General features: G+C 66.5%; 100 protein-coding genes, 7 tRNA genes and 1 pseudogene (1 of these 108 only partly in view). 67 read left to right on the top strand and 41 right to left on the bottom strand.

Annotation, left to right across the window (positions count from 1 at the left end):
- Window positions 1-127: 127 nt before the first annotated feature.
- Window positions 128-250: pseudogene (locus QZM67_RS22405) on the bottom strand (transposase); the annotation flags it as partial.
- A gap of 48 nt (window positions 251-298) precedes the next feature.
- Entirely contained in the window at window positions 299-1,054 is a 756-nt protein-coding gene (locus QZM67_RS22400) for a cysteine hydrolase (RefSeq protein WP_301806718.1), read from the bottom strand.
- A 102-nt stretch (window positions 1,055-1,156) separates the two neighbouring features.
- On the opposite strand from QZM67_RS22400, the gene QZM67_RS22395 reads away from it, so the two are divergent.
- The 6 genes from QZM67_RS22395 (at window position 1,157) to cyoD (ending at window position 8,468) form a co-directional block, all read left to right on the top strand.
- Window positions 1,157-2,056 carry a LysR family transcriptional regulator gene (locus QZM67_RS22395; RefSeq protein ID WP_301806716.1) on the top strand — a complete coding sequence of 300 codons (900 nt, stop codon included), beginning with the start codon at window positions 1,157-1,159 and terminating at the stop codon, window positions 2,054-2,056.
- A 773-nt stretch (window positions 2,057-2,829) separates the two neighbouring features.
- A complete protein-coding gene (locus tag QZM67_RS22390; RefSeq protein WP_043189151.1) occupies window positions 2,830-4,359 on the top strand; it encodes a NuoM family protein in 1,530 nt (509 codons plus the stop codon).
- Between the two features lie 270 nt (window positions 4,360-4,629).
- Complete coding sequence (gene cyoA, locus QZM67_RS22385) at window positions 4,630-5,517, top strand: ubiquinol oxidase subunit II (RefSeq protein WP_301806713.1); 888 nt, start codon at window positions 4,630-4,632, stop codon at window positions 5,515-5,517.
- Between the two features lie 3 nt (window positions 5,518-5,520).
- Entirely contained in the window at window positions 5,521-7,527 is a 2,007-nt protein-coding gene (cyoB, locus tag QZM67_RS22380; RefSeq protein ID WP_301806710.1) for a cytochrome o ubiquinol oxidase subunit I, read from the top strand.
- Window positions 7,527-8,135: a cytochrome o ubiquinol oxidase subunit III gene (cyoC, locus tag QZM67_RS22375; protein WP_043189157.1), complete on the top strand. Its 609-nt coding sequence runs from the start codon at window positions 7,527-7,529 to the stop codon at window positions 8,133-8,135. Before cyoB ends, cyoC begins: the two co-directional genes overlap by 1 nt.
- Window positions 8,136-8,468, top strand: coding sequence for a cytochrome o ubiquinol oxidase subunit IV (gene cyoD / locus QZM67_RS22370; protein ID WP_043189160.1), 333 nt, complete (start codon window positions 8,136-8,138; stop codon window positions 8,466-8,468).
- 109 nt (window positions 8,469-8,577) lie between these two features.
- On the opposite strand, the gene QZM67_RS22365 is transcribed toward cyoD, so the two are convergent.
- Complete coding sequence (locus QZM67_RS22365) at window positions 8,578-8,877, bottom strand: DUF4148 domain-containing protein (protein WP_175026347.1); 300 nt, start codon at window positions 8,875-8,877, stop codon at window positions 8,578-8,580.
- Between the two features lie 216 nt (window positions 8,878-9,093).
- On the opposite strand from QZM67_RS22365, the gene QZM67_RS22360 reads away from it, so the two are divergent.
- From QZM67_RS22360 to QZM67_RS22350, 3 genes are read left to right on the top strand one after another with little or no spacing between them, the layout of a single operon-like run.
- Window positions 9,094-9,768: a response regulator transcription factor gene (locus QZM67_RS22360; RefSeq protein ID WP_043189293.1), complete on the top strand. Its 675-nt coding sequence runs from the start codon at window positions 9,094-9,096 to the stop codon at window positions 9,766-9,768.
- A gap of 11 nt (window positions 9,769-9,779) precedes the next feature.
- Window positions 9,780-11,171: a HAMP domain-containing sensor histidine kinase gene (locus QZM67_RS22355; protein ID WP_175026348.1), complete on the top strand. Its 1,392-nt coding sequence runs from the start codon at window positions 9,780-9,782 to the stop codon at window positions 11,169-11,171.
- A gap of 19 nt (window positions 11,172-11,190) precedes the next feature.
- Entirely contained in the window at window positions 11,191-11,856 is a 666-nt protein-coding gene (locus QZM67_RS22350) for a response regulator transcription factor (RefSeq protein ID WP_301806706.1), read from the top strand.
- A 73-nt stretch (window positions 11,857-11,929) separates the two neighbouring features.
- Here the strand turns inward: QZM67_RS22350 and QZM67_RS22345 are convergent, their stop codons facing one another.
- The 4 genes from QZM67_RS22345 to QZM67_RS22330 form a co-directional block, all read right to left on the bottom strand.
- Window positions 11,930-12,190 (bottom strand): DUF4148 domain-containing protein, encoded by a 261-nt coding sequence (locus QZM67_RS22345; RefSeq protein ID WP_175026350.1) that lies wholly within the window; start codon window positions 12,188-12,190, stop codon window positions 11,930-11,932.
- A 138-nt stretch (window positions 12,191-12,328) separates the two neighbouring features.
- Window positions 12,329-13,744 carry an efflux transporter outer membrane subunit gene (locus QZM67_RS22340; protein WP_301806702.1) on the bottom strand — a complete coding sequence of 472 codons (1,416 nt, stop codon included), beginning with the start codon at window positions 13,742-13,744 and terminating at the stop codon, window positions 12,329-12,331.
- Window positions 13,737-14,912 carry an efflux RND transporter periplasmic adaptor subunit gene (locus QZM67_RS22335; RefSeq protein WP_301806700.1) on the bottom strand — a complete coding sequence of 392 codons (1,176 nt, stop codon included), beginning with the start codon at window positions 14,910-14,912 and terminating at the stop codon, window positions 13,737-13,739. Before QZM67_RS22335 ends, QZM67_RS22340 begins: the two co-directional genes overlap by 8 nt.
- The gene (locus QZM67_RS22330) at window positions 14,902-18,120 is read right to left on the bottom strand and encodes an efflux RND transporter permease subunit (RefSeq protein WP_301806698.1); all 3,219 of its coding nucleotides are present in this window, start codon (window positions 18,118-18,120) and stop codon (window positions 14,902-14,904) included. The genes QZM67_RS22335 and QZM67_RS22330 overlap by 11 nt, the downstream gene beginning before the upstream one ends.
- Window positions 18,121-18,416: 296 nt before the next feature.
- Here QZM67_RS22330 and QZM67_RS22325 point away from each other — a divergent pair, with 296 nt between their 5' ends.
- From QZM67_RS22325 to QZM67_RS22300, 6 genes are all read left to right on the top strand, one after another.
- Entirely contained in the window at window positions 18,417-18,785 is a 369-nt protein-coding gene (locus QZM67_RS22325; RefSeq protein WP_011352503.1) for a hypothetical protein, read from the top strand.
- 143 nt (window positions 18,786-18,928) lie between these two features.
- Complete coding sequence (locus QZM67_RS22320; protein WP_301806695.1) at window positions 18,929-20,812, top strand: extracellular solute-binding protein; 1,884 nt, start codon at window positions 18,929-18,931, stop codon at window positions 20,810-20,812.
- 52 nt (window positions 20,813-20,864) lie between these two features.
- Complete coding sequence (locus QZM67_RS22315) at window positions 20,865-21,908, top strand: microcin C ABC transporter permease YejB (RefSeq protein WP_175026355.1); 1,044 nt, start codon at window positions 20,865-20,867, stop codon at window positions 21,906-21,908.
- Between the two features lie 48 nt (window positions 21,909-21,956).
- Window positions 21,957-23,054: an ABC transporter permease gene (locus QZM67_RS22310; RefSeq protein WP_175026356.1), complete on the top strand. Its 1,098-nt coding sequence runs from the start codon at window positions 21,957-21,959 to the stop codon at window positions 23,052-23,054.
- The gene (locus QZM67_RS22305) at window positions 23,051-24,673 is read left to right on the top strand and encodes an ABC transporter ATP-binding protein (protein WP_301806692.1); all 1,623 of its coding nucleotides are present in this window, start codon (window positions 23,051-23,053) and stop codon (window positions 24,671-24,673) included. Before QZM67_RS22310 ends, QZM67_RS22305 begins: the two co-directional genes overlap by 4 nt.
- A 128-nt stretch (window positions 24,674-24,801) precedes the next feature.
- Window positions 24,802-25,476 carry a C40 family peptidase gene (locus tag QZM67_RS22300; protein ID WP_006481953.1) on the top strand — a complete coding sequence of 225 codons (675 nt, stop codon included), beginning with the start codon at window positions 24,802-24,804 and terminating at the stop codon, window positions 25,474-25,476.
- Between the two features lie 147 nt (window positions 25,477-25,623).
- Here QZM67_RS22300 and QZM67_RS22295 read toward each other — a convergent pair whose 3' ends face one another.
- Window positions 25,624-26,538, bottom strand: coding sequence for a patatin-like phospholipase family protein (locus QZM67_RS22295; protein WP_043189191.1), 915 nt, complete (start codon window positions 26,536-26,538; stop codon window positions 25,624-25,626).
- Between the two features lie 280 nt (window positions 26,539-26,818).
- On the opposite strand from QZM67_RS22295, the gene gltX reads away from it, so the two are divergent.
- From gltX to QZM67_RS22250, 9 genes are all read left to right on the top strand, one after another.
- Window positions 26,819-28,228: a glutamate--tRNA ligase gene (gene gltX, locus QZM67_RS22290; RefSeq protein WP_089450854.1), complete on the top strand. Its 1,410-nt coding sequence runs from the start codon at window positions 26,819-26,821 to the stop codon at window positions 28,226-28,228.
- Window positions 28,229-28,356: 128 nt separating this feature from the next.
- Window positions 28,357-28,432: transfer RNA gene (locus QZM67_RS22285), tRNA-Ala, on the top strand.
- 141 nt (window positions 28,433-28,573) lie between these two features.
- Window positions 28,574-28,649 (top strand) — tRNA-Glu (locus QZM67_RS22280).
- Between the two features lie 79 nt (window positions 28,650-28,728).
- Window positions 28,729-28,805: transfer RNA gene (locus tag QZM67_RS22275), tRNA-Asp, on the top strand.
- Between the two features lie 63 nt (window positions 28,806-28,868).
- Window positions 28,869-28,944 (top strand) — tRNA-Glu (locus tag QZM67_RS22270).
- A 78-nt stretch (window positions 28,945-29,022) separates the two neighbouring features.
- A tRNA-Asp gene (locus tag QZM67_RS22265) sits at window positions 29,023-29,099 on the top strand.
- 66 nt (window positions 29,100-29,165) lie between these two features.
- Window positions 29,166-29,241: transfer RNA gene (locus QZM67_RS22260), tRNA-Glu, on the top strand.
- A gap of 73 nt (window positions 29,242-29,314) precedes the next feature.
- Window positions 29,315-29,391: transfer RNA gene (locus QZM67_RS22255), tRNA-Asp, on the top strand.
- Between the two features lie 353 nt (window positions 29,392-29,744).
- Window positions 29,745-30,209, top strand: coding sequence for a GNAT family N-acetyltransferase (locus tag QZM67_RS22250; RefSeq protein ID WP_027787064.1), 465 nt, complete (start codon window positions 29,745-29,747; stop codon window positions 30,207-30,209).
- A 24-nt stretch (window positions 30,210-30,233) separates the two neighbouring features.
- On the opposite strand, the gene QZM67_RS22245 is transcribed toward QZM67_RS22250, so the two are convergent.
- Window positions 30,234-31,109, bottom strand: coding sequence for a helix-turn-helix domain-containing protein (locus QZM67_RS22245; RefSeq protein ID WP_301806688.1), 876 nt, complete (start codon window positions 31,107-31,109; stop codon window positions 30,234-30,236).
- A 255-nt stretch (window positions 31,110-31,364) separates the two neighbouring features.
- Between QZM67_RS22245 and QZM67_RS22240 the strand changes: the two genes are divergently transcribed.
- Window positions 31,365-31,778: a gamma-glutamylcyclotransferase gene (locus QZM67_RS22240; RefSeq protein WP_089450853.1), complete on the top strand. Its 414-nt coding sequence runs from the start codon at window positions 31,365-31,367 to the stop codon at window positions 31,776-31,778.
- Window positions 31,779-31,913: 135 nt separating this feature from the next.
- Here QZM67_RS22240 and aceB read toward each other — a convergent pair whose 3' ends face one another.
- Entirely contained in the window at window positions 31,914-33,506 is a 1,593-nt protein-coding gene (gene aceB / locus QZM67_RS22235) for a malate synthase A (RefSeq protein WP_301806685.1), read from the bottom strand.
- A 67-nt stretch (window positions 33,507-33,573) separates the two neighbouring features.
- Window positions 33,574-34,335, bottom strand: a complete 762-nt coding sequence (locus QZM67_RS22230) for a haloacid dehalogenase type II (RefSeq protein WP_301806683.1) — start codon at window positions 34,333-34,335, stop codon at window positions 33,574-33,576.
- Window positions 34,336-34,488: 153 nt separating this feature from the next.
- Here QZM67_RS22230 and QZM67_RS22225 point away from each other — a divergent pair, with 153 nt between their 5' ends.
- Together QZM67_RS22225 and QZM67_RS22220 are read left to right on the top strand one after the other, a co-directional pair.
- Window positions 34,489-35,394 carry a LysR family transcriptional regulator gene (locus QZM67_RS22225; protein WP_043189205.1) on the top strand — a complete coding sequence of 302 codons (906 nt, stop codon included), beginning with the start codon at window positions 34,489-34,491 and terminating at the stop codon, window positions 35,392-35,394.
- 159 nt (window positions 35,395-35,553) lie between these two features.
- Window positions 35,554-35,988 (top strand): universal stress protein, encoded by a 435-nt coding sequence (locus tag QZM67_RS22220; protein ID WP_043189208.1) that lies wholly within the window; start codon window positions 35,554-35,556, stop codon window positions 35,986-35,988.
- A gap of 226 nt (window positions 35,989-36,214) precedes the next feature.
- Here the strand turns inward: QZM67_RS22220 and aceA are convergent, their stop codons facing one another.
- From aceA to QZM67_RS22205, 3 genes are all read right to left on the bottom strand, one after another.
- The gene (gene aceA, locus QZM67_RS22215) at window positions 36,215-37,522 is read right to left on the bottom strand and encodes an isocitrate lyase (protein WP_043189211.1); all 1,308 of its coding nucleotides are present in this window, start codon (window positions 37,520-37,522) and stop codon (window positions 36,215-36,217) included.
- A 411-nt stretch (window positions 37,523-37,933) separates the two neighbouring features.
- Window positions 37,934-39,481 (bottom strand): DEAD/DEAH box helicase, encoded by a 1,548-nt coding sequence (locus QZM67_RS22210; RefSeq protein WP_175024979.1) that lies wholly within the window; start codon window positions 39,479-39,481, stop codon window positions 37,934-37,936.
- Window positions 39,482-39,842: 361 nt separating this feature from the next.
- Entirely contained in the window at window positions 39,843-40,112 is a 270-nt protein-coding gene (locus QZM67_RS22205) for an acyl-CoA-binding protein (protein ID WP_011352486.1), read from the bottom strand.
- A gap of 148 nt (window positions 40,113-40,260) precedes the next feature.
- On the opposite strand from QZM67_RS22205, the gene tsaB reads away from it, so the two are divergent.
- Genes tsaB through QZM67_RS22185 form a run of 4 tightly spaced genes read left to right on the top strand, consistent with a single transcriptional unit; the run spans window position 40,261 to window position 43,517 of the window.
- Entirely contained in the window at window positions 40,261-41,028 is a 768-nt protein-coding gene (tsaB, locus tag QZM67_RS22200; protein WP_175024978.1) for a tRNA (adenosine(37)-N6)-threonylcarbamoyltransferase complex dimerization subunit type 1 TsaB, read from the top strand.
- Window positions 41,025-41,525 carry a ribosomal protein S18-alanine N-acetyltransferase gene (rimI, locus tag QZM67_RS22195; protein ID WP_175024977.1) on the top strand — a complete coding sequence of 167 codons (501 nt, stop codon included), beginning with the start codon at window positions 41,025-41,027 and terminating at the stop codon, window positions 41,523-41,525. Before tsaB ends, rimI begins: the two co-directional genes overlap by 4 nt.
- On the top strand, window positions 41,512-42,555 hold the full coding sequence (locus tag QZM67_RS22190; RefSeq protein WP_301806679.1) for a uracil-DNA glycosylase: 1,044 nt from the start codon (window positions 41,512-41,514) through the stop codon (window positions 42,553-42,555). Before rimI ends, QZM67_RS22190 begins: the two co-directional genes overlap by 14 nt.
- Window positions 42,552-43,517: a DUF1853 family protein gene (locus QZM67_RS22185; protein WP_175024975.1), complete on the top strand. Its 966-nt coding sequence runs from the start codon at window positions 42,552-42,554 to the stop codon at window positions 43,515-43,517. The genes QZM67_RS22190 and QZM67_RS22185 overlap by 4 nt, the downstream gene beginning before the upstream one ends.
- An 18-nt stretch (window positions 43,518-43,535) precedes the next feature.
- Here QZM67_RS22185 and thiD read toward each other — a convergent pair whose 3' ends face one another.
- The gene (thiD, locus tag QZM67_RS22180; RefSeq protein ID WP_175024974.1) at window positions 43,536-44,345 is read right to left on the bottom strand and encodes a bifunctional hydroxymethylpyrimidine kinase/phosphomethylpyrimidine kinase; all 810 of its coding nucleotides are present in this window, start codon (window positions 44,343-44,345) and stop codon (window positions 43,536-43,538) included.
- A 58-nt stretch (window positions 44,346-44,403) separates the two neighbouring features.
- Window positions 44,404-45,711, bottom strand: a complete 1,308-nt coding sequence (gene lplT / locus QZM67_RS22175; RefSeq protein ID WP_043189228.1) for a lysophospholipid transporter LplT — start codon at window positions 45,709-45,711, stop codon at window positions 44,404-44,406.
- 218 nt (window positions 45,712-45,929) lie between these two features.
- Between lplT and alr the strand changes: the two genes are divergently transcribed.
- From alr to QZM67_RS22160, 3 genes are all read left to right on the top strand, one after another.
- A complete protein-coding gene (alr, locus tag QZM67_RS22170) occupies window positions 45,930-47,000 on the top strand; it encodes an alanine racemase (protein WP_175024973.1) in 1,071 nt (356 codons plus the stop codon).
- 11 nt (window positions 47,001-47,011) lie between these two features.
- Entirely contained in the window at window positions 47,012-48,388 is a 1,377-nt protein-coding gene (gene radA, locus QZM67_RS22165) for a DNA repair protein RadA (RefSeq protein WP_175024972.1), read from the top strand.
- Window positions 48,389-48,534: 146 nt separating this feature from the next.
- Window positions 48,535-48,801: a DUF2866 domain-containing protein gene (locus QZM67_RS22160; protein ID WP_039342663.1), complete on the top strand. Its 267-nt coding sequence runs from the start codon at window positions 48,535-48,537 to the stop codon at window positions 48,799-48,801.
- A gap of 209 nt (window positions 48,802-49,010) precedes the next feature.
- Here QZM67_RS22160 and QZM67_RS22155 read toward each other — a convergent pair whose 3' ends face one another.
- On the bottom strand, window positions 49,011-50,942 hold the full coding sequence (locus QZM67_RS22155; protein WP_175024971.1) for an ATP-binding cassette domain-containing protein: 1,932 nt from the start codon (window positions 50,940-50,942) through the stop codon (window positions 49,011-49,013).
- A 136-nt stretch (window positions 50,943-51,078) separates the two neighbouring features.
- On the opposite strand from QZM67_RS22155, the gene QZM67_RS22150 reads away from it, so the two are divergent.
- Window positions 51,079-51,558: a glutathione peroxidase gene (locus tag QZM67_RS22150; protein WP_089450845.1), complete on the top strand. Its 480-nt coding sequence runs from the start codon at window positions 51,079-51,081 to the stop codon at window positions 51,556-51,558.
- 60 nt (window positions 51,559-51,618) lie between these two features.
- Here the strand turns inward: QZM67_RS22150 and cls are convergent, their stop codons facing one another.
- The 6 genes from cls to dapC form a co-directional block, all read right to left on the bottom strand.
- Complete coding sequence (gene cls / locus QZM67_RS22145) at window positions 51,619-53,058, bottom strand: cardiolipin synthase (protein WP_301806668.1); 1,440 nt, start codon at window positions 53,056-53,058, stop codon at window positions 51,619-51,621.
- Between the two features lie 108 nt (window positions 53,059-53,166).
- The gene (prmB, locus tag QZM67_RS22140) at window positions 53,167-54,075 is read right to left on the bottom strand and encodes a 50S ribosomal protein L3 N(5)-glutamine methyltransferase (protein WP_301806665.1); all 909 of its coding nucleotides are present in this window, start codon (window positions 54,073-54,075) and stop codon (window positions 53,167-53,169) included.
- Window positions 54,076-54,086: 11 nt separating this feature from the next.
- Window positions 54,087-55,226, bottom strand: coding sequence for a succinyl-diaminopimelate desuccinylase (gene dapE, locus QZM67_RS22135; protein ID WP_175024968.1), 1,140 nt, complete (start codon window positions 55,224-55,226; stop codon window positions 54,087-54,089).
- 90 nt (window positions 55,227-55,316) lie between these two features.
- Entirely contained in the window at window positions 55,317-55,682 is a 366-nt protein-coding gene (locus QZM67_RS22130; RefSeq protein WP_175024967.1) for an ArsC family reductase, read from the bottom strand.
- On the bottom strand, window positions 55,682-56,509 hold the full coding sequence (gene dapD, locus QZM67_RS22125; RefSeq protein WP_301806662.1) for a 2,3,4,5-tetrahydropyridine-2,6-dicarboxylate N-succinyltransferase: 828 nt from the start codon (window positions 56,507-56,509) through the stop codon (window positions 55,682-55,684). The genes QZM67_RS22130 and dapD overlap by 1 nt, the downstream gene beginning before the upstream one ends.
- Window positions 56,510-56,552: 43 nt before the next feature.
- The gene (gene dapC / locus QZM67_RS22120; RefSeq protein ID WP_071334682.1) at window positions 56,553-57,785 is read right to left on the bottom strand and encodes a succinyldiaminopimelate transaminase; all 1,233 of its coding nucleotides are present in this window, start codon (window positions 57,783-57,785) and stop codon (window positions 56,553-56,555) included.
- Between the two features lie 159 nt (window positions 57,786-57,944).
- Between dapC and QZM67_RS22115 the strand changes: the two genes are divergently transcribed.
- From QZM67_RS22115 to def, 5 genes are all read left to right on the top strand, one after another.
- Window positions 57,945-58,886, top strand: a complete 942-nt coding sequence (locus QZM67_RS22115) for a DMT family transporter (RefSeq protein ID WP_301806733.1) — start codon at window positions 57,945-57,947, stop codon at window positions 58,884-58,886.
- 139 nt (window positions 58,887-59,025) lie between these two features.
- Window positions 59,026-62,538, top strand: a complete 3,513-nt coding sequence (gene smc / locus QZM67_RS22110; protein WP_175024965.1) for a chromosome segregation protein SMC — start codon at window positions 59,026-59,028, stop codon at window positions 62,536-62,538.
- A gap of 85 nt (window positions 62,539-62,623) precedes the next feature.
- The gene (locus QZM67_RS22105; protein WP_301806658.1) at window positions 62,624-63,907 is read left to right on the top strand and encodes a cell division protein ZipA C-terminal FtsZ-binding domain-containing protein; all 1,284 of its coding nucleotides are present in this window, start codon (window positions 62,624-62,626) and stop codon (window positions 63,905-63,907) included.
- A gap of 165 nt (window positions 63,908-64,072) precedes the next feature.
- Window positions 64,073-66,148, top strand: coding sequence for an NAD-dependent DNA ligase LigA (gene ligA, locus QZM67_RS22100; RefSeq protein ID WP_301806656.1), 2,076 nt, complete (start codon window positions 64,073-64,075; stop codon window positions 66,146-66,148).
- On the top strand, window positions 66,145-66,678 hold the full coding sequence (def, locus tag QZM67_RS22095) for a peptide deformylase (RefSeq protein ID WP_011352465.1): 534 nt from the start codon (window positions 66,145-66,147) through the stop codon (window positions 66,676-66,678). Before ligA ends, def begins: the two co-directional genes overlap by 4 nt.
- Window positions 66,679-66,769: 91 nt before the next feature.
- On the opposite strand, the gene QZM67_RS22090 is transcribed toward def, so the two are convergent.
- Genes QZM67_RS22090 through map form a run of 3 tightly spaced genes read right to left on the bottom strand, consistent with a single transcriptional unit; the run spans window position 66,770 to window position 72,086 of the window.
- A complete protein-coding gene (locus QZM67_RS22090) occupies window positions 66,770-68,632 on the bottom strand; it encodes a pseudouridine synthase (protein ID WP_301806653.1) in 1,863 nt (620 codons plus the stop codon).
- A 16-nt stretch (window positions 68,633-68,648) separates the two neighbouring features.
- Complete coding sequence (locus QZM67_RS22085) at window positions 68,649-71,225, bottom strand: [protein-PII] uridylyltransferase (RefSeq protein WP_301806652.1); 2,577 nt, start codon at window positions 71,223-71,225, stop codon at window positions 68,649-68,651.
- A gap of 45 nt (window positions 71,226-71,270) precedes the next feature.
- Window positions 71,271-72,086, bottom strand: coding sequence for a type I methionyl aminopeptidase (map, locus tag QZM67_RS22080; protein WP_089450837.1), 816 nt, complete (start codon window positions 72,084-72,086; stop codon window positions 71,271-71,273).
- A gap of 377 nt (window positions 72,087-72,463) precedes the next feature.
- On the opposite strand from map, the gene rpsB reads away from it, so the two are divergent.
- The 16 genes from rpsB to QZM67_RS22000 all read left to right on the top strand — a co-directional run bounded on the left by rpsB (window position 72,464) and on the right by QZM67_RS22000 (window position 88,129).
- Complete coding sequence (gene rpsB, locus QZM67_RS22075) at window positions 72,464-73,204, top strand: 30S ribosomal protein S2 (protein WP_006752149.1); 741 nt, start codon at window positions 72,464-72,466, stop codon at window positions 73,202-73,204.
- Window positions 73,205-73,366: 162 nt separating this feature from the next.
- Complete coding sequence (gene tsf, locus QZM67_RS22070; protein ID WP_043190814.1) at window positions 73,367-74,248, top strand: translation elongation factor Ts; 882 nt, start codon at window positions 73,367-73,369, stop codon at window positions 74,246-74,248.
- 163 nt (window positions 74,249-74,411) lie between these two features.
- Window positions 74,412-75,125, top strand: coding sequence for a UMP kinase (gene pyrH / locus QZM67_RS22065; protein WP_011352459.1), 714 nt, complete (start codon window positions 74,412-74,414; stop codon window positions 75,123-75,125).
- A 91-nt stretch (window positions 75,126-75,216) separates the two neighbouring features.
- The gene (gene frr / locus QZM67_RS22060; RefSeq protein ID WP_175024960.1) at window positions 75,217-75,777 is read left to right on the top strand and encodes a ribosome recycling factor; all 561 of its coding nucleotides are present in this window, start codon (window positions 75,217-75,219) and stop codon (window positions 75,775-75,777) included.
- 49 nt (window positions 75,778-75,826) lie between these two features.
- Entirely contained in the window at window positions 75,827-76,609 is a 783-nt protein-coding gene (gene uppS / locus QZM67_RS22055; protein ID WP_122945701.1) for a polyprenyl diphosphate synthase, read from the top strand.
- A complete protein-coding gene (locus QZM67_RS22050; RefSeq protein ID WP_043190825.1) occupies window positions 76,603-77,424 on the top strand; it encodes a phosphatidate cytidylyltransferase in 822 nt (273 codons plus the stop codon). The genes uppS and QZM67_RS22050 overlap by 7 nt, the downstream gene beginning before the upstream one ends.
- A gap of 15 nt (window positions 77,425-77,439) precedes the next feature.
- Complete coding sequence (locus QZM67_RS22045) at window positions 77,440-78,636, top strand: 1-deoxy-D-xylulose-5-phosphate reductoisomerase (protein WP_301806648.1); 1,197 nt, start codon at window positions 77,440-77,442, stop codon at window positions 78,634-78,636.
- Between the two features lie 11 nt (window positions 78,637-78,647).
- Entirely contained in the window at window positions 78,648-80,018 is a 1,371-nt protein-coding gene (gene rseP, locus QZM67_RS22040) for an RIP metalloprotease RseP (protein WP_301806646.1), read from the top strand.
- A 61-nt stretch (window positions 80,019-80,079) separates the two neighbouring features.
- The gene (gene bamA, locus QZM67_RS22035; protein WP_175024957.1) at window positions 80,080-82,389 is read left to right on the top strand and encodes an outer membrane protein assembly factor BamA; all 2,310 of its coding nucleotides are present in this window, start codon (window positions 80,080-80,082) and stop codon (window positions 82,387-82,389) included.
- A gap of 64 nt (window positions 82,390-82,453) precedes the next feature.
- On the top strand, window positions 82,454-82,951 hold the full coding sequence (locus tag QZM67_RS22030) for an OmpH family outer membrane protein (protein WP_043190836.1): 498 nt from the start codon (window positions 82,454-82,456) through the stop codon (window positions 82,949-82,951).
- A gap of 16 nt (window positions 82,952-82,967) precedes the next feature.
- Entirely contained in the window at window positions 82,968-84,092 is a 1,125-nt protein-coding gene (lpxD, locus tag QZM67_RS22025; protein ID WP_301806643.1) for a UDP-3-O-(3-hydroxymyristoyl)glucosamine N-acyltransferase, read from the top strand.
- 129 nt (window positions 84,093-84,221) lie between these two features.
- Window positions 84,222-84,689, top strand: coding sequence for a 3-hydroxyacyl-ACP dehydratase FabZ (fabZ, locus tag QZM67_RS22020; protein WP_021159112.1), 468 nt, complete (start codon window positions 84,222-84,224; stop codon window positions 84,687-84,689).
- Between the two features lie 58 nt (window positions 84,690-84,747).
- Window positions 84,748-85,536, top strand: a complete 789-nt coding sequence (lpxA, locus tag QZM67_RS22015) for an acyl-ACP--UDP-N-acetylglucosamine O-acyltransferase (protein WP_043190842.1) — start codon at window positions 84,748-84,750, stop codon at window positions 85,534-85,536.
- 3 nt (window positions 85,537-85,539) lie between these two features.
- A complete protein-coding gene (gene lpxB, locus QZM67_RS22010) occupies window positions 85,540-86,709 on the top strand; it encodes a lipid-A-disaccharide synthase (protein WP_301806640.1) in 1,170 nt (389 codons plus the stop codon).
- On the top strand, window positions 86,706-87,350 hold the full coding sequence (gene rnhB / locus QZM67_RS22005; protein WP_043190848.1) for a ribonuclease HII: 645 nt from the start codon (window positions 86,706-86,708) through the stop codon (window positions 87,348-87,350). Before lpxB ends, rnhB begins: the two co-directional genes overlap by 4 nt.
- Window positions 87,347-88,129, top strand: coding sequence for an RNA methyltransferase (locus QZM67_RS22000; protein ID WP_301806637.1), 783 nt, complete (start codon window positions 87,347-87,349; stop codon window positions 88,127-88,129). Before rnhB ends, QZM67_RS22000 begins: the two co-directional genes overlap by 4 nt.
- Before the next feature lie 96 nt (window positions 88,130-88,225).
- On the opposite strand, the gene QZM67_RS21995 is transcribed toward QZM67_RS22000, so the two are convergent.
- A complete protein-coding gene (locus tag QZM67_RS21995) occupies window positions 88,226-89,041 on the bottom strand; it encodes a pyruvate, water dikinase regulatory protein (RefSeq protein ID WP_175024954.1) in 816 nt (271 codons plus the stop codon).
- A gap of 376 nt (window positions 89,042-89,417) precedes the next feature.
- Here QZM67_RS21995 and ppsA point away from each other — a divergent pair, with 376 nt between their 5' ends.
- The 3 genes from ppsA (at window position 89,418) to QZM67_RS21980 (ending at window position 93,474) form a co-directional block, all read left to right on the top strand.
- Entirely contained in the window at window positions 89,418-91,817 is a 2,400-nt protein-coding gene (gene ppsA / locus QZM67_RS21990) for a phosphoenolpyruvate synthase (RefSeq protein ID WP_043190857.1), read from the top strand.
- 253 nt (window positions 91,818-92,070) lie between these two features.
- Window positions 92,071-92,505: an NfeD family protein gene (locus QZM67_RS21985; RefSeq protein WP_034181127.1), complete on the top strand. Its 435-nt coding sequence runs from the start codon at window positions 92,071-92,073 to the stop codon at window positions 92,503-92,505.
- 33 nt (window positions 92,506-92,538) lie between these two features.
- A complete protein-coding gene (locus QZM67_RS21980; protein WP_039342757.1) occupies window positions 92,539-93,474 on the top strand; it encodes an SPFH domain-containing protein in 936 nt (311 codons plus the stop codon).
- A gap of 238 nt (window positions 93,475-93,712) precedes the next feature.
- Here the strand turns inward: QZM67_RS21980 and smpB are convergent, their stop codons facing one another.
- The gene (gene smpB / locus QZM67_RS21975; protein WP_039342760.1) at window positions 93,713-94,159 is read right to left on the bottom strand and encodes an SsrA-binding protein SmpB; all 447 of its coding nucleotides are present in this window, start codon (window positions 94,157-94,159) and stop codon (window positions 93,713-93,715) included.
- Between the two features lie 98 nt (window positions 94,160-94,257).
- Here smpB and QZM67_RS21970 point away from each other — a divergent pair, with 98 nt between their 5' ends.
- Window positions 94,258-94,695 carry a type II toxin-antitoxin system RatA family toxin gene (locus tag QZM67_RS21970; protein WP_034188832.1) on the top strand — a complete coding sequence of 146 codons (438 nt, stop codon included), beginning with the start codon at window positions 94,258-94,260 and terminating at the stop codon, window positions 94,693-94,695.
- 4 nt (window positions 94,696-94,699) lie between these two features.
- The gene (locus QZM67_RS21965) at window positions 94,700-95,023 is read left to right on the top strand and encodes an RnfH family protein (protein ID WP_043190875.1); all 324 of its coding nucleotides are present in this window, start codon (window positions 94,700-94,702) and stop codon (window positions 95,021-95,023) included.
- A gap of 59 nt (window positions 95,024-95,082) precedes the next feature.
- On the opposite strand, the gene QZM67_RS21960 is transcribed toward QZM67_RS21965, so the two are convergent.
- The 3 genes from QZM67_RS21960 to QZM67_RS21950 all read right to left on the bottom strand — a co-directional run bounded on the left by QZM67_RS21960 (window position 95,083) and on the right by QZM67_RS21950 (window position 98,141).
- A complete protein-coding gene (locus QZM67_RS21960; protein WP_089450831.1) occupies window positions 95,083-96,066 on the bottom strand; it encodes a DMT family transporter in 984 nt (327 codons plus the stop codon).
- A gap of 136 nt (window positions 96,067-96,202) precedes the next feature.
- Entirely contained in the window at window positions 96,203-96,889 is a 687-nt protein-coding gene (locus QZM67_RS21955; RefSeq protein ID WP_301806629.1) for a glutamine cyclotransferase, read from the bottom strand.
- Window positions 96,890-96,920: 31 nt separating this feature from the next.
- Window positions 96,921-98,141 (bottom strand): helix-turn-helix domain-containing protein, encoded by a 1,221-nt coding sequence (locus tag QZM67_RS21950; RefSeq protein WP_301806627.1) that lies wholly within the window; start codon window positions 98,139-98,141, stop codon window positions 96,921-96,923.
- A gap of 114 nt (window positions 98,142-98,255) precedes the next feature.
- Between QZM67_RS21950 and QZM67_RS21945 the strand changes: the two genes are divergently transcribed.
- From QZM67_RS21945 to guaA, 5 genes are all read left to right on the top strand, one after another.
- Window positions 98,256-99,020 carry a DUF899 domain-containing protein gene (locus tag QZM67_RS21945; protein WP_301806625.1) on the top strand — a complete coding sequence of 255 codons (765 nt, stop codon included), beginning with the start codon at window positions 98,256-98,258 and terminating at the stop codon, window positions 99,018-99,020.
- 28 nt (window positions 99,021-99,048) lie between these two features.
- A complete protein-coding gene (locus tag QZM67_RS21940; RefSeq protein WP_301806731.1) occupies window positions 99,049-99,855 on the top strand; it encodes a DUF2182 domain-containing protein in 807 nt (268 codons plus the stop codon).
- 276 nt (window positions 99,856-100,131) lie between these two features.
- Entirely contained in the window at window positions 100,132-101,592 is a 1,461-nt protein-coding gene (gene guaB, locus QZM67_RS21935; protein ID WP_175023885.1) for an IMP dehydrogenase, read from the top strand.
- Between the two features lie 6 nt (window positions 101,593-101,598).
- Window positions 101,599-102,204, top strand: coding sequence for a hypothetical protein (locus QZM67_RS21930; protein ID WP_205822499.1), 606 nt, complete (start codon window positions 101,599-101,601; stop codon window positions 102,202-102,204).
- 116 nt (window positions 102,205-102,320) lie between these two features.
- Window positions 102,321-103,940 (top strand): glutamine-hydrolyzing GMP synthase, encoded by a 1,620-nt coding sequence (guaA, locus tag QZM67_RS21925; RefSeq protein ID WP_011352431.1) that lies wholly within the window; start codon window positions 102,321-102,323, stop codon window positions 103,938-103,940.
- Window positions 103,941-104,192: 252 nt separating this feature from the next.
- On the opposite strand, the gene QZM67_RS21920 is transcribed toward guaA, so the two are convergent.
- On the bottom strand, window positions 104,193-104,810 hold the full coding sequence (locus QZM67_RS21920; protein ID WP_301806622.1) for a PolC-type DNA polymerase III: 618 nt from the start codon (window positions 104,808-104,810) through the stop codon (window positions 104,193-104,195).
- A gap of 234 nt (window positions 104,811-105,044) precedes the next feature.
- Window positions 105,045-105,710, bottom strand: coding sequence for a DJ-1/PfpI family protein (locus QZM67_RS21915; protein ID WP_301806619.1), 666 nt, complete (start codon window positions 105,708-105,710; stop codon window positions 105,045-105,047).
- A gap of 96 nt (window positions 105,711-105,806) precedes the next feature.
- On the opposite strand from QZM67_RS21915, the gene QZM67_RS21910 reads away from it, so the two are divergent.
- On the top strand, window positions 105,807-106,361 hold the full coding sequence (locus QZM67_RS21910) for a TetR/AcrR family transcriptional regulator (RefSeq protein ID WP_301806618.1): 555 nt from the start codon (window positions 105,807-105,809) through the stop codon (window positions 106,359-106,361).
- A gap of 142 nt (window positions 106,362-106,503) precedes the next feature.
- Here the strand turns inward: QZM67_RS21910 and QZM67_RS21905 are convergent, their stop codons facing one another.
- The 8 genes from QZM67_RS21905 to QZM67_RS21870 all read right to left on the bottom strand — a co-directional run.
- On the bottom strand, window positions 106,504-106,953 hold the full coding sequence (locus tag QZM67_RS21905) for an acetyltransferase (RefSeq protein ID WP_301806617.1): 450 nt from the start codon (window positions 106,951-106,953) through the stop codon (window positions 106,504-106,506).
- A gap of 94 nt (window positions 106,954-107,047) precedes the next feature.
- On the bottom strand, window positions 107,048-107,521 hold the full coding sequence (locus tag QZM67_RS21900) for an NUDIX hydrolase (RefSeq protein WP_301806616.1): 474 nt from the start codon (window positions 107,519-107,521) through the stop codon (window positions 107,048-107,050).
- 51 nt (window positions 107,522-107,572) lie between these two features.
- Window positions 107,573-108,457 (bottom strand): NAD(P)-dependent oxidoreductase, encoded by an 885-nt coding sequence (locus QZM67_RS21895; RefSeq protein WP_301806613.1) that lies wholly within the window; start codon window positions 108,455-108,457, stop codon window positions 107,573-107,575.
- A gap of 101 nt (window positions 108,458-108,558) precedes the next feature.
- Window positions 108,559-108,855: a DUF971 domain-containing protein gene (locus QZM67_RS21890; protein WP_175023877.1), complete on the bottom strand. Its 297-nt coding sequence runs from the start codon at window positions 108,853-108,855 to the stop codon at window positions 108,559-108,561.
- On the bottom strand, window positions 108,852-109,853 hold the full coding sequence (locus QZM67_RS21885) for a HEAT repeat domain-containing protein (RefSeq protein ID WP_301806612.1): 1,002 nt from the start codon (window positions 109,851-109,853) through the stop codon (window positions 108,852-108,854). The genes QZM67_RS21890 and QZM67_RS21885 overlap by 4 nt, the downstream gene beginning before the upstream one ends.
- A 43-nt stretch (window positions 109,854-109,896) precedes the next feature.
- The gene (locus tag QZM67_RS21880) at window positions 109,897-110,142 is read right to left on the bottom strand and encodes a ferredoxin family protein (RefSeq protein WP_043190913.1); all 246 of its coding nucleotides are present in this window, start codon (window positions 110,140-110,142) and stop codon (window positions 109,897-109,899) included.
- Between the two features lie 11 nt (window positions 110,143-110,153).
- Entirely contained in the window at window positions 110,154-111,893 is a 1,740-nt protein-coding gene (locus QZM67_RS21875) for a fumarate reductase/succinate dehydrogenase flavoprotein subunit (RefSeq protein WP_301806611.1), read from the bottom strand.
- On the bottom strand, window positions 111,890-112,145 hold the final stretch of the coding sequence (locus tag QZM67_RS21870) for a GntR family transcriptional regulator (RefSeq protein WP_175023874.1). It continues 515 nt past the right edge of the window; only the last 256 of its 771 coding nucleotides appear in the window; its start codon lies beyond the right edge, outside the window; it ends in the stop codon at window positions 111,890-111,892. The genes QZM67_RS21875 and QZM67_RS21870 overlap by 4 nt, the downstream gene beginning before the upstream one ends.

The following is a 112,145-nucleotide window of genomic DNA, read 5'->3' as shown; positions in this document are numbered from 1 at the left end:
CCAACGTCCCGGAGCCCAAACTCGACCAGAACTAACAAGAAAATCTACAATCAACACCGCGCAACGCCCAACCCCGCCGAATCGGTCACGTTCCCGAAATCGGCGGTCACGTTCGCCGAAATACGCACCAACGATAGAACGTCTGTTCCGAAATGTTGTGGCGCTTGCATAGATCCTTCACCGGCTCATCCCGGCTCTCGGCCTCGCGCAAGATGCGGATGATCTGCTCGTCGGTAAATCGCTTCTTCATCGAGTCCTCCTTGTCCCTGGGATAAAAGAGAACTCACTTGCCGGATGGCTAGAAGGAACGTCTCAGGTCAATGCTGTCGACGAAGACGCGAGCCGGCATGGCCCAGCCGAAATGATGGACGACCTCATTCAACACGTGTTGTTGCTGTTGGTCGGTGAACGCCGCGGTGGCATCACTCAGCACGATCGGTTCATAGCCGAGATCGTGCGCGGCGCGCAGTGTCGACTCAATGCATACATGGGTGGCGTAGCCGGCAAGGTACAGCCGTGTGATGCCTTGGCCACGCAGATAGTTGTCCAGGTCGGAAGCGGAAAAAGCGCTGGCGCCCGCCCGTCCGCTGACAACGAATTCATTTTCGAGCGGGGCATACGGCCCATGGAACTGCCAACCGCTATCTTGCTTCTGCCAGGTGCCGGCCTTTTGAATTGCGCCACGCAGACCGAATCGAGCACGCCCCAACTCTCGGTAGTCCGATGACATCTGCAGCGTCGCGTGAATCACGGGCATGCCGGCTTGACGTGCTGCCGCCAGCGCAAGCTTGGCGGCTTCCTGCGACTGGGAGAACTGATGCTCATCCTCGATCAGCCGCCTCAACTTGCCTTCCGGAGCAAGCCATTCATTGACAAATTCGATCATGAGCAGCGCGGATCGACCGTCGTTCGGCAAGTTTGGTATCGGTTGGCGTGCAGCTGCGTCAACGCTGACTTCAGGCTGCGACGAGGGAGGGGCTGCCTCACTGGCGTCGGTTGCCATGGCGGACAACAAGAACAGTCGCGAGAACCAGCTTTGCGTGAATTTCGACATCTCAACCCCCTCTTCAATCAGTGAGGGTTCGACTATAGGGATGAATCCCTATCACGATAAGGCTGTAAAATTCAGACTTATTGTGAATTGAAGGAATGGTGGGTGGATCCATTTACCGATATCAACACCTTTGTCCGCGCTGCCGAGGCCGGCAATTTCACGCGTGCGGCACGGTTGCTTCAGCTCAGCCCCTCAGCCGTGAGCAAGGCGGTCGCACGCCTGGAAGCTGAACTGGGGGTTCGGCTGTTTCACCGTTCGCCGCGGCAGATCACCTTGACCGGGGATGGCGAGTTGTTCTTTGCAGTCTGCCGCCATGGAATGACGGACATCGAGGACGCTCGCAGCAGGCTTGCGGGTGCGTCGCAACCATGGCGGGGCAAGTTGAGGCTTTGCGTCCCCGTGAGTTTCGGCCAGTATGTGCTGGCGCCTGCGCTCGGTGAATGGCTGAGCGCACATCCCGGACTGGATATCGAACTGGCCCTGACGGATCGTCACGTCGACATGACGGCCGAGCGTTTCGACCTGGCCGTCATGTTGGGAGAAGTGCCTGACTCCCGACTGGTGGCGCGCCCGTTGCCCGCTCATCGCTTCGTGACGGTCGCTTCGCCGGCATACCTGCAGTCGCGGGGTGTGCCCGATACGCCAGACGACCTGGTCGACCATACCTGTCTGCGTTATGTGATGGTCAACAGCGGACAATTCCGAGACTGGACGTTTGTCCGTGGCGGGGATCAGTACCGCCATTTCCCCGTGGGGCCGTTGGCCAGCGACCATGCGTCAGCGCTCCTGGCGTTGTCAGAAGCCGGGGGCGGTATCTTGCAAGCTCCGTATTATGTCGTCGCGTCGTCGTTGGCCGCGGGGCGACTTGTTCCTGTCCTCGGCGACTTCAAGAGTGTCGGCGCCCCTTTGTCGGTGGTCTACGAGAAAGCTCGCCAAGCCTCTGCGCGCACCAGGCTTGCGGCCGACTTCTTGTTGGCGCTTGGCGAGCGGCTGTCAGGTTGATGCGGGATTCAAAGTCGTCGCGTCGCTTGTCGCGATGGCGCAGGGCGCATTGCTGCTCGCGCTCGAACCGTTCTCCGTCGTACTCCACCCGCATGCACTGCAGGATGTCGCGCATGGCGACGCAAGGCGATCGTCACGACGCCGGCGTCCAAATCGGCTCCGCCCGCCGCAAATTACATGCTCGACGAGTGCAATATCGTCGATGCGATGACGCTCGCGTCGTCCATTTTCCCGCGCTACACGATCGCCATCGCATGGTGACGACGCACATATGGGGCCGCTCGAGTCATCCATGATTGCGGTTGGAAAGTGAAGGATGCAGGCGTAGCGACCATTCGCTCGACCTGCATCGCGTAAGGCTAAATGAAATAAAAATGAAAGTATTGATGTAAGGATTCGGCGCCATATGCTCGCCGTCCTGCCGGGCATCAACAAGCGCATTCCGACCCTCCGAAATGGCTCGCCGACGTCAAAAATGCGGCGCTGCGTCGTTTTTTGCGATCGTCCTCGTCGGACAATACAAAAAATTACTCATAAAAATCAGTGGTATAGGCTGATGCCGAAAATCTGCGCATTGCTGCGATGCAGAAAATAATCAATCGCCTTATGCTGGTTAACCCGATCGCATTTGAGCGGCGTCAAGTTTTCCGATGATGTCGCTTTACATTTTGCCAACACTGGCGATTCACGAAATCTATCTGTCGATTTGATTTCGTTCCTTTCGTCTCGCCTGTCCCCGATGCAGTGCGCGACTTCATCAAGGCCTAGTTGACATGCATGATTTCCCCTTTCTGAGCCTGGCCATCTGGGCTCCGATCCTGTTCGGCGCGTGCCTGCTGCGCGCCGGTTCCGATCAACATCCGCGTCGAACGCGGCTGATCGCGCTCGTCGGCGCGCTGGTGGGGCTGGCGGCGGTCGTTCCGCTGGTCGCCGGTTTCGATGCACACTCGGCTGCGATGCAATTCGTCGAAAGCCGCAACTGGCTGGCGGCGTTCAATTCCGGATGGCGGGTCGGCATTGACGGCGCGTCGCTGTGGCTCGTCGTGCTGACTGCGTTCACGACGCTCGTGGTGGTGGTGGCGTCGTGGGAGTCGGTCACGGTGCGTGTCGCGCAGTACTACGCGTCGTTCCTGATCCTGTCGGGGCTGATGGTCGGTGTGTTCGTCGCACAGGACGGGCTGCTGTTCTTCATCTTCTTCGAGGCGACGCTGATCCCGCTTTACCTGCTGATCGGTACGTGGGGGCGGGAGCGTCGCGTGTACGCGGCCGTGAAGTTCTTCTTCATCTCGTTCGCCGGCTCGCTGATGCTGCTGATGGCGATGCTGTACCTGTACGCGCAGTCGCATACGTTCGACATGGCCGTGTGGCGCACGCTGCAGCTCGGCTTCGCACCGCAGTTGCTGGTGTTCCTCGGCTTCTTCGCCGCATTCGCGGTCAAGGTGCCGATGTGGCCGGTCCACACGTGGCTGAGCGACGTCTACACCGACGGCCCGACCGGCGCCGCGCTGATGCTCGCGATGCTCAAGCTCGGCGGCTACGGGTTCCTGCGCTTCGCGTTGCCGGTCACGCCCGATGCGAGCCACTTCTTCGCACCGGCCGTGATCGCGCTGTCGCTGTTCGCGATCGTCTATGCCAGCCTGATCGCGCTCGCGCAGACCGATCTCGGCAAGCTGCTCGCGTATTCGACGGTCGCGCACATGGGGATCGTGACGCTCGGGCTGTTCCTGTTCAACCGGATCGGTGTCGAAGGCGCGATCGTGCAGCTCGTGTCGTACGGCTTCGTCGCGGGCGCGATGCTGTTGTGCGTGAACGTGCTCGTCGATCGCACGAAGCAGCGCGAGATCGCCGCGTACGGCGGTGTGGCGGGCGTGATGCCGCGCTTCGCGACCTTCACGGTGCTGTTCGCGATGGCCAACGTCGGCCTGCCGGGTACGTCGGGGTTCGTCGGCGAATTCATGGTCATCATGGGCGCGATCCGCTTCAATTTCTGGATCGGCGCCATCGCGGCGCTGACGCTGATCCTCAGCGCGTCGTACACGCTGTGGATGCTCAAGCGCGTCGTGTTCGGCAAGGTCGCAAGCCAGCGGATCGCGAAGCTCGCCGACCTGAACCGGCGCGAGATCGTGATGTTCGCGTCGCTCGCACTGGTCGTGCTGGCGGTCGGCATCGATCCGAAGCCGTTCACCGATGCGATCGATCCTACCGTCGGCAGGCTGATCGAAGACGCGAGCCACTCGAAGCTGCCGACCGGGGATGGCCCTGCGCAGCCGCAGCCGTCGTACATGGCATCGACGCGCAGCTGAGCGCGGCACGTCGCGCGAGCGGGGCGCATCGCACGGCGATGCGGTCGTTGCTCGCACATCGATCGCGGTCCGGCGCAGGCGGCGCCGGGCCCGCTTTCGGCTGCGTGAAATTGCCCCGCGACAATCTGTCTCACGGCAGATTCTGCAATGATGATTTTCCGCATTAGCTGGTTTTTCATCGCACTCGCGCGACGTATGATTCGGCCACTTTCGTGGATCGAATGCGCATCGGGCATACGCAAACGGATTCAATGACCCTCGGGCTGTGTGATGAAAAGAAAAGCTTCAAAAGGCGGAGTGGCGCTGATGTCGATCGGCGCGGCTTTGAGCCTGTCAGGCTGTAATTTAGATGTACTAAATCCGAAAGGAAGCGTGGGCGCTGCCGAAAAGGCGCTGATCGCAACGTCCACCTGGGCGATGCTGATCGTCGTCATTCCGGTGATCCTGCTCACGCTGTGGTTCGCGTGGCGTTACCGCGCGTCGAACCGCAGCGCCACCTACGCGCCGAACTGGTCGCACTCGACCGCGATCGAGGTCGTGATCTGGACGGTGCCGACGCTGATCATCGTGTTCCTCGCCGTGCTCACGTGGAAGACCACGCACGAGCTCGACCCGTACAAGCCGCTCGAGTCGTCGGTGAAGCCGATCGACGTCGAGGTCGTCGCGCTCGACTGGAAGTGGCTGTTCATCTATCCGGAACTCGGCATCGCGTCGGTGAACCAGCTCGCGATTCCGGTCGGCACGCCGGTGAACTTCCGCATCACGTCGGATTCGGTGATGAACTCGTTCTTCATTCCGCAGCTCGGCGGTCAGGTCTACGCGATGGCCGGCATGCAGACGCGCCTGCACCTGATCGCCGACGAAGCCGGCGACTACGCGGGCACGTCCGCCAACTTCAGCGGCCGCGGCTTCTCCGACATGAAGTTCCGCACGCTCGCCGAGCCGCGCGAACAGTTCGACGCATGGGTGCAGAAGGTGAAGGCGTCGCCGGACCGGCTCGACGCGACCGTGTACGGCACCGTCGCGCAGCCGAGCGAGAAGGCGCCCGTGCGCTACTTCTCGTCGGTCGATCCGCGGCTCTTCCACAACATCATCGCGAAATACAACGATGGCCACGTCCTCGACCTGAAGGACGCCGCCTGCGGCACGAAGGGGTAACGCATGTTCGGCAAACTCACACTCTCGGCGATCCCGTTCGATCAGCCCATCATCATGGGGGCCGGTGCCTTCATGGGGCTGGCCGTGCTGGGCATTCTCGCCGCGCTGACGATCACCGGCCGGTGGAAATGGCTGTGGACGGAATGGCTGACCACGGTCGACCACAAGAGACTCGGCGTGATGTACATCATCGTCGCGCTGATCATGCTGCTGCGCGGCTTCGCCGACGCGATCATGATGCGCATGCAGCTCGCGCTCGCGTACAACGGGCCCGGCTACCTGCCGCCGCACCACTATGACCAGGTCTTCACGGCTCACGGCGTGATCATGATCTTCTTCATGGCGATGGTGTTCATGGTCGGCCTGATGAACCTGATCGTGCCGCTGCAGATCGGCGCGCGCGACGTCGCATTCCCGTTCATCAACTCGCTCTCGTTCTGGATGACGGCCGTCAGCGCGATCCTGATCAACGTTTCGCTCGTGATCGGTGAATTCGCGCAGACCGGCTGGCTCGCCTATCCGCCGCTGTCGGAGCTGCAGTTCAGTCCGGGGGTAGGGGTCGACTACTACCTGTGGGCGCTGCAGATCTCGGGCGTCGGCACGCTGCTGACCGGCGTGAACTTCTTCGTGACGATCATCAAGATGCGCGCGCCGGGCATGACGCTGATGAAGATGCCGGTGTTCACGTGGACCGCGCTCTGCACGAACGTGCTGATCATGGCGTCGTTCCCGATCCTGACCGCGACGCTCGCGTTGCTCGGCCTCGACCGTTACCTCGGCATGCACTTCTTCACGAACGAAGCCGGCGGCAACGCGATGCTGTACCTGAACCTGATCTGGGCATGGGGTCACCCTGAGGTGTACATCCTGATCCTGCCGGCGTTCGGGATCTTCTCGGAAGTCATCGCGACGTTCGCGAAGAAGCCGCTGTTCGGCTACAAGACGATGGTGTATGCGACCTGCGCGATCATGGTGCTGTCGTTCCTCGTGTGGCTGCACCACTTCTTCACGATGGGCTCGGGTGCGAACGTGAACGCGTTCTTCGGCATCATGACGATGATCATCGCGATCCCGACCGGCGTGAAGGTGTTCAACTGGCTGTTCACGATGTACCGCGGCCGGATCGAATTCACGACGCCCGTGCTGTGGACGATCGGCTTCATGGTCACGTTCACGCTCGGCGGCATGACCGGCGTGATGATGGCGATTCCCGGCGCGGACTTCGTGCTGCACAACAGCCTGTTCCTGATCGCGCACTTCCACAACGTGATCATCGGCGGCGTGCTGTTCGGCTATCTCGCGGGCTTCAACTACTGGTTCCCGAAGGCGTTCGGCTTCAAGCTGAACGAGAAGCTCGGCAAGGCCGCGTTCTGGTTCTGGCAGATCGGTTTCTACGTTGCATTCGTGCCGCTCTACGTGCTCGGCTTCATGGGCATGACGCGCCGGATCAACCACTACGACAACCCGGCCTGGCATCCGTGGCTGCTGGTCGCCGCATTCGGCGCCGTGCTGATCGCGATCGGCATCGCGTGCCAGCTGCTGCAACTGGTGGTCAGCATCCGCAACCGCAACCTGCCCGAGTACCGCGACACGACGGGCGATCCGTGGGGCGGCCGCACGCTGGAGTGGGCGACCTCGTCGCCGCCGGCCGACTACAACTTCGCGGTGATCCCGCAGGTGCGCACGCTCGACGCGTATGCAGACATGAAGGCACGCGGCGAAGGCCGGCCGAACCCGGCGTCGATCCGCGACATCCACATGCCGTCGAATACCTGCGCGGGCCTCGTGATCGCGATCTTCAGCCTGGTGCTCGGCTTCGCGCTGGTGTGGCACATCTGGTGGATGGCGATCGGCGGGCTCGTCGGGATCATCGCGACGCTCGTGATCTACAGCTCGCGCGATAACGACGGCTATTACATCCCCGCGTCGACGGTGCGGAAGATCGAAGACAAGCAGCCGACGAAGCGCGTGGCTGCGCGCGTCGACGACGTGGAACTGGAGGCCAACTGATGTTGCAGAAAACCTTGAGCGCAACCCTGCTCGAGCACGACGACCATCCGCCGTCGCACTCGGTGTTCGGGTTCTGGCTGTACCTGATGACCGACTGCGTGATCTTCGCGGCGCTGTTCGCGACGTTCGCGGTGCTCGGCCACCAGTATGCGGGCGGCCAGACCGCGAAAGACCTGTTCGACATTCCGGGCGTCGCGGTGGAAACCGCCGCGCTGCTGCTGTCGAGCATCACGTACGGTTTCGCGATGCTCGCGGCGTACAAGCAGCGGCGCGGCGCGCTGCTCGCGTGGCTCGCGGTGACGTTCGTGCTCGGCGCGGCGTTTCTCGCGATGGAACTGCGCGAGTTCTCGCACCTGATCGCGGAAGGCGCAGGCCCGCAGCGCAGCGCGTTCCTGTCGGCGTTCTTCACGCTGGTGGGCACGCACGGGCTGCACGTGACGGCCGGCCTGCTGTGGATGATCGTGCTCGCCGGGCAGATCGTGTTCCGCGGCGGCGACCTGACCGATCGCGACCTGCGACGCCTGACGTGCCTGAGCCTCTTCTGGCACTTCCTCGACATCGTGTGGATCTGCGTGTTTTCCTTTGTCTATCTCGCGAGCGTGATCTAAATGGCCCATTCGCATTCGTCTCAACTCGAAGAAGGGCACGGCAGCGTCGGCGGCTACTTCGCCGGTTTCATCCTGTCGGTGCTGCTCACGGCCGCGTCGTTCGGCCTCGTGATGGGCGGCGTGCTGTCGCCGCACGCGTCGCTGATCGCGCTTGCCGTGCTCGCGTTCGTGCAGATCGTCGTGCACCTCGTGTACTTCCTGCACATGAACGGCTCGTCGGGCCAGCGCTGGAACGTGATGGCGTTCAGCTACACGGTGCTGACCGCGGCGATCCTGATCATCGGCACGCTGTGGGTGATGCACAACGTCAGCATGAACATGATGTCGCGCTGAGCGGCATCGCGGCGCAGCGGTCGAACTCCATGCGCTTTCATGAACAAAAGGCGGCACGCGAGTGCCGCCTTTTTGTTTTTTTCCGGCTGGGATGCGCCGGGCGGCGGGGTCAGTGCGGGGTGCCCGCATCGGCAGTCAGCGCATGCGTGCAGTCCGCACGGTACTCGGCGGCGAGCCGATGCTTCGCACCGTCGAGATCGTCGGGGTAGTAGGGGCTCGCGTGCGCGGGATCGTAGCCGACCTGTTCGAGTTCGGTCAGTTCGCGCACGAGGTCGGTACGCGTGACGTCGTGGCCGGTGTGGACGAACGGGTAAGCGTTGCATTCCTGCGGCGTCAGGTGAGGCGCCGCGAACGTGGCGGTGCTGGCGCATGCGAGCAGCATGCAGGCGACGGTAGTCGACAGTTTCATCCGGTAGCTCCTGGTTTCGCGGCCCGATGCCGCATGACGTCAGCGTAGGCGGCACGCACGACGGGGCGGGCGACGCCCGGATGAAACATCTTTTACCCGTGCGCCGAGGGGCTGGATGAAGCAATTTTCATGTAACGCCGGACGGCGACCGGGTCGTCTACGATAGTCGCGGGCGCATGGCGTGCGCCCGTCATGACGTTCATTGCGAGGGCAACCATGCGAGTACTGACGGTCGAGGATGATGCGGTGACCGCGAACGAAATCGTCGGCGAACTGACCGCGCGCGGGTTCGAGGTCGAGTGGATCGACAACGGCCGCGAAGGCATGTTGCGCGCGATGAGCGCATCGTACGACGCGATCACGCTCGACCGGATGCTGCCGGGCGCGGACGGCCTCGCGATCCTGACCGCGATGCGCACGGTCGGCATCGATACGCCGGTGCTGATGCTGAGCGCGCTCGGCGATGTCGACGAGCGCATCCGCGGGTTGCGCGCGGGCGGCGACGATTACCTGACGAAGCCGTTCGATTCCGGCGAGCTGAGCGCCCGCATCGAGGTGCTGCTGCGTCGCCGGCAGGCGTCGGGCGTGCCGCAGCAGACGCTGTTGAAGGTCGGTGCGCTCGAGCTCGACCTCATTTCGCGCTGCGCGCGTCGCGGGGCCGACGAGATTCCGCTGTTGCCGACCGAATTCCGCGTGCTCGAATTCATGATGCGCAATGCGGGCCAGACGATCACGCGCACGATGCTGTTCGAAACCGTGTGGGGCTATCACTTCGATCCCGGCACCAACCTGATCGACGTCCACATGGGCCGGTTGCGCAAGAAGATCGATCCGCCCGGCGCGAATCCGATGATCCAGACGGTGCGCGGCTCGGGCTACATGCTCGCGTGACGGAGGCCAGGATGGATGCGGCTCGCGCGGCGAACTTCACGCGCCGCTGGCACACGACGACGTTTCGCTGGCTGTGCGCGTATGCGGCGATCTTCTCGGTTTCGCTGCTGCTGCTCGCGGGCGTGATCAGCGTGGCCGCGACGCACACGATGACGCGCGACACCGACGAAGTGCTCGCGTGGCAACTGATCTATTTCGATTCGATTCCCGATGCCGAGCTGCCGCTCGCGATCCATCGGCGGCTCGAGCACGAGCACATGCATACCAGCTTCTACGGGCTGTTCGACGCGAACGGGCGCCGCGTGGCCGGGGACATTGCAACGCTGCCGGCGCTGCGCACGGATCGCGACGGGCGTACGCTGAACCGCACGCTTGCCCCGCTCGACGGCCAGCCCGCGCCGATTACGCGCGCGATGGCCGTACGCCGCGACAACGGGATGACGCTGGTGGTCGCGCGCGACCTGTCGCATTTCATCCAGATCCGCGATGTCGCGATCCGCGGGCTCGTGATCGGCGGCGTGATGATCCTGATCGCGGGCATCGCGGGCGGCAGCATGCTCGGCATGCGGCAGATGCGCCGCGTCGCCGCGATCCGGCGCGTCACGCGGCAGATCGCCGAGGGCGATCTCGGCAAGCGGCTGCCGGTCGGACGCCATGACGAACTCGACCTGCTCGCGCATCTCGTGAACCACATGCTCGACGAAGTCGAGCGGCTGATGGGCGAGGTGCGTCATACCTGCGATGGTATCGCGCACGATCTGCGCACGCCGCTCGCCCGCGTGCACACGATGCTGGCCCGGCTCGCCGAGCAGCCGTTTTGCGCGGACGACCCTGCGTCGTCGGCACTGCTCGCGTCGGCGCGCGACGAGACCGATCGGTTGCTCGAGCGCTTTCGCGCGATGCTGCGCATCTCCGAGATCGGCACGCTGAGCCGGCGTGGCGGCTTCGCCGCGGTCGACGTCACGGTGTTGCTGCGTGACGTCTGCGAGCTCTACGAACCGCTGGCCGAAGCCGTCGACGTTTCGTTCGAACTCGACGCGACACCGGTCGACCGAATTCATGGCGATCGCGCATTGCTGTTCGAGGCGTTCAGCAATCTCGCGGACAACGCGATCAAGTTCACGCCGCCAGGCGGGCGCGTGCGCGTCGCGCTCCATGCGACACCGAGCGGGCCGCTCGTGCGATTCGAAGACACCGGGCCCGGCATCCCGCCCGCTGAACGAGACGCGGTGCTCGAGCGCTTCTATCGTGGCGAGCGCACGCGCCATGTGAGCGGCTCGGGACTGGGACTGAGCATCGTCTCGGCGGTGATGCGCGTACACGGCTTCGAGTTGCGAATCGGCGATGCGCCACTGGCTGGTGCGGCGATCACGGTCGAGTGCTGGCCGCGCTCGCTCGCATGAAGGCGTCAGGGAACCGTCGATGCGCATCCTGCTGATTTCCCCGCCGAACCCGGAAGCCACGCGGCTCGACAAGGCATTTCGCGAGAGCACGCATGGCGTCGAGCGCGTCGACGGATGGCGCGACGGCTGCTTCGTGGCGACGCAGGAGCGGTTCGATGCCATCGTGATCGTTGCGTCCGACACGGTTACCGGCCCGGCGATCCTCGATGCACTGCCGCGACTCGCCGCATCGGCCGAAGGCGCGACGATTGCGACGATCGTGGCCGGCGCGACAGCCGCGCAGCGCGCGCAGATGCTGCAGGCCGGCTGCGACGTGTGTCTTGCGCATCCGTGTTCGTTCGTGGAACTACATGAGCGGTTGCGCGCGCTGTGGCGCCGCACGGGCGTCATCGCGATGCGCGAGTCGGTCCGGCTCGACGCGGCCACGCGCGCACTCGAAGAGCATGGCCGGCGGCTGGCGCTCAGCACACGGGAATTCCGTCTCGTCGAATGCCTGCTGCGTGAAGCGGGGCGGCCGGTCGGGCGCGATGCCGTGCTGCGTTATGCGTGGGGCGATGCCGATGTCGAACCCGAGACGGTCAACGCGCTGGTCGTGCGGTTGAGGCGCAAGCTGGCCGCGCATGCCTTTTCCGCGCGTATCGAGACGGTTGCACGATTCGGGTTCAGGTTCGATGCGGGTGGATGACGACGCTGTATCACGTCGCGCTTGAGGATGGCACGCATGCCGCGCGTCGCGCGGCATGTTCGATTGCGTGCGGTCAGTGCGAATAGAGTTCGCGATTGAGCTGCGCGAGCTGGCCGTCGCGCTCGGCGCGGACGAGCTGGCGATAGACTTGCGCGCGTGTCAGCGGCGTAGCCGGCCGTGTGTTCCATGCCGGTTGTTGCGACGACAACGGTGCGGTCGCGGTCGCGGCGACCGTCTGCGGTGCAGCCGCGGTGTCGGGCTGCGTTGCGCTGGCCCGGCCGGGCAGCGCGATGCAGAGTGCGGAAAGGGCGGTGGCGAACATCAGTGTCTTCATGGCGTGATCCTTGTCGAAGGTCGAAGGTCGAAGGTCGAAGGTCGAAGGTCGAAGGCCGGTGGCGCGGATGCGGTGCCGGCCTGAAACACGTTATCGGGTGCGCCCCTGCGGGCGCCCGGCGTGCCGATGAAGAAACGTTCATGAACGCGCGTCGTGCCAGCCGCCGCCGAGCGCGCGCACGAGCCCGACGGATGCCTGCAGGCGTCGGGCGTCGACGTCGAGCGACGCGATCTGCGTATCGAGTTCGGTCGTCTGCGCGGTGACCACGTCGAGATAGCTGACTGCGCCGTCGCGATAGCGCGACATCGCCAGCGCAAGCGAATGCCGTGCCGCGACGAGCGCCGCGTCGTCCTGGTCCGATTCGTCGCCGAGGCGGTGCAACTGCGCAAGATCGTCCTCGACCTGGCGGAACGCCTGCAGCACGACGGCGCGATAGCGTGCGCCCTGTTCGTCGAACTGCGCTCGCACGTTGCGTACGCCGGCGGCACGCCGTCCGCCGTCGAACAGCGTCATGGCGAGACGCGGTCCGATCGACCAGATCTCGTTTGGCGCAGCGAGCCACGGCGAAAATGTATTGCTCTGGAAGCCGGCGTCGAGGCCGAGCGACAGGTCGGGAAAGTAGGCGGCGCGTGCGACGCCGATCCGCGCGTTCGCGGCCGCGACGCGGCGTTCGGCGGCGGCGACGTCCGGCCGGCGTTCGAGCAGCGTCGATGCGAGACCGGTCGGAATCGACGGCACGCCCGGCAGCGCCGCAGCGGGCGGCAGCGAGAACGTCGACGCGGATGCGCCGACGAGTGCCGCGATCGCATGCTCGTCGAGCGCGCGACGGGCCGCGATGTCGGACGCGCGCGCTTGCGCAAGTGCGAGTTGGGTTTGCGCACGCGACACGTCGAGCCCCGACGCGAGGCCGCCGCGATGGCGACTGACCGTCAGTTGCCATGCACGGCGGTACGTGTCGATCGTTTGCGCGAGCGTGTCCGCTTCACGGTCGAGTCCCGCGAGGTCGAAGTAGGTGCTGGCGACGCCGGCCTGCAGGCTGAGCCGGACCGACGTGAGGTCGTCGTCGGCCGCCTGCGCGTCGTCGCGGCCGGCCGCGACCGTGTTGCGGACCTTGCCCCACAGATCGACGTCGTAGCCGAATCCCGCTTCGACCGTGTTCGACTCATAAGTGTCGGGCTGGCCGCTGCCGCGCAGCGGGCGGCGCGCTGACTGACGGTCGCGGTCGGTCTCGGCATCGATACCCACGGTCGGCAGCAATGCCGCATGCGCCTCGTCGAACAGCGCGGCGGCTTCGTCGTGCCGCGCGACGGCGGCGGCCAGGTCGGGATTCGCGCGTGCCACGAGCGGTTCGAGCCGGTCGAGTGTCGCATCGCCGTACACGCGCCACCAGCCGTCACGTGGCAGGCGATCGGCCGGTGCGGCATCGACCCATGCACCCGTTTCGCGAAACGCGGTCGGCACGGGAACGGCCGGCGCGCGATAGGTCGGCGCCAGCGAGCAGCCGGCGAGCAGCGCGACACTGCCCAGGCACACAGCGAGCAGACGGTCAGCCATGCGCACGCTCCGTCGTCGCGGCGCTGGCGATACGCACGGGATCGCCGTCCGCGAGCGAATCGGGCGGATTGTCGATCACGCGGTCGCCAGCCGCGAGCCCCGACGCGATCTCGACGCGCGTGCCGAGATCGGTCGCGATCGATACGTTGCGCAGCCGCGCATGCCCGCTTGCATCGAGCACGGCAACTTGCAGCCCGTCGTGGCGGAAGATCAGCGTGCTGGCCGGAATCGTCAGCGCATGCGCGGCGCCGGGCATCGCGATCCGCACCTGCGCGTATTCGCCCGGGAACAGCGTGCCCGCCGGGTTGGCGATCGAGAATTGCGCGAGCAGCGTGCCGGAGGCCGGGTCGATCGATTGCGCGGAATCGGCGAGCGTGGCGTCGAACGTCATGCCCGGGCGCTCGGGGACCGTCAGCGCGACACGCATGCCTGCGCGGATCGCGGCCGCGTCGTCTTGCGGGACGTGGACGTACAGTCGCAGCCGCCGCGCATCCGAGACGGTGAAGAGCTCGGCGCCGTTGCCGCTGCCTGCATCGATCAGCGCGCCGACATCGGTCTTGCGGGCCGTCACGATGCCGTCGAACGGCGCGGTGAGCCGCTTGAACGACTCGAGCGCTTCGAGCCGTCGCACGTTGGCGGTGCTCGCCGCGACGGCCGCGCGTTTGGCGTCGAGGTCGCTGCGTTTCTCGTCCGCTTCCTGCTGCGAGACGGAATCCTGCGCGAGCATCTCGGCCCAGCGGGCGGCCGTGACGGCGGCAAGCCGTTCGTTCGCCGTGGCGCTTTGAAGGTCGGCGCGTGCCTGCTGCAACTGCTGGTCGAGATCGGGCGTGTCGATCGACGCAAGCAACTGGCCGGCCTTCACATGCGCGCCGATGTCGGCATACCACGCGTGCAGGTAGCCAGGCACGCGCGCGTAGATCGGTGCGTCGACGTACGCGTCGAGCCGGCCGGGCAGCACCAGCGCGTCGGCCCCGGCCGGCTGCGGTGCCACCGTCGCGACGGTCGGGATCGCCTGTTGCACGGTCCAGGCGGCCACCGCGTGCGCATCGTGCATGCGTGCGACGAGCCCGGCCGCCGCGACGGCGAGCGCGGCGACGGCGCCCGCGATCGCGAGCGGTTTCAGATAGCGCGGCGTGCGAGGGGGGCGGACGTCGAATTCAGTGGACATGCTGTTCTCCCGGAGTGAGGGGCAGGGATTCGGAACGAGGCGCGCGATCGCGCCGGTGGACGAGGCTGAACACGACGGGCACGAACACCAGCGTCGCGACGGTCGCGCACAGCAGGCCGCCGATGACCGCGCGGCCGAGCGGCGCGTTCTGCTCCCCGCCGTCGCCGAGACCGAGCGCCATCGGCGCCATGCCGATGATCATCGCGAGCGCGGTCATCATCACGGGCCGAAAGCGCGTGAAACCAGCGTCGAGCGCGGCGACGGCCGCGTCTGCGGTATGCGCGAGCCGTTCGCGCGCGAAGGTCACGACGAGGATGCTGTTCGCGGTCGCGACCCCCATGCACAGGATCGCGCCCGTCAGTGCCGGCACCGACAGCGGCGTGCGCGTGACGAACAGCATCCAGACGATGCCGGCGAGCGCGGCGGGCAGGCCGCTCACGATCACGAATGCGTCGCGCCACGAATGGAAGTTGACGACGATCAGCAGGTAGATCAGCAGGATCGCGCCGGCGAGGCCCGCGAGCAGCCCGCCGAATGCGCTGTTCATCGTCTGTACCTGGCCGCGCACGGTGACGCGCGATCCCTTGGGCAAGCCGGCCGCGTTGTCGCGCAGCACGCGTTCGATGTCGGCGCTGACCGCACCGAGATCGCGATCCTGGGTCGTCGCGAAGATGTCGTACAGCGGTGCGATGTCATAGTGCGACACGACCGCGTCGGTCTGTCCGCGTACGATCGTCGCGAGACCGCCGAGCAGTTGCGGCGCGCCCGTGCGGCCCGTGACGGGCAGCGCGCGCAGGTCCGATAGCGACGTCATCCGGTACTGAGGTGTCTGCGCGACGATCGGATACGACACGCCGTTGTGTGGGTCGAGCCAGTAGGTCGGCGACACCTGGCTCGTGCCGGACAGGCTCGCCACCACGGCATTGGTGACATCCTGCTCGGTGATGTCGAGTTGCGCTGCACGCGTGCGGTCGACCGATACCGTGAACTGCGGATAGGTCGACGCCTGCTGGACGCGCGCGTCGGCCACCCCGGGCACGCGGCGGATGCGCCGCAACAGCTCGGTGGCATAGGCGCGGTTGGCGGCACGGTCGGGGCCCGTCACCTGCACGTCGATCGGGGCGGGCGCGCCGAAGTTGAGAATCTGGCTCACGATGTCGGCGGGCAGGAACGAGAACGTCGCGCCGGGAAACGTGCGCGGCAGCACCGTACGCAACTGCTTGACGTAGTCGGCCGTCGGCGCGTGGTCGCCCGTGAGCGACACGAGGATGTCGCCGTCCTGCGGGCCGATCGTGCCGCTGTTGCTGTACGTGAGGTTGATCCCGCTGTTCGGCAGCCCCATGTTGTCGACGATGCTCGCGACCGCGCGCGGCGGCACGACGCCGCGCACCGTCTGCTCGACGTGGTCGAACAAGGCGGCCGTTTCCTCGATGCGCGTGCCGATCGGTGCGCGCACGTGGATCGCGATTTCGCCCGCGTCGACCGACGGGAAGAAATTGCGGCCGAGCCACGGCACCAGCACGAACGACACCGCGACCGCGGCCAGGAACAACGTGACGAAGCGTGCGCGATGGGCGAGTGCGAGGCCGAGCACCGTGCGGTAGCCGGCACGCAACGCGGCGAAGCGGCGTTCGAACCCCTGCTGGAACGCGACGAGCGGATTGCGCGAGTGCGGCGGCGGGAACGGCGCGCCGTGTGGCGCGAGCACGGCTTCCGGATGCGCGGCATGCGGCTTCAACAGGTAACGGGCCATCATCGGCACGAACGTGCGCGACAGCACGAACGACGCGATCATCGCGAAGATCACGGCTTCGGCCATCGGCACGAACAGGAAGCGGGCCACGCCATCGAGCAGCAGCATCGGCACGAACACGATGCAGATGCACAGCAGCGACACGAAGGCCGGCGCGACGATCTGCGACGCGCCGTCGAGGATCGCATCGCGCACGTTCTTGCCCTGTTCGAGGTGCCAGTTGACGTTCTCGATCGTGACGGTGGCATCGTCGACGAGAATGCCGACCGCGAGCGCGAGTCCGCCGAGCGTCATCACGTTGAGCGTCTCGCCCGCGGCCGCGAGCGCCGCGATCGCGGCCAGCACCGCGAGCGGAATGGAGGCGGCGATGATCAGCGTCGAGCGCCAGCTGCCGAGGAACAGCAGGATCATCGCGGACGTGAGCGCGGCGGCGATCAGGCCTTCGCGCGCCACGCCGCTCACGGCGCCCTTGACGAACACGGACTGGTCGCCCATCACGACGAGCCTGAGCGACGGCGGCAGGGTCGCCTCGATGCGCGGCAACTGCGCCTTGACGCCCGAGATGATGTCGAGCGTCGACGCCGAGCCGCTTTTCAGCACGCTCATCAGCACCGCGCGACGGCCGTCGACGCGCACGATGTTGCCCTGCGGCGGATAACCGTCGCGGACGTGTGCAACGTCGCGCATGAAGATCACCGCGCCGTTCACGGACCGGATCGGCAGCGCGTTGAGCTGGTCGATGGTCAGCGGGCTGTCGTTGAGCCGGATGTTGTATTCGAAGCCGCCGATTTTCTGCGTGCCGGCCGGGATGATCTGGTTCTGCTGCGCCAGCGCGGTCGCGACATCCTGCGCGGACAGCCCCTTGGCCTGCAGCGCCTGCGGGTCGAGATCGATCTGCACCTGGCGCACCTTGCCGCCGTACGGCGACGGAATCGCGACACCGGCGACGGACAGCAGCTGAGGCCGGATCACGTTGGTCGCGTAGTCGCCGAGCTGCTGTTCGTTCAGGGTGTCGCTCGTCAGCGCCAACTGCAGCACGGGCACGGTCGATGCGTTGTAGTTGAGGATCTGCGGTGGCGTGGTGCCCGGCGGCATCTGCTTGAGCACGGTCTGCGAGATCGACGTGACCTGCGCGGTCGCGGTGCGGATGTCGACGGTCGGCTGGAAGAAGATCTTGACGATCCCGAAGCTGCGGAACGACTGCGACTCGATGTGCGCAACGTCGTTGACCGTCGTGCCGAGCGTGCGCTCGTAGTAGGTGACGATGCGCCCGGCCATGTCGGCCGGCTGCAGGCCCGAGTAATTCCACACGACGCTGATGACCGGAATCCGGATGTCGGGGAAGATGTCCGTCGGCGTGCGCAGCGCCGCGAGCGGCCCCGCGATCAGGATCAGCAGTGCGAGGACGATGAACGTGTAGGGGCGCGCGAGCGCCAGTCGGACGAGTTTCAGCATCGGCGAGTTCTCCGCCGGCGCGGGGCGCCGGCCTGTCAGCGAATTGCCGAAGCGCGGCGGGAGCCCGATTCGGCTCGCGCAGTGTGCGTGGCGCCGCTTAACGCGGGGCGCGGGCCAGGATGAAAGATGTTTTAGGAAACGGGCGCGAGGGGCAGGACGGGCGTCGATTGTTACAAGACGTTAGCGCGGGCTTCTCGTTGCGATGCGGCGCATCAGTTCTTACAAAGTGGAAATATGCGGAGACGGCGCTTGCCGTTATAGTCGAATCACACATGAAACAACCAGAAGAGGAATCCATGAAGACTTTGCGTGTTGCCTCGCTCTTGACCGGTATGACGGCCTTGCTCGTGTCGGGCGCAGCAATGGCAGGAGTCAATGTCGGGATCAATCTCGGCGTTCCGGCGCCGGTCTACGTCGCGCCCGCACCCGTGTATGCGCCGCCGCCTCCGCCGCCGGTCGTCTATCAGCCTGCGCCGGTCTACGCGCCGGCCCCTGTCTACGCGCCGGGGCCGACCATCGTGATCGGCTGGCATGGCGACCGCTACTGGGACGGCCGTCGCTACTGGGGCCGTGACGAGTGGTACCGCCATCACGGCCGTGGCTGGGGTGGTGATCGCGGCGATCGTGGCCACTGGGATAACGGCCGCCACAACGGCTGGCACTGATCGGCAGGGCGCGCCCGCCTGATGCGCGCGCCCGCGATCCGCTCGTGAAGAAACCGCCCGCGTGGCGGTTTTCTTTTGGCTCGCCGGCTTGAATGGGTAGAATCGTCCCTCGTTACTACCCTCATTCGACCGACAGGGCCTCTATGACGAAGGGTTCGCCCCGGGCCGCCGCCGCGCGTGTCCGCTCCGGTGCGATGCGTGCCGTACGGGCTGCCGGCCGCACGGCCGCGGTGTTCGCGCTGCAAGCGGTGCTGGCCGCGACCGCTGCGCACGCGGCCTACGCCATTGCACAGTACGGCGAGCCGAAATATCCGCCGGGCTTCAAGCATTTCGACTACGTCAACCCCGATGCGCCGAAGGGCGGCACGCTCGTGCTGGCGAACCCGAACCGGCTGACGTCGTTCGACAAGTTCAACCCGTACACGATGCGCGGCAATGCCGCGCCGGGCATCGACATGCTGTTCGAGAGCCTCGTGACCGGCAGCTCGGACGAGCCGGCGTCCGCGTACGGACTGCTCGCCGACGACATCGACATCGCGCCGGACCGTCGTTCGGTCACGTTCCACCTGAATCCGCGCGCGCGCTTCTCGAACGGAGATCGTGTCACCGCCGACGACGTCAAGTTCTCGTTCGATACGCTGAAGAGCAAGCTGGCCGCGCCGCAGTTCGGCGCGTATTTCGCGGAGATCACGAAGGCCGTGGTCGTCGATCCGGCCACCGTGCGCTTCGAGTTCCGCAGCGCGAACCGCGAACTGCCGCTGATCGCCGGCGGTGTACCGGTGTTCTCGCGCAAGTGGGGATTGCGCGCGGACGGCTCGCGCATCCCGTTCGACCAGCTCGCGTTCGAGCAACCGATCGGCAGCGGCCCGTACCTGATCGAGCGTTACGACAACGGCCGGAACATCACCTATCGGCGCGACCCGGCATACTGGGGCGCCGACCTGCCGGTACGGGTGGGCACCAACAACTTCGAGCGGATCGCCTACAAGCTCTACGGCGAAGGTGTCGCGCGGCTCGAGGCGTTCAAGGCAGGTGAATACGATGTGCTTGTCGAGAACATTGCGCGCAATTGGGTGCGGCAGGATATCGGCAAGCGTTTCGACAGTGGCGAGTTGATCAAGCGCGAGTTTCGGCAGCACAACGGCGCGGGCATGCAGGGCTTCTTCATGAACCTGCGCCGGCCGCTGTTTCGCGATGTGCGTGTGCGCCAGGCGCTCGATCTCGCGCTCGACTTTGAATGGCTGAACCGTCAACTGTTCTATGGCGCTTATACGCGCCTCGACAGTTACTTTGCCGATACCGACTTGCAGGCAACCGGTCTGCCGGGGGCGGGCGAACTCAAGCTTCTTGAACCGTTGCGCGCGCAACTCGATCCGGCCGTGTTCGGTCCGATGGTCGTGCAGCCGACTACGAACCCGCCCAATTCGCTGCGCGCGAACTTGCTGAAGGCGCGTGCGTTGCTCGAGCAGGCGGGCTGGACCTATCGTGACGGCGCGTTGCGCAACGCGCAAGGAGAGCCGTTCACATTCGAGATCCTTGACGACGCGGGCTCCCCGTTCAAGGCGATCGTGGCGGCTTACCAGCGCAATCTTGCGAAGCTCGGCATCGACGTACGCTTTCGCACGGCCGATTACGCGCTGCTGCAAAAGCGCCTGGACGCGTTTGACTACGACGTGACACCGATCCGTTACGTCGGGGTGCAGGTGCCGGGTGCCGAGCAGTTTGCGCGTTATGCCAGCAAGTTCGCGGATGAGCCTGGGTCGGACAATGTCATTGGCCTGAAGTCACCGGCCGTCGACGTACTGCTGCACGCGCTCGCCGTCGCGCAGACGCGCGACGAGCTGCTCGACGCGACCCACGCGCTCGACCGCGTGCTGATGCACGGCTACTACGCGGTTCCGCAGTGGTACAGCGCGACACACCGGATCGCGTACAAGCGCACGCTCGCCTATCCGCAGACGCTGCCGCTGTACTATTCGGCCGAGGGCTGGGTCGTGTCGACCTGGTGGGCGAAGCCCGATCACTGAGCCACGCCGCCCCAACGTCCAACCCCGCCTACCGATCGCGAGTCGACGCCCTATGTGGAGCTACATCCTCAAACGCCTGCTGCTGATGATCCCGACGCTCATCGGCGTGCTGACCCTCACGTTCGCGGTGATCCAGTTCGTGCCGGGCGGCCCCGTCGAACAGGCCGTGCAGGAATTGCGCAAGGGCGCGACGGAGCAGGGTGCGGCGCCATTCGGGATGCGTGCGCATACCGGCGTCGACGCGCAGCAGCTCGCGCAGCTCAAGGCGCTGTACGGTTTCGACAAACCGCCGCTCGAACGCTACTGGCTGATGCTGAAGCGCTTCGCACGCTTCGATCTCGGCGACAGCTACTTCCGCCACCAGAGCGTGTGGTCGCTGATCGTGCAGAAGCTGCCCGTGTCGATCAGCATCGGTTTGTGGACGTTCTTCCTCACGTACCTCATATCGGTGCCGCTCGGCATCGCGAAGGCGGTGCGCAACGGTTCGCCGTTCGACGTCGCGACGAGCCTCGTCGTGCTCGTCGGCTATGCGATTCCGGGCTTCGTGCTCGGCGTGCTGCTGCTCGTGCTGTTCGGCGGCGGCTCGTTCTGGCAGCTGTTCCCGCTGCGCGGGCTCACGTCGGACAACTTCGCCCAGCTGTCGCTCGTCGGCAAGGTGCTCGATTACCTGTGGCACATCGCGCTGCCGATCACGGCCTCGGTCGTCGGCAGCTTCGCGGTCGTCACGATGCTCACGAAGAATGCGTTCCTCGACCAGATCCGCCGGCAATACGTGCTGACCGCGCGCGCGAAGGGGCTCTCCGAGCGCAGCGTGCTGTGGAAGCACGTGTTCCGCAACGCGATGCTGCCGCTGATCGTCGGCTTCCCGGCCGCGTTCATCGGCGCGTTCTTCACCGGCAGCCTGCTGATCGAGACGCTGTTCTCGCTCGATGGCCTCGGGCTGCTGTCGTACGAATCGGTCGTGCGGCGCGACTATCCGGTCGTGCTCGGCACGCTGTACCTGTTCACGCTGATCGGGCTCGCGACCAAGCTGATCTCCGATCTCTGCTATGTGTGGGTCGATCCGCGCATTCAATTCGACACCCTGGAGCGCTGACATGAAACCGTCCGTCTGCATGCCCGGCGTCACCGGGCGAGGTGCGCGATGAACCGGACCGTCGTGTCTTCCCGCATCGACGCGGCGCGCGCCCGCGTGTCGCCGTCGCCCGCGCGCCGCGTATGGCAACGCTTCCGGCAGCAGCGCCTCGGCTACTGGAGCTTCGTGATCTTTTTCGTGGCCTTCGCCGCGAGCGTGGCCGCGCCGCTGTGGTCGAACGACAAGCCGCTCGTCGTGCGTTACGACGGCCAGTACTATTTCCCGCTGTTCCATGCGTATCCGGAGACGACCTTCGGCGGCGATTTCCCGACACCGGCCGACTATCTCGATCCGTATGTGCGCAAGCGGCTCGAGGCTCCCGGCAATTTCGTCGTCTACCCGCCGAACCGTTACTACTACGACACGCTGAACTACTTCTCGAACGTGCCGAACCCTGCGCCGCCGTCGCGCGCGAACTGGCTCGGCACCGACGCGCAGGGGCGCGACCTGCTTGCGCGGCTCGTGTACGGGTTCCGCGTGTCGGTCGAGTTCGGGCTGATCCTGACCGTGATCGGCACGCTGCTCGGAATCGCCGCAGGCGCCGTGCAGGGCTTCTTCGGCGGACGCATCGACATCGTCGGGCAGCGGCTGATCGAGATCTGGAGCTCGCTGCCCGAGCTGTACCTGCTGATCATCTTCGCGTCGATCTTCGAGCCGAGCTTCCTGCTGCTGATCGTGCTGCTGTCGCTGTTCGGCTGGATCGGGCTCGCCGATTACGTGCGCGCGGAATTCCTGCGTAACCGCACGCAGGATTACGTGCGCGCGGCGCGCGCGATGGGACTCACGAACGCGCAGATCATCTGGCGCCACGTGCTGCCGAACAGTCTCACGCCGGTGATCACGTTCCTGCCGTTCCGGATGAGCGGCTCGATCCTCGCGCTCACGAGCCTCGATTTCCTCGGGCTCGGCGTGCCGCCGCCGACCCCGAGCCTCGGCGAGCTGCTCGCGCAGGGCAAGGGCAATCTCGACGCCTGGTGGATCTCGCTGTCGACCTTCGGCGTGCTGGTCGCGACGCTGCTGCTGCTGACCTTCATGGGCGACGCGCTGCGCAACGCACTCGACACGCGGATCGCCGACTCGGTGCGCGCGGCGGGAGGCCAGCGATGAGCGAGTCGACCGTACCGACGCAGCAAGCGCCGCTGCTGTCGCTCGAGCATCTGCACGTGCGCTTCGGCGACACGGTCGCGGTGGACGACGTGACGCTCGCGATCGGCCGCGGCGAGCGCGTCGCGCTGGTCGGCGAGTCGGGTTCGGGCAAGAGCGTCACCGCGCTGTCGATTCTGCGGCTGCTGCGCGACGCCGACGTGAGCGGCACGATCCGCTTCGCGGGGCAGGATCTGGTGGCGAAGAGCGAGCGCGAGATGCGCGGGCTGCGCGGCTCGGACATCGCGATGATCTTCCAGGAGCCGATGACGGCGCTCAACCCGCTGTATACGATCGGCGTGCAGATCGGCGAGACGATCGTGCTGCATGACGGCGTCTCGGCCGTCGAGGCACGCAAGCGGGCGATCGCGTTGCTCGCGCGCACGGGCATCGCGGAGCCGGAGAAGCGGGTCGACAGTTATCCGCACCAGTTGTCGGGCGGCCAGCGGCAGCGCGCGATGATCGCGATGGCGCTCGCGTGCCGGCCGCGGCTGCTGCTCGCCGACGAACCGACCACCGCGCTCGACGTGACGATCCGCGCGCAGATCGTCGATCTGCTGCTGGAACTGCAGCGCGAGGAAGCGGAAAAGCGCGGGATGGCGATCCTGCTGATCACGCACGACCTGAATCTCGTGCGGCACTTTGCGGATCGCGTCGCGGTGATGGAGCATGGCCGGCTCGTCGAGAGCGGGCCCGTCGAGCGGATCTTCGCGGACCCCGAGCATCCGTACACGCAGCGACTGCTGAACAGCCGGCCGCAACGCACGGTCGCGCCGGTGATGCCGATCGCGCCCATCGTGCTCGACGCGCACCACGTGAGCGTGCAGTTCGCGCGCAAGCGGCCGGGCATCGCGGGCTGGTTCGGCTCGGTGCCGGTGACGGCCGTCGCGGACGTGTCGGTATCGGTGCGGCAGGGCGAGACGCTCGGCATCGTCGGCGAATCGGGGTCAGGCAAGTCGACGCTCGCGATGGCGCTGCTCGGCCTGCAGAAGACGGCTGGCGGCACGATCGAATTCCAGGGGCGCGCGCTGTCGACCTATCGCGGTCGCGAGCAGACCGCGCTGCGCTCGAACATGCAGGTCGTCTTTCAGGATCCGTTCAGTTCGCTTTCGCCGCGTCATACGATCGAGCGGATCGTCGGCGAAGGGCTCGAGCTGCATCGCCCGGACATGACGCCCGATGCGCGTCGCACGAAGTCGCTCGCGGTGCTGCGCGAAGTCGGCCTCGACCGCACGGTGCTGCACCGGTATCCGCACGAATTCTCGGGCGGGCAGCGCCAGCGGATCGCGATCGCGCGCGCGCTGGTGCTGGAGCCGCGCATCCTGATCCTCGACGAGCCGACGTCCGCGCTCGACGTGTCGATCCAGCAGCAGGTGCTGAAACTGCTCGCGAATTTGCAACAGAAATACAACCTCGGCTATGTATTCATCAGCCACGATCTCGAGGTGATCGGGGCGATGGCGCACCGTGTCGCGGTGATGCAGGGCGGGGCGATCGTGGAGTCGGGCGAGGTGGCCGACATCTTCACCAAACCGACACATCCTTACACACAAAAGCTGTTGAAAGCGGTCTGGAAAGCGTGATAGGCCGCCAATGGTCTGACCATCTCGATTGTATTTATTAATTTGTTTTGACAAACGATTACGCGCTGGCTAGTATCGACCGAAATTTTCCGCCAATCAGCTGATTTTTAAGCACATTCCATCGACCAATGCAGCATCGATCCCTGACCCAGGCATGCGCGCGCACCATCGCCGGGCTGTTCATCGGCGCCCTGTTCGCAGCAGCTCCCGGCGCGTTCGCCGACGAAGTCAGCAGTTTTAACCAGAATGTCACCAATTCGACTCAGATCGGGTCGGGTTCCTCCCTCCAGCAGACCAGCGCGCAGCCGTCGAGCGGCGGTGCGAAGTCGTTCCTCGCCGGCATGGCCGGCAAGGCGGGCGACGTGGTGGTCGGCGCGCTGAACATGATCGGCGTGCGCTACCGCTGGGGCGGCAACTCGCCGGATTCGGGCCTTGACTGCAGCGGCTTCGTGCGCTACGTGTTCCAGGACACGCTCGGCATGTCGCTGCCGCGCCGCGCGGAAGAGATGAGCCGCGTCGGCGAGAAGGTGAGCATGAGCAACCTGAAGCCGGGCGACCTCGTGTTCTTCAACACGATGCGCCGTACGTTCTCGCACGTCGGCATCTACATCGGCGACAACAAGTTCGTGCACTCGCCGTCGACGGGCAGCACCGTCCGCGTCGACGATCTCGACAGCGGCTATTGGGAAAAGCGTTTCACCGGCGCGCGCCGGATCGAATCGGAATTCCCGATGAAGCCGGAAGATCTGCGTCAGCGCGTGCGCGCGACGATCGGCGACGATTCGGCGAACGGCAACAACTGACGTTCGACGGCCAGTCCGGCCGGATCGAAAAAACCCTGTCACCGAAAGGCGGCAGGGTTTTTTGTTTTGGGGCGGTGCAAACGGTGAGCCGGCAACTGCCTCGCCGCACACAGGCTGGCGGCGCGCACCGGCCAGCGCACGGTGTGCTTACGCGGCAGCCACGCCACGCGCTGCCGCGAGCTTGCGCTGCAGTTCCGGCATGATGCGCGCGACGGCTTCCTCGCCCGCGAGGATGGCGGCGTTGCGCTGGTTGAAGTCGCTGCCGCCCATCGCGTTGAGACTCGGGCGGATCACGACGTCCGCGTACTTGTCGAGCTCGTAGGTCTTGATCGTCTGACCCATGATCGTGAAGGTCTGCAGCAGCATCTCGATCGGGTTGTTGGTGGCCGCGCCGTCCGGCCGGGCCGAGATGTCGACCGCGATCACGAAGCTCGCGCCCATCTTGCGCGCGTACGAGGCGGGCACCGGGCTCACGAGGCCGCCGTCGACATACTCGCGGTTGCCGATCTTCACCGGTTCGAACACCGACGGCACGCTGCACGACGCACGCACTGCGAGCCCCGTGTTGCCCTGCTGGAACAGGATCGGCTGACCGTTCTGCAGATCGGTCGCGACGATGCCGAGCGGCTTCGCCATCTTTTCGATCGGCCGGTTGTTGAGCGTCTTGTTCAGGAAGTTTTGCAGCGCCACGCCCTGCAGCAGCCCGCGCGAGCGGAACGGCAGCGCCCAGTCGCTGATCGCCGCCTGGTCCATGTCGAGCGCGATCTTGTTGATCTGCAGCGCGCTCATGCCCGATGCATAGAGTGCGCCGACCACCGAGCCCGCGCTCGTGCCCGCGACGATTTCGACCGGGATGCCACGCGCTTCGAGCGCCTTCAGCACGCCGATGTGCGAGAAGCCGCGCGCGGCGCCGCCGCCGAGCGCGATGCCGATCTTCACGGGCTTTTCCTGCGTCTGTGCGGTGGTGGGGCGGGATTTGTCGCCGAACGACGTGCAGGCGGCGAGGCTGGCGGACGCGGCGGCGATCGTGAAATGGCGGCGCGACAGGCGAGGGGACGACATCGAATGGTTCTCCGGCGGCTTGGCGGCGGGTTACACGGCCCGCGGCGGCGATAGGTTCCGAGCGGCCGCGCAGCGGGTTCCGTGCGGCCGGTGCCGCGCCGGCTGGCGGCCGCGGCGCGCACATCATAAAGCAAGCGGCGCGCTTGGCGCGATGTCCGGCGCGAGTATAATTCCGGCTTCTTTCCCGTTCCGGGCGTCGCCGGCCCCGTTGCTGTCCGGGCTGCCGCCGTCGATCCCGCGTCGAATCATTCATGCGCCCCAGGCGTTCGAGTTACCGTTTATGACCCGTCCTGTCCGTACCCGCTTCGCGCCGAGTCCCACCGGCTTCATCCACCTCGGCAACATCCGCTCCGCGCTCTATCCGTGGGCGTTCGCCCGCAAGATGAAGGGCACGTTCGTGCTGCGCATCGAGGATACCGATGTCGAGCGCTCGTCGCAGGAAGCGGTCGACGCGATCCTCGAAGGGATGCAATGGCTCGGCCTGGATTTCGATGAAGGCCCGATCTACCAGATGCAGCGGATGGACCGCTATCGCGAGGTGCTCGCGCAGATGCTCGAGAAGGGTCTCGCATATCCGTGCTACATGTCGGCCGAGGAGCTCGACGCGCTGCGCGAACGCCAGCGCGAGGCCGGCCTGAAGCCGCGCTACGACGGCACGTGGCGTCCGGAGCCCGGCAAGGTGCTGCCGGAGCCGCCGGCTGGCGTGAAGCCGGTGCTGCGCTTCCGCAATCCGCTGACGGGCACGGTCGTGTGGGACGACGCCGTGAAGGGGCGTGTCGAGATCTCGAACGAGGAACTCGACGACCTCGTGATCGCGCGTCCGGACGGCACGCCGATCTACAACTTCTGCGTGGTGGTGGACGACATGGACATGGACATCACGCACGTGATCCGTGGCGACGACCACGTGAACAACACGCCGCGCCAGATCAACATCCTGAATGCGCTCGGCGGCGAGCCGCCCGTCTACGCGCACCTGCCGACCGTGCTGAACGAGCAGGGCGAGAAGATGAGCAAGCGGCATGGCGCGATGAGCGTGATGGCGTACCGCGACGCGGGCTTCCTGCCTGAAGCCGTCGTCAACTATCTCGCGCGCCTCGGCTGGTCGCACGGCGATGCCGAGATCTTCACGCGCGAGCAGTTCGTTGAATGGTTCGATCTCGAGCATCTCGGCAAGTCGCCCGCGCAGTACGACCACAGCAAGCTGAGCTGGCTGAACGCGCATTACATCAAGGAAGCGGACAACGCACGCTTGGCCGAACTGGCGAAGCCGTTCCTCGCCGCACTCGGCATCGACGATGCGGCGATCGCGACGGGCCCTGCGCTCGAAGCCGTGGTCGGGCTGATGAAGGATCGCGCGACGACGGTCAAGGAGATCGCGGAAGGCGCCACGATGTTCTACCGTGTGCCGGCTCCGGAAGCCGATGCGCTTGCGCAGCACGTGACGGATGTCGTGCGTCCGGCGCTGGCCGATCTCGTCGCGGCGCTGAAGGCGGCCGACTGGACGAAGGAAGCGGTGTCCGCCGCGCTGAAGGCGACGCTCGGCACGCACAAGCTGAAGATGCCGCAACTCGCGATGCCGGTGCGTCTGCTGGTGGCGGGTACGACGCACACGCCGTCGATCGATGCGGTGCTCGTGCTGTTCGGTCGCGACGTCGTGGTGTCGCGCATCGAGGCCGCGCTGGCCTGAGGTTCGGGGGCAAGCGAAGCTGCCCGTGCGTGACATCGCGGCAGCTTCGCAAAAAATTTCGCTCGAATCGCAAAAAGGGTATTTACAAGTTCAAAGTAGCTCCATATAATCTCATTTCTGTTCTGCAAGGGGGTATAGCTCAGCTGGGAGAGCGCTTGCATGGCATGCAAGAGGTCAGCGGTTCGATCCCGCTTACCTCCACCATCAGAACAAGCTGGATTGATTTGCGAAGCAGCAGTGGTAGTAATAAATGCTTCACAAAATGATTCAAAGCAGTTAGAATTTCGGCCTTCGCTGTTGATTGAAAAGTGAATAGCGAAAGTCAGACAGATCTGAAAAGATTTTGTCCCCTTCGTCTAGAGGCCTAGGACATCACCCTTTCACGGTGAGTACAGGGGTTCGAATCCCCTAGGGGACGCCAGATTCAGCGGCGTTTCATAGAAGTGTCGCAACGCTTGCAGGAACGTAACCGACGTCCTGCGGGTGAGGGTAAGAAAGCTGGAGCGGTAGTTCAGTCGGTTAGAATACCGGCCTGTCACGCCGGGGGTCGCGGGTTCGAGTCCCGTCCGCTCCGCCAGAACGAAGCCCGTTCAAGACGTTTTTGAACGGGCTTTTGTATTAAAGATGTAAGCAGTACGTTGTCCCCTTCGTCTAGAGGCCTAGGACATCACCCTTTCACGGTGAGTACAGGGGTTCGAATCCCCTAGGGGACGCCAGATTCAGCGGCGTTTCGTAGAAGTGTCGCAACACATGCAGGAACGTGACGGTGTCCTGCAGGTGGGAGTAAGAAAGCTGGAGCGGTAGTTCAGTTGGTTAGAATACCGGCCTGTCACGCCGGGGGTCGCGGGTTCGAGCCCCGTCCGCTCCGCCAGAACGAAGCCCGTTCAAAGAACGTTTTTTGAACGGGCTTTTGCATTAAAGATGTAAGCAGTACGTTGTCCCCTTCGTCTAGAGGCCTAGGACATCACCCTTTCACGGTGAGTACAGGGGTTCGAATCCCCTAGGGGACGCCAGATTTCGGCGTCGTTCGAACAAACGATGCGCCGGCAGGAAGTAACCGACGCCTGCCAGGCAAGCAGCAAGACTGGAGCGGTAGTTCAGTCGGTTAGAATACCGGCCTGTCACGCCGGGGGTCGCGGGTTCGAGTCCCGTCCGCTCCGCCAGAAAATGAAGAAGCCCGCCTTGTGCGGGCTTTTTCATTTGCGTTTCCGGTTGCGCCCGCTGGCGGGCGCGAGACTGCGGAGTGGAGGAAGCCGCCTGCGCGGCTTCCGGCGGGACTCGAAGGGCTGCGCTTGCAAGCGCAGCCGCGGCCTGCGGGATGTAGGCGAGTCCCGTCCGCTCCGCCAGAAAATGAAGAAGCCCGCCTTGTGCGGGCTTTTTCATTTGCGTTTCCGGTTGTGCCCGCTGGCTGCGCGTAACTTTCGGTCATCCGGCGTCGAGCCGCTACGAGAAATCCGCGATTGCATCCGCACGCGACTGCGCTATCGTGGCGGGATGCGTTCTTGACCCCTGCGCGATGCTCGATCCGACCGACCTGCGACTCCTGTATCAGCTCCGGCCCGCGGAGGCTGGCGATTTTCCGTTTGCCGAAGCGCTGACGCACGGCAACATGGGCGGCTATTACAAGCGCCATGGGCTCGTGTGGCGCAGCGACCTGTTCTACGCGAGCTGGCGCGAATCCGAGAACTTCATCCTCGAGGCTGACGGCGAGCGCATTGGCGTGCTGCGCGTGACCGAGGAGGGCGACTCGCTGCACATCCGCGACGTACAGATCGCGGCCGGCCATCGCGGGCAGGGCGCCGGCACCTACATGCTCGACATGTCGCATCGCTGGGCGCGTGCGCGCGGGCTGCACGAGCTGCAACTGCGCGTGTTCGTCGACAATCCTGCCGCGCGTCTCTATTTGCGCATGGGCTATCAGGTTGCCGGGTCGCGGCTCGCGCAATTGGGCTCGATCCGCCACATGGTGCGGCCGGTCTGACGGTCGGCGACCGGAGCGGGGCGTTCAGCGGGCAGCGCTGATCGCGTCGTCGTCCGGGGTTTCGTCGTCCACGAGGCGGCCTTCCGGGCCGCGGTGCTCGTAGCCGCGCAGCATGAATGCACGCGGGCTTTCGCCGAATGCACGCCGGAACATCGCCGAAAAGGCGCTCTGGCTCTGGTAGCCGAGTTCGCGCGCGATATGCGACAGCGGGCGTCCCTGGTTCAGCAGCGGAATGGCCCGCGCCAGCAGCGCCTGCTGACGCCACTGCGAAAAACTCACCCCCAGTTCCTGCTTGAACAGCCGCGAAATCGTACGCGTGCTCGCGCCGACCTCGCTGGCCCAGTGTTCGAGCGACTCCGCGTGCGCCGGGTGCGCGAGTACCGATTCGCACAGCATGCGCAGCCGTTTTTCGTCGGGCATCGGCACGGCGAGCGGCAGCGGTTCGGCGTGACTCAGCTCGTCGAGCACGAGCCCGCACAGCATGCGCTCGCGCGCGGTGCTCAGGTCGCGCGCGTCGAGCGCGACGATCAGCTCGCGCAGAAGGCCTGTCACTTCGACGACGCGGCATGCATCGAGCCCGTCGGGCACGATCGACTCGTCGATATACAGCGTGCGCAAATACGCCTCTTCGACGATCACGACCTCGTGCGTCACGTGCGGCGGTACCCAGATCGCGCGGGACGGCGGCACCATCCACGTCGTGCCGGTGGTCGCAACGCGCAGCACGCCGCGCGATGCGTACGCGAGCTGCGCCCACGCATGCGTATGCAGCGGGATGCGATACCCGGTATTGACCTGCCTTGCGCGCACGCGCATCGGATGGACGGCGGTCGGCGCGAATTCGGGCGGAATGTCGATGACGTACGGGTTCGATACGTCGGCTTGGGCGGGCGGATTCATGGACGATTCGGGCAGCGCGGCGGCGATGCCGTTATTGTAGAAGGCGCCGCGAAAGCGCACGCGGCGGTTTGTCGGGCGATCATGCCGCGTTCAAATGAACTTTGTATGGGGCCCGGCGATTTCGGGGCGGCCCGGAGCCGGGCGAGCTCGAGGGCTCGAACCATCTGGCCGGTATCGCGGTCTATCGATGCGTGGGCGATTCCGCGCGAATCGCGCCCGAACACGGCAACATACGAATCGAAGAGGAGAACCACGATGCGTTACGTATTCGTCTACGGCACCTTGAGAAACGGGGAGGCCAACGACATCGGCCACGCGGCCGCCAGGCACGGGATTGCCGCGCCGACGCTGCTCGGCGCGGCCGCGCTGCCGGGCGAACTGTACGATTTCGGTACCTATCCGGGGATGATCGCCGGGGCGGCCGGCCAGTCGCTCGTCTGGGGCGACGTCTACGAGGTCGACGACCAGCTCGTTCCCGTGCTCGACGAGATCGAGCGCGTCTATCCGGGCGTCGACTCGCTGTTCAAGCCGGAAGACGTGACCGTCGAACTCGGCGGCCGGCAGTACGCCTGCCTGTATTATCCGGTCGCCGCGCACGCGACAGCCGGGCGTCCGCGCATTGCGTCGGGCGACTGGGTTCAGCACCGGCGCGAGCGGGAAGCCGTCTGACCGGTTGTGCGGCAGCCGCAGTAGCTGATCTTGCCGCAAAAGAAAAAGCGCCCCGAGGGGCGCTTTTTTTGATGCCGTGATCGCATGCGACCGGCGCCGACGCAGGGCCGGCACCGATCGCGGCAGGCAGCTTCGTCAGATTTCCTCGTACAGCGGCAGCGTCAGGAATTCGGTGAAGCCTTCCGACGTCGACATCTGCTCGAAGATCGCCGCAGCGCGCTCGTACGGCTGCGTGTTGCCACCGACCGACCGCTTCACGTTGTCGAGTTCGGCCTTCGTATATTCGCGAACGAGTTCGGCCGTGACCTTGCGGCCGTCGTCGAGCACGCCCATCGGCGAGCGGATCCATTGCCACACCTGCGAGCGGGAGATCTCGGCCGTGGCCGCATCTTCCATCAGGTTGTGGATCGGCACGCAGCCGTTGCCGTCGAGCCATGCGCCGAGGTAGTGGATCCCGACGTTGATGTTGTTGCGCAGGCCGGCTTCGGTGATCGGCGCTTCCGGCTGGAAGTCGAGCAGGTTCTTGCCTTCGACCTGCACGTCGTCGCGCTGCTTCGCGATCTGGTTCGGCTGGTCGCCGAGCACCTTGACGAATTCTTCCATCGCGATCGGCACGAGGCCCGGGTGCGCGACCCAGCCGCCGTCGTAGCCGTCGGTCGCATCGCGCTGCTTGTCCGAGCGCACGCCGCCCATCGCCTTGTCGTTCGCTTCCGGATCGTTCTTGATCGGGATCAGCGCGCTCATCCCGCCGATCGCCGGCGCGTTGCGCTTGTGGCAGGTCTTCAGCAGCAGCAGCGCGTACGCGCGCATGAACGGCACCGTCATCGTGATCTTCGAACGCTCGGCGAGGCAGAAGTCGCGGTCGTTCTTGAATTTCTTGATCGCCGAGAAGATGTAGTCCCAGCGGCCGGCGTTCAGGCCCGAGCTGTGTTCGCGCAGTTCGTACAGGATCTCGTCCATCTCGAACGCGGCGAGGATCGTCTCGATCAGCACCGTCGCACGGATCGTGCCGCGCGGCACGCCGACGGCTTCCTGCGCGGCGACGAAGATGTCGTTCCACAGGCGCGCCTCGAGATGGCTTTCCATCTTCGGCAGGTAGAAGTACGGGCCCGAGCCGCGCGCGAGCAGTTCCTTCGCGTTATGGAACAGGAACAGCGCGAAATCGAAGATGCCGCCGGACACGCGCTGGCCATCGACCGTCACGTGCTTTTCGTCGAGGTGCCAGCCGCGCGGACGCACGATCAGCGTCGCGACCTTGTCGTTCAGCTGGTACGACTTGCCGTTCTGCTCGAGCGAGATCGTACGGCGCACCGCGTCCTTCAGGTTGATCTGGCCGTCGATCTGGTTCGTCCAGCTCGGCGCGTTCGAATCCTCGAAGTCCGTCATGTACGAATCGGCGCCCGAGTTCAGCGCGTTGATGATCATCTTGCGCTCGACGGGGCCCGTGATTTCGACGCGGCGGCATTGCAGATCGGCCGGCAGCGGCGCGACTTTCCAGTCGCCTTCGCGGATCGTCTTCGTCTCGGCCAGGAAGTCGGGGCGCTCGCCTGCGTCGAGGCGTTTCGTGCGCTCGACGCGCGCCTGCAGCAGCGCCTGGCGGCGCGGTTCGAACGTGCGGTGCAGCGCCGCGACGAGCGCGAGTGCTTCGGGCGTCAGGATTGCTTCGTAACCCGGCTGGATGTCGCCGGTGATCGTCATGCCTTGCGGCAGCGTGATCGGGGTGCTCATGAGTCTCATCTCCTTGGTCGGTCAGTTGCGGTTTCGGTGAAGGGGGAAGGCGGCAGCGCTGCGAACGTCATGCACCCGGGCCGGGGCGCGTGCGGTTTGCGGATCTGCCGGACGGAGCCGGGGTGGCGAGGAATGCGAGCAGGTCGGCCATGCCGGTGCCCGAGCCGTCGGGCGGCGCGCCGAGTTCCTCGGCGGGCGCGCCCGTGCGGTTGAGCCAGAACGTCGTGTAGCCGAACCAGACGGCGCCGGCGACGTCCCACGCGTTCGACGACACGAACACGATGCCGCGCCGGTTCGGTCCGAACGCGGCGGTGCCGAGCGCGTAGGCGGCCGGGCTCGGCTTGTACGCACGCACGGTGTCGGCCGACAGCACGCGATCGAACAGCCCGGTCATGCCGGCGCTCTTGATCGCGATGTCGAGCATCTGCGGCGTGCCGTTCGACAGGATCCCGAGCGGCGGGCGCGGGTCGAGCGCGCGCAGCTTGCGCAGCGCGGGCACCGTATCGGGATAGGTGGACAGGCATGCGTATTCGTCCATCAGCCGCTTCTCGGCCGCGCTGTTCAGCGCGAGCCCGAGCCGGCGCGCGGCGAACCGCAGCGCATCGAGCGTGATGTCCCGGAACGGGCGATAGTGCGCGCCGGCCGGATCGGCGAGCGTGCGCAATTGCGAGTATTCGATCTGCTTGCGTCGCCACAGCTGCGACAACCGTTCCCCGTGACCGGGAAACATCTGTTCCGCCGCGGCCAGGACCGCACGTACGTCGAACAACGTGCCGAATGCGTCGAAGAGGATTGCGTCGGGAGAGGAGAGTGTCGTTGTGGCCGACATAGCCTTGCGCTCCAGTTTCAGAGGTCAGGTAAATTCTATTCGTGATCGTATGCGCTAAAAAAGACGCTAAACATCACTTGATCTTTTACTTTCATATACCTAATCTAGAGCGGTTTAAGCTATTTGAAGGGCGGCAGCGCCGCCCCGCGAGTCATGGACCGGTTCAAGCAGATCGAAACGTTCGCCGCGGTCGCGGCAAAGGGCAGCCTGTCGGCGGCCGCGCACGCGGAAGGCGTCGCACCGGCCATCATCGGCCGCCGTCTCGACGCGCTCGAGGAGCGGCTCGGCGTCAAGCTGCTGGTGCGCACGACGCGTAAGCTCACGCTGACGTTCGAGGGCTCGGCGTTCCTCGAGGATTGCCAGCGCGTCATCAACGACATGCAGAACGCGGAGGCGAGCGTGTCCGCCGGCGGCGTGAAGGCGAGCGGTCACCTGCGCATTTCCGCGCCGGCTGGCTTCGGTCGGCGGCACGTCGCGCCGCTCGTGCCGGAATTCAGCGTCGGGCATCCGGATGTGTCGGTCACGCTCGACCTGTCCGACCGGATGGTCGACCTCGTCAACGAGGGGTTCGATTGCGCGGTGCGGCTCGGCGAGCTGCCCGACTCGTCGCTCGTGTCGCTGAAGCTCGGCGAGAATCGCCGCGTGTGCGTCGCTTCTCCCGCGTATCTCGCGCGGCGCGGCACGCCGGCCACGCTCGCGGAGCTGGCGCGGCACAACTGCCTCGCGCTCGCGGCAAACGCGAACCAGCAACGCGGCTGGGCGTTCCAGGAGGACGACAAGGTCGTGTCGATCCGCGTGAACGGCACGATGGAATGCTCGGACGGCGCGGTGCTGCACGAGTGGTGCCTCGCCGGTCACGGCCTGGCGTGGCGCTCGTGGTGGGAGGTCGGCGAGGACATCGCGGCCGGCCGCCTCGTCAGCGTGCTCGACGCATTCGCGGCTCCGCCGATCGGCATCCACGCGGTGTTTCCGCAACGCCGGCATCTGCCGCTGCGCGTGCGGCTGTTTCTCGATTACCTGAAGCACACCTACGAGCAGCCCGGATATTGGGGCGAGTAGGCCGCGCAGGCCCGCGCGTTTCCGATATGAGGGCGAACCCGCTGCCGGTGCCGATTGCGCGGTTTCGCGCACTACACTCGTAGCAGGCATGTCCGACGCGTCGCGGCCGGCCCGGTCGGGATCGCGGCGTGCGGCGTGCGATTGACGAAGGAGGGCGCGATGTTCCGGCACATCCTCGTTCCAACCGACGGTTCCGAACTGTCGCAGAAGGCGATCGACGGCGCGATCGACCTGGCTCGCGCGGTCGGTGCGCGCGTTACGGCGTACGCGTGCCTGCCGCAGTATCCGTACTCGCCGTTTTCCGAAGTGATCATCGAGCCGCCCGCCGATTTCCGGGCGCGCAGCGAGCGCGAGGCGCGCGCGCATCTCGACGAGGTCGAATCGGCCGCGAAGACCGCCGGCGTCGACTGCGACACCTGGACGAGTGTCCATCCGTCGCCGTATCTCGGCATCATCGAGGCGGCCGAACGCGGCGGCTGCGACGTGATCTTCATGGCGTCCCACGGACGCCGCGGGCTCGGCAGCTTGCTGATCGGCAGCGAGACGCAGCGCGTGCTGACCCATACGAAAATTCCGGTGATCGTCTATCGGTAGGGCGATGGGGCCGTGGCCGCAGGACGGCAACGCGATCCACACCGCAGAAAAAGGGCGCGCCGGACGAAGCCGGCGCGCGTCGTTGCTGGCGGCACGCAGGCCGCGCGGCCGGTCGCGCATGACATCGCGCGCCTGCCGTCTCCCCCCTGATTGTTGTCCGGTGGCCGATGCCGCGCCGTCGCGTGACGGGCCGGCATCGGCGTGACGCTTGCGCGTCGTGCGCTGCTTACGCGACCTTCTTGCCGTCGAAGAACTGCTCGTCTTCGGTCGAGCCGTGCAGCGCAGTGGTCGACGCTTCGCGTTCGACCGTCTGCGTCACCGCGTCGAAGTAGCCGGTGCCGACTTCGCGCTGGTGCTTGACGGCCGTGAAGCCCTTGTCCGCCGCCGCGAACTCGGCCTGCTGCAGCTCGACGAACGCGCTCATCTGGGTGCGCGCATAGCCGTGCGCGAGGTTGAACATCGAGTAGTTCAGCGCGTGGAAGCCGGCCAGCGTGATGAACTGGAACTTGTAGCCCATCGCGCCGAGTTCCTTCTGGAACTTCGCGATCGTCGCGTCGTCGAGGTTCTTCTTCCAGTTGAACGACGGCGAGCAGTTGTACGACAGCATCTTGCCCGGGAACTGCTTGTGGATCGCTTCCGCGAACTTCTTCGCGTACTCGAGATCCGGCTTGCCCGTTTCGCACCAGACGAGGTCGGCGTACGGCGCGTACGCGAGACCGCGCGAGATCGCCTGCTCGATGCCCGGCTTCGTGCGGAAGAAACCTTCCACCGTGCGTTCGCCCGTCAGGAACGGCTTGTCGTTGCCGTCGACGTCGGACGTGATCAGGTCGGCCGCTTCTGCGTCGGTGCGGGCAACCAGCACGGTCGGCGTGCCCATCACGTCGGCCGCGAGACGCGCTGCCGACAGCTTCGCGACGGCTTCACGCGTCGGTACCAGCACCTTGCCGCCCATGTGGCCGCACTTCTTCACCGAAGCGAGCTGGTCCTCGAAGTGGACACCCGACGCGCCGGCTTCGATCATCGCCTTCATCAGTTCGAACGCGTTCAGCACGCCGCCGAAACCGGCTTCCGCGTCAGCGACGATCGGTGCGAAGAAATCGACGTAGCCTTCGTCGCCCGGGTTCTTGCCTTCCGACCACTGGATCTGGTCGGCGCGCGTCAGCGTGTTGTTGATGCGCTTCACGACGAGCGGCACTGAGTTTGCCGGGTACAGCGACTGGTCCGGGTACATTTCGCCCGCGACGTTCGCGTCGCCGGCCACTTGCCAGCCGGACAGGTAGATGGCCTTCAGGCCGGCCTTCACCTGCTGCATCGCCTGGTTGCCGGTCAGTGCGCCGAGTGCGTTGACGAACGGCTCGTGGTTGATGAGGCTCCACAGCTTTTCCGCGCCGCGCTTGGCGAGCGTGTGCTCGATCGGGATCGAACCACGCAAGCGGACCACGTCGTCAGCCGAGTAGCTGCGCTTGATGCCCTTCCAGCGCGGATCGGTTTCCCATTGCTGTTGCAGTTCCTGTGCCTGTTGCTGACGCGACATGATGAGCTCCTTGATGCGGTGCGATGCCTGATGGGTTGAATCTGACAGTGGTGAGGCTGTTCTCGAAGCCGGGAGCGGGGTGTTCCGGTTCGCGAGGTCTTGTATAAGAGTCTAGGCAAATCGACAGGAGCGGGACAGGGGGCTTGTCGGGGAATGGGGTAAATTTTTAGTTGTTTTAAATCAGTATCTTGAAACTGAAATTTCGAGATAAGAAATGCTTTTTTCCATCCCGCAATCGCCCGGGTTGTGCCGCGCAGCATGATTTTTTACGACACAAAAAATTTTTCCGTATCGTGAAATGTGGGGCGAGACGAAAAAAAACCGGCGCAGATGCGCCGGTTGGCTGGATGGGTAGGGCGGTTATCCGCGGGTCTGCCCTCCGTGGGGCGGCCAGTGGCCGCCCGTGCGTGCTTACGACGCGTTGCCGCGACGCGGGCCGCCGCTGCGCTGACCATCGCGACGCGGGCCGCCGTCACGGCTGCCACCCGGCTTGCCGCTCCAGCCGCCGCCATTGCCGCCGCCGTAGCTGCGGCCGTTGCCGTTACCGTTGCCGCCATAACCACCGCCCGGCTTGCCGCCGAAACGGCGACCGCCGTTACCGCCGCCCGGACGGCCGCGGCCGCCGTTGCCGCCGTTACGCGGGGGCGCCTTGCGCGGCTCGAAACCTTCGATCACGTTGACCGGCAGCGGCGAGCGCACGAAGCGCTCGATGCGCTTGAGCGCGCCTTGCTCGGCGTGGTGCACGAGGCTCACTGCCGTGCCCGAACGGCCTGCACGGCCGGTACGGCCGATACGGTGCACGTAGTCTTCCGCGAACTTCGGCAGGTCGTAGTTGAACACGTGCGTGATGCCCGGGATGTCGATGCCGCGTGCCGCGACGTCGGTGGCCACCAGCACGCGCACGCGGCGCTCGCGCAGCGCACGGATCGTGCGGTTACGCGCGCCCTGCGGCAGGTCGCCGTGCAGCGCGGCCGATTCGAAGCCTGCGTCGGCGAGACGGCCGGCGAGCTGGTCGGCGTCGATCTTGGTCGCCGTGAAGATGATCGCCTGGTCGAGCGCGTCGTCGCGCAGCAGGTGATCGAGCAGGCGATCCTTGTGGTCGCGGTCGTCGACGTAGTGCACGGTCTGCGCGATGTTCGCGCGCGACTCGAGGCGCTGCTGGATCTCGATGCGTTCCGGATCCTTCAGCAGGCGGCTCGTCAGCGAACCGATCTTGCCGTCGAGCGTCGCCGAGAACAGCATCGTCTGGCGCGACTCGGGCGTCGCGTCGACGATCGTTTCGATGTCTTCGATGAAGCCCATGTCGAGCATGCGGTCGGCTTCGTCGAGCACGAGCATCTTCAGCTCGGACAGGTCGATGCGGCCACGCTCGAGGTGGTCGAGCAGACGGCCCGGCGTGGCGACCAGGATTTCGGGGTTCTTCGCGAGCAGCATCAGCTGCTGGCCGTAGGCGACGCCGCCGAGGATGCTGACCGTGCGCAGGCGCTTCAGGTGCTTGCCGTAGGTCGTTGCGGCCGTGGTGACCTGCATCGCGAGTTCGCGGGTCGGCGTCAGCACGAGCAGGCCCGGGCGCGCGACGGGTTGCGGGCGGCGCGCGCGGCGGTCGCCCTGGTTCGGTTCGCGCGGCGCGCGCGGTTGCTGCGCCTGCGCCTTCTGGAGCTGCGCGAAACGTTCGATCGCGGGCAGCATGAATGCGGCGGTCTTGCCTGAACCGGTCGGGCTCGAGACCAGCAGGTCACGGCCGGCGATGCCGGCCGGAATCGCGCGCTGCTGGACCGGCGTCGGCTTCACATAGCCGGCGGCCTGCAGCGCGGAGACGATCTCCGGCGACAACCCGAGCGACGCGAAGGTCGGCTCGTCCGACGCCGGTTCGACCGCGGCCGGTGCGGCGGCGTCGTCGAGACCGAGCGCCTGGTCGGCGATCGCGTTGAGCGGGCTGGAGTTGATGCTCGAAGTCATAACAATCCTTGAAACACAGTGGGTGAAACGTCGGCGCCAATCGCGCATACCCAAGTCGTCGGATTCAGCGAGCAAATCGGGAAACGGGTGCAATCCGCCGAACCTTCAGCGGATGAGGCATTAGAAGCTGTTTTGGGTGCGGCGCGCTTCAGGAGCGGGGCCGCCAGCCTGATAAGTGACGACCGCGAAGGTCGAAGCAGGAGGGGACAGGTTCTAAACCGGATTGGAGCTTAACGCTACGAGGCGTCAGGCCGGAACGGCTTGCGAGCCGAGCGCGGAAGATGACGCAGGCAGCATTATAAAGAGATTTGCTGCGCTGCGCCACTGATTTGATTGCCTATTGCGGCCGGGGGCGATTCGGTCAGGAAGCCGTGCCGTTCTTCAGCGATTCGACGAGTTCGATGTACTGCTGCTTCGCCGCATCCTGCGACGTGCCCTTCAGTGCATCCCAGGCGTCGTACTTGTATTTGCCGACGATGTCGGTGAAGCCCGGCTTGTCGCCATGCGCGTCGCCATCGGTCGCCTGCTTGAAGAGCGCATACAGGCGCAGCAGGGTCAGGTTGCCCGGACGTTCGGTCAGTTGCTTGACGTCGATCTGGGCCTGGTCGAATTGGGCGGTGAGTTCGCTCATCGTGTGTCTCCGTAAGGGTTTCAGGTCGGGCGATCTTAACAAGCGGACCGCCGCGCGGGGTCGAGCGATCCTTCCAAACCGCCATCGGGCACAGCGCACACGCACGGATCGGGCCCGATCGCCCGTGGGAGCGGGGCGCCGCATTACAATGTCGCCCATGACGCAAACAGTGCTCCTCGCCATCGATACGTCGACCGAATACTGCTCGGTCGCGCTGCTGCGCTCGGCCCACGCCGATGACGCCGTTTCCACCCCGCAAACCTGGGTCCGCCACGAGCTGACGGGCGCCGTGTCGAGCACGCGCGTGCTGCCGGCCATCCAGGCGCTTTTCGCCGAATCGGGGCTGACGCTCGCCGATTGCGACGCGATCGCGTTCGGCGCGGGCCCCGGCTCGTTCACGGGCCTGCGCACCGCGACGGGCATCACCCAGGGTCTCGCGTTCGGGTGCGGGCTGCCGGTCGTGCCGATCGGCACGCTGCTCGCGTGCGCCGAGCACGCGCGGCTGCGTGCGCCCGGCACGACCCGCGTGCTGGCCGCGCTGGATGCGCGGATGGATGAAGCCTACTGGGCGGACTTCGCGTGGGACGACAGCGTCGGCGACTGGCGCACGCTGCATCCGGCCTCGCTCGATGCACCGGGTGCCGTCGGCGTGCCCGATGCGCCGTTCACGCTCGCGGGTAATGCAGCCGCCGCGTTCGGCGCGCAGTTGCCGGCCGCGGCGCACGCGGCCGTGATCGACGGCGACGCGATGCCGCACGCGCTGGCGGTCGCCCATGCCGCCCTGCGCGCGTTTCGCGCCGGCCGTGCGGTGCCGGCCGATCAGGCCGCGCCGGAGTATGTGCGCGACAAGGTTGCGCAGACGACCGCCGAGCGCGTCGCGGCACGGGCCGCGCAGACGGGCGGAGCGAAGGGATGACGGGCGTACTGCTGAGCGACAGGTATCTGGCGCCGATGACGGATGCCGATCTCGACGAGGTCGTCGCGATCGAGCACGTCGCGTATGAATTCCCGTGGAGCCGCGGCAACTTCGAGGATTCGTTGCGCAACGGCTATCTGGGCGTGTGCCTGCGGCACGTGACGGGTGCGCTGATCGGCTATTGTGTGCTGATGCCCGTGATCGACGAGATGCACCTGCTGAACCTGTGCGTCGCGCCGGCTGTGCAGCGCGCGGGGGCGGGCCTTGCGCTGCTGCGCGAGGCCGTGCGCATTTCGCGCGCGGAGGGGCTCGACGGCGTGCTGCTCGAAGTGCGGCCGTCCAATCTGCGCGCGGTCCATCTGTACGAGCGTTTCGGCTTCATGACGATCGGCCGGCGCAAGAATTATTACCCGGCGAAGCATCACAGCCGGGAGGACGCGATCGTGATGCGTCTGACGCTGAACAAGGACGAAGGGGACGCGCATGGCATGGGCTGAAGCGGCGCTCGAGGAAATAGGCCTCGCGCAGATCTGGGTGCGGCGCGGGCAAAGCGCGGATGCGGGCACGGACGAGGGCGCGGCAGCCGAAGCGCCCGCCGCGGCGCAAACCGGCATGGCGGAAGCCGCACCGGCCGCCGCAATCGAGCGACCTGCACGCACCGCGCGTGCGCCGGTGCAGGACGAGGCGCCGCCGGCCGTCGCGCGTAGCCGCGATGCTGCGCCGGCTCGCGAGCCTGTCGCTCCGGCGCGGCGCGTCGATGACGGCGACCGCGCGCCGGCACCGGTCGAGCCGATTGTGCCGATCGCGTCGACCGACACGATGCCGCCGATGGACGACATACCGCCTGCCGACGCCGACGATTTTGCGTGGTTCGATGCGGCGCCGCCGGGCGACTCCGTGCCGGTGCTCGAATCGCGTCCCGTCGGTACGCCGGTTGCCGCACTCGACTGGGATGCGCTGGCCGCGCGCGTGGCCGACTGCACGCAGTGCCGGCTGTGCGAGAAGCGGACCAACACGGTGTTCGGCGTCGGCGACCGCGAAGCGGACTGGATGCTGATCGGCGAAGCGCCGGGCGAGAACGAGGACAAGCAGGGCGAGCCGTTCGTCGGCCAGGCCGGCAAGCTGCTCGACAACATGCTGCAGTCGCTGTCGCTCCAGCGTGGCGACAACGTGTACATCGCGAACGTGATCAAGTGCCGGCCGCCGGGCAACCGCAATCCGGAGCCGGACGAGGTCGCGAGCTGCGAGCCTTATCTGCAGCGTCAGGTCGCGCTCGTGAAGCCGAAGCTGATCGTCGCGCTCGGCCGCTTCGCCGCGCAGACCCTGCTGAAGACGGACGCGAGCATCGCGTCGCTGCGCGGCCGCGTGCATGCGTACGAAGGCGTCCCGGTGATCGTGACCTATCACCCGGCGTACCTGTTGCGCAGCCTGCAGGACAAGTCGAAGGCATGGGCCGACCTGTGCCTCGCGCGCGACACGTTCCGGCGCGCCGAGGGTGCCGACGCGAACGGGCCGGCCGGACAATGACGACCGGCGCGGCGGTCGCATTCGTCGATACGCTGCACGACGTCGCGGTTCGGGATCTGGGCTGGCTGCTGGCCAGCCCGAGCCTGCTCACCGCGGTACCGGACGCGCCGCTTGCGCGCCCTTGGCCGGATGCGGCCGGACAGTCGGCCGTCGAAGCATGGCTCGCCGCGCTCGATGCGCAGCCCGAGCCGCTGCATCGCGCGCTCGACGGGTTCCGGCCCACCCGGCTCGGCCGCTACGCCGAATGCCTGCTCGAATATTTCCTGACGCACGGGCCGTCGCTGCGGCTCGTCGCGGCCAATCTGCCGCTGCGCAGCAACGGCAAGACGCTCGGCGAAGTCGATTTTCTCGTCGACGCGCCGGACGGGCGGCGCCTGCACTGGGAACTCGCGGTGAAGTGCTATCTGTGCGCGCCGGTGCAAGCCGGTGCGTCGCTCGCCGATTTCGTCGGCCCCAACCTCGTCGACCGGTTCGACCGCAAACGCAGCCGGTTGCTCGATCACCAACTGCGGCTCGGCGATCGCGACGGGTTTGCGCGGCTCGGTTACGGCGCGCCGTCCGACGCGCAGATGTTCATCAAGGGCTGGTTGTTCTATCCGTACGATGCGCCGTTACCGCCGGTGTCCGCGGAAATCGCGCCGGATCACCCGCGCGGTTTCTGGCTGACGCACGCGCAGTGGCCGGCCTGGGCGGCCGCGCAGCGTGCCGGCGCCGCATGGAGCGTGTTGCCGAGGCTGGCGTGGCTGGCGCCGCGACGTGCCGCCGCCGATGCCGGATTCGACCCCGAGCCGCTGGCGGCCGCTTTGGAGCTGCCCCCTGTGTTGACGGCCCGCGAGGCCCCCGCGCTGATCGGCATTCATGAAAAGGGGAGTGACGGCACGTGGCGCGAACGGGCGCGTGGCTTCGTCGTGCCGGACGACTGGCCGGTGCGCGCACAGGCGTTCGCGGCGCAGGATCACTGACGCCGCGTCAGCCGGCGCTCACCACCAGCGATGGAAGTGATGGACAGGGCCGACGCCGTGGCCGACGTCGAGGTGGCCGCTCGCGGCGATTGCGCCGGTCAGGTAGGTCTTGGCTTCGCGCACCGCGCTTTCGAGGTCGGGCTGCTGCGGTAGCAGCGCGGCGATCGCCGACGACAACGTACAGCCCGTGCCGTGCGTGTTGCTGACCGGCACGCGCGCGCCGTCGAGCCGCACGGTGCGCGTCGCTTCAACGAGCCAGTCGGGGCTCGCGGACGCGTCGGGCAGGTGGCCGCCTTTCATCAGCACGGCGCGCGCGCCCGTCCGTAACAATGCCTGACCTTGCCGGACCATGTCGGGTTCCGTGGTTGCGGGCACATCGTTCAGCAGCGCGGCCGCTTCGGGCAGGTTCGGCGTCACGACCGTCGCGAGCGGCAGCAGCGCCTCGCGCAACGCGTCGACGGCATCGGGCGCGAGCAGCGCGTGCGCGCTCTTCGAGATCATCACCGTGTCGAGCACGACGAAGCGCGGCGCGTAGCGGCGCAGCGCGTCGGCGACCGCGTGCACGATCGCCGCATTCGCGAGCATTCCGATCTTGACCGCATCGATGCGGATATCGCCGAACACCGCGTCGAGTTGCGCGGTCACGAACGCCGCATCCGGCGCATGCACGCCTGTTACGCCGCGCGTGTTCTGGGCGGTCAGCGCGGTGATCACGGTCGCGCCGTACGCGCCGAGCGCGGAAAAGGTTTTCAGGTCGGCCTGGATGCCGGCGCCGCCGCCCGAATCGGAGCCGGCGATCGTCAGGATGTTGGGTATCGGATGCGTCATCGGGGCAGCGCGCCGGTTCGAAGACCGGCGCTGGCGGACGGAAACGGAAAGTGTAGCGTCAGTGCCGCGATTCGCCGATCAGCGCGACCGAGTCGAACTGACGCTGGTTCGCCTGGTGGCGGCGCATCACGAGCCACATCGTCAGGCAGACGAACGTGCCGAACAGCACGATCACGACGCCGACCGGCACGTCGAGCCACACGAGCACCGCATACAGGCACAGCATCACGAGCACCGACAGGTTCTCGTTGAAGTTCTGCACCGCGATCGAGTGGCCGGCCGACAGCAGCACGTGGCCGCGATGCTGCAGCAGCGCGTTCATCGGAACGACGAAGTAGCCGGACAGCGCGCCGACGCAGATTAGGAAGATGTACGCGATGATCAGGTAAACCGGCAGGCGCAGGTGGCCCAGGTGCGCGGCCCAGTGCGGCGGGAACAGGTCGCGCGAATAGAACGCCATCAGCATCACCGCGATGCCCATGATGATGCCGACCGGCAGGACGGTCAGCGACTTCTTGAGCGGCACCCGGCTGGCCGCGGCGATCGCGCCGGCCGCGACGCCGAAGGCGACGACTGCCTGCAGCAGCGCACCCTCGGACAGCGACATGCCGAGCGACACCTCGGCCCATTTCAGCACGATGAACTGCAGTGTCGCGCCCGCGCCCCAGAACAGCGTCGTGACCGCCAGCGAGATCTGGCCGAGCTTGTCGCGCCAGAGCACCATGAAACAGTCGGCGAAGTCGGCCACCAGCTTGATCGGCCCGTGTTGCTGTTTCGGGTAGCGCGCGCCGGTATCGGGAATGCGCAGATTGAACAGCGCGGCGATCACGTAGATCAACAGGATGACCGCGATCGCGGCTTCGGCTGGCGTACCGATCCACGCCGGCGTATGCGCGATGACGTGCGACGCGATATGCGGACTGATCAGCGCGCCGCCGAGCACGGTGCCGAGGATGATCGAGCTGACGGTCGTGCCTTCGATCCAGCCGTTCGCGGCAACCAGCCGGTCGGCCGGCAGCAGCTCGGTAAGAATGCCGTATTTGGCCGGCGAGTAGGCTGCCGCGCCGAAGCCGACGATCCCGTACGCGATCAGCGGGTGGGCGCCGAACAGCATGATCAGGCAGCCGATCACCTTGATCGAGTTGGTGATGAACATCACGTGGCCCTTCGGGCGCGAATCCGCGAAGGCGCCGACATACGCCGCCAGCACCACATAGGACAACACGAAGAACAGCTTCAACAGCGGTGTCATCCAGTTGGGTGCGTGAAGGTCTTTCAGCAGGGCAATGGCGGCGATGAGGAGCGCACTGTCGGCCAGCGACGAGAAAAACTGCGCGGCCATGATGGTGTAAAAACCTTTTTTCATCTGATGCGATGCTTTCGTCGCTGCGGCAGGGCCGCGTAGGCCGCCTGGTATGCGATCGGCTTATTCCGTTCGAAATGGGTTGTGCGCACGGCTTTATAACATGAAAATACGCCAATTCGGACTAGCAAGATTCCCCGATCGTTCCGCAAATTGTCGGCTTCAGTGCTCAAAAGGCGCGGTAAGCTGATGATTCGCAAGCGTCTTTACGTAAATTTCCCATGCCGCGCCCGATCTCCGCCACCATCCACACCGCCGCTCTCGCGAACAATCTCTCCGTCGTCCGCCGCTTTGCCGGCCCGTCCAAGGTCTGGGCGGTCGTCAAGGCCAACGCGTACGGCCACGGTCTCGCCCGCGTTTTTCCCGGCCTGCGCGGCACCGACGGTTTCGGCCTGCTCGACCTCGACGAGGCCGTCAAGCTGCGCGAGCTCGGCTGGGCCGGCCCGATCCTGCTGCTTGAAGGGTTCTTCCGCTCGACCGACATCGACGTGATCGACCGCTACAGCCTGACGACGACCGTCCACAGCGACGAGCAGATGCGGATGCTGGAAACGGCGCGGCTGTCGAAGCCCGTCAACGTGCAGCTCAAGATGAACAGCGGGATGAACCGGCTCGGCTATCTGCCGGAGAAATATCGCGCCGCGTGGGAGCGCGCCCGCGCGTGCCCCGGCATCGGCCAGATCACGTTGATGACCCATTTTTCGGATGCGGACAACGAGCGCGGCGTCGCCGAGCAGCTCGCGACGTTCGAGCGCGGTGCGGAAAACATTGCCGGCGCGCGCAGTCTCGCGAACTCGGCGGCCGTGCTGTGGCATCCGGATACGCACTTCGACTGGGTGCGGCCGGGGATCGTGCTGTACGGCGCGTCGCCGTCCGGGCTGTCGTCCGATATCGCCGACACGGGGCTGAAGCCTGCGATGACGCTCGCGTCCGAGCTGATCGCGGTGCAGACGATCGCGAAGGGGCAGGCCATCGGTTATGGCTCGACGTTCTCCGCGCAGGCGCCGATGCGGGTCGGCGTGGTCGCGTGCGGTTACGCGGACGGCTATCCGCGGGTCGCGCCGGAAGGCACGCCGGTGATCGTCGACGGCATCCGCACGCGGATCGTCGGCCGCGTCTCGATGGACATGATCACGGTCGACCTGACCCCGTGCCCGCAGGCTGGCGTCGGCGCGCGCGTCGAACTGTGGGGCAACGCGCTGTCGATCGACGACGTCGCCCGCCATTGCGGGACGATCGGCTACGAGCTGATGTGCGCGGTCGCGGGCCGCGTGCCCGTGCGCGCGGAATAAGGGCGTCGCGCGTGGCCAAACAGAAAACCGTATACGTCTGCAGCGAGTGCGGCGGACAGACCCCGAAATGGCAGGGCCAATGCCCGTCGTGTCAGGCTTGGAACACGCTGGTTGAATCGGTCGCCGAATCGCCGGCTGCCCATCGTTTCCAGTCGCTCGCGAAGCGGGCGCCCGTCCAGCGTCTCGTCGACATCGAAGCGGCCGATGTGCCGCGCTTCTCGACCGGCATCGGTGAATTCGACCGAGTGCTCGGCGGCGGGCTGGTTCCCGGCGGCGTCGTGCTGATCGGCGGCGATCCGGGCATCGGCAAGTCGACGCTGCTGCTGCAGTCGCTCGCGGACATCGCGAGCGAGCGGCGCGCGCTCTATATCAGCGGTGAGGAATCGGCCGCGCAGATCGCGTTGCGCGCGCAACGGCTTGCGCTGCTCGACGGCGGTGCGGTGGCGGACGAACTGAAGCTGCTCGCCGAGATCCAGCTCGAAAAGATCCAGGCCGCGATCGACGCGGAACGGCCGGACGTGGCCGTGATCGACTCGATCCAGACCGTCTATTCGGAAGCGCTCACGTCGGCGCCGGGCTCGGTCGCGCAGGTGCGCGAGTGCGCGGCGCAGCTCACGCGCATCGCGAAACAGTCGGGCACCGCGATCATCATGGTCGGGCACGTGACGAAGGAGGGCAATCTGGCCGGCCCGCGCGTGCTCGAGCACATCGTCGACACGGTGCTGTACTTCGAAGGCGACACGCATTCGTCGTTCCGGCTCGTGCGTGCGTTCAAGAACCGCTTCGGCGCGGTCAACGAACTCGGCGTGTTCGCGATGACCGAGCGCGGGCTGCGCGGTGTCGCGAATCCGTCCGCGCTGTTCCTGTCGCAGCACGAACAGGTCGTGCCTGGCTCGTGCGTGCTCGTTACGCAGGAAGGCACGCGCCCGCTGCTCGTCGAAGTCCAGGCGCTCGTCGACACGGCGCACGTGCCGAACCCGCGCCGGCTCGCGGTCGGCCTCGAGCAGAACCGGCTCGCGATGCTGCTCGCGGTGCTGCACCGGCACGCAGGCATCGCGTGCTTCGACCAGGACGTATTCCTCAATGCGGTCGGCGGCGTGAAGATCACCGAGCCGGCTGCCGACCTCGCGGTGCTGCTCGCGATCCATTCGTCGATGCGCAACAAGGCGCTGCCGAAGGGGCTGATCGTGTTCGGCGAAGTGGGGCTGGCGGGCGAGATCCGGCCGTCGCCGCGCGGGCAGGAGCGTTTGCGGGAGGCGGCGAAGCTCGGCTTCACGTCCGCGCTGATTCCGAAGGCGAATGCGCCGAAGCAGCCGATCGAAGGGCTGAACGTGATGGCCGTCGATCGGCTCGAACAGGCGATCGACCGCGTGCGCGATCTCGAGTGACCGGCCCGGCAGGCGCTCGGGCCGTGCCTGCCGGCGATCTGTCGCGTAATTCGTTGTAAAGAATATGTAGGGTTCTGTAACCCGCCGGACATCGCTTTTCCCTATCCTTTGCCGGATTGTCGAACCGCGCAATGCGAAGGGATCCTATGTTGAAATCGTATGGGGAAGCGCCGAGCGGACGCCTTTACAACCTGCGTGGCTGCCGTGTGTCGGAGCCGATTCGCCAACCCTGGGGCGGCGGATGCCGGATCGTCGAATGGATCGACGACGAAGGGCGCCTGGCGCGCAAGGTCGTGTCCGAGGACGTGACGGAAGCGGAGGTCGCCGCGGCGATCCGGCGGCCGACCGAAGGGCGCCGGCACCTGATGGGCGACGACGAGCAGATGCCGCGCGACACGTTGCCGCGCCGCTGAGCCGGCAAGCGCGGCGAGTAGCCGGCGAACGGTGCGACGACGGTAGTAAATGAACAGGCCGGGCCCGTGAGCCCGGCCTTGTCGCATCTGGACCCACAGAGGGCCAGATGGACTTTGAGGTACCGCGATACCCAGAAATCGCAGCGCAGAGGCGGCCGGCACGCCGGGCTGGCGTATCGGCATTGTGGCCGGCTGCGCCGCGACAGCGTTCAGCCGATCTGCTCGAGCTCTTCCTGCGCGGCGAGCCAGCCGGCCTCGACCGTTTCGAGACGCGTGTTGACGTCCCCGAGCTTGCGGATCGCGTCGGTCAGTTCCGTCTTGCGCTCGGCTTCGTAGCTCGCCGGATCGGCGACGAATGCGTCGAGGCGCGCCTTCTCCGCGTGCAGCGTCTCCATTTCCTTTTCGAGCTTCGTGATACGCGTCTGCAGCGGCTTTTTCAGCACCGACAGGCGCTGGCGTTCTTCGGCAGCCTGACGCTTCTGATCCTTGCGGTTGGCTGCGGCGCCGGCACCCGAAGAAGCCGCGCTGTCGGCTTTCGCGGCGGCGCGCTGCTCGGCCGCGTGCTGCAGCAGCCAGTCGCGGTAGTCGTCGAGGTCGCCGTCGAACGGCTGCAGCCGGTGCTTCGCCACCAGCATGAACTGGTCGGTCGTCGCGCGCAGCAGGTGGCGGTCGTGCGAGACGAGGATCAGCGTGCCTTCGAACTGCGCGAGCGCCATCGTCAGCGCATGACGCGTTTCGAGGTCGAGGTGGTTGGTCGGTTCGTCGAGCAGCAGCAGGTTCGGCTTCTGCCAGATGATCAGCGCGAGCGCGAGGCGTGCCTTTTCACCACCCGAAAACGGCCCGACCGGCGTGGTCGCCATGTCGCCCGAGAAGTTGAAGCCGCCGAGGAAGTCGCGCAGTTCCTGCTCGCGCGTGTCGGGCGCGAGCCGCGCCAGATGCGCGAGCGGCGAATCGTCCTCGCGCAGCGTTTCGAGCTGGTGCTGCGCGAAATAGCCGATCGTCAGCCCCTTGCCGTCGCGGACGTGCCCCGACAGCGGCGCGAGCGTGCCGGCCAGCGTCTTGATCAGCGTCGACTTGCCCTGGCCGTTCGCGCCGAGCAGGCCGATACGCTGGCCGTTCTGGATCGACAGCGCGACGCGCTCGACGATCGGGATTTCCGCTCCGCCGTCGGCGTGGTAGCCGCAGCGGACGTCTTCCATCACCATCATCGGGTTCGGCGCGGCATCGGGCGTGCGGAATTCGAACGTGAACGGCGACGCGATGTGCGCGGGCGCGATCAGCTCCATCTTCTCGAGCGCCTTCATCCGGCTCTGCGCCTGCTTGGCCTTGGTCGCCTTGGCCTTGAAGCGGTCGACGAAGCTCTGCAGGTGCTCGATCGTCTTCTGCTGCTTTTCGTAGGCGCTTTGCTGCAGCGCCAGTTGCTGCGCGCGCAGCACTTCGAACTGCGAGTAGTTGCCGCCGTAACGCTTCACCTGGCGGTTTTCCAGGTGCAGCGTGACGTTGCAGATCGAATCGAGGAATTCGCGGTCGTGCGAAATCACGACGAGCGTGCCGGGGTAGCGGTGCAGCCAATCCTCGAGCCAGACGATCGCGTCGAGGTCGAGGTGGTTCGTCGGTTCGTCGAGCAGCAGCAGGTCGGAGCGGCACATCAGCGCCTGCGCGAGATTCAGGCGCATGCGCCAGCCACCGGAGAAGCTGGCGACGGACTCGCGCGTCTGCGCGAGCGTGAAGCCGAGGCCGAGCAGCAGCGCCTCGGCGCGGGCGGGCGCGGTGTAGCCGTCGGCGTCGGCGAACGCCGCGTGCGCGTCGGCTTCGGCGGCGCCGTCATGCGCGGCGGAAGCGGCGGCGATGCGCGCCTCGATCTCGCGCAACGCGGCGTCGCCGTCGAGCGTGTAGTCGAGCGCTGAACGATCGACGGCGGGCGTTTCCTGCGACACATGGGCGATTCGCCACGACGGCGGCATCGAGAAATCGCCGCCGTCCGAGTGCAGCTCGCCGCGCAGGACCGAGAACAGGGTCGACTTGCCGGCGCCGTTCGCGCCGATCAGGCCGGCTTTCTCGCCGGGATTGAGCACGAAGGAGGTCGACTCGAACAGCGGCTTGGTGCCGCGCGCAAGGCTGAACTGATTGAAACGGATCACGGCGGAAATGACTGGCCAAAACCGCTATTCTAGACTGCGCGCCGCTCGCGCCGGGCATTGGCCGTTCGGCGGATGCCGCAATGGGGCAATTTCGCCTAGACTCCACGTCGATCCGGTTTCATAAAAGGAGTGCCCGATGTCCACCCTGTATTCGTTCAGCGCAGAGACGCTTGCCGGCGCGCCGGCCTCGCTCGATGCGTATCGCGGCAAGGTGCTGCTGATCGTCAACACCGCGAGCGAGTGTGGTTTCACGCCGCAGTACGCGGGCCTGCAGAAGCTGTACGACCAGTACGCGGCGCGCGGCTTCTATGTGCTCGGCTTCCCGTGCAACCAGTTCGGCAAGCAGGAGCCCGGCGACGCCACGCAGATCGGCGCGTTCTGCGAGCGCAATTACGGCGTCACGTTCCCGATGTTCGCGAAGATTGACGTGAAGGGCGACCATGCGCATCCGCTGTACCGCTACCTGACCGACGAGGCGCCCGGCATTCTCGGCCTCAAGGCGATCAAGTGGAATTTCACGAAATTCCTGATCGATCGCGAAGGGCGCATCGTCAAGCGCTATGCGCCGTCGACCAAGCCCGACGAAATCGCCGCGGATATCGACAAGCTGCTGTGACGGCGGCTGGCGGCGTTCGCGGCGCCGGTGCGGATCGCACGGGCGCCGTTGTCCCGGCCGTTACAGGATCGGTGCGAACAGCCGCGCGACATGCATCGCGATGCGCCGCCACGCGGGCGATTGGCGGTATTCGGTCGCATCAACCTCGTACGCCTGCGCGAAATCGGCATCGAGCATCGCCTCGACTTCGTCGGCGAACGTGCGGTCGACGGTCAGCACCATGATCTCGAAATTGAGGCGGAACGAGCGGTTGTCGAGATTCGCGCTGCCGATCGCCGCCGCGATGCGGTCGATCAGCACGACCTTCTGGTGCAGGAAGCCGGGCCGGTAGCGGAACACCTTGACGCCCGCATCGACCAGGTCGCGCGCGTACAGCTTCGACGCTTCGAATACCACATAGTGATCGCGCCGGCTCGGGATCAGGATGCGCACGTCGACGCCGCGCATCACGGCGAGCTTCAGCGCCGAGATCACGGCTTCGTCGGGGACGAGGTACGGCGTGGTGATCCAGACCCGCTCGCGCGCGGCGTTGATCGCCTCGACGAAGAACAGCGAGCCCGTCTCCTGCTTGTCGGCCGGCCCCATCGGCACCGCGAGGCAATGCATGTTGTCACCGGGCTGCGCGGGCGGCGGCAGGGCGAGCGGCGGCAGCTTCTGCGTCGCCCAGTGCCAGTCTTCGGCGAACACGTACTGGATGCTCGCGACCACCGGGCCGCGGATCTCGATGTGCGTGTCGCGCCACGGCGACAGGCGCGGCTTCGCGCCGAGATATTCGACGCCGACGTTGTGGCCGCCGACGAACGCGCGATTGCCGTCGACGACGACGATCTTGCGGTGGTTGCGGAAGTTGAGCTGGAAGCGGTTCACGAACTTCCGGTTGGTCGCGAACGGATGAACCTCGACGCCGCCCCGGCGCAACGCGTCGACGTAGCTGTGCGGCAGGTCGAAGCTGCCGATGCTGTCGTACAGCAGGCAGCAGCGCACGCCGGCTGCCGCGCGCGCGAGCAGCGAGTCGCGCAGCATCCGGCCGAGCGCATCGTCGCGCACGATGAAGAACTGCACCACCACGTAGTCGCGCGCGGCGTCGATGGCCGCCAGGATCGCCGAGAACGTCGCGTCGCCGTTTACGAGCGTGCGCACCGAATTGCCGCCGAGGAACGGCATGCCGCCGAGCCGCGTGAGCGCGAGCACCGCCGCCTGGCCGATTGCGTCGGCGGCCGGCCCATCGGTCGCGTCGCTGCTGAGCCAGGGCGAGCGCGGTGTGTGCATGCGCAACATTTCCAGCTCGTGGCGCCGCGCGTCGACGTAGCCGGAGAACTTGCTGCGGCCGAGGAACAGGTACGGAATGAGCGTCAGGTACGGCATGGCCGCGAGCGAGACGGCCCACGCGATCGCGCCTTGCGACGTGCGCGTGTTCATGATCGCGTGGCACGCCGCGACGATCCCGAGCACGTGGATGGTCAGGATCAGGGTGCCGAGATGTAGCCAGTCGAGGGTCATGGGCGCGTGACGGACTCCTGAGGTCGCGCGGCCGGGCGGCCGCCTACGCGCATCTTACCCAACCGTGCGGCGCAACGGTGCACCGCACGGTGGGCGAGCCGAAACGGCTCAGGCCTTGCGGGGCAGGTCCGACGCCTGGATCAGGAAGACGGCGTCGTCGCCCGCGCTGGTGGGCAGCCAGGTGAGCTCGAGGCCGCCGAACGCGGCTTCGACGTTTTCGCGCTCGTTGCCGATCTCGACGACGAGCACGCCGTCGTCGTGCAGCCAGCGATGGGCTTCGGCGACGATGCGTCGCACGATGTCCATCCCGTCGTCGCCGCCCGCGAGCGCCATCTCCGGCTCGTGCCGGTATTCGGGCGGCAGCGCGGCCATCGACGACGCATTCACGTACGGCGGGTTCGTCAGGATCACGTCGTAGCGCGAGCCCGGGTCGGTGCGGAACGCGGGCAGCGGCGCGTAGAGGTCGCCGTGGTGCAACCCGATGCGGTCTTCGAGGCCGTAGTCGCGCACGTTGATCTCCGCGACTTCGAGCGCCTTGTCGGACAGGTCGACTGCGTCGATCTCGGCGTTCGGGAACGCGCTCGCCGCGAGGATCGCGAGGCAACCGGAGCCCGTGCACAGCTCGAGCACCGCGCCGACCTGCTCGGGATCGGCGACGTACGGCTGCAGCCCGTCGTCGAGCAGTTCGCCGATGAACGAGCGCGGCACGATCACGCGCTCGTCGACGTAGAAGCGGTGGCCGTGCATCCACGCTTCATGCGTGAGGTACGCGGCCGGCACGCGGTCGGCCGCACGCCGTTCGATCACCGCGAGCACGGCCGCGATTTCGTCGGGCAGCAGCCGAGCATCGAGGAACGGCTCGAGCGTGTCGAGCGGCAGGTCGAGCGTGCGCAGCACGAGGTAGGCCGCTTCGTCGTACGCATTGTCGGAGCCGTGGCCGAACGCGAGCTTTGCCTTCGAGAAGCGCGTGACCGCGTAGCGCAGCAGATCGCGAACAGTTACAAAAGGTGTCGTCATGCGAGGCTCCATCAGGCGATCAGTTGTTCGAGCACGCGGCGGTACACGTTCTTCAGCGGGTCGACGAAGCGCACTTCGATGTGCTCGTCGATCTTGTGGATGCTGCCGTTCGGCGGACCGAACTCGATCACCTGCGGGCAGATGCGCGCGATGAAACGGCCGTCCGACGTGCCGCCCGTCGTCGACAGCTCGGTGGTGATGCCGGTCTCGGTGCGGATCGCGTTTTCCAGCGCGCCCGACAGCTCGCCGCGCGGCGTGAGGAACGGCAGGCCGCTCACCGACCACTTCAGCGTGTATTCGAGGCCATGCTTGTCGAGGATTGCGTGCACGCGTGCCTGCAGACCCTCGACCGTGCTGGCGGTCGAGAAACGGAAGTTGAATTGCAGGTCGGCGTGGCCGGGAATCACGTTGGTCGCGCCGGTGCCGGCATGCAGGTTCGATACCTGCCAGGTGGTCGGCGGGAAGTATTCATTGCCTTCGTCCCACTGCTCGGCGGCGAGCTCGGCGAGCGCCGGCGCGAGCAGGTGGATCGGGTTCTTCGCGAGGTGCGGATACGCGATGTGGCCCTGCACGCCCTTGATGACCAGTTCGCCCGACATCGAGCCGCGGCGGCCGTTCTTGACGACGTCGCCGAGTTCGGCGGTCGACGTCGGCTCGCCGACGATGCAGTAGTCCATGCGTTCGCCGCGCGCTTCGAGCAGCTCGACGACCTTCACGGTGCCGTCGGTGGCGGGGCCTTCCTCGTCGCTCGTGATCAGGAACGCGATTGCGCCGCGGTGGCCGGGGTGGGCCGCGACGAATTCCTCGGATGCGACGACGAACGCCGCGAGCGACGTCTTCATGTCGGCCGCGCCGCGGCCGTACAGCTTGCCGTCTCGATGGGCGGGGATGAACGGCGGCGAGCTCCACTGCTCGAGCGGGCCGGTCGGCACGACATCGGTGTGGCCCGCGAACGCGAGCAGCTTGCCGTCGCGGCCGTCGGTGCCGCGCTTGACGGCCCACAGGTTGGTTACGCCGTGCGACGCGATGGTCTCGCATTCGAAGCCGAGCGCGGCAAGGCGCTCGGTCATGATCTGCTGGCAATGCTGGTCGTCGGGCGTCACGGACGCGCGGGCGATCAGCTGTTCGGTAAGGGCTAGGGTGGCGGACATGGTTCGGACCACTTTCGATAAAAAATGCCGGCGCGGTGGCCGGCAGCGACAAGACGTCGGGCTGCGCCGACGGGCGCAGCGCGGGCAGCCCTATGCGGCAAACAGCGCCGCGTATTGATCGGCCGCGAAGCCGAGCGACTTCACGCGGCCGTTGACCACGAGCACGGGGCGCTTGATGACCGACGGCTTGTGGATCATCAGCGCGACCGCGCCGGACTTCGTATCGGCGGCCGCCTTCATCGCGTCGTCCAGGCCGCGCCACGTCGTGCCGCGCTTGTTGACGAGCGCGTCGAGCGACACGTCCTTCAGCCAGTCTTCGACGAGCGGTGCGCTGACACCGAGCTTCTTGAAGTCGTGAAACTCGAATTCGACGCCGTGGTCGTCGAGCCACACGCGGGCTTTCTTCACGGTGTCGCAGTTCGGAATGCCGTAGACGACCACAGTACGCTTCGCCATCAGTCGCCTCGCAGCAGCTCGTTCAGGCCGACCTTCGCGCGGGTCTTCGCGTCGACCTTCTTGACGATCACTGCGCAGTACAGGCTGTGCGAGCCGTCCTTCGACGGCAGGTTGCCGGCGACCACGACCGAGCCGGCCGGGATGCGGCCGTAGCTGACTTCGCCGGTTTCGCGATCGTAAATCTTGGTGCTCTGGCCGAGGTACACGCCCATCGAGATCACCGAGTTTTCCTCGACGATCACGCCTTCGACCACTTCCGAGCGCGCGCCGATGAAGCAGTTGTCTTCGATGATGACCGGGTTCGCCTGCAGCGGCTCGAGCACGCCACCGATGCCGACGCCGCCCGACAGGTGCACGTTCTTGCCGATTTGCGCGCACGAACCGACCGTCGCCCACGTGTCGACCATCGTGCCTTCGTCGACGAACGCGCCGATGTTGGTGTACGACGGCATCAGCACGACGTTCTTCGCGATGAACGAGCCGCGGCGCGCGATGGCCGGCGGGACGACGCGGAAGCCGCCCGCGGCGAAATCTTCAGCGGTGTAGTTCGCGAACTTCGACGGCACCTTGTCGTAGAACTGCGAGTAGCCGCCGGCAGGCATCGGCGCGTTGTCCTCCAGGCGGAACGACAGCAGCACGGCCTTCTTCAGCCACTGGTGCACGGTCCAGTTGCCGTCGATCTTCTCGGCAACGCGCAGCGCGCCTTTGTCGAGCTGCTCGATCGCGTGCGCGACGGCTTCGCGGACGTCGGCCGGTGCGGCCTTCGGCGACAGCTCGGCGCGGTTGTCCCAGGCGGTATCGATGATTTGCTGAAGTTGTTGCGACATGTTCGTTTTCGCAGGAGATGGATGAAATGTTCGGGATGGACGATTACCGCGCGAGAGACCGGCAGAAATCGACGATGCGTTGCGCGCCCTCGACGCATTCGGGGGTGCCCGCGACGAGCGCGATCCGGATGAAATCGCGGCCCGGATTCGTACCGTGCGCATCGCGCGCCAGGTACGAGCCGGGCAGAACCGTCACATTATAGTCGGCGTACAGACGACGGGCGAACTCGGTGTCCGACAGCCCGGTGCGCGACACGTTGGCCCACAGGTAGAACGCGGCGTCGGGCAGTTTCACGTCGATCACGTCGGCGAGCATCGGCGTGACCGTATTGAACTTCTGCAGGTACAGCGCGCGGTTCTCGCGCACGTGCGCCTCGTCGTTCCACGCGGCGATGCTCGCGTGCTGCCAGACCGGCGACAGCGCCGCGCCGTGATACGTGCGGTACAGCAGGAATTTCTTCAGCAGTGCCGCGTCGCCCGCGACGAAGCCCGAGCGCATGCCCGGCACGTTCGAGCGCTTCGACAGGCTCGACAGCATCACGAGCCGCTCGAAGCCGCGGCCCAGCCGGTGCGCGGCCTCGAGGCCGCCGAGCGGCGGCGCCGCTTCGTCGAAATAGATTTCCGAATAGCACTCGTCGGATGCGATCACGAAACCGTGGCGGTCGGACAGCGCGAACAGCTCGCGCCAGTCGTCGAGCGTCAGCACGGCGCCGGTCGGGTTGCCCGGCGAGCACACGTACAGCAGTTGCGTGCGCGCCCAGACTTCGTCGGGCACGGACGCGTAGTCGCACGCGAAGTTGCGGGCCGGGTCGCTGTTCGCGAAATAGGGTTCGGCACCGGCCAGCAGCGCCGCGCCTTCGTAAATTTGATAGAAAGGATTCGGACAGAGTACGATCGCCTTCTCGCCCTGTTCGGACGGGCGCGCGTCGATCACCGTCTGCGCGAGCGAGAACAGTGCCTCGCGCGACCCCGACACGGGCAGCACCTGCGTGGCCGGATCGATGGCCGGCAGCCCGTAACGGCGCTCGAGCCAGTGCGCGATCGACGTGCGCAGCGCGTCCGAGCCGGCGGTGGCCGGGTACGACGCGAGACCGTCGAGCGCGGCCACCACGGCGTCGCGGATCAGCGCCGGGGTCGCATGTTTGGGCTCGCCGATGCCGAAGCTGATCGGTTTGAGGGCGCCGGAGGGCGTCACGTCCTTGAACAGGGCGCGCAGCTTTTCGAAGGGATAGGGCTGGAGCGAGTCGAGTCGAGGGTTCACGGGCGAAGCGGCCATCGCGGCCGGTTGGAGCGAAAGAAGCGGCGGGCGCGCCGCGCGGCTGCGAACGGGCGCCGATGGCGCGCGGGTCGCAACGGACGATTATAGCGTGACGGAATGCAGTCACGGCCTGCCGGAACGGCGGCCGGGCCGGCTGAATAAAGGGTATTGAACCAAATGAATAACGCGGTACGCGGCAGTCTGCCGACGCTGGCCATCCTGATCGGCGCGTCGGTATGGGGCCTGATCTGGTATCCGCTGCGGATCCTGGCGTCGCTCGGCGTGACGGGCACGCTGGCGAGCGCGCTGACGAGCCTTGTTGCTTTCCTGTTCGTGATCGTCGCGCGACACCACACGATCGCGACGCTGCGCTGGCATTGGGTGCTGCCCGGCATCGCGGTCACGGCCGGCGTGACGAACCTCGGGTTCGTGTGGGGCACGATCCACGGCGAGGTGCTGCGCGTGATGCTGCTGTTCTATCTGACCCCCGCGTGGACCGCGATCTACGCGCACTTCCTGCTGCGCGAGCGGCTGACCTGGGCTGGAGCGGGGCTTGCGGCGCTTTCGATCGGCGGCGCGATGCTGATGCTGTGGTCGCCGAAGCTCGGCCTGCCGCTGCCGGCCAGCCCGGCCGAATGGGCCGGGCTCGCGGCCGGGTTGAGCTTCGCGATGAGCAACGTGCTCGTGATCAAGGCGAGCCGCGAGCTGCCGGAGATGCGTGCGGAAATGCGCACTGCGACGCTGTTCGGCGGCGCGGCCGTGTTCGGCGCGATCGCGTCGCTGTTCGAGGGGATACCGGCTGCGCCGGCGGGCGGCCACCTCGGTACGGCCGCGCTGATCATCGTCGCGATCGGCGTGACGATGGCGTCCAACAACCTGCTCGTGCAATACGGGCTGGCGCGCGTGCCGGCCAACCGTGCGTCGATCATCATGCTGTTCGAGATTGTGATCACCGCGCTGTCGGCGTGGGTGTTCGCGAACGAGCTGCCGACCGCACGGGAGTGGGCGGGCGGCGTGTGCATCGTGCTGGCGACGCTGCTGTCGAGCCGGGTCCATCGTGCCGCGCCGGCACCGGACAAACCCGGCGACGGTCGGGACGGTGCACGCGCGATGGTATGATGGAAGCCGTTTGCGGGGCCCAACGCTGTATGCGCGCGGCCCCGCTTTTGAATTCCGGGGCGCATCGCGCGCATGGGCCGTCCGGCCTCGCGCAGTGCGGCTCCGTCCGTTTCACACCTTCTTCACATCCGATACCGCCGTGCGTCTGAGCTCGATCAAACTCGCTGGCTTCAAATCCTTTGTCGATCCCACGCATTTCCAGGTTCCGGGCCAGCTTGTCGGCGTGGTGGGCCCGAACGGGTGCGGCAAGTCCAACATCATCGACGCCGTGCGCTGGGTGCTCGGCGAGTCGCGCGCGTCCGAGCTGCGCGGCGAGTCGATGCAGGACGTGATCTTCAACGGCTCGACCGCCCGCAAGCCCGGCAGCCGGGCCAGCGTCGAACTGATCTTCGACAACTCCGACGGCCGCGCGGCCGGCCAGTGGGGCCAGTACGGCGAGATCGCCGTGAAGCGCGTGCTCACGCGCGACGGCACGTCGAGTTACTACATCAACAACCTGCCGGCGCGCCGCCGCGACATCCAGGACATCTTCCTCGGCACCGGCCTCGGGCCGCGTGCGTACGCGATCATCGGGCAGGGCATGATCGCGCGGATCATCGAGGCGAAGCCGGAAGAGCTGCGCGTGTTCCTCGAGGAAGCCGCGGGCGTGTCGAAGTACAAGGAACGCCGCCGCGAGACCGAGAACCGCCTGCACGACACGCGCGAGAACCTGACGCGCGTCGAGGACATCGTCCGCGAACTCGGTGCGAACCTCGAGAAGCTCGAGGCGCAGGCCGTTGTTGCGACCAAGTACAAGGAACTCGTCGCCGACGGCGAGGAGAAGCAGCGCCTGTTGTGGCTGCTGCGCAAGAACGAGGCTGCCGGCGAGCAGCAGAAGCAGCAGCGCGCGATCGAACAGGCGCAGATCGACCTCGAGGCGCAGACCGCGAAGTTGCGCGAGGTCGAGGCGCAGCTCGAGACGCTGCGCGTGGCGCATTACTCGGCGAGCGATGCGATGCAGGGCGCGCAGGGTTCGCTCTACGAAGCGAACGCCGAGGTGAGCCGCCTCGAAGCCGAGATCAAGTTCATCGTCGAATCGCGCAACCGCGTGCAGGCGCAGATCGCCGCGCTGAATGCGCAGCGCGAGCAATGGCGCGCGCAGGCCGAAAAGGCGCAGGACGAGCTCGAGGACGCCGAAGAGGCGCGCGCGATGGCCGACGAGAAGGCCGCGCTCGCCGAAGACAACGCAGCCGCGAAGCACGACGCGCTGCCGGCGCTCGAAGCCAAATGGCGCGATGCGCAGGCGCAGCTCAACGACGAGCGCGCGCGGATCGCGCAGACCGAACAGTCGCTGAAGCTCGAAGCCGCGCACCAGCGTAACGCCGACCAGCAGCTCCAGCAGCTTCAGCAGCGCCATGAGCGCCTGAAGAGCGAAGCGGGCGGGCTCGACGCGCCGGACGAGGCCCAGCTCGAAGAGCAGCGCATGCAGCTCGCCGAGCAGGAAGAGATCCTGGCCGAAGCGCAGGCGCGCCTCGCCGACGCGCAGGAAACGGTGCCGCGCCTCGATGGCGAGCGCCGTGCCGCACAGGAGCGCGTGCAGGCCGAAGCCGCGCAGATCCACCAGCTCGAGGCGCGTCTCGCCGCGCTGAAGCAGTTGCAGGAAAACGTGCAGACCGAAGGCAAGGTGCAGCCGTGGCTCGACAAGCACGAGCTCGGCGCGCTGCCGCGTCTGTGGAAGAAGTTGCATGTCGAAGCCGGCTGGGAAGCGGCGCTCGAGGCCGTGCTGCGCGAGCGCCTTGCCGCGCTCGAAGTGTCGAACCTCGACTGGGTGAAGGCTTTTGCCACCGACGCACCGCCCGCGAAGCTCGCGTTCTACGCGCCGCCCGTGGCCGGCGAACCGCCCGCGGCCGTGGCCGGGCTGCGTCCGGTGCTGTCGCTCGTGCGCATCGACGATGCGGGCATCCGCGCGGTGCTGAACGACTGGCTCGGCAACGTGTATGTCGCCGACGACGTCGCGCAGGCGCTCGCGACGCGCACGCAGCTGCCGGCAGGCGGCGCGTTCGTCGTCAAGGCCGGTCATATCGTCACGCGTGTCGGCGTGCAGCTTTATGCGGCCGATTCGGAGCAGGCCGGGATGCTGGCCCGCCAGCAGGAAATCGAAAACCTGACGCGCCAGGTGCGTGCGCAGGCGCTGCTCGCCGACGAGGCGCGCACCGCCGCCGTGCGCGCGGAAGCCGCGCACACGCAGGCCACCCAGGCGCTCGGCGACGTGCGCGCTCAGGCCGAGCGTGCGACGCAGCGCGTGCACGCGCTGCAGATGGACGTGCTGAAGCTTGCACAGGCGCACGAACGTTACACGCAGCGCAGCACGCAGATCCGCGAGGAACTCGAGGAAATCGGCGCGCAGATCGAAGAGCAGCGCGCGATGCGCGCGGAGTCGGAGGCGAATTTCGAGCGTTTCGACGGCGAACTCGCGGAACTGCAGGCGCGCTTCGAGGACAACCAGCTCGCGTTCGAAGCGCTCGACGAGTCGCTGACGCAGGCGCGCCAGGAAGCGCGCGACCTGGAGCGCGGCGCGAACGACGCGCGCTTCGCCGCACGCAATGCAGTGACGCGGATCGACGAGCTCAAGCGCAGCATTCAGGTCGCACACGAACAGAGCGAGCGTGTTGCTGCGTCGCTGGAAGACGCGCGCGCCGAGCTTGAAACGATCAACGAGCAGACCGCGCACACGGGCCTGCAGGACGCGCTCGAGATTCGTGCGGTGAAGGAAGAGGCGCTGCAGGCCGCGCGGATCGAACTCGACGACCTGACCGCGAAGCTGCGCGCGTCGGACGAGCAGCGGCTCGTCGCCGAGCGTTCGCTGCAACCGCTGCGCGACCGCATCACCGAATTGCAGTTGAAGGAGCAGGCCGCGCGCCTGTCGGTCGAGCAGTTCGCCGAGCAGCTCGTGACGGCCGAGGTCGACGAGGTGGCGCTGTCCGCGAAGCTCACGCCGGATCTGAAGCCGTCGTACCTGCAGGGCGAGGTCACGCGCCTGAACAATGCGATCAACTCGCTCGGCCCGGTGAACATGGCCGCGCTCGACGAGCTGAAGGCCGCGAGCGAGCGCAAGGTGTTCCTCGACGCGCAGTCGGCCGACCTGATCGACGCGATCACGACGCTCGAGGACGCGATCCACAAGATCGACCAGGAAACCCGCACGCTGCTGCAGGGCACCTTCGACGAGGTCAACCGTCACTTTAGCGACCTGTTCCCGCGCCTGTTCGGCGGCGGCCAGGCGAAGCTGATCATGACGGGCGACGAAATCCTCGATGCCGGCGTGCAGGTGATGGCGCAGCCGCCGGGCAAGAAGAACGCGACGATTCACCTGCTGTCGGGCGGCGAGAAGGCGCTGACCGCGACCGCGCTGGTGTTCGCGATGTTCCAGCTGAACCCGGCGCCGTTCTGTCTGCTGGACGAGGTCGACGCACCGCTCGACGATGCGAACACCGAGCGTTTCGCGAATCTCGTGCGCGCGATGTCCGACAAGACGCAGTTCCTGTTCATCTCGCACAACAAGATCGCGATGGAAATGGCGCAGCAGCTGATCGGCGTGACGATGCAGGAGCAGGGTGTGTCGCGGATCGTCGCGGTGGACATGGAAACCGCCGCGGGTTTTGCCCAGAATTGACGTTTGACGAAACCGGACCGCGTTCGCGCGGCGCATGGGCGCCCGTTCGCGGTTCCGACGAACAAGAATTGCTGATGGAGCGTGCATGGACGAGTTGACACTCGGTTTGATCGGCGCGGGCGCCGTCGTGGTGGGCGGCGTCGTGGTCTACAACGCATGGCAGGGCGCGAAGGTGCGGCGCAAGATGCCGCGCCCGATGCCGGAGGAAGCGGCCGAGGCGATGAACCGCCCCGAACGCGAAGAAGAGCTGCCGTTCATCGAGCCGGTGCGTCAGCCAGTGCGGCGCGAACCCGCGGCGCCGGTCACGACGGCCGCCACGGCCGGCACGCCGGCCGAAGTCGCGCGCGTCGAGCCGACGTTCGGTGGCGCGGCGCCTGCCGACATGCCGGCCGATCTGCAGGCCGAGGCGACCGGCGTCGACATGCCGGCCGAGTCGGTCGAGCCGGTGGCCGGCGACGAAGCCGTGCCCGCCGCCGCGCATGAAGTGCACGCTGAACCGGCCGAGCAGGCCGAACCCGTGCTGCCGGCTGCAACGACGATCTCGTCGGCACCGCCGGCGATCGTCGACCGCCGGATCGACTGCATCGTGCCGATCCGCCTTGGCGGGCCGCTGCCGGGCGACAAGATCCTGCCGGCCGCGCAGCGGCTGCGCCGCGCGGGCAGCAAGCCCGTGCATATCGAAGGCAAGCCGGAAGGCGGCCAGTGGGAGCTGCTGCAGAACGGTGTGCGCTACGAGGAACTGCGCGCGGCCGCACAGCTCGCGAACCGCAGCGGCGCGCTGAACGAGCTCGAGTTCTCCGAATTCGTGACGGGCGTCCAGCAGTTCGCCGACGCGATCGACGGCGCGCCGGAATTCCCGGACATGATGGAAACGGTCGCGATGGCGCGCGAGCTCGACGCCTTTGCCGCGCAGTGCGACGCGCAGCTGTCGGTCAACGTGATGTCGGACGGCGCGCCGTGGTCGGCGAACTACGTGCAGGCCGTGGCGTCGCAGGACGGGCTGCTGCTGTCGCGCGACGGCACGCGTTTCGTGAAGCTCGACGCGAAGCAGAATCCCGTGTTCATGCTGCAGTTCGGCGACACGAACTTCCTGCGTGACGACCTCACGTACAAGGGCGGCAACATGATCACGCTGGTGCTCGACGTGCCGGTGGCCGAAGAGGACATCCTGCCGTTCCGGCTGATGTGCGACTACGCGAAATCGCTGTCCGAACGGATCGGTGCACGCGTGGTCGACGATTCGCGGCGGCCGCTGCCGGAGTCGACGCTGGTCGCGATCGATCAGCAACTGATGAAGCTGTACGCGAAGCTCGAGGAAGCTGGCATCCCGGCCGGTTCGCCGGTCACGCGCCGCCTCTTCAGCCAGTAACGCGCGCCCGGCGGGCGGCGGCTTTCGGCGCCGTCGCCCGTCGCTGCAATGCACCGTGCTGTGTGCACTGCAACGGGCCCGCGCGGCACGCATCGCGTGCCCCCGCTGCGGCGTCAAACTGAGATAATCGGAATTCCGATTTTTCAGAACGACTCTGCCGCCAGCATGGCCCGAACCCTAGCCGAACCGCCAGCCAGCCAGCCCGACGCGCGCGCCGCGTGGCTGCGCGACCAACTCGAGCGGGCGAACTACGCCTATTACGTGCTCGACCAGCCGGATCTGCCCGATGCGGAATACGACCGGCTGTTCCGCGAACTGCAGCAGCTCGAAACCGACCATCCCGAACTCGTGACGCCCGATTCGCCGACGCAGCGCGTCGGCGGCGAGGCGGCCGGCGGCTTCACGCCGGTCGTCCATGACGCGCCGATGCTGTCGCTGAACAACGGCTTCGCCGACGAGGACATCGCCGCATTCGACAAGCGTGTCGCCGACGCGCTCGACAAGACGACCGATCTCGCCGGCTCGGTGACGGAGCCCGTCGAGTATGCGTGCGAACTGAAGTTCGACGGCCTCGCGATCTCGCTGCGCTACGAGCAGGGCGTATTCGTGCAGGCGTCGACGCGCGGCGACGGGACGACGGGCGAGGACGTGACCGAGAACGTGCGCACGATCCGCTCGATTCCGCTGAAACTGAAGGGCGATCACGTGCCGGCCGTGCTCGACGTGCGCGGCGAGGTGCTGATGTTCAAGCGCGATTTCGCACGCCTGAACGAACGCCAGCGTGCGGCCGAGCAGCGCGAATTCGCGAATCCGCGCAACGCGGCGGCCGGCAGCCTGCGCCAGCTCGACTCGAAGATCACCGCGCAGCGTCCGCTGTCGTTCTTCGCGTACGGGATCGGCGTGCTCGACGGGATGCCGATGCCCGATACGCACAGTGCGCTGCTCGACTGGTACGAGTCGCTCGGCCTGCCCGTGAACCGCGAGCGCGCGGTCGTGCAGGGCGCCGAAGGCTTGCTCGGGTTCTTCCGCAGGATCGGCGAGAAGCGCGAGTCGCTGCCGTACGACATCGACGGCGTCGTCTACAAGGTCAACCGGCGCGACGAACAGGAGCGCCTCGGCTTCGTGTCGCGCGCGCCGCGCTTCGCGCTCGCGCACAAGTTCCCCGCGCAGGAAGCGCTGACCAAACTCGTCGCGATCGACGTGCAGGTCGGCCGCACGGGTGCGATCACGCCGGTCGCGCGCCTCGAGCCCGTGTTCGTCGGCGGCGCGACCGTGACCAACGCGACGCTGCACAACGAGGACGAGGTGCGCCGCAAGGACATCCGGATCGGCGATACCGTGATCGTGCGCCGCGCGGGCGACGTGATTCCCGAGGTGGTCGGTGCGCTGCTCGACCGGCGTCCGGCCGACGCGGCTGAATTCGTGATGCCGACCGAATGCCCGGTGTGCGGCTCGAAGATCGAGCGCCTGCCGGACGAGGCGATTGCGCGCTGCACGGGCGGCCTGTTCTGCCCGGCGCAGCGCAAGCAGGCGCTGTGGCACTTCGCGCAGCGCCGCGCGCTCGACATCGACGGGCTCGGCGAGAAGATCATCGACCAGCTCGTCGAGCTGAATCTCGTGCGCACGCCGGCCGACCTGTTCAATCTCGGTTTTGCGACGCTCGCCGAGCTCGACCGGTTCGCCGAGAAGTCGGCACAGAATCTGCTCGATTCGCTCGAGAAGGCGAAGCACACGACGCTCGCGCGCTTCATCTACGGGCTCGGCATCCGTCACGTGGGCGAATCGACGGCGAAGGATCTCGCGAAGCATTTCGGCTCGCTGACGCCGATCATGGATGCATCGATCGAAGAACTGCTCGAAGTCAACGACGTCGGGCCGATCGTCGCCGAGTCGCTCCACCAGTTCTTCGCGGAAGAGCACAACCGCACCGTGATCGAGCAGTTGCGCGCGCCGGGCAAGGTGACGTGGCCGGAAGGGCCGCCCGCGCCGAAGGCGCCGCAGGGCGTGCTGGCCGGCAAGACGGTCGTGCTGACGGGCACGCTGCCGACGCTCACGCGCGATGCCGCGAAGGAAATGCTCGAAGCGGCGGGTGCGAAAGTGGCCGGTTCGGTATCGAAGAAGACGGATTATGTGGTCGCGGGCGCCGAAGCCGGCAGCAAGCTCGCGAAGGCCGAGGAACTCGGCATCCCCGTGCTGGACGAAGACGGCCTGCACCAACTCCTGGAGGGCAATACGCCATGATTCGCGAGATCCTGAAGATGGGCGATCCGCGCCTGCTCGAAGTCGCCAAGCCGGTCGAGCGGTTCGATACACCCGAACTGCACGAGATCGTCGCGGACATGTTCGAGACGATGCACCATGCGAACGGCGCCGGACTGGCCGCACCGCAGATCGGCATCGGGCTGCAGCTCATCATCTTCGGCTTCGGCAACAACAACCGCTACCCGGATGCGCCGCCGGTGCCCGAGACCGTGCTGATCAACCCGAAGGTCGAGTACATGCCGCCGGACATGGAAGAGGGCTGGGAAGGCTGCCTGTCGGTGCCGGGCATGCGGGGCGTCGTCAGCCGCTACGCGAAGGTGCGCTACAGCGGCTTCGACCAGTACGGCGAGAAGATCGATCGCGTTGCCGACGGTTTTCATGCACGCGTCGTCCAGCACGAATACGATCACCTGATCGGCAAGCTGTATCCGATGCGGATCACCGACTTCACGCGCTTCGGTTTCACGGAAGTGCTGTTCCCGGGGCTCGACCCGGCTTCCGACGACTGATTGCCCGGCGCGCCTGGTTTCTCGCCGACAAGAAAAAAGCCCGCTTGCGCGGGCTTTTTCATTGCGTGGCACGCGTGTGGCGCGCCTGCGGTCAGAACGTCTCGTCGGCCGACAGATAGCGCCATTGACCCTGCGGCAGGGCGCCGAGCATCACGCGGCCCATCCGCACGCGCTTCAGGCCGATCACGTCGAGGCCCACCAGTTCGCACATGCGACGGATCTGGCGCTTCTTGCCTTCGCGCAGCACGAAGCGCAACTGTTCGCCGTTCTGCCAGCTGACCATCGCGGGCTTCAGCGCGACGCCGTCGAGCTCGAGGCCGTGGCGCAGCTTCGCGAGCGATTCCGCGGGGAAGTGCTGGTCGATGTCGATGAGCCGTTCGCCGAAGCGCACGCGCACCAGGTACTCCTTGTCGATATCCGACTGCTCGCCGATCAGCTGCTTTGCGATCACGCCGTTCTGCGTCAGCACGAGCAGGCCGGTCGAATCGATGTCCAGGCGGCCGGCCGGTGCGAGTGCGTGCAGGTGCTGCGGCGAGAAGCGCACCGGCGAATGGTCGCCGCTCCAGCGGTTCGCGCGCGTGATCAGCACGGCAGCCGGCTCGTAGCCGTCTTCCGCCTGGCCCGACACATAGCCGACCGGCTTGTGCAGCAGGATCGTCACTTGCGCGGCCTGCGCGGCGCTCGCCCGTTCGTCGATCTCGATCTTCTGGTCGGCACGTACCTTGGTGCCGAGCGTGTCGATGCGTTCACCGTCGACGAGTACCCAGCCCTTTTCGATCCATTCGTCGGCTTCGCGGCGCGAGCACATGCCGAGTTCGGACATCCGTTTCGACAGGCGCATCAGCCCCGATTCGTCGCCGTAGTCGACGTCGGCCGCGGCGCGCTTGACCGGTTGCGCGGTCTTGACCGCGCCGAACGAGCGGCGCTCGCCGTCGCGTGCGGGGCGGGCCGGGCGGTCGCCGAAGCTGCGCTTCGCGCCTTCGCCGGCGGGCTTGTCGCGATACGACGGGCGCTTGCCGTCGTCGGCGCCTGCGCGGCGCGGGCGGTCATCGTCGTTGCGACGCGGCGGGCGATCCGACGACGTGCGGCGGTCGCCGAAGCTGCGCTTCGCGCCTTCGCCGGAAGCGTTGTCGCGATACGGCGCGCGTGCGCCGCCTTCGCCACCCGTGCGACGCGGACGTGAGTCGTCATCGCGGCGCGGCGGGCGATCGGACGACGTGCGACGGTCGCCGAAGCTGCGCTTCGCGCCTTCGCCGGATGCGTTGTCGCGATACGGCGCGCGTGCGCCGCCTTCGCCACCTGCGCGACGCGGACGCGCATCGTCGTCACGGCGCGGCGGGCGATCCGACGACGTGCGGCGGTCGCCGAAGCTGCGCTTCGCGCCTTCGCCGGATGCGTTGTCGCGATACGGCGCGCGCGGGCCACCTTCGCCACCCGTGCGGCGCGGACGCGAGTCGTCATCGCGGCGCGGCGGGCGATCGGACGACGTGCGACGGTCGCCGAAGCTGCGCTTCGCGCCTTCACCGGACGCGTTGTCGCGATACGGCGCGCGCGGGCCACCTTCGCCACCCGTGCGACGCGGACGAGAGTCGTCATCGCGGCGCGGCGGGCGATCGGACGACGTGCGACGGTCGCCGAAGCTGCGCTTCGCGCCTTCGCCGGCCGCGTTGTCGCGATAAGGGGCACGCGTGCCGCGTTCGGCACCGCCGTCACGCGGCGCACGCTTGGCCGGTGCGCGATCCGCGCCCGGGCGCTCGGCGCCCGCGGCAGCGCGCGGCTTGAACGTGCGTTCGCCGGCGGCGGCCGGGGCGGCCTTCTTCGGGCGGGCCGGCTTGTCCCCTGCGGGCGGCGCAGCGGGACGCACCGCCTTGCGGGCGACGAGGCTGCCGGAGCGGACAGGGGCGCGGGTCGGCGACGCCGGCTTCGGATTCTTGACGGTTAATTTGGTGCGCATAAACGCTGGAATTCATTCAGACTGCGATCGCACGCAGCAATTCGGTTTCGAGCTGGATCTGCAGGCGGTTGTCGGACAAGCCGGCACCCGCGAGCAGGAAGATGTCCTCGACGCGTTCGCCGAGCGTATTGATCCGCGCCGCGTGGACGCCGATCCGATGCTCGGCGAGTACGCGCGCGATCGAATAGAGAAGGCCCGGCCGGTCGTTGGCCGACACGGACAGGATGTAGTACTGGCCGCGCTCGTCGGCCCGCAGGTCGACGCGCGGCGTGATCGGAAACGTCCGGGACAGCCTCGACAGGCGGCCCTTGGACGGCTCCGGCAACGATGCGGTTTCGGTGAGCCGCGACGCGAGCTGTTGCTCGACGAGATTCGCGATGTCGCGGTACCGCACGTCACGTTCGGTCTGCGTGACGATGAAGTTGTCGAGCGCATAGCCGTGCCGCGTCGTGCTGACGCGTGCGTCGAGCACCGACAGCCCGTTGCGGTCGAAATACGCGCAGATGCCCGCGAACAGGTCGGGGCGATCCTTCACGTACACGAGCACCTGCAGCGCATCGCCGATCGGCGACGGCCGCGCGCGGACGATCGCGGTTTCGGCGTTCACGTGCCGGTACAGCACGCGTGTTTGCCAGGCGATGTCGGCTGCGTCGTGACGCAGGAAGAAGCCGACGTCGAGCTGATCCCACAGCGCGCGGTGCGCGTCGTCGGGCACGGTTTCCAGGCGCAGCAGTGCGAGCGCCTGCTCCTGCCGCGACTTCAGCTCCGAATGCGCGTCGGGGTTGGCGCCGCCGAGCACCGCGAGCGTGATGCGGTACAGATCCTCGAGCAGCTTGCCCTTCCACGTGTTCCACACCTTCGGGCTCGTGCCGCGGATATCGGCGACGGTCAGCAGGTAGAGCGCGGTGAGGCGCCGTTCGTTGCCGACGAGTTCGGCGAAGCGCTTGATGACTTCGGGGTCGCTCGTGTCCTGCTTCTGCGCGACCTGGCTCATCGTCAGGTGATGCTGGACGAGCCACACGATCAGCGCCGCGTCGTCGCCGGGGATTCCGTGTTCGCGGCAGAAGCGCCGCGCATCGGTCATCCCGAGCGTCGAGTGGTCGCCGCCGCGGCCCTTCGCGATGTCGTGGAACAGCGCCGCGACATACAGCACCCACGGGCGCTCGAAGTTGCCGATCAGCTGGCTGCAGAACGGATATTCGTGTGCATGCTCGGCGACCGCGAAACGGCGGATGTTGCGCAGCACCATCAGGATGTGCTGGTCGACCGTGTACACGTGGTACAGGTCGTGCTGCATCTGGCCGACGATGCGGCGGAAATTCAGCAGGTAGCGGCCGAGCACGCTCGTCTGGTTCATCAGCCGGAACGCGTGCGTGATCCCTTCGGGTTGCTGAAGGATCCGCATGAACGTGTCGCGATTCTGCGGATCGCGGCGCCACGCGTTGTTCATGATCTCGCGCGAGTTGTACAGCGCGCGCAGCGTGCGCGCGGACAGGCCCTTCACGCCGCGGGTCGTCTCGTACAGCAGGAACGCTTCGAGGATTGCGTCAGGGTGGCGCTCGAACACGCCGTCGTCGACGATCTCGAGCATGCCCTGCTTCTCGACGAAGCGGTCGGGCGACAGCACGCGCGTGATGCCGCTCGTCGCGGGGAACAGCTGCGCCTCGATGTTCTGGATCAGAATCGTCGCGAGCTGCGTGACGGCTTTCGCGGCCCAGTAATAGCGGCGCATCAGCTGTTCGCTCGCGCGCTTGGCCTGCGTCGGCTGGTAGCCGAAGCTCTCGGCGGCCTGCGTCTGCAGGTCGAACACGAGCATGTCCTGGCGGCGGCCGGCGATCACGTGCAGCCGCGCGCGCAGCGTCTTCAGGAATCCTTCGTTGCGGCGCAGCTCGCGCGCTTCGCGATCGGTGATGAGGCCGCGCGTGTCGAGTTCGCGCCAGCTGCTGCCGAAACCGGCTGCGCGCGCGATCCACAGGATCGTCTGCGGGTCGCGCAACCCGCCGGGGCTTTCCTTCACGTTCGGTTCGAGGCTGTACGGCGTGTCCTGGAACTTCGCGTGGCGCTGGCGCATCTCGAGCACCTTCGCGGTGAAGAACGCGCGGGCGTCGAGCGCCTCGTGGTAGCGCACCGTGAAGCGCTCGAACAGCGCGGTGCTGCCGACGATGCGGCGCGCTTCCAGCAGTGAGGTCTGTACCGTGACGTCCTGCGACGCCTCCTCGATGCACTGCGCGACCGTGCGCACGCTGCTGCCGATCTCGAGGCCGAGATCCCACGCCATCCCGATGAAGCGCTCGATGCGCGCATCGAGCGCCGGGTCGTGCGCATCGGGCAGCAGCACGAGGATGTCGACGTCGGAATAGGGCGCGAGCTCGCCGCGCCCGTAGCCGCCGACGGCGACGAGCGCGAGCGTCGCGGGCAGCCCGCAGTCGTCCCACACGCGCTTCAGCGCGTCGTCGGTGAGTTTCGACAGCGCGTGCATCAGCGACGCGACGTTCGTCGCGCGGCGGAAGCGCTCGAGCATCTCCGTCTTGGCGGCCTTGAATTCGGCGCGCCGCGACAGCGCGTCGGGCGAGGGGGCGGCGTGAGCGCTCATGGGCGGCTGTTCAGGTGCGGGCAGGGCGGGCTGGCGCGGTGGCGCTCAGACCGCGGCGGCCGGTTGCGCGAACACGGGGCGCGCCGGCGTGCCGGCCGATACGGTCAGCACTTCGTAGCCGGTTTCGGTGACGAGCACCGTGTGCTCCCACTGCGCGGACAGGCTGCGGTCGCGCGTCTTGACCGTCCACTGGTCGGGCATCGTGCGGATGTCGCGCTTGCCGGCGTTGATCATCGGCTCGATCGTGAAGATCATCCCGGCCTTCAGTTCGATGCCCGTGCCCGGACGGCCGTAGTGGACGACCTGCGGATCCTCGTGGAACACCGTGCCGATGCCGTGGCCGCAGTATTCGCGCACGACGCTGTAGCCCTGCGCTTCCGCGTGCTTCTGGATCGCGTAGCCGATGTCGCCGAGGTGCGCGCCGGGCTTGACCTGGTCGATGCCGAGCCACATGCATTCGTAGGTGGTCTGCACGAGGCGCTTCGCCATGATCGAGCCTTCGCCGACGATGAACATCCGGCTCGTGTCGCCGAAGTAGCCGTTCTTGATCACGGTGATGTCGATGTTCAGCGCGTCGCCGTTCTTGATCACCTTCTCGCCGGGGATGCCGTGGCAGATCACGTCGTTGACCGAGATGCAGGTGGCCTTCGGGTACGGCGGATAGCCGGGCGGCTGGTAGTTCAGCGGCGCGGGGACCGTGCCCTGCTCGTTGAGCATGAACTCATGGCAGAGGCGGTCGAGTTCGGCGGTCGTGATGCCCGCGACGACGTGCGGGGTGATGAAGTCGAGCACTTCGCTCGCGAGACGGCAGGCGACGCGCATCTCGGCGATATCGTGTTCGTTTTTGAGCGTAATAGCCATCGAGGTATGCCTGGAATGCGGTGAATTGACGGATTATCGCACCTTCTGGCAGGCGTCGCAGCCCCTGCCGGCGGTGCGGATGCGGGTTTTCGCGGATTGTCCGCCCCGTCGCCGCGCGGCAAGCAAAAGTGGTGAGCGACTTGAGAGCGGACAAATCGGCGTGCTATACTCTTTGGCTAAGTCGATATCCAAATGCCGAACTTGCCCCGTTTTGGGGTGGCATGGCGGTGAAAGGCTTACGGCACGGGCGTTTTGCACGTGTCGAATCACAAGCCGGCGCAACCAGGGTGCCGGCCGCGTGGAATCGGACCCTCCGGGGCAGGTTCGCGCGGCGGTACGGCGGCCGGCTTAAGACCCAACCCTCGTGGAGAATTTACATGGCAGTTACGATGCGCCAAATGCTGGAAGCGGGTGTCCACTTCGGTCACCAGACGCGCTTCTGGAACCCGAAGATGGCTCCGTTCATTTTCGGTCACCGCAACAAGATTCACATCATCAACCTCGAAAAGACGCTGCCGATGTTCACGGACGCACAGAAGTACGTGCGCCAGCTGGCAGCGAACCGCGGCACGATCCTGTTCGTCGGCACGAAGCGTCAATCGCGTGACACGATCGCTCAGGAAGCGCAGCGCGCAGGCATGCCGTTCGTCAACGCACGCTGGCTCGGCGGCATGATGACCAACTTCAAGACGCTGAAGGTATCGATTAAGCGCCTGAAGGACATGGAAGCGGCAGTCGAGGCAGGCGAGCTCGAGAAGATGAGCAAGAAGGAAGCGCTGCTGTTCGAACGCGAAATCGCCAAGCTGCAGAAGTCGATCGGCGGCGTTAAGGACATGGGCGGCATTCCGGACGCAATCTTCGTCGTCGACGTCGGCTACCACAAGATTGCCGTTACCGAAGCGAACAAGCTGGGCGTGCCGGTCATCGCCGTGGTCGATACGAACCACTCGCCGGAAGGTGTGGATTACGTGATCCCGGGTAACGACGACTCGAGCAAGGCAGTCGCACTGTACGCTGAAGGCGTGGCCGACGCGATCCTCGAAGGCCGTGCAAACGCGGTCAACGAAGTGGTCCAGGCTGCACGCGGCGACGACGAGTACGTCGAGGAAAACGCGTAACTGGCCCCGAGCCGGCGCAAAAAGGGGGCTCTCAACAGGCCCCCTTTTTTTAAGCTTGTGCGCCGGACCTGATCGCGCCGATTTGGTGCGGGTCCGGAAACGAATCTCGGCCGTTCGCGTCCAAGCGGGCGGCGTTGTGAATACAGACTCAAGGAGCGAATGATGGCGGCAATTACCGCAAGCATGGTGGCAGAACTGCGCGCAAAGACCGACGCACCGATGATGGAGTGCAAGAAGGCGCTGACGGAAGCTGACGGCGATCTGGCCAAGGCTGAAGAGCTGCTGCGCGTCAAGCTCGGCAACAAGGCGAGCAAGGCGGCATCGCGCGTGACGGCAGAAGGCGTCGTCGCATCGTTCGTCGGCGGCAACGCAGGCGCGCTGGTCGAACTGAACTGCGAAACCGACTTCGTCGCGAAGAACGACGACTTCCTCGCATTCTCGAAGACGGTTGCAGAACTCGTTGCGACGCAAAACCCGGCTGACGTGGCTGCGCTGTCGGCACTGCCGCTCGAAGGTTCGACGGTCGACGCAGTGCGCCTGGCACTGATCGGCAAGATCGGTGAGAACGTCTCGATCCGCCGTTTCGTCCGTTTCGAAACCGCAAACAAGATCGCAACGTACCTGCACGGCGCGCGTATCGGCGTGATCGTCGAGTACACGGGTGCGGAAGAGCAGGTCGGCAAGGACGTCGCGATGCACATCGCGGCGATGAAGCCGGTCGCACTGTCGTCGGCTGACGTGCCGGCAGAACTGATCGAGACGGAACGCCGCGTGGCCGAGCAGAAGGCTGCGGAATCGGGCAAGCCGGCCGAGATCGTCGCGAAGATGGTCGACGGTAGCGTCCAGAAGTACCTGAAGGAAGTGTCGCTGCTGAACCAGACGTTCGTGAAGAACGACAAGCAGACGATCGAGCAGATGCTGAAGGCAGCGGATTCCGCTGTGCAGAAGTTCTCGCTGTTCGTCGTCGGCGAAGGCATCGAGAAGCGCCAGGACGACTTCGCCGCCGAAGTGGCCGCGCAAGTCGCAGCAGCAAAGCAGCAGTAAGCCGTAAGCAGTCAGGCAGTATCCGCGGCGGGCGTCCGCTCCGCCGCGGTCGGCGCCGCCGCCGGCCGGCCGGGAAACCCGGTCCGACCGTCGGCGCTTGCCCGAATCAGTATTTCGCCCCTACAGTTCGTGGTTGTCATCCTCTCGTCGCTCGGAAGCCCCTATGTCCAATGCCTATAAACGCGTCCTTCTCAAACTCTCCGGCGAAGCGCTGATGGGCGACGATGCCTTCGGCATCAATCGCGCGACGATCGAACGGATGGTGGCCGATATCGCCGAAGTCGTGCGTCTCGGTACGCAGCTCGCGGTCGTGATCGGTGGCGGTAATATTTTCCGCGGTGTCGCGGGTGGCGCGGCCGGCATGGATCGCGCGACGGCAGACTACATGGGGATGCTCGCGACGATGATGAACGCGCTGGCGCTGCAGGACGCAATGCGCCACGCCGGCATCGAGGCGCGCGTGCAGTCCGCGCTGCGCATGGACCAGGTCGTCGAGCCGTACATCCGGCCCCGCGCGATTCGCCAGCTCGAGGAAGGCCGCGTCGTGATCTTCGCGGCCGGTACCGGCAACCCGTTCTTCACGACGGACACGGCCGCCGCGCTGCGCGGTTCGGAGGTGGGCGCCGAGGTCGTGCTGAAGGCGACCAAGGTCGATGGCGTATATTCTGCCGATCCGAAGAAGGATCCGTCGGCCACGCGTTACACGACGATCACTTTCGACGAGGCGATCAGCCGCAACCTGCAGGTGATGGACGCGACGGCTTTTGCGCTGTGCCGCGACCAGAAGCTGCCGATTCGCGTGTTTTCGATCAACAAGCCGGGCGCGCTCAAGCGCATCGTGCTGGGCGAGGACGAAGGTACGCTCGTCCACGTGTAAACTCCCGCGGATGCGGGTCATCGGCCGCGGCGCGCCGGATGCGCCGGGCGGGGCCCGTGTTCTTTGAAGGTTAGAAGGTTCGGAGGTTGAAATGAGTGTCGCTGATACCAAGAAGGGCGTCGAGCAGAAGATGCTGCGCTCGATCGATGCATTCAAGAGTGATCTGGCAAAGATCCGTACGGGCCGTGCGCACACTGGCATGCTCGATCACGTGCAGGTTGACTACTACGGGTCGATGGTGCCGATCTCGCAGGTTGCCAACATGACGCTCGTCGACGCACGCACGATCGGTGTGCAGCCGTGGGAAAAGCCGATGGTCGCGAAGGTCGAGAAGGCCATTCGCGAAGCCGACCTGGGCCTGAACCCGGCCACCTCCGGCGACCTGATCCGCGTGCCGATGCCCGCGCTGACGGAAGAGCGCCGCCGCGAGCTGACCAAGGTCGTGAAGAGCGAGGGCGAAACGGCCAAGGTCGCGATCCGCAACCTGCGCCGCGACGCGAACGAAGCGCTCAAGAAGCTCGTGAAGGACAAGGAAATCTCGGAAGACGACGAGCGTCGTGCGAGCGACGACGTGCAGAAGCTGACCGACAAGCACGTCGCCGAAATCGACAAGCTCGTGCAGACCAAGGAAGCCGAGATCATGACGGTCTGACGACCGTCCTCGCGCGCCGCCTTCTTCCCGCATTACTGTCTCAACGGCCATGACCTATACCAGCTCTACCGTTCGCGTGCCTGACGTCGGCGTCGTGCCGCGTCACATCGCGATCATCATGGACGGCAACGGCCGTTGGGCGACCGAACGCCGCTTGCCGCGCGTCGCGGGGCACACCCGTGGCGTCGATGCCGTGCGGTCGGTGGTCGAAGGTTGCGCGCGCGCCGGCGTCGAATACCTGACGCTGTTCGCGTTCAGTTCGGAGAACTGGCGCCGGCCGAACGACGAAGTGTCGTTCCTGATGCGACTCTTCATCACCGCGCTCGAGCGCGAGGTCGGCAAGCTCCATGCGAACGGGATCCGCCTGCGTGTCGTCGGCGATCTCGACCGCTTCGAGCCGCGCATCCGCGAACTGATTCGCCGCGCCGAAACCAAGACGGCGCGCAATACCCGTCTGACGCTCACCATCGCGGCCAACTACGGCGGCCGGTGGGACATCCTGCAAGCGACGAAGAAGCTCGTCGAGCAGGCCGTGCGCGAAGGTCGCGAGGTCGAAGTGACCGAGGACGCGTTCGCGCCGCACCTGGCGATGGCCTATGCGCCGGAGCCCGATCTCTTCATCCGTACCGGCGGCGAGCAGCGCGTCAGCAACTTCCTGCTGTGGCAACTCGCGTACGCCGAATTCTATTTCACCGACAAATACTGGCCGGATTTCGACGGCGCGGCACTGGCCGACGCCATGGCGTCGTATACGGAGCGCGAGCGCCGTTTTGGCCGCACGAGCGCACAGCTCGAACCGCAATCGCAGAACGCCGACTCCCTTTCATGCTGAAAACCCGTGTGATCACGGCGATCGTGATGCTGGCGGTGCTGCTGCCGGTGACGCTGTTCGCGCCGCTCACCGCGTTCGGCGCGCTGATCGGCGTCGTGCTCGTGTTTGCCGCGTGGGAGTGGGCGCGCCTGCTCAAGCTCGGCGGTGCCGGCCCGGTCGTCTATGCCGTCGTCGCGGCGCTGGCGCTCGCGGCCACGGCGCCGCTCGGCGTCGATGCGGCTTCGTCCCGTCCCCTTTTCATGGCAGCCGGCGTGTTCTGGCTGCTGGTCGGCCCGTTCACGTTGCGGCGCAAGCCGGAGCTCGCGGGCGGCGTATGGCGGCCGTTCCTGCTGGCGGCCGGCCTCGTGGTCTTCGCGGCCTGCTGGCATGCGCTCGTCGCGGCGCGCGCGCAGGGCGTGCCGTTCGTGCTGTCGCTGCTTCTGGTCGTCTGGCTCGCCGATATCGGCGCATACTTCGCGGGCAAGGCCTTCGGAAAGCGTAAACTGGCCATCACGATCAGTCCCGGCAAGAGCTGGGAAGGCGCGATCGGTGGCTGGCTCGCCGTGATGGTCGTCGCCGGCGTCGCGATGGCCGCGCATGCGTTCGAGCCGACCCTGTTTTCTGCGTTCGCCGTGCGCTACGGGATGCCCGGCGCGTGGGCCGCACTGACGTTGCTGGTCGCGTATAGCGTGATCGGCGACCTGTTCGAGTCGCTGCTGAAGCGGCAGGCGGGCGTGAAGGATTCGAGCGGACTGCTGCCGGGGCATGGCGGCGTGCTCGACCGTGTCGACGCGCTGCTGCCGGTGCTGCCGCTCGCGATGCTGCTGCTTGGTTAAACCATTATTTCTGTTATGCAAAAACGTCTGACATTGCTCGGTTCCACGGGCTCGATCGGAGACAGCACGCTCGACGTGGTCGCGCGCCATCCCGAGCGCTTCTCGGTCTATGCGCTGACCGCACACCGCAACGGCGACAAGCTGGTCGAGCAGTGCCTGCGCTTCGCGCCTGAAGTCGCGGTGGTCGGCGATGCGCAGACGGCCGCGCACGTCGAAGCGAAGCTGCGCGCGGCGGGCAGCAAGACCACGGTGCTGTACGGGCCGCAGGCGCTCGTCGACGTGTCGAAGAGCGACGGCTGCGATACGGTCGTCGCGGCGATCGTCGGTGCGGCCGGCATGGCGCCGAGCCTCGCGGCCGCGCGCGCCGGCAAGCGCATCCTGCTCGCGAACAAGGAAGCCCTGGTGATGTCGGGCGCGATCTTCATGGACGCGGTGCGCGACCATGGCGCGATCCTGCTGCCGGTCGACAGCGAACACAACGCGATCTTCCAGTGCATGCCGCGCGACGCGGCCGAGCACGGCGGGATCTCGAAGATCATCCTGACCGCGTCGGGCGGCCCGTTCCGCACGCGCGAGCCGGCCACGCTCGTCGACGTGACGCCGGACGAAGCGTGCAAGCACCCGAACTGGGTGATGGGCCGCAAGATCTCGGTCGATTCCGCGACGATGATGAACAAGGGCCTCGAGGTGATCGAGGCGCACTGGATCTTCGGGCTGCCGGGCGACCGGATCGACGTGCTGATCCATCCGCAGAGCGTGATCCATTCGCTCGTGTCGTACCGCGACGGCTCGGTGCTCGCGCAGCTCGGCAACCCCGACATGCGCACGCCGATCGCGCATGCGCTCGCGTTCCCCGAGCGTGTCGACGCGGGCGTCGATCAGCTCGACCTCGCGCAGATCGCCCAGCTGTCGTTCGAGAAGCCCGATTACGCGCGCTTCCCGTGCCTCGCGCTCGCCTTGAAGGCGCTTGAGGAAGGCGGTATCGCGAGCGCCGCATTGAACGCAGCGAACGAAGTGGCGGTCGAAGCGTTTCTCGAGCGCCGCATCGGCTTCATGGCGATTGCGGCGACGGTCGACGCCGTGCTCAGCACGCTGCCGAACCGCACGCCCGACGGGCTCGACGACGTTCTGGCGGCGGATGCCGAGGCACGCCGCCTCGCCGCCGAAATTATTGCGAAAGCGCCTGCGCCACGCGTGGAGCGCACTGTCTGAATGGGGTGCTCATGAACGTGCTGGTCGAACTGATCGCGTTTGCGGTGGCGATCGGGGTGCTGGTCGTCGTGCATGAGTACGGACATTATCGCGTCGCGCGCTGGTGCGGCGTGAAGGTGTTGCGTTTCTCGATCGGCTTCGGCCAGCCCGTCGCGCGCTGGGTCAGCCGCAGGACGGGCACCGAGTGGACGCTGTCCGCGCTGCCGCTCGGCGGCTACGTGAAGATGCTCGACGAGCGCGATCCCGGCCCCGGCATCCCGCCCGAAGAACTCGGGCAGGCGTTCAACCGGCAATCCGTCTACAAGCGCATCGCGATCGTCGCGGCCGGGCCCATTGCCAACTTCCTGTTGGCAATCGTGCTGTTTTCCGTCGTATTTGCGAGCGGCGTGACCGAGCCGGCCGCGATCGTCGCACCGCCGGCCGCCGGCACGCTGGCGGCGCGCGCGGGCTTCGACGGCAGCGAGACGATCGTGTCGATCCGCAACGCGCAGGGCGGCGAGTCCGAGCCGGTGCGGTCGTGGTCGGACCTGCGCTGGAAGCTGCTGGCGGCCGCGTTCGACCACCGCGAGATCGTGCTCGGCGCACGCGACGGCAACACGACGTTCGATTTCCGCGTCGACCTCCGCCATGTTCCCGAAAGTCAGCTCGACGACGATTTCATGGCCCATCTGGGCTTCGAGACCGGCGGCGGCACGCTGTCGGTCGCGTCGGTGCAGCCCGGCAGCGCGGCGGAGCAAGCGGGCCTGAAGTCCGGCGACAAGCTGGTCGCGCTCGACGGCAAGCCGATCGGCGGCGCGTCGCGCTTCATCGATTTCGTGAAACACCATGCGGGCAAGCCGCTCGACCTGCAGATCGAGCGCGGCGGCGCCGCGCAGACGGTGTCGATCGTGCCGCAGACGCAGCGCGACGACGAGTCGGGGCAGCAGGTCGGCCGTATCGGCGCGGCGCTGTCGATGCATACGCCGTCCGTCGACGTGCGCTACGGGCCGATCGAGAGCCTGCAGCTCGGCGCGCACCGTACGTGGGACATCTCCGTGTATTCGCTGCGGATGTTCGGGCGCATGATTACGGGCAATGCGTCGCTGAAGAACCTGTCCGGCCCGGTGACGATTGCCGACTACGCGGGCAAGAGTGCGCGGCTCGGTCCATCAGCGTTCCTGTCGTTCCTCGCCCTTGTCAGCATTAGCCTTGGCGTCCTGAACTTGTTGCCGATTCCCGTTTTGGACGGGGGGCATCTGTTATATTATGCGGTTGAAGCTGCGACCGGGAAAGCCGTCTCGGAGCGCTGGCAACTGATTCTGCAAAGAGCCGGGTTGATCTGCATCGTCGCATTGTCGGCGATCGCGCTGTTCAACGATCTGGCTCGGTTAATCCATTTCTGAAGCGTCAGGCGGCGGCCGCTAGGCAGCCGCCTGATTTGATGCAGCTAAATATTGGGGATGCATGTTGTTCAAACCTCATCGCTTTGTACCTAAGACAGTTGCAGCGGCCGCGCTCGCCGCGCACGGCCTCGCGGCCCATGCAGCGGCACCGTTCGTGGTGCAAGACATCAAGATCGAGGGGCTGCAGCGCGTCGAAGCGGGTTCGGTGTTCGCCTACCTGCCGATCAAGCAGGGCGATACCTTCACGGACGACAAGGCATCCGAAGCAATCCGCGCGCTGTACGCGACGGGCTTTTTCAACGACGTACGCATCGCCACGCAGGGCAATGTCGTGATCGTGCAGGTGCAGGAGCGTCCGGCCATCGCGTCGATCGACTTCACCGGCACGAAGGAATTCGACAAGGACAACCTGACGAAGGCACTGCGCGCAGTCGGTCTCGCCGACGGCCGCTATTACGACAAGGCGCTCGTCGACAAGGCGGAGCAGGAGCTCAAGCGCCAGTACCTCACGCGCGGCTTCTACGCAGCCGAGGTCAAGACGACGGTCACGCCGGTCGACGCGAACCGCGTGTCGATCCTGTTCGCGGTGGCCGAAGGCCCGAGCGCGAAGATCCGCCAGATCAACTTCATCGGCAACAAGGCGTACAGCACGAGCACGCTGCGCGACGAGATGCAGCTGTCGACGCCGAACTGGTTCTCCTGGTACACGAAGAACGACCTGTACTCGAAGGAAAAGCTCACGGGCGACCTCGAAGCAGTGCGCTCGTACTACCTGAACCACGGCTATCTCGAGTTCAACATCGAGTCGACCCAGGTGTCGATCTCGCCCGACAAGAAGGACATGTACCTGACGGTCACGCTGCACGAAGGCGAGCCGTACACGGTGTCGGGCATCAAGCTGTCGGGCAACCTGCTCGATCGCGAGGCCGAACTCAACAAGCTGATCAAGATCAAGCCGGGCGATCGCTTCTCGGCCGAAAAGCTGCAGCAGACCACCAAGTCGATCGTCGACAAGCTCGGTGAATACGGCTACGCATTCGCGACCGTCAACGCGCAGCCGGAGATCGACCAGGCGAACCACAAGGTGAACCTGAACCTCGTCGTCGATCCGAGCCGCCGCGTGTACGTGCGCCGCATCAACGTCGTCGGCAACACGCGCACGCGCGACGAAGTGGTGCGCCGCGAAATGCGCCAGCTCGAAAGCTCGTGGTTCGATTCGAACCGCCTCGCGCTGTCGAAGGATCGCGTGAACCGTCTCGGCTACTTCACCAACGTCGACGTGACGACCGTGCCGGTCGAAGGCACGAACGACCAGGTCGACGTGAACGTGAAGGTCGACGAAAAGCCGACCGGCGCGATCACGCTGGGCGCCGGCTTCTCGTCGACGGACAAGGTCGTGCTGTCGGCCGGCGTGTCGCAGGACAACGTGTTCGGTTCGGGTACCAGCCTGTCGGTGAACGTCAACACCGCGAAGAGCTACCGCACGCTGACCGTCACGCAGGTCGATCCGTATTTCACGGTCGACGGTATCAAGCGGATCACCGACGTCTTCTACCGTACGTACCAGCCGCTCTACTATTCGACGAGCTCAAGCTTCCGGATCATCAGCGCGGGCGGCAACCTGAAGTTCGGCATTCCGTTCTCGGAAGTCGATACCGTCTACTTCGGCGCCGGCTTCGAACAGAACCGTCTCGACGTCGATTCGAACACGCCGCAGAGCTACCAGGATTACGTGCAGCAGTTCGGCCGCGTGTCGAACACGGTGCCGCTGACGGTCGCGTGGTCGCGCGATGCGCGTGACAGTGCGCTGATTCCGAGCCGCGGCTACTTCACGCAGGCGAACATGGAGTACGGCGTGCCGGTCGGCAAGATCCAGTACTACAAGGCGGACCTGCAGGCGCAGTACTACTATTCGTTCTCGCGCGGCTTCATCCTGGGCATGAACATCCAGGGCGGCTACGGCAACGGCATCGGCAATCCGTACCCGATCTTCAAGAACTATTACGCTGGCGGTATCGGCTCCGTGCGTGGCTATGAGCCGAGCTCGCTGGGACCGCGCGACTCGAAGACGGGCGACCCGATCGGCGGCTCGAAGATGCTCGTGGGCAACATCGAGCTGACGTTCCCGTTGCCGGGCACCGGCTACGACCGCACGCTGCGCGTGTTCACGTTCGTCGACGGCGGCAACGTCTGGGGCAACGCGCCGGGCGGCACCGCCACGGGCGCGAACGGCCTGCGTTACGCGTACGGCGTCGGCCTCGCGTGGATTTCGCCGATCGGGCCGCTCAAGCTGAGCCTTGGCTTCCCGATTCAGAAGAACGAAGGCGACAAGTACCAGAAATTCCAGTTCCAGATCGGGACGGCGTTCTGACCGAACGCATGACAACAGCAACGAGAGGGTAATTTTGCTAACCGGTAAGTTTTCGAAACGAGTGATGTGCGCGCTGACCGTTGCGCTGGCCTTGGGCGCGGCGACGGTGCACGCACAGGACGTCGCCCGCATCGCGGCGGTCAATTCGGATCGGATCCTGCGCGAGTCGGCGCCCGCGAAGGCGGCGCAGACGAAGCTCGAAGCCGAGTTCGCGAAGCGCGACAAGGATCTGCAGGATCTGGCGGCGCGTCTGAAGTCGATGTCCGATTCGCTGGACAAGAACGGTGCGTCGCTGTCGGCGGCCGACCGCGCGCAGAAGCAGCGCGATCTCGCGCAGCTCGATACCGACTTCCAGCGCAAGCAGCGTGAATTCCGCGAAGACCTGAACCAGCGCCGCAACGAGGAGCTGGCGGCCGTGCTCGAGAGGGCGAACAAGGTCATCAAGCAGATCGCCGAGCAGCAGAATTACGACCTGATCGTGCAGGAAGCCGTGTACGTCAGCCCGCGCATCGACATCACCGACAAGGTGCTCAAGGCGCTCGCGTCCGGCTCGACGAACTGAACGGAGCAGACGACGAATGGCATTGACGCTCGATGATCTCGTAAAGCGATTCGGCGGCGAGATCGCCGGCGACGCACAGTGCAAGGTGAGCGGGCTCGCCCCGCTCGACCAGGCAGGCCCGCAGCAACTCGCGTTCCTCGCGAATCCGAAGTATCTGTCGCAGGTCGAGTCGACCCGCGCCGGCGCGGTGCTGATCGCGCCGAAGGATCTGGAAAAGCTGGGCGCGGCCGAGAGCGGCCGGACGGCCGGCCCCGGGGACGCCGGCCGCCGGGACGCCGGCCGCCGCAATTTCATTGTCACGCCGAACCCGTACGCGTACTTCGCGCGCGTCGCGCAGATGTTCATCGATCTGGCGACGCCGCCGCGTGCCGCCGGCGTGCATCCGAGCGCGACGATCGATCCGGCCGCGCAGGTCGCCGCGAGCGCGGTGATCGGCCCGCACGTGACGGTCGAGGCCGGTGCGGTGATCGAAGACGGCGTGGAACTCGACGCGAATGTATTCGTCGGCCGCGGCACGACGATCGGCGCGGGTTCGCACCTGTATCCGAACGTGTCGGTGTACCACGACTGCAAGATCGGCCCGCGCGCGATCATCCATGCGGGCGCCGTGATCGGCTCCGACGGCTTCGGCTTCGCGCCGGATTTCGTCGGCGACGGCAACGCGCGCACCGGCAGCTGGGTCAAGATCCCGCAGGTCGGCGGCGTCTCGATCGGCCCGGACGTCGAGATCGGCGCGAACACGACGATCGATCGCGGCGCGATGGCGGATACCGTCATCGAGGAGTGCGTGAAGATCGACAACCAGGTCCAGATCGGCCACAACTGCCGGATCGGCGCCTATACGGTGATCGCCGGCAGCGCGGGCATCGCGGGCAGCACGACGATCGGCCGCCACTGCATGATCGGCGGCGCGGCCGGGATCGCCGGCCACGTGACGCTCGGCGACTATGTCATCATCACCGCGAAGTCGGGCGTATCGAAGTCGCTGCCGAAGGCCGGCATCTATACCAGCGCGTTCCCGGCCGTCGACCACGGCGAATGGAACAAGAGCGCCGCGCTCGTGCGCAACCTCGACAAGCTGCGCGAGCGCATCAAGGCGCTCGAAGCCACGCTCGCCGCCCAGGGCGGCACGGACGCCTGAGCGCATCATGCGAGACCTCGAACCGGGTACGGCCAGCGCAACCGGCCCGGTTTGCCAGACTGGGCCGCACGGCGGCCCGCTTCAGCCTTTGCATCACCACCGCGCAGCCTCTGCGTGAGACGAACCATCATGAGCACTGAAAAAATCAATCTCGACATCCACAAGATCCTCACGCTGCTGCCGCATCGCTACCCGATTCTGCTCGTCGATCGCGTGCTCGAACTCGAGCCGCACAAGGGAATCAAAGCGCTGAAGAACGTGTCGATCAACGAGCCGTTCTTCCAGGGGCATTTCCCGAAGCGGCCGGTGATGCCGGGCGTGCTGATCCTCGAGGCGCTCGCGCAGGCCGCGGCGCTGCTGACCTTCTCGGAAGAGCAGCCGAAGGATCCGGAGAACACGCTGTACTACTTCGTCGGGATCGACGGTGCGCGCTTCAAGCGTCCGGTCGAGCCGGGCGACCAACTGATTCTGAACGTGACGTTCGAACGCTACATCCGCGGCATCTGGAAGTTCAAGGCGGTGGCGGAAGTGGACGGCAAGGTGGCCGCGGAAGCCGAACTGATGTGCACGGTCAAGACGACCGACGTGGCGCCCTGAGCGACGCGTCACGCATAGGCAACGCAACGCGACACATCACATCGAGAGGCAACGGCGCATGACCAGGATTCATCCCACCGCGATTGTCGAACCGGGCGCGCAGATCGACGAATCGGTCGAGATCGGCCCGTACGCGATCGTCGGTCCGCACGTCACGATCGGCGCGCGCACGACGATCGGCTCGCACAGCGTGATCGAAGGCCATACGACGCTCGGCGAGGACAACCGCATCGGCCATTACGCGTCGGTCGGTGGTCGTCCGCAGGACATGAAGTACAAGGACGAGCCGACGAAGCTCGTGATCGGCAATCGCAACACGATCCGCGAATTCACGACGATCCACACGGGCACCGTGCAGGACGGCGGCGTGACGACGCTCGGCGACGACAACTGGATCATGGCCTACGTGCACATCGGCCATGACTGCCGCGTCGGCAATCACGTGATCCTGTCGAGCAACGCGCAGATGGCCGGTCACGTCGAGATCGGCGACTGGGCGATCGTCGGCGGTATGTCGGGCGTGCACCAGTTCGTGCGCATCGGCGCGCACTCGATGCTGGGCGGCGCGTCGGCGCTCGTGCAGGACATTCCGCCGTTCGTGATCGCGGCGGGCAACAAGGCCGAGCCGCATGGGATCAACGTCGAAGGGCTGCGCCGGCGCGGCTTCTCGGCCGACGCGATCTCGGCGCTGCGCAGCGCGTACCGCGTGCTGTACAAGAACGGCCTGTCGTTCGAGGAAGCGAAGGTGCAATTGCGCGAGCTGGCAGAGGCGGGCGGCGACGGCGATGTGCCGGTGAAGGCGCTCGTCGATTTCATCGACGCGTCGCAACGCGGCATCATCCGCTAAGCGATGCCGCTTCCGACCACTCAGCTCCGGCTCGCGATGGCGGCCGGCGAACCGTCGGGCGACCTGCTCGGCGCGTCGCTGCTCGGCGGGCTGCGCGAGCGGCTGCCCGACTCGGCCCAGTACTACGGGATCGGCGGGCAGCGGATGATTGCGCACGGCTTCGACTCGCACTGGCAGATGGACAAGCTGACCGTGCGCGGCTATGTCGAGGCGCTGGGTCAGATTCCCGAGATCCTGCGGATTCGCGGCGAGCTGAAGCGCCAGTTGCTGGCCGAGCGGCCGGACGCGTTCATCGGCATCGACGCACCTGATTTCAACTTCAACGTCGAGCAGACGGTGCGGGACGCGGGCATTCCGGTGGTCCACTTCGTATGCCCGTCGATCTGGATATGGCGTGGCGGCCGGATCAAGAAGATCGCCAAGTCGGTCGACCACATGCTGTGCCTGTTCCCGTTCGAGCCGGCGATTCTCGACAAGGCAGGCGTCGCGTCGACCTACGTCGGCCATCCGCTCGCCGACGAAATCCCGCTCGAGCCCGACATGCAAGGCGCGCGGATCGCGCTCGGCCTGCCTGCAGACGGCCCGGTGATCGCCGTGCTGCCCGGTAGCCGGCGCTCGGAAATCGCGCTGATCGGCCCGACGTTCTTCGCGGCGATGGCGCTGATGCAGCAGCGCGAGCCGGGCGTGCGCTTCGTGATGCCGGCGGCGACGCCGGCGCTGCGCGCGCTGCTGCAGCCGCTCGTCGATGCGCATCCGCAACTCGCGCTGACGATTACCGATGGCAGTGCGCAGGTCGCGATGACGGCCGCCGACGCGATCCTCGTGAAGAGCGGCACGGTCACGCTGGAAGCCGCGCTGCTGAAGAAGCCGATGGTGATCTCGTACAAGGTGCCCTGGCTGACCGGGCAGATCATGCGCCGGCAGGGTTACCTGCCGTACGTCGGCTTGCCGAACATCCTGGCGGGGCGCTTCGTCGTGCCCGAGCTGCTGCAGCATTTCGCGACGCCCGAGGCGCTCGCCGATGCGACGCTCACGCAGCTGCGCGACGACGCGAACCGCCGCACACTGACCGAAGTATTTACCGAAATGCATCTTTCGCTGCGGCAGAACACGGCCGCGAAGGCGGCCGAAGCGGTCGTGCGCGTGCTCGAACAACGCAAGGGGCGCGCATGACCGCAGTACGTGCACCACGCCGCCGCGCGTCGAGCGACGTGCAGGGCGGCTTCGATTTCAGCCGTCCTGACGAGATCGTCTGCGGCGTCGACGAAGCGGGCCGCGGCCCGCTCGCGGGGCCGGTGGTGGCCGCCGCGGTGATCCTCGATCCGGCGCAGCCGATCGACGGGCTCGACGATTCGAAGGCGCTGTCCGCGAAGAAGCGCGACGCGCTGTACGAGCTGATCGTCGCGCGCTCGCTGTCGTATTGCGTCGCATCGGCGAGCGTCGACGAAATCGATACGCTGAACATCCTGCACGCGACGATGCTCGCGATGAAGCGGGCCGTCGAGGGCCTGTCGGTCCTGCCGACGCTGGCGCAGATCGACGGCAACCGCTGCCCGACGCTGACGGTGCGCGCCGAGGCGATCGTCAGCGGCGACGCGCTTGTGCCGAGCATCTCGGCCGCGTCGATCCTCGCGAAGGTCACGCGCGATCGCATGCTCGTCGACCTGCACGAACGCTTCCCCGTGTACGGCTTCAACGTGCATGCGGGCTACGGCACCGCGAAACACCTCGCCGCGCTGCGCGAGCACGGCCCGTGCGAAGCGCATCGGCGCTCGTTCGCCCCCGTGCGCGCGGCACTCGAACTGATTCGATGAAAAGCATTACTTCCCGCGACAACCCGCTGTACAAGCGCCTGAAGGCGCTCGCGGGCTCGACGTCCCATCAACGCCGTGGCGGCCAGGCACTGCTCGAAGGATTCCACCTCGCGAGCGCGTACCTCGATACGGGTGCGACGCCCGAGCTGTGCGTGGCGACCGAAGGCGCACTCGGCCACGCCGAGGCGCAGGCGATCGTCGCGCGCATCGATGCGCAACGGATCGTCACGCTGCCCGACGCGCTGTTCGGGCAGTTGTCGAACGTCGTCAACGGCGTCGGCTTCCTGCTGCTCGTCGACCGGCCGGCGCAGCCGCTGCCCGAGCGCGTGACGCAGTCGTCGGTCGTGCTCGACGGCGTGCAGGACGCCGGCAACGTCGGCTCGATCCTGCGCAGCGCGGCGGCCGCCGGTGTGCGCCACGTGTTCTGTGCGCCGGGTACCGCGTACGCATGGTCGTCGAAGGTGCTGCGCTCGGGCATGGGCGCGCATTTCCTGCTGTCGATCCACGAGGACGTCGATGCCGGTGCGCTCGCCGAACGCCTGGAGGTCCCGGTTGCGCTGACCGATTCGCACGGCGCGCAGGCGGTCTATGACTGCGACCTGTCGGGCCCCGTGGCATGGGTGTTTGGCAACGAGGGGGCCGGTGTGTCGACGTTCTGGCGCGATGCGGCCACGCATCGCGTGACGATCCCGCAGCCAGGCGGGATGGAGTCGCTGAACGTGGCGGCTGCGGCAGCGGTCTGCCTGTTCGAGCAGGTGCGTCAGCAGCGGCGTGCGTGACGCCACACGCGTGCTTTCGCCGCACCATTAAAAAAGGCCGCTCGACGCGGCCTTTTTTGTTTCCGGCGGCGGCCAGGCGGCCGCGAGCGCTCAATCTCAGTACGACTGCCGGTCGAGGCGGATTTCCTGCAGGATCGTCGTCGCGATTTCCTCGATCGACTTGTGCGTCGACGACAGCCACTTGATCCCCTCGCGGCGCATCATCGCTTCGGCCTCGTTGATCTCGTAGCGGCAGTTCTCGGGCGCCGCGTACTTGCTGCCCGGCCGGCGTTCGTTGCGGATCTCCGACAGGCGCTGCGGGTCGATCGACAGCCCGAACAGCTTCTCGCTGTACGCGGCCAGCGCCGACGGCAGCTTGCCGCGCTCGAAATCCTCCGGAATCAGAGGGTAGTTGGCTGCCTTCACGCCGTACTGCATCGCGAGATACAGGCTCGTCGGCGTCTTGCCGCTGCGCGACACGCCGACGAGGATCACGTCGGCTTCCGACAGGTTGCGGTTCGACTGGCCGTCGTCGTGCGCGAGCGAGAAGTTGATCGCCTCGATCCGCGTCTTGTATTCCTCGGTGTCCGCGTTCTGGTGGCCGCGGCCCATCGCATGGCTCGACTTGAGCTCCAGCTCTTGCTCGAGCGGTTCGACGAAGCGCTGGAACATGTCGAGCACGAGTGCGTTCGAGCGCTTGACGATGTCGTTCGACTCGCTGTCGACGAGCGTCGTGAACACGATCGCGCGGCGGCCGTCGTGCACGGCGGCCTCGTTGATCTTCTCGAGGGTCGAGTAGGCCTTGTCGAGCGAATCGACGAACGGCACGCGCACGAGGCGGAATTTCTGGTCGAACTGGGAGAGGATCGAATGCGCGAAGGTTTCGGCAGTGATCCCGGTGCCGTCGGAGACGATGAATACGGTAGGCAGCATGAATCTGGGCGTCGAACGTGAAGGGCGGTTGCGCGGGCGGCTGGAGGTTCGCCTCCAGACGCAGTGACAAGGTCGCGCCACATCCGGCAGCCGGCACGGTAGAATAGCGGCAACCTGTTGGATAAGCAATTGCGGGGGCAGGGCGCGAACGGCGCCCCATGCTACGCCGCGCGATTCCAAAATTCCCGGCAAGTTTGGCGATTCGTCTGCAAATATCGCCCTTCTGCCGGGATTTTTGCAAATCGGGTCGGAAGATTTTCCGTCACTGCGATTGTTTATCTAACAGGTTGCGCAAGACGCGCCGCGCCTTTTTGCAAGCGCCCGCGTCCGAGCCCACTTGCGCAATCGAGCATTTTTTTCACACTTAGGGGCTTGTATGACTAACGCAGCAAACGTCGCAAAGGACCAGGCGTATGTAATTCCGTTCGAGCAGTTGCGGATGACCGATGTGGAGATCGTCGGCGGCAAGAATGCGTCGCTTGGCGAAATGATCAGCCAGCTTTCCGAAGCAGGCGTTCGTGTGCCCACCGGTTTCGCCACGACCGCGCTCGCGTTCCGTGATTTCCTCAAGCACAACGACCTTACCGATCGCATCGCCAAGCGTCTCGAGTCGCTCGACATCGACGACGTGAAGGCGCTCGCCGAAGCCGGTGCCGAAATCCGTAAATGGATCGTCGATGCGCCGATGCAGGCACGTCTCGAGCAGGAAATCCGCGAGCAGTTCGAAGTCCTGAAGAACAGCTCGCCGGGCGAACTGTCGTTCGCCGTGCGTTCGTCCGCTACCGCGGAAGACCTGCCCGACGCATCGTTCGCCGGCCAGCAGGAGTCGTACCTGAACGTCGTCGGCATCGAAGACGTGCTCGACCGCATGAAGCACGTGTTCGCGTCGCTGTATAACGACCGCGCGATCTCGTACCGCGTGCACAAGGGCTTCACGCACGCGGAAGTCGCCCTGTCGGCCGGTGTGCAGCGCATGGTCCGCTCGGACGTCGGCGCCGCCGGCGTGATGTTCACGATCGACACCGAATCGGGCTTCAAGGACGCCGTGTTCATCACGTCGAGCTACGGCCTGGGCGAAACCGTCGTGCAGGGTGCTGTGAACCCGGACGAGTTCTACGTGTTCAAGACGACGCTCGCACAGGACAAGTACCCGATCATCCGCCGCTCGATCGGCTCGAAGCTGATCAAGATGGAATTCACGCAGCCGGGCGAGCCGGGCCGCGTGAAGACGGTCGACGTGCCGCACGAACAGCGCAACCGCTACTCGATCACCGACGAAGACGTGATCGAGCTGGCGAAGTACGCGGTCATCATCGAGAAGCACTACCAGCGTCCGATGGACATCGAGTGGGGCAAGGACGGCCGCGACGGCAAGATCTTCATCCTGCAGGCACGCCCGGAAACGGTGAAGAGCCAGGCAACCGGCAAGGCCGAGCAGCGCTTCAAGCTGAAGGGCCAGTCGCAGGTGTTGGCAACGGGCCGTGCGATCGGCCAGAAGATCGGTGCGGGCCCCGTGCGCGTGATCCAGGATCCGTCGGAAATGGAACGCGTGCAGCCGGGCGACGTGCTGGTGGCCGACATGACCGACCCGAACTGGGAGCCGGTGATGAAGCGTGCAGCCGCGATCGTCACGAACCGCGGCGGCCGGACCTGCCACGCGGCGATCATCGCGCGTGAGCTCGGCGTGCCGGCAGTCGTCGGCTGCGGCGATGCGACCGACATCCTGAAGGACGGCGCGCTCGTCACCGTGTCGTGTGCGGAAGGCGACGAAGGCAAGATCTACGACGGCCTGCTCGAGACGGAAGTCACGGAAGTGCAGCGCGGCGAACTGCCGGAAATCCCGGTCAAGATCATGATGAACGTCGGCAACCCGCAGCTCGCGTTCGACTTCTCGCAACTGCCGAACGGCGGTGTGGGTCTCGCGCGTCTCGAGTTCATCATCAACAACAACATCGGTGTCCACCCGAAGGCGATCCTCGAGTACCCGAACATCGACCAGGACCTGAAGAAGGCGGTCGAGAGCGTCGCGCGCGGTCACGCATCGCCGCGTCAGTTCTACGTCGACAAGCTGACGGAAGGTGTCGCGACGATCGCGGCGGCGTTCTATCCGAAGCCCGTGATCGTGCGTCTGTCCGACTTCAAGTCGAACGAGTACAAGAAGCTGATCGGCGGTTCGCGTTATGAGCCGGACGAGGAAAACCCGATGCTGGGTTTCCGCGGCGCGTCGCGTTACATCGCTGAAGACTTCGCGCAGGCGTTCGAGATGGAGTGCCGTGCACTGAAGCGCGTGCGCGACGAGATGGGCCTGACCAACGTCGAGATCATGGTGCCGTTCGTGCGTACCGTGAAGCAGGCGGAGCGCGTCGTCGGCCTGCTCGAGAAGTTCGGCCTGAAGCGCGGCGAAAACGGCCTGCGCCTCGTGATGATGTGCGAAGTCCCGACCAACGCGATCCTCGCCGAAGAGTTCCTGGAGCACTTCGATGGTTTCTCGATCGGTTCGAACGACCTCACGCAGCTCACGCTCGGCCTCGACCGCGACTCGGGCATGGAACTGCTGGCTGTCGACTTCGACGAACGCGACCCGGCCGTCAAGTTCCTGCTGAAGCGCGCGATCGACACCTGTCGCAAGATGGGCAAGTACGTCGGCATCTGCGGCCAGGGCCCGTCCGATCACCCGGACTTCGCGCAATGGCTGACGGACGAAGGCATCGTGTCGATCTCGCTGAACCCCGACACGATCATCGATACGTGGCAGGCGCTCGCCAACCGGAAGTAACGGTCGATAACTTGCCACCGACGAAGGAGCGGCGCTGCTGCTCTTTCAATGAAGGCAAATTGCAAGGTTCATGCTATAAACACCCCGGTAGACACCGGGGTGTTTTTGTTTGTCGGTACGAACCGGGCCGCCCCAAGCGTGCCGACCGCTCTCTCGGGAGCCGCGAACAAATCGATCCGGAACAGCGCTTCAGCGCGTATTCTGGTTCTATGCCACGCAAGTGAACGCGGCGGATGTTTTTCTGGAGACCACAATGATGTCGGGGCATCTGTTCTGGTGGGTCGCGGTGGGCGTGCTGGTCGTGGCCGAGTTGCTGACGGGCACGTTTTATCTGCTGATGATCGCGCTCGGCTTTCTTGCGGGCGGGCTGCTGCAGCTGGCTGGTTTCGCGCCGCACGTGCAGTTCGGCGCGGCGGCCGTGGTCGCGATCGTCGCGATGATCGTATTGCGGCGTTCGGGGCTCGGCCGCAAGCAGAAGCGCGACACGTCGACCAATCCCGACGTCAATCTCGATATCGGCGCGACCGTCACGGTCGACGCGTGGCGTGACGGCCGCGCGCGTGTGCAGTATCGCGGTGCCGACTGGGACGTCGAGCTCGCGAACGGCGAGCGCGACGATGCGCACGTGTATCAGGTGAGTGCCGTGCGCGGCAATTGTCTCGTGGTCGTAGCGAAACCCGCGGGCTGATCGTCCGCCGATACAACAAGGAGGGAATACTTCATGGATTCGCTGATCATCTGGGTGGTTCTGCTCGTCATCGCGATCGTGATCGTGTCGAAGACGGTGAAGATCGTGCCGCAGCAGCATGCGTGGGTGCTCGAACGCTTCGGGCGCTATCACGCGACGCTGTCGCCGGGTCTCAATATCGTGCTGCCGTTCGTCGATCGCATCGCGTACCGGCACGTGCTGAAGGAAATCCCGCTCGACGTACCGAGCCAGGTCTGTATCACGCGCGACAACACGCAGTTGCAGGTCGACGGCGTGCTGTACTTCCAGGTGACCGATCCGATGAAGGCGTCGTACGGGTCGAGCAACTTCGTGCTCGCGATCACGCAGCTCGCGCAAACCACGTTGCGCTCGGTGGTCGGCAAGCTCGAGCTCGACAAGACGTTCGAGGAGCGCGACTTCATCAACCACAACATCGTGTCGGCGCTGGATCAGGCTGCGGCGAACTGGGGGGTGAAGGTCCTGCGCTACGAGATCAAGGACCTGACGCCGCCGAAGGAAATCCTGCACGCGATGCAGGCGCAGATCACCGCGGAGCGTGAAAAGCGCGCGCTGATCGCCGCATCCGAAGGCCGCAAGCAGGAGCAGATCAACCTCGCGTCGGGCGCGCGCGAAGCGGCGATCCAGAAATCCGAAGGCGAGCGGCAGGCCGCGATCAACCAGGCGCAGGGCGAAGCGGCCGCGATTCTGGCGGTGGCCGAAGCGAACGCGCAGGCGATCCAGAAGATCGCGAACGCGATGCAATCGCAGGGCGGGATGGACGCGGTGAACCTGAAGGTGGCCGAGCAGTATGTCAGCGCATTCTCGAATCTCGCGAAGCAGGGCAACACGCTGATCGTGCCGGCGAACCTGTCGGATCTCGGCACCGCGATCTCGTCGGCGCTGACGATCGTCAAGAGCGCGGGGGCGGCTTCGGGCGGGAAGGCCTGAGTCGGACGTGCGCGGCGCGCAGGCGGCTGCCACGTGCGATCGGCGTGCGGCGAATCGTCGCGGAGCCGGGCGCGGATGATGCCCGTGCGGCGCCGTTGCCGGCGCCTTTCTTCAGTTGAAACGGGTGGTGTGGTGCGCCGAGTGTCGCCCTTGTAGCCGACGCGCCCGATTCACCTGGCCCAAAGCAACACGGCCCGCTTCGAGCGGGCCGTGTCGTTTGCGAAGCGCGTCGCGCGCGTCAGGTGCCGGCGCGCATGATGCGGGCCTTTTCGCGTTCCCAGTCGCGCTTCTTCTCGGTTTCGCGCTTGTCGTGCAGCTTCTTGCCCTTCGCGAGCGCGATGTCGCACTTCACGCGACCGCCCTTGTAGTGGAAGTTCAGCGGCACGAGCGTGTAGCCGCGCTGCTCGACCTTGCCGATCAGTTTCTTGATTTCCTCGCGGTGCAGCAGCAGCTTGCGCGTGCGGACCGGGTCGGGCGTGATGTGGGTCGAAGCCTCGGGCAGCGGGCTGATATGGGTGCCGATCAGGAAGATCTCGGCGTGCTTGATCACGACGTAACCTTCCCTGATCTGGCCGCGCCCGGCGCGCAGCGCCTTGACTTCCCAGCCCTCGAGCACGAGCCCCGCCTCGTAGCGTTCCTCGATGTGATAATCGAAGTGCGCTTTCCTGTTGTCGATGATGCTCATGAAAGGATCGGGCCAACTCGTTTAAAATCACGATTTTAGCAAAGCGGGGCGGGAATCGCCCGGCTTGCGTTCTCACCTTAAGCGATGCCGCGCGATTTATGGCAGATGTCCAGAAAACCGTATTGATCCGTCATTCGGCGGAACAGATGTTCGACCTCGTCACCGACGTGGCCGACTACCCCAATTTCCTGCCCTGGTGCGGCGGCGTCGAGATTCGCCGTCAGGACGAGAGCGGGATGGAAGCGCGCATCGACATCAACTTCAAAGGCATCAAGCAGCATTTCGCGACGCGCAACACGCAGCAGCGCCCGACGCGGATCGACATGGAGTTCACGGACGGCCCGTTCAAGAAGTTCACGGGCTCGTGGCGCTTCACGGCGCTGCGTGCCGATGCGTGCAAGATCGAATTCGCGCTGCACTACGAATTCTCGAGCATCCTGCTCGAGAAGATCATCGGGCCCGTGTTCAGCCACATCGCGAACACATTCGTCGATTCGTTCGTGAAGCGCGCCGACCAGCGCTACGGGAAGGGGTGACGCGATGCTGTCGATCGAAGTCTGCTACGCGCTGCCGGATCGCCAGACGCTGATTCCGCTGTCGCTGCCCGAAGGGGCGACCGTTCGTTCGGCGATCGACGCGAGCGGCGTGCTCGCGCTGCACCCGGAAATCGATCTCGCGAACGCGAAGACGGGCGTGTACGGCAAGCTTGCGCCGCTCGACGCGCCGCTCGCCGACCACGACCGTGTCGAAATCTACCGCCCGTTGATCGTCGATCCGAAGCTCGCGCGCCAGCGGCGCGTCGACAAGTCGCGCCGCGCCGGCTCCATCGAGGGCCGCAAGTGGATGCACAAGGACGCGCGCTGACGCAGGCTGGTCAGGTTAGCGATTCCAGTCCCGATTCGTCTGATCAAACGCCGCGGCGCTCAGTGGGCCGCGGCGTTCGCGTTTGCCGGGGCGCTTCCCGACGTATCGCCGCCGGCGGGCGTGTTGCCGTGCTGCCGCACCGATCCGTAGACGCCCGCGAGCAGCAGCACCAGCGCGGCGATTTCGAGCGCATGCGGCATTCGCTGGTCATACACGAACGCGTAAAGCATCGCGAACACGGTTTCGAACACGATCAGCTGGCCCGACAGCGTGAGCGGCAGCCGCTTCGACGCGGCATTCCACAGCCCGTTGCCGAGCCACGACGCGCCGATCGCGAGCACGAGGTTCAGCAGCCAGAACAGCTGCCAGCGCGACGCCGGGACGGCTGCCTGCACCGTGCCGGCCGGCAGCGCGAGGATCGCGATCCAGACGAGCCCGCCGATCAGGCCCGTCACGACACCCCACAGCACCGACCACTCGTTGCCGCCGAAATGATGATGGCGCTGCAGATAGCGGGCGTTCGCGACCGCATACCAGGTCCAGCTCGCGAGCGCGCCGGCCGCGCAGGCAATCCCGGCGAGCTTCTGGCCGAGCGTCGTTGCATGCGCGGCCTCGGACGTGAACAGGTCGACGTTGATGCAGACGATGCCCGCGATCACCAGCGCGAGCGGGGCCGCGAGCCGCCGCAGCGGCACGGCGCCGTGGTCGCCGAGGCCCGCGAGCGTGACCGTGACGGGCAGCACGCCGACGATCAGGGAGCTGGGTGCGATGCCGATCAGGTGCACGGCGCCGGACAGCAGCATGTAGTACGCGACGTTGCCGACGACGGCGAGCCTGACCAGCGCGACGAGATCCTCGCGGGTCAGCCGCGCGAGCAGCGAGCGGGCGGCCGGCAGCGCCGCTGCCAACGAGACGAGGCCGTACATCGCGTAGCGGCCGGCGCTCAGCAGCAGCGGCGAGAAGTCGGTCAGCAGCCGCGGAACGAGAAACACCATGCCCCACAGGGCACCTGCCAGGACACCATAGACCACACCGCGCTGCATCGACCGCTCCGAACACATGACTGACGAGCGCGCATCTTAGCGACGCCGTTGCGTCGTCGTCTTGTTCATTCCTGCACTCGGTGCCGGGCGGGGCGCAGGCGTGCTGCGCCCGGGAGCGATCGCGGCCGGCGGCGGATCATTCATCGGCAGAATCGGGCGCTGCTCCCGCGTTGTTGCCCGACGTCCGCGCCCGCGCGGGTCGGCGCACGGTGCGCAACGTGCCGCTGTTGCCGCCGCCGCAGTAGAAGCGGTCGTGGCCGTCCGATTCGAGCCCCGATACGCCGACGCCGGCCGGCATGTCGACCTGCTCGAGCACGCGGCCCGTGCGCGGATCGATGTGTCGCAGGTCGGCCTGGTCGGCTTCCCAGGTGCCGTGCCACAGCTCGCCGTCGACCCACGTCACGCCGGTGACGAAGCGGTTCGATTCGATCGTGCGAAGCACGGTGCCCGATTGCGGATCCACCTGATGAATCTTGCGTTCGCGGTACTGGCCGACCCACAGCGTGCCTTCCGCCCATGCCAGTCCCGAATCGCCGCCGCCGCCGGGGGCGGGAATCGTCGCGAGCACGCGGCCCGATTCGGGGTCGATCTTCTCGATGCGGTTCTCGACGATCTGGTACAGGTGGCGGCCGTCGAATGCCGTGCCCGCATGCGCGGCGACGTCGATCGAGCGGACGGTCGTGCCGCGTTCCGGGTCGAGCGCATTGAGCTTGTCGCCGGACGCGTACCACACGTACTGCCCGTCGAACGTGACGCCGTGTACGCCGTCGACGCCCGGAAACGGGCCGTATTCGCGGATGATCTCTGCACTGGAGCGTTTCATGTTCGTCACCTCGTCGTTCGGTGAGGTCATCCTAATCGCCCGGCAGCGGGGCAGGGAGTAACAAGGTCGTCGCGAAACCGGGCAGCGGCGGAGTCATCCAGCGGCGCGCGCGGCCGCGGCCGAGTGCCTGGACCTTGTCCGCTTCGGCGAGCGCGTCGAGCGCGCGCTGCACGGTGCGCTGGCTTGCGCCGAGGGCCAGCGCGAGCGCGGAGCTCGACCACGCTTCGCCATCGGCGAGGAGCGCGAGCACGGCCGCGTGGCGATCGTCGACCGGGCGCGCCAGGACGACGGTCTCGCGTATGCCGAGCGGTTCGAGCGCAAAGCCGCGCGGCGTCGCAATGACGTTCGCGAGCGGCCTGAGCATCGCGCGCAGCCGGCCGATCTCGACGCGCAGGCGCGCGCGATGCGATTCGTCCGCGTGTTTCGCGCGGAACGCGGCCACGACGAGCGCGTTGCGCGACACATCGGCCGGCCATGCCTCGCCGAGCGCGCGGGCGAGCACGAACAGCACGGGCCGCCGCGCGAGCGACACGGTCGTGCGCGCGTCGCGCACCGTGTGGCGGCACGCATCGACGACGAGCGCGTTCGATGCGAACAGTGTCTCGACTTCGTCGAGCTGCACGAGCCGCGACGTGCCGCGCGCGATGAGGCGCGCGGCCGGTGCGTCGAGCACGCGTGCCGCGGTGTCGACCTCGGCCGTGAGCGCGGCGATGCCGGCGTCGCCGGCCGCGGCGCGCGCTCGGGCGAGCGCCGCGCGGGCCGCGTGCGTGCGGATGCGGCGCATCGCGATGCCGGCCGCGATCAGCTCATGGGCGGCGCGCGATGCTGCCGGGAGCGGCGCGGGATCAAGATTCGCAAGCATCCGTTCGGCATCGTCGAGCTGACCGATCAACAGCAGCCGGCGCACGCCGAGATAGCGCGCATGCGCGGCGTTCGCGCGGTCGCCGTGCGCGTCGAGCGTCGCGCAGGCGGCATCGAGCGCGCGCGTCGGCCAGCGCAGGTCGCGCGACGCGAGCGCGATCTCCGCTTCCGCGACGACACAGCGCGCACGCGCCACGGCCTCCCTTGCGCCGAACGCGCGTGCGGCGCTGCGCACGAGTGCACGTGCGCGTTCGAAATCGCCGAGCTGCGCCATCGCGATCCCGCGCAGCGCGAGCGCCGGTGCGTCGTCGCGCAGCGCGACGCGGTTCAGCGCGCCGAACGCGTCACCGGCCGCGAGCGCGCGCGCAGCCGCCGTGATCAGCGAATCCATCCGAATCCCGACACACTTGTCACTCCCTCCGGCCCGATGCCCGCCACTAATCTAGCACCATGCACACGGCGCCGGACGCCGTGCCCGGAAACCCATCGGAAGGAGGCACCCGCAATGACGACCCATCTCACCGGAACGCGCGAAGAATGGCTGGCCGAGCGCCGCGCGCTGCTTGACGCGGAAAAGGCGCTGACTCGGCAAAGCGACGAACTCGCACGGCGGCGCCAGGCACTGCCGTGGGTGCGCGTCGACAAGACCTACCGGTTCGACACCGAAGACGGGCAGGCAACGCTCGACGACCTGTTTCGCGGCCGGTCGCAACTGCTCGTCTATCACTTCATGTTCGGCCCCGACTACAAGGCCGGCTGCCCGTCGTGTTCGTCGATTGCCGACGGTTTCGACGGCTTTGCCGTGCACCTGGCGAACCACGACGTGACGCTCGCGGCCGTGTCGCGCGCGCCGCTCGCGAAGCTGCTCGCTTACCGGCAGCGGATGGGGTGGAGCTTCCCGTGGGCGTCGTCGGTCGGCAGCGATTTCAACTTCGACTTCAATGTGTCGTTCACCGAAACGCAGCAGCGCGCGGGCGACGTCGAGTACAACTACGCGCGGGCCGGCCACGCGATGGACATGGATCCGCCGCCGGCACCCGTCGTGGAGTTCGCGGCGACCTGCGGCACCGATGCGGTCACGTATTCGCTCGACCGGCCGGGGATGAGCGCGTTCGTGCGCGAGGACGGCGCGGTTTATCACACGTATTCGACCTACGCGCGCGGGCTCGACGGGCTGTGGGGGATGTACCAGTGGCTCGATCGCGCGCCGCGCGGGCGCAACGAGACCGGCCCGTGGTGGCGTCGTCATGACGAGTACGCACGCGGCTGAGCGCGCCGGCGACGGGTGGGGGCGGGCGATGACACGGCGGGCAGCCGGCGATGCGGGCCCCGATCTGCGGGCCTTCGGGGCGGCGTTGGTGGCCGTGTTCGCCGTCGCCGCGATCGCGACCGTCGCGCAGCACGCGTCGATGGCCGCGATGGGTGGCGCACCGGTGTCCGGCGGCTGGATGACCTCGGCGGCATGGCAGCGGCCGTGCGGATGGGGCGCCGGACGCGCGTTCGCGGCGTTCGCCGGCATGTGGGGCACGATGACGGTGACGATGATGCTGCCCGTGCTGGCGCCGGTGCTCTGGCGATACCGGCAGAGCGTGGGTCCGTTGGCCGCGGCGCGTTCGACTTGGCTGGTCGTTGTAGCCGGCGCGGGATATTTCGCGGTATGGATGGCGCTTGGGGCGCTTGTGTTTCCTGCTGGCGCCGCGCTGACCGCCGCCGCTGTCCGGCTGCCGGCGCTCGCCCGTGCGATGCCGTTCGCGGCCGGTGCGATCGTGTCCGGTGCGGGGATGTGGCAGCTTTCGGGTTGGAAGGCGCACCGGCTGGCCTGCTGCCGTCACGCGGCGGCGGATGCAGGCCTGCCACGGGAGGACACGGGCGCCGCGTGGTGGCACGGCGTGCGAGCGGCGATGCGTTGCGGCGCCTGTTGCGGGAACCTGATGGCGGTCGCGCTGGCAGCCGGCGCGATGGATTTGCGCGTGATGGCCGTCGTGACGGTCGCGATGGCCGCCGAGCGCCTGGTGCCGGCTGGCGAGCGCGTCGCGCAGATCGTCGGCTGGGGCGCGATCGGGGCAGGCATCGCGATGATCGTGCGCGCGGCCGGGCTCCTGTGAGGCCGCGGCGCGAGCCACTTTGGCCGTCGCCGCGCGGCGCTCGACCGCGGCCGCTACCGCCGTGCAGCGCGGCCGCGACGGGCGCACATGCGGTGTCGCGGCCCGTTGCGCGAATGGCGCGATGCGGCGGTGAAACGAAAGGCGATCGAAAACGAACCGAACGGCGAACCGAACGATTCGGCCCCCGAACGGAGGAAAGCGGCTAAGCCGTTGTTCGTGTTGTGAAAATTCGCAGCGCTTCGCGTATAATTCGCTTTTGCGCCCATAGGATTTGCCATGCGTCTGATCCAAAAAGCACTCACTTTCGATGACGTGCTCCTCGTTCCCGCCTTCTCCGACGTTCTCCCGCGCGACACCAGCCTCAAGACCAAGCTGACCCGCAACATCTCCCTGAACATGCCGCTCGTGTCCGCCGCCATGGACACGGTCACCGAAGGTCGCCTCGCGATCGCGATGGCACAGCAGGGTGGCGTCGGTATCGTCCACAAGAACCTGACGCCGGCCGAACAGGCCCGCGAGGTCGCGAAGGTCAAGCGTTTCGAATCGGGCGTCGTCCGCGATCCGATCACGGTGCCGCCGCAAATGAAGGTGCGCGACGTGATCGCGCTGTCGCGCCAGCATGGCATCTCGGGCTTCCCGGTCGTCGAAGGCCCGCTGCTCGTCGGCATCGTCACGAACCGCGACCTGCGTTTCGAAACCCGCCTCGATGAGCCGGTCAAGTCGATCATGACGCCGCGCGAGCGCCTCGTCACGGTCAAGGAAGGCACGCCGCTCGCCGAAGCGAAGGCGCTGATGCACAGCCACCGCCTCGAGCGCGTGCTGGTCGTCAACGACGCGTTCGAACTGCGCGGCCTGATGACCGTCAAGGACATCACGAAGCAGACCGAGCACCCGGATGCGTGCAAGGACGAACACGGCAAGCTGCGCGCAGGCGCGGCGGTCGGCGTCGGTCCCGACAACGAAGAGCGCGTCGAGCTGCTGGTGCAGGCCGGCGTCGACGTGATCGTCGTCGATACCGCGCACGGCCACAGCAAGGGCGTGCTCGAGCGCGTTCGCTGGGTCAAGCAGAACTACCCGCACGTCGAAGTGATCGGCGGCAACATCGCGACGGCCGCCGCCGCGAAGGCGCTGGTCGAGTACGGCGCGGATGCGGTCAAGGTCGGGATCGGCCCGGGCTCGATCTGCACGACGCGGATCGTCGCCGGTGTCGGCGTGCCGCAGATCAGCGCGATCGCGAACGTTGCTGACGCGCTGCGGGGCACGGGCGTGCCGTGCATCGCCGACGGCGGCGTGCGCTTCTCGGGCGACGTGTCGAAGGCCCTCGCGGCCGGCGCGAACGCAGTGATGATGGGCAGCATGCTGGCGGGCACCGAAGAATCGCCGGGCGACGTGTTCCTGTACCAGGGCCGCCAGTACAAGTCGTACCGCGGCATGGGTTCCGTCGGCGCGATGAAGGACGGCGCGGCAGACCGCTACTTCCAGGACAACTCGGCGAACATCGACAAGCTCGTGCCGGAAGGCATCGAAGGCCGTGTCGCGTACAAGGGTTCGGTCAACGCGATCCTGTTCCAGCTGGTCGGCGGCGTGCGCGCGAGCATGGGCTACTGCGGCTGCAAGACGATCGACGAGCTGCACGACAAGGCTGAATTCGTCCAGATCACCGCGGCGGGCATGCGCGAGTCGCACGTGCACGACGTGCAGATCACGAAGGAAGCGCCGAACTACCACGTGGACTGATCGCCGATGAAACCGCTGCTGCGAGCCGTGTTGATCGTCGATGCCGTGCTGCTGCTGGCGTTCGGCGTGCTGTTCGTGCTGACGCCCTGGCAGTCGCTGTTCAACGCGCTGCAGCTGGCGAGCGTCCAGCCGGCGATGCTGGGCCAGGCGTTCGGCATCGCGTTGCTCGGGCTTGCGTGGCTCGCGTTTCATGCAGCGTTCAACGGGGATCTCACGGCGCCCGTCGCGCGGTCGGTCGGCCACGTGTACTGGCTGACCGGCGTGCTGACGATCGTCTGGTCGATCGGCACCGGCAGCGGTCCCGCGCTGGCAGCCGCCGGCCGGGTGCTGTCGGCCGTGGCCGGTGTCGTGCTGATCGTGCTCGGCCTCGGCGGCGTGCGGCTCGCATCGGCCGTGCGCCGGCGCGAGAAAGCGCAGGCGCTCGACGCGCGTGCGCCGGCGCAGCGTCCGGCCGAGCCGGCGATGGCGCCCGCGTCGTCGTCCGCCCCGCAGCGTGTCGAACCCGTCGTCAGCCGTCCTGCGGCATCCGCCGCGTCGTCACCGGCTTCATCCGGTTCCAGTCAATCGTCAGGCGGCGTCGCACTCGACGAACGCCCGCCGATGCAGGATTGACCGACCATGCGTCGCGCGTGCTGCCTTCCGCCCGACGCCGCTGTCCATGCTATTGACGCAGCGCATGATGTAAATGATGCGCTGCTTTTCTTATTCTCTTCATCCCGTCCGCAGCCATGCACGACAAAATCCTGATTCTCGACTTCGGTTCGCAAGTCACCCAACTGATTGCGCGACGCGTGCGCGAAGCGCACGTCTACTGCGAAATCCATCCGAACGATGTGTCCGACGACTTCGTCCGCGAGTTCGCGCCGAAGGCGGTGATCCTGTCGGGCAGCCACGCGAGCACGTACGAAGACCATCAGCTGCGCGCGCCGCAGGCCGTATGGGATCTCGGCGTGCCGGTGCTCGGCATCTGCTACGGCATGCAGACGATGGCCGTGCAGCTCGGCGGCAAGGTCGAGTGGAGCGACCACCGCGAATTCGGTTACGCGGAAATGCGCGCGCACGGCCATACGCGCCTGCTCGACGGCATCGAGGATTTCAAGACCGACGAAGGCCACGGCATGCTGAAGGTCTGGATGAGCCACGGCGACAAGGTCGCCGAGCTGCCGCCGGGCTTCGCGCTGATGGCATCGACGCCGAGCTGCCCGATCGCCGGCATGGCCGACGAGGCACGCGGCTACTACGCGGTGCAGTTCCACCCGGAAGTCACGCACACGCTGAAGGGCCGCCAGATCATCGAACGCTTCGTGCTGCAGATCGCCGGCGCGAAGCCCGACTGGATCATGAAAAACCACATCGAGGAAGCCGTCGCGAAGATCCGCGAGCAGGTCGGTGACGAGGAAGTGATTCTCGGCCTGTCGGGTGGTGTCGATTCGAGCGTCGCGGCCGCGCTGATCCATCGCGCGATCGGCGATCAGCTCACCTGCGTGTTCGTCGACCACGGCCTGCTGCGCCTGAACGAAGGCAAGATGGTGCTCGACATGTTCGAGGGCCGCCTGCACGCGAAGGTCGTGCACGTCGATGCATCCGAGCAGTTCCTCGGCCACCTGGCCGGCGTGACCGATCCGGAAGCGAAGCGCAAGATCATCGGCCGCGAGTTCGTCGAGGTGTTCCAGGCCGAGGCGCAGAAGCTGTCGAAGGCGAAGTGGCTCGCGCAGGGCACGATCTATCCGGACGTGGTCGAATCGGGCGGTACGAAGACCAAGAAGGCGACGACGATCAAGAGCCACCACAACGTCGGCGGCCTGCCGGAAACGCTCGGCCTGAAGCTGCTCGAGCCGCTGCGCGACCTGTTCAAGGACGAAGTGCGCGAGCTGGGCGTCGCGCTCGGCCTGCCGCCGGAGATGGTGTACCGCCATCCGTTTCCGGGCCCGGGCCTCGGCGTGCGGATCCTCGGCGAAGTGAAGCGCGAGTTTGCAGACCTGCTGCGCCGCGCGGATGCGATCTTCATCGAGGAACTGCGCAACACGACCGCGACCGCGCACGATGCGGCTGCCGGCCTGTGCGGCGAAGCCGATGTCGGCAAGAGCTGGTACGACCTGACGAGCCAGGCGTTCGCGGTGTTCCTGCCGGTCAAGTCGGTGGGCGTGATGGGCGATGGCCGCACGTACGACTACGTGACGTCGCTGCGCGCGGTGCAGACGACCGACTTCATGACCGCACACTGGGCGCATCTGCCGTACGCGCTGCTCGGCCGCGCGTCGAACCGGATCATCAACGAGGTGCGCGGGATCAACCGTGTGGTGTACGACATCTCGGGCAAGCCGCCGGCGACGATCGAGTGGGAATAAGCGTTCGTGCTGAATCAGCGTTCGATTCCGCTCTCGTCGTTGCGCATCGATTGATGGCGCGATAGGGCGTGAGCGGATGGCGGGTTCAGCTTGTTCGCTGTCCCGGCACGGACCGGGACAAGAAACGGCTTGGCGATTGCCAAGCCGTTTTTCGTTAACGCGTCGCCTGAGTCACGAAACGGCGTGCATCATTCGTGACGCGGCAATCCGTTGTGCGCCCGATGGCGATCGCTCGCGTCTGCCGATCGAATCTCACGCGTGCGAGCCCCCGAGCGAACGCAGGTACGTCGGCACTTTCGCCTTGGCCGTTGCCTGGACACGCGCCATGAGCGCGTGATCGATGCGGTTCAGCCCGTAAGTCCGCGCAATGTCGTGCTGCAACCGGCACCACAGGTGACCGGCCATCTCGGCATCGACCATCGCCCGGTGGGCACGGCCCGATTTGGGCAACCGCAGCATATCCACCAGGCTCGACAGGCGGTGACTTTGGGCATCCGGGTAGATACGTCTCGCCACGAGCATCGTGCACGCAAAGGCATGCTCGGCCGACATGCCGAGCAGCCCGAGTTCCGCCTGCCAGAACCGTTTGTCGAAGCCGGCATTGTGCGCGACGACCGCATGCTTGCCGACGAACGCTGCGGCTTCCTTCATGACTTTCGATGCTGGGGGCGCCGATGCAATCATCTCGTTCGTGATGCCGGTCAGCGCGACGACATCGGACGGTATGCGTCTGCCTGCATTCATCAGGCTCTGGAAACGGTCGACGACTTGTCCGTCCCGGAGCAGGATGACGGCGATTTCGGTCGCACGGTCGCCCATATTCGGCGAAAGTCCGGTTGTTTCGAAGTCCAGTACTGCGACGGTTTGCATGGTCGAATCCTGTTGCTTCACGCGGTGTCGTTAGAGTGGCCGAGAGGGTAGCATCTCCAGGCCCTCGGCAGACTCGTTCAGCCCGAGAAACGACCATCCGTGCTGCGAATGTCGACCCGATCGATGCCCCGGGCCGCCCGCGAATTCGTTCTGATCCGTCGCTGACTCGGCAGCGCGCAAGACGATGCAACAGGGTGCTGGCTGCCGACTATCGGCAGCCCATTGATCCGCGCGTCATGCCGCCAGACTGTTTTCGCCTTCAACCATCCGGATCGGGCCCGTGGTCTGTCCCGCACCCTGCCTAACGCTGAACTCGATCAGATCTTCGTAAATCTCCCGTTGCCCGGCGGGCAGCACAGGCAGCAGTGTCTCGCGGCGCTTGTCCGCATCGAACATCGATTCGACCAGCCATCCCGTCAGATAGACCGACGCCAGGCATCCGCCCGCGGTTGCGACGTTGCCGTGGCACACCAGCGGCTGGTTCAGCACGTCCAGCCCGAGTGCCTGCAAACCCATCCGCGCGTCAGGATGCGTCGTGGCGCGGCGCTCCGGCAGCAGCCCGAGCCGCTCGAGAATGAAGGCCCCGCCGCAGATCGATCCGACGAGCTGGCGCTCGGGATCGAGATCGAACGACGGCAGGAAGTCGGGATGGGCCAGTGCGGCCGGTACGCCTTCCTTGCCGCTCGAAAAGAGAACCGCGTCGGCGTGATTGGCATCGGCAAGCGGGCCGTGCGTCGGGATGGCCAGACCATGTGCGGAATGCAGCACTGGCTGCGCACCCAGGATCCGGACACGCCAGTCGCGGTTGTTGCGGCCGAGAATGTCCCACATCAGGAACAGGTCGACGTCGGTGAACCGGTCAAATGCGACGAGAGCGATGTCTTTCAAGGCGGACTCCATGCGTAATGGCGCGCTGCCGGAAGCGGCGGCGGCCGTGATAGAGTTCGCAGCCTATCTGTCCATGCCGCACCATACACAGCCTGTATGGCGATGACGATGAGCACACTGACGCGAAACGACTGGATTGCAGCGGGCTTTGACGCCCTCGACGGGGAAGGGTATGCGGGCATGTCCGCCGAAAGCCTCGCGCGACGGCTGAACGTGACCCGCGGATCGTTCTATCACCACTTCCGCAATCGCGAGGATTTCGTCCGGACGCTGCTGACCGCGTGGGAGAGCGACTACACCGCACGCATGCTCGCGTATGCGGCAGACGGCCGCAGCGCGGGCGACACGCTGGCGCGCTACCTGCACATCGCCGCGGAGAAGCGGCCCGGCCGTGAAATTGCGATTCGCGCGTGGGCGCTGCACGATCCGCTGGTGGCGGAATTCCAGCAGCGCGTCGATGCGACGCGCCTGGCATTCGCGGTCGAGACGTCCCGCCGCTGGGCCCGCATGCCGGGTGAAGCCGAGATCGTGGGGCAGCTCGCGCATCTCTGCCTGATCGGCGGCCAGCAGGCCGGGCTGCGGCGCGATGCCGAGCGGTTCAACGGCTTCATGCAGCGCGCGTTTGCGGCCGTGGGGAGCAGGCTTGCGCGGGGACGCGCGTAACGGTGCGATACGCGCGATACCGGTGAGGCAGGGATGTCGCGGGTATCGCGGCATCGAACGCGCTCGGATGCGCGGCTGGGTCGTCGACAAAAGCGCACGACGCGAAGCCGCACGCAGAGGGCATGCGCTTGCGTGATACCGCTCAGGCTTGATCGCTCCCGCGATAACGCAGGTGAATCAACGGATAAGCCCGACCCTGCCCATCGAGCGGCGATCGTCCGCAGCGCTTGAATCCCAGCCGTTCATAGAATCCCGCCGCCTGGTCGTTCTGTTCGTTGACGTCGGTCGACAGGTCGGGATGACGCTTGAGTGCATCTTCCACGAGCAGGCGCCCGATCCCCGCGCCATGATGAGCAGGATCGATGAACAGCGCTTCCATGTGACTGCCGTCGAGAAGCATGAAGCCGATCGCACGGTCGGTATCGTCGACGGCGAGATCGAGCGGTGCACCGGGCAGGAACGCGACGACTTCGGATTCGATTGCGCGACGGTCGTCGTCGCTCAGGAAGTGATGCGTGGCATCGACCGCGCTGCGCCAGATATCGAGCACGCGTGCGCCGTCGGCCGGGGTGGATTGGCGGATTCCGATCATGATTTGATTTGTTGTTTTAGTCGCGACAGGTGGCCGGCGCCGTCAGGGTCCCGATCGGGCTGCCTGCACGGCGACGCGGAAAGTAAGCATTATGTCAGGCTGGAGCGCGACGCGTTTCGGCCAGGGTGGCTGCCCGTTCCACCGCCCGCCGCGCCACGTCCCGCACGCCCGCACTCATCGGCAGATCGTCACGATCGAGTTCGGCGAGATCGAACCAGCGCGCTTCGAGTGCATCGTCACCCGCAACGGGTAGGCCGCGCAGCCACTTGCACAACACGGCGACCAACACGTAATGCTGGCGCAGGCCGCCATTGGCATCGTGATCGAACGCATCCAGTGCGGTGAACACGTCCAGCGCTTCGACGTCGATCGCGGTTTCTTCGGCGATCTCGCGCACGGTGGCGCGCGTGACGGTTTCGCCCGCTTCGATCTTGCCGCCGGGAAACCCCCAGCAGCCGGCATCGGGTGGATTGGCGCGGCGAACCATCAGCACGTCGCGTTCGCGGAGGACGACGCCGATCACGGCGGGAACGGGGCGCACGGTCGGCGCGGGCGACGAATCGGACATGATGGTTCTATGCGTCGAAGCGTGGGCAGGTAAGCGACGTCAGGCGACGATTCATCGCCCGTCCTCGGTACGCTGCTCGATTGCGCGGATCACGGCGACCATGTCGGCGGACCCATGCCCGGCCTGTTCGGTCTCGCCGTAAAGCGCGTGGCAGATATCGAGCAGCGGCGACGCGATGCCGATGCTGCGCGCCGACTCGGCGACGAGGCGCGCATTCTTCAGCACGTCCGTGATCGCGGCCTGCACGGAGAAATCCGCCGCGACGAGCTTGCCGATCTTCACGCGCGACACGTCGCTCGCCATCGGGCCGGCATTCAGCACGTCGGCGAAGCGGGCGAGATCGATGCCGTGACGCTGCGCGAAATGCGTGGCTTCGGTCAGTCCGGTGACCATCGTGATCAGGAACAGGTTGACGGCGAGCTTCATGGTCAGCGCCGACGGCACGTCGCCGCAGATGAAGCTGTCGCGGCATAGCGGCTTCACGAGCGGGCGAACCGCGTCGACGTCGTCCGGCGCACCGGCCAGCATCACGACGAGCTGGCCTGCTTCGGCCGGCTTGCGCGACCCCGACACGGGTGCCTCGACGTAGCGGCCCGACGCGGCCGCGATCTCGTCGGCCAGCGCGCGCGAGTATTCCGGCGACGTGGTGCCCATGTTCACGATCACGTGGTCGCCGACGCGACGACTGAAGTCGGGCGTGCCGCGCCCGAGGACGGTGTCGATCGCGGTATCGTTCGCGAGCATCAGGATCACGGTACGGCAGGCTGCGAACACGTCGTCGGCGTGCTCGGCGATGCGTGCGCCGGCGTCGCGCAGCGCGTCGTCGCTGCCGTGGGAGCGGCTCCATGCGACGAGCGGCGTGCCGGCCCGCGCGAGATTGAGCGCCATCGGCGTGCCCATCACGCCGAGGCCGATGAATCCGACTGCCGTTTGCATGTCCTGACTCCCGCTGTGAGTGGAGACGATCGTGGCCGTCAGTATCGCAGCGTTTTCGCTCGCGTGTCGGCGATGCCGCGCGCGTCGCGCAGGAAGCGGTTCTAGCGATGCGACGGCGCTGCGTTCATGCCGGCCAGATACGGCCACGGATAGATGCCGCGTGCATGGCCGTCGCCAAACGCGAGACGGATACCGTAGCCGGCCGGCTCCACATCGTCCAGCGTGAGGCCGGGCTGCACGTCGACACGGCCGCCGTCGTACCGGATCCGACGGCATTCCGCGCACGGGCAGCCGCGGCGCAACTGCGCATAGCCGATATGCTGCGTGTCGCCGTCCGGCCAGCGCAGCGTCAGCGCGCGCGCCGGATGATCGAGCACGATTTCGGTCGGTACGATCATCGCGAAGCCTCGTCGATCTGCCGGATCGCGATCCGCACGGCCTTGCGAACCTCGGGGTCGCGATCCTCCAGTGCGGTGTGCAGCGCGGGCAGGGTCGTGCGCTCGCGCAGTTCGCCGAGCGCGAGTGCGGCCTCCTTGCGCAGGTTGCCGATCGCATGCGCGAGCAAGTCGGCGATCGCCTGGGCGGCGGTGCGGTCGCGCAACTGGCCAAGCGCACGGACGGCGCGCAGGCGTACCTGCCAGTAGTCGTCGTCGAGCGCGGCGACGAGCGGTGCGCTCGCAGCGGAGATCCGCAGCTTGCCGAGTGTCGCGGCCGCTTCCTCGCGCACTTGCCACGCGGGGTCGCGCAGTGCGGCGAGCAGCGCTGTCGCGACGGGCGCGTCGTCGGGCGCGGCGAAGCCGAGCGCGCCGACCGCCGCACGTCGTACGTCCGCATCGGTGTCGGCCGTCGCGACGCGCGCGAGCGGCGGCAACGCATGCGCATCCTTGAGCCAGCCGAGCACCGCGACGGCCTCGGCGCGCACGGCGGCCGCATCGGCATCCAACGCGTGCAGCGCGGGCGCCAACGCATCGGGGTTGCGCAGTTCGCGCAGGCCGCGCAGCACGGCGCCGCGCACGAACGGCTCCGGCCGGTCGGCCCAGCGACGCAGCACCGCGCCCGATGCGGCGTCCTTCAGTTCGGACAGGCTTTGCGCGGCGGTGGTGCGTACACCGTCGTCCGGATCGAGCAGCGCGCCGCACAGTGCGTCGACGACGTCGGGCTGCTCCCACGCGCCGAGCACGCGGGCGGCTTCGCCGCGTACGTCGGCCGACGCATCGTCGCTCAGTGACGCGACGAACGCGGGCACGTAGTCGGGATCCTCGAGATCGGCGAGTTCGAGCAGCGCGATGCGGCGCACGGACGCGTCGGGCGCGGCGAGGCGGGCGACGAGCGCGGCGTGGTCGGGGTTGGGGTCGTGCGCGCCAGGCAGCGGGGAAGCGAAGGCAGGGGCGGTCATGGGTACAAGGTTGGGGGAGGGTGAGAGTCCGCCGCTCACACGATCAGCGCAGCAGGTACGGGATGTCGACCTTGACCGCGCCGGTCGGGCAGTCGCGCTCGCACGGCATGCAGTACCAGCACTCGTCGAACTGCATGTAGGCCTTGCCTTTCGTCACGTCGATCGCGAGCAGGTCGAGCGGGCACACGTCGACGCAGACGGTGCAGCCCTTGTCGGCGATGCACAGATCCTCGTCGATCGTGACGGGCGCGCTGCTGCGCAGGAAGATGTCGTGCGGCGTATGGGGCACGGTTGGGCTCCTCAGAGGGCGGCCGCGGGCGCGGCCGGTTCGCGGATGCGCAGATGCGCGTAGGCGCTGCGCTCGTCGTCGGCGAGCGGCACGACGTAGGGTTCGACCGCTCGCTTCTCGCTGCGCATCGCGCCGTCGGCGCCCTTGCGCAGCCACGTGTGGCAGAACCACTCGGCGTCGTTGCGCTGCGGAAAGTCGACGCGATGGTGGTACAGCCCCCAGCGGCTCTCGGTGCGGAACAGCGACGCGCGCGCGGCCATTTCCGCACAGTCGCGGATCGCCCGCACCTCGGCGGCGCGCATCAGCTCATGCGGATGACCGGCTTTGATCGATTCGATATCCTCAGTAATGGCGTCGAAACGTTGCAACCCGATTTCCATCTTGCGCGTCACCTTCGGCGGCTGCAGATAGTCGTTCACCATGCGACGCAGCTTGTATTCGACCTGCGCCGGCGCCAGGCCGCGCTCGCGCAGCAACGGGGCAAGCACGCGGGTGCGCTCGGCGGCGACCTGTTCGTCGTCCACCGGCGCATGCGCGCGGCCGGCAACGTAGTCGGCCGCATTCTGCCCGGCAAACCAGCCGTACGTAAACGCACCGAGCATGTAGTTGTGCGGGACGGCCGCCATGTCACCGGCCGCATAGAGCCCCGGTACGGTCGTCTCCGCGCGTGCGTTCACGTACACGCCGGATGCGCTGTGGCCACTGCAGAAGCCGATCTCGGAGATGTGCATCTCGACCATCTGCTGCCGGTAGTCGGTGCCGCGCCCCGCGTGGAAGCGGCCGCGGCTCGGCCGTTCGTTCGTATGCAGGATCTGCTCGATGGTCTGGATCGTTTCTTCCGCGAGATGGTCGAGCTTCAGGAACACCGGGCCGTTGCCGCTTTGCAGTTCCTGGTAGAACTCCCACATCATCTGGCCGCTCCAGTAATCGCATTCGATGAAGCGTTCGCCCTTGCCGTTCGCGGTGAAGCCGCCGAGCGGGCCCGTCACGTATGCGCACGCGGGGCCGTTGTAGTCCTTGATCAGCGGATTGATCTGGAAGCACTCGAGGTTCGCGAGCGCGGCGCCCGCGTGATAGGCCATCGCGTAGCCGTCGCCTGCGTTGGTCGGGTTCTCGTAGGTGCCCATCAGGTAGCCCGAAGCCGGCAGGCCGAGCCGGCCGGCCGCGCCGCAGCAGAGGATCACGGCCTTCGCACGGATCACGTGGAACTCGGCCGTGCGGCAGTCGAAACCGAGCACGCCGCTCGCGCGGCCCTGCGCATCGGTCAGCACGCGCGTCACGACGATCCGGTTCGTGATCGCGATGCGTGCGCGCTTCAGTTGCCGGTACAGCACCTTCTTGATGTCGTGGCCTTCGGGCATCGGCAGCACGTATGCGCCCATGTGATGGACCTTCTTCACCGCGTAGTCGCCGGTGCCGTCCTTCTCGAATTTCACGCCCCAGCGGTCGAGCTGCTCGATCGTCGCGAAGCTGTGCCGCGCATACGCATGCACGGCTTCCTGGTCGACGATCCCGTCGTTGGCGATCGTGATCTCGCGCGTGTACTGCTCGGGTGTCGCGTGCCCGGGGATCACCGCATTGTTCAGGCCGTCCATTCCCATCGAGATCGCGCCGCTGCGCTTCACGTGCGCCTTTTCGAGCAGCAGCACGCGCAGCGACGGGTCGCGCTCCTTCGCCTTGATTGCCGCCATCGGGCCGGCCGTGCCGCCGCCGACCACGACGATGTCGTATTCGAGCACATGAGTAGTCATCGTTGTGTCCTTGCAGGTTTGCGCGGTTTCTGGCGGTCGATGCGCAGCCGGTACTGGAAGGCGTCGCCGCGGAAGTACAGGTATTCGAAGTCGATCGGTGCGCCCGATGCGTCGTGCGTGAGGCGCTCGATGCGCAGCACGGGGCTGCTTTCCTCGACATGCAGCGCATCGACGATCTCGTCGTCGGCGAGGATCGCGTCGATCGACACGTCGGCATGGCCGAGCGGGATGCCGCAGTCGTTTTCCAGGACC

This window comes from Burkholderia sp. AU45251, from assembly GCF_030482905.1.
Taxonomy (GTDB): domain Bacteria; phylum Pseudomonadota; class Gammaproteobacteria; order Burkholderiales; family Burkholderiaceae; genus Burkholderia; species Burkholderia aenigmatica.
Note: the sequence above shows the minus strand (reverse complement) of the source record. Positions and strands in the feature narration are given on the sequence as shown.

Bases quoted from the DNA above. Each gene is read 5' to 3' on its own strand.
- QZM67_RS22400 (WP_301806718.1), bottom strand. From the start codon at position 1,054: ATGTCGAAATTCACGCAAAGCTGGTTCTCGCGACTGTTCTTGTTGTCC.
- QZM67_RS22390 (WP_043189151.1), top strand. From the start codon at position 2,830: ATGCATGATTTCCCCTTTCTGAGCCTGGCCATCTGGGCTCCGATCCTG.
- cyoA (WP_301806713.1), top strand. From the start codon at position 4,630: ATGAAAAGAAAAGCTTCAAAAGGCGGAGTGGCGCTGATGTCGATCGGC.
- cyoB (WP_301806710.1), top strand. From the start codon at position 5,521: ATGTTCGGCAAACTCACACTCTCGGCGATCCCGTTCGATCAGCCCATC.
- cyoC (WP_043189157.1), top strand. From the start codon at position 7,527: ATGTTGCAGAAAACCTTGAGCGCAACCCTGCTCGAGCACGACGACCAT.
- cyoD (WP_043189160.1), top strand. From the start codon at position 8,136: ATGGCCCATTCGCATTCGTCTCAACTCGAAGAAGGGCACGGCAGCGTC.
- QZM67_RS22365 (WP_175026347.1), bottom strand. From the start codon at position 8,877: ATGAAACTGTCGACTACCGTCGCCTGCATGCTGCTCGCATGCGCCAGC.
- QZM67_RS22360 (WP_043189293.1), top strand. From the start codon at position 9,094: ATGCGAGTACTGACGGTCGAGGATGATGCGGTGACCGCGAACGAAATC.
- QZM67_RS22355 (WP_175026348.1), top strand. From the start codon at position 9,780: ATGGATGCGGCTCGCGCGGCGAACTTCACGCGCCGCTGGCACACGACG.
- QZM67_RS22350 (WP_301806706.1), top strand. From the start codon at position 11,191: ATGCGCATCCTGCTGATTTCCCCGCCGAACCCGGAAGCCACGCGGCTC.
- QZM67_RS22345 (WP_175026350.1), bottom strand. From the start codon at position 12,190: ATGAAGACACTGATGTTCGCCACCGCCCTTTCCGCACTCTGCATCGCG.
- QZM67_RS22340 (WP_301806702.1), bottom strand. From the start codon at position 13,744: ATGGCTGACCGTCTGCTCGCTGTGTGCCTGGGCAGTGTCGCGCTGCTC.
- QZM67_RS22335 (WP_301806700.1), bottom strand. From the start codon at position 14,912: ATGTCCACTGAATTCGACGTCCGCCCCCCTCGCACGCCGCGCTATCTG.
- QZM67_RS22330 (WP_301806698.1), bottom strand. From the start codon at position 18,120: ATGCTGAAACTCGTCCGACTGGCGCTCGCGCGCCCCTACACGTTCATC.
- QZM67_RS22325 (WP_011352503.1), top strand. From the start codon at position 18,417: ATGAAGACTTTGCGTGTTGCCTCGCTCTTGACCGGTATGACGGCCTTG.
- QZM67_RS22320 (WP_301806695.1), top strand. From the start codon at position 18,929: ATGACGAAGGGTTCGCCCCGGGCCGCCGCCGCGCGTGTCCGCTCCGGT.
- QZM67_RS22315 (WP_175026355.1), top strand. From the start codon at position 20,865: ATGTGGAGCTACATCCTCAAACGCCTGCTGCTGATGATCCCGACGCTC.
- QZM67_RS22310 (WP_175026356.1), top strand. From the start codon at position 21,957: ATGAACCGGACCGTCGTGTCTTCCCGCATCGACGCGGCGCGCGCCCGC.
- QZM67_RS22305 (WP_301806692.1), top strand. From the start codon at position 23,051: ATGAGCGAGTCGACCGTACCGACGCAGCAAGCGCCGCTGCTGTCGCTC.
- QZM67_RS22300 (WP_006481953.1), top strand. From the start codon at position 24,802: ATGCAGCATCGATCCCTGACCCAGGCATGCGCGCGCACCATCGCCGGG.
- QZM67_RS22295 (WP_043189191.1), bottom strand. From the start codon at position 26,538: ATGTCGTCCCCTCGCCTGTCGCGCCGCCATTTCACGATCGCCGCCGCG.
- gltX (WP_089450854.1), top strand. From the start codon at position 26,819: ATGACCCGTCCTGTCCGTACCCGCTTCGCGCCGAGTCCCACCGGCTTC.
- QZM67_RS22250 (WP_027787064.1), top strand. From the start codon at position 29,745: ATGCTCGATCCGACCGACCTGCGACTCCTGTATCAGCTCCGGCCCGCG.
- QZM67_RS22245 (WP_301806688.1), bottom strand. From the start codon at position 31,109: ATGAATCCGCCCGCCCAAGCCGACGTATCGAACCCGTACGTCATCGAC.
- QZM67_RS22240 (WP_089450853.1), top strand. From the start codon at position 31,365: ATGCGTTACGTATTCGTCTACGGCACCTTGAGAAACGGGGAGGCCAAC.
- aceB (WP_301806685.1), bottom strand. From the start codon at position 33,506: ATGAGCACCCCGATCACGCTGCCGCAAGGCATGACGATCACCGGCGAC.
- QZM67_RS22230 (WP_301806683.1), bottom strand. From the start codon at position 34,335: ATGTCGGCCACAACGACACTCTCCTCTCCCGACGCAATCCTCTTCGAC.
- QZM67_RS22225 (WP_043189205.1), top strand. From the start codon at position 34,489: ATGGACCGGTTCAAGCAGATCGAAACGTTCGCCGCGGTCGCGGCAAAG.
- QZM67_RS22220 (WP_043189208.1), top strand. From the start codon at position 35,554: ATGTTCCGGCACATCCTCGTTCCAACCGACGGTTCCGAACTGTCGCAG.
- aceA (WP_043189211.1), bottom strand. From the start codon at position 37,522: ATGTCGCGTCAGCAACAGGCACAGGAACTGCAACAGCAATGGGAAACC.
- QZM67_RS22210 (WP_175024979.1), bottom strand. From the start codon at position 39,481: ATGACTTCGAGCATCAACTCCAGCCCGCTCAACGCGATCGCCGACCAG.
- QZM67_RS22205 (WP_011352486.1), bottom strand. From the start codon at position 40,112: ATGAGCGAACTCACCGCCCAATTCGACCAGGCCCAGATCGACGTCAAG.
- tsaB (WP_175024978.1), top strand. From the start codon at position 40,261: ATGTCGCCCATGACGCAAACAGTGCTCCTCGCCATCGATACGTCGACC.
- rimI (WP_175024977.1), top strand. From the start codon at position 41,025: ATGACGGGCGTACTGCTGAGCGACAGGTATCTGGCGCCGATGACGGAT.
- QZM67_RS22190 (WP_301806679.1), top strand. From the start codon at position 41,512: ATGGCATGGGCTGAAGCGGCGCTCGAGGAAATAGGCCTCGCGCAGATC.
- QZM67_RS22185 (WP_175024975.1), top strand. From the start codon at position 42,552: ATGACGACCGGCGCGGCGGTCGCATTCGTCGATACGCTGCACGACGTC.
- thiD (WP_175024974.1), bottom strand. From the start codon at position 44,345: ATGACGCATCCGATACCCAACATCCTGACGATCGCCGGCTCCGATTCG.
- lplT (WP_043189228.1), bottom strand. From the start codon at position 45,711: ATGAAAAAAGGTTTTTACACCATCATGGCCGCGCAGTTTTTCTCGTCG.
- alr (WP_175024973.1), top strand. From the start codon at position 45,930: ATGCCGCGCCCGATCTCCGCCACCATCCACACCGCCGCTCTCGCGAAC.
- QZM67_RS22160 (WP_039342663.1), top strand. From the start codon at position 48,535: ATGTTGAAATCGTATGGGGAAGCGCCGAGCGGACGCCTTTACAACCTG.
- QZM67_RS22150 (WP_089450845.1), top strand. From the start codon at position 51,079: ATGTCCACCCTGTATTCGTTCAGCGCAGAGACGCTTGCCGGCGCGCCG.
- cls (WP_301806668.1), bottom strand. From the start codon at position 53,058: ATGACCCTCGACTGGCTACATCTCGGCACCCTGATCCTGACCATCCAC.
- prmB (WP_301806665.1), bottom strand. From the start codon at position 54,075: ATGACGACACCTTTTGTAACTGTTCGCGATCTGCTGCGCTACGCGGTC.
- dapE (WP_175024968.1), bottom strand. From the start codon at position 55,226: ATGTCCGCCACCCTAGCCCTTACCGAACAGCTGATCGCCCGCGCGTCC.
- QZM67_RS22130 (WP_175024967.1), bottom strand. From the start codon at position 55,682: ATGGCGAAGCGTACTGTGGTCGTCTACGGCATTCCGAACTGCGACACC.
- dapD (WP_301806662.1), bottom strand. From the start codon at position 56,509: ATGTCGCAACAACTTCAGCAAATCATCGATACCGCCTGGGACAACCGC.
- dapC (WP_071334682.1), bottom strand. From the start codon at position 57,785: ATGGCCGCTTCGCCCGTGAACCCTCGACTCGACTCGCTCCAGCCCTAT.
- QZM67_RS22115 (WP_301806733.1), top strand. From the start codon at position 57,945: ATGAATAACGCGGTACGCGGCAGTCTGCCGACGCTGGCCATCCTGATC.
- QZM67_RS22105 (WP_301806658.1), top strand. From the start codon at position 62,624: ATGGACGAGTTGACACTCGGTTTGATCGGCGCGGGCGCCGTCGTGGTG.
- ligA (WP_301806656.1), top strand. From the start codon at position 64,073: ATGGCCCGAACCCTAGCCGAACCGCCAGCCAGCCAGCCCGACGCGCGC.
- def (WP_011352465.1), top strand. From the start codon at position 66,145: ATGATTCGCGAGATCCTGAAGATGGGCGATCCGCGCCTGCTCGAAGTC.
- QZM67_RS22090 (WP_301806653.1), bottom strand. From the start codon at position 68,632: ATGCGCACCAAATTAACCGTCAAGAATCCGAAGCCGGCGTCGCCGACC.
- QZM67_RS22085 (WP_301806652.1), bottom strand. From the start codon at position 71,225: ATGAGCGCTCACGCCGCCCCCTCGCCCGACGCGCTGTCGCGGCGCGCC.
- map (WP_089450837.1), bottom strand. From the start codon at position 72,086: ATGGCTATTACGCTCAAAAACGAACACGATATCGCCGAGATGCGCGTC.
- rpsB (WP_006752149.1), top strand. From the start codon at position 72,464: ATGGCAGTTACGATGCGCCAAATGCTGGAAGCGGGTGTCCACTTCGGT.
- tsf (WP_043190814.1), top strand. From the start codon at position 73,367: ATGGCGGCAATTACCGCAAGCATGGTGGCAGAACTGCGCGCAAAGACC.
- pyrH (WP_011352459.1), top strand. From the start codon at position 74,412: ATGTCCAATGCCTATAAACGCGTCCTTCTCAAACTCTCCGGCGAAGCG.
- frr (WP_175024960.1), top strand. From the start codon at position 75,217: ATGAGTGTCGCTGATACCAAGAAGGGCGTCGAGCAGAAGATGCTGCGC.
- uppS (WP_122945701.1), top strand. From the start codon at position 75,827: ATGACCTATACCAGCTCTACCGTTCGCGTGCCTGACGTCGGCGTCGTG.
- QZM67_RS22050 (WP_043190825.1), top strand. From the start codon at position 76,603: ATGCTGAAAACCCGTGTGATCACGGCGATCGTGATGCTGGCGGTGCTG.
- QZM67_RS22045 (WP_301806648.1), top strand. From the start codon at position 77,440: ATGCAAAAACGTCTGACATTGCTCGGTTCCACGGGCTCGATCGGAGAC.
- rseP (WP_301806646.1), top strand. From the start codon at position 78,648: ATGAACGTGCTGGTCGAACTGATCGCGTTTGCGGTGGCGATCGGGGTG.
- bamA (WP_175024957.1), top strand. From the start codon at position 80,080: ATGTTGTTCAAACCTCATCGCTTTGTACCTAAGACAGTTGCAGCGGCC.
- QZM67_RS22030 (WP_043190836.1), top strand. From the start codon at position 82,454: ATGTGCGCGCTGACCGTTGCGCTGGCCTTGGGCGCGGCGACGGTGCAC.
- lpxD (WP_301806643.1), top strand. From the start codon at position 82,968: ATGGCATTGACGCTCGATGATCTCGTAAAGCGATTCGGCGGCGAGATC.
- fabZ (WP_021159112.1), top strand. From the start codon at position 84,222: ATGAGCACTGAAAAAATCAATCTCGACATCCACAAGATCCTCACGCTG.
- lpxA (WP_043190842.1), top strand. From the start codon at position 84,748: ATGACCAGGATTCATCCCACCGCGATTGTCGAACCGGGCGCGCAGATC.
- lpxB (WP_301806640.1), top strand. From the start codon at position 85,540: ATGCCGCTTCCGACCACTCAGCTCCGGCTCGCGATGGCGGCCGGCGAA.
- rnhB (WP_043190848.1), top strand. From the start codon at position 86,706: ATGACCGCAGTACGTGCACCACGCCGCCGCGCGTCGAGCGACGTGCAG.
- QZM67_RS22000 (WP_301806637.1), top strand. From the start codon at position 87,347: ATGAAAAGCATTACTTCCCGCGACAACCCGCTGTACAAGCGCCTGAAG.
- QZM67_RS21995 (WP_175024954.1), bottom strand. From the start codon at position 89,041: ATGCTGCCTACCGTATTCATCGTCTCCGACGGCACCGGGATCACTGCC.
- ppsA (WP_043190857.1), top strand. From the start codon at position 89,418: ATGACTAACGCAGCAAACGTCGCAAAGGACCAGGCGTATGTAATTCCG.
- QZM67_RS21985 (WP_034181127.1), top strand. From the start codon at position 92,071: ATGATGTCGGGGCATCTGTTCTGGTGGGTCGCGGTGGGCGTGCTGGTC.
- QZM67_RS21980 (WP_039342757.1), top strand. From the start codon at position 92,539: ATGGATTCGCTGATCATCTGGGTGGTTCTGCTCGTCATCGCGATCGTG.
- smpB (WP_039342760.1), bottom strand. From the start codon at position 94,159: ATGAGCATCATCGACAACAGGAAAGCGCACTTCGATTATCACATCGAG.
- QZM67_RS21970 (WP_034188832.1), top strand. From the start codon at position 94,258: ATGGCAGATGTCCAGAAAACCGTATTGATCCGTCATTCGGCGGAACAG.
- QZM67_RS21965 (WP_043190875.1), top strand. From the start codon at position 94,700: ATGCTGTCGATCGAAGTCTGCTACGCGCTGCCGGATCGCCAGACGCTG.
- QZM67_RS21960 (WP_089450831.1), bottom strand. From the start codon at position 96,066: ATGCAGCGCGGTGTGGTCTATGGTGTCCTGGCAGGTGCCCTGTGGGGC.
- QZM67_RS21955 (WP_301806629.1), bottom strand. From the start codon at position 96,889: ATGAAACGCTCCAGTGCAGAGATCATCCGCGAATACGGCCCGTTTCCG.
- QZM67_RS21950 (WP_301806627.1), bottom strand. From the start codon at position 98,141: ATGGATTCGCTGATCACGGCGGCTGCGCGCGCGCTCGCGGCCGGTGAC.
- QZM67_RS21945 (WP_301806625.1), top strand. From the start codon at position 98,256: ATGACGACCCATCTCACCGGAACGCGCGAAGAATGGCTGGCCGAGCGC.
- QZM67_RS21940 (WP_301806731.1), top strand. From the start codon at position 99,049: ATGACACGGCGGGCAGCCGGCGATGCGGGCCCCGATCTGCGGGCCTTC.
- guaB (WP_175023885.1), top strand. From the start codon at position 100,132: ATGCGTCTGATCCAAAAAGCACTCACTTTCGATGACGTGCTCCTCGTT.
- QZM67_RS21930 (WP_205822499.1), top strand. From the start codon at position 101,599: ATGAAACCGCTGCTGCGAGCCGTGTTGATCGTCGATGCCGTGCTGCTG.
- guaA (WP_011352431.1), top strand. From the start codon at position 102,321: ATGCACGACAAAATCCTGATTCTCGACTTCGGTTCGCAAGTCACCCAA.
- QZM67_RS21920 (WP_301806622.1), bottom strand. From the start codon at position 104,810: ATGCAAACCGTCGCAGTACTGGACTTCGAAACAACCGGACTTTCGCCG.
- QZM67_RS21915 (WP_301806619.1), bottom strand. From the start codon at position 105,710: ATGGAGTCCGCCTTGAAAGACATCGCTCTCGTCGCATTTGACCGGTTC.
- QZM67_RS21910 (WP_301806618.1), top strand. From the start codon at position 105,807: ATGAGCACACTGACGCGAAACGACTGGATTGCAGCGGGCTTTGACGCC.
- QZM67_RS21905 (WP_301806617.1), bottom strand. From the start codon at position 106,953: ATGATCGGAATCCGCCAATCCACCCCGGCCGACGGCGCACGCGTGCTC.
- QZM67_RS21900 (WP_301806616.1), bottom strand. From the start codon at position 107,521: ATGTCCGATTCGTCGCCCGCGCCGACCGTGCGCCCCGTTCCCGCCGTG.
- QZM67_RS21895 (WP_301806613.1), bottom strand. From the start codon at position 108,457: ATGCAAACGGCAGTCGGATTCATCGGCCTCGGCGTGATGGGCACGCCG.
- QZM67_RS21890 (WP_175023877.1), bottom strand. From the start codon at position 108,855: ATGATCGTACCGACCGAAATCGTGCTCGATCATCCGGCGCGCGCGCTG.
- QZM67_RS21885 (WP_301806612.1), bottom strand. From the start codon at position 109,853: ATGACCGCCCCTGCCTTCGCTTCCCCGCTGCCTGGCGCGCACGACCCC.
- QZM67_RS21875 (WP_301806611.1), bottom strand. From the start codon at position 111,893: ATGACTACTCATGTGCTCGAATACGACATCGTCGTGGTCGGCGGCGGC.